Below are 100,289 nucleotides of genomic sequence, written 5' to 3'. Positions count from 1 at the left end.
GTTGAAGCATAAATTGACTGTGCCAATATCATTCCTCTGCAGGAATCATACTGTTCGGTCACTCAGTTCATTGATAAATCTTTCGACTTAACTTTTTCACGAGTGCCCACACAGATTGCATGGTCAAATTGTTAAAGAACATACTGACTAGGTTGCTGGCTAAGCGCCGTGCTCCGTGTCAGTGAGGCCGCATTATAGAGACTTAGATCACTCTGACAAGCGTTTTTTTTAAAAAATACTTCGCTTGATTATTATTTCATCTAATGTGAACTTATAGCTTGTAATTACAACATTAGAGGATCGTCACACTCACTAACTGGTAATTACAAGTCAATGAAAGTAATATCAATGTGACCTTGTTGTTAAAATGACCAATCACGCATTCTCTCTTACCCTTTATGACGATATAGTTTTAAATATGAAATTTTCCAATCAAACACTAATGACGGTAATCGCCATTGCTATTATCGGTACTCTAGTTTTTAACTTCGTATCTGTTCCACCAGCGGTAGCATTTGCTATTGGTGTAATCATTACAGGCCTGGCTATACATTTTATGCCAGATCAACAGTCATCATCTCAAGATTCAATAGATTCATCTCAGAGCAGCAAAACCATCTATGTAGGCAACCTGCCTTATCGTGCAAACGAAAATGATGTGAAAAACCTTTTTGCCGAACATGGTGAAGTGTTTGCTGTACGCTTGATGAAAGATAAGCGTACAGGTAAACGTCGGGGATTTGGCTTTGTTGTTATGAATAGTCAGGATGCAGATACTGCTATCCGCAATCTCAATAATAAAGAGTATGGTCAGCGAACTTTAAAAATTCGTGAAGCCAATGAACCTAAAAATTTGGAAGATGAAGAGATTGAATAATCCCTAACTGCATTTTCCTTAAACTGTAATTCAGTGCCGCGGCATCTTTTGTCGCGGCACTGTTGTATGTAAGGTTTTCAATCGTCCCACCTGTCTCAACACACTCACCTAGTAACAATTTAACTCGGTTGGCAATTGCCTTCCCTGAATCCACAATTTGTACCGCCGACTTAAAGGCCAATGCTATATCTTCTTTTATAAGGGGAAAGTGTGTGCAACCCAAAACGATACAGTCAACCTTACCTTGCCAGGGTTGTAAAATCTTACCGAGTTCATCTGACGACACGCTGATACCTCGTAGCTTTTCTTCTGCCATTTCAACTAATCGCGTTGAACCCATCATAAGAACCTCACAATCACAGGCAAATTGCTGAATAAGATCATGAGTATAAGCACGCTTAACGGTTGCAGGCGTAGCAAGTAAACCAATTACTTTCTTTTTACTGATTGCGGCAGCTGGTTTTATCGCGGGCACCACACCCACAACAGGTATGGATAATGATCCACGTAGCGAAGGTAGAACGATAGTGCTCGCAGTATTACAAGCAATCACGACTAAATCGATATTATGGCGGGCGACTAACAGGCAAACGATATGATGAGTACGTTGGATTAATACATCCTCAGCTAACTCACCATAAGGAAAAGCTTCATTATCAAAAGCATAGATATATTGAACCTGTGGTAGAAGAGCATGTACTTCCTGATAAACCGATAATCCACCAACACCAGAATCAAAAACAAGTACTCTTTTCACTATGCACCACAGACCAAAGTTATTATCAGGGCGCTTATCATACTGCGTTCTGCACCAGATAAAAAATATCCCCTGATAATGAAGTGATTATCAGAGTAACTGGTATCTCTGATAATGGAATCTTTCCTGCCTTTCGCAGTTCGTTATGCTAATAGCCAGCTCCGAATAGAAGCATGGTGCTTTCACCACCAGGGTATGAAATTCCCCCTTTTCTCCACAGGGATCAACGCCATCAGGTAAACTGGCAATAAATTCGGCCGTATACCACTTGCCACAGTAACAGCCATTAAGCTGACTGGTATCAACGGTTGTCACCAGCGTTTTGATCCCGCACTCAATGATCTCTTGCGCCAGCTCTTTGCTGTCTCGACCAAGCAATGGAAATACACATTGCCAGCCTGCGGGTTCAATATAACTACGACGGTAGTCGGCAATGCCATTACAGAACATATCGCCAAACGCGACGGCTTCCACCTCTAACCCGCTGGTTTTTAATCCTTCAACAACTAACGACTGGTAAACGTCATTGGCGGGAAATACCTCGGGTAGCGCAATAGTGATTAACGGTAATCCTGTTAACCGGGCTTGCTGCTTAACCATCTCAATCGGTGTAGCCTGGAATGGCACTTCATCTTCAAGATAAGTGGTATATAAACCAACCACTTCGTAGGCTGGGTCGTTGAGCAGCTTGATCAGGGTAAGTGTGGAGTCTTTGCCGGAAGACCAGCTTACGATGACTTTCTTTTTCATCAAGTTAACAACCTAAAAAACAAAAAACCGCCCGAAGGCGGTTGGATATTAGAACTGGTACATAATATTGAGATAATATGCACGTTCCGGTGATGGATAACCTAATGCCGTTTCATATTCTTCATCAAATAAGTTATCAATTCGAGCACTGATCGTTGTTGATGCATTTGCATAATAACTGACTGCAGTATCGACCAATGAATAAGACGGTAATGTCACACGTGTAGAAGGCCACGTGCTGTAATCTTCATCTGGACGCTTGCCGACATAAAGGTAGCTCACTGACCAGTCAACTTGATCAAAGCTAACTATGGCATTCCACTTGTACATTTCTTTTGCACGACGCTGCAGTTGTTGCCCATGACTATCTTCTGCATCTTTATAATCAGCGCTCACCTGGTGCTGTACGATACCAGTATCAAACTCAGCGACTAACTCGACACCTTGTATATGAGTTTCATCATCCACATTCTGGTATTTGTAGGTCATCGGATGGTAATCAATTAGATTAGTAATCTTGTAGTCATAGCCCGTTAGCGACCAATAAATATCTTTTACTACACCACTGAGACTAACCTCTATAGCATCAGATTCTTCTGGCTTAAGATCTTTCTCGCCATAAGTTGGATCATACTGCTGATATAGGTTTGGAGCTTTAAACGCGGTTCCATAAGAGGCTTTTACACCGAACTCAGGTACAAACTGATATCCCGCACCTAAGTTATAGGTGATCTCGCTGCCATACTCTTCATTCTCATCTAACCGAGCACTTGCCTCTATTATTGCAGAAGAAAACTGAGCCGTCGTTAGAGCATAAATAGCGGTGTTGTAACGTTCAAACGTATTATTTGCCTTTTTATCGACATATGATTCATCACGCCAATCAAGCCCACCAGCAATAGCAACCACATCGTTTAGTTGGTAACTGCTATTCCATTGCACATTACTTTGCTCAAGCTCATCTTGTGTTCCAGAATATTTTCCTTTTGACTGCTCATAGTTCCAAGCGTCTTGCTTCTGCAAACTTACTTGCAATTGACTCATGAAAGCTTCTTTTTGATATTTACCACCCAAAGAGAACGATAAATCATCCTTCTCGGATTCATAGTAACCACGAGAGATGTAGCTATTGTCATATTGGCTGACATTTTCATACCCTCGAACATTTCCAAACAGCGAAATGGCTTCATTGAGTTTATGGGTGTAACCGACAAGGCCATTCAACGTCTCAAAACCATGGCGATCGCCATCATTGAGGCCTGGTGACGGCTTCACATTATAGCCTTTATCACTCTCATGCCCGACAGCAATGTTTAACTGACCGTTGTCAGAAGTAGAAATGCCCGATGCGATGCTCAGTGCCTGATAATCTAAGCTTCCTAGCCCGGCACTTAATTTAGTGCCTACTTGATCCGCGCGAGCGACGGTAATGATATTGACTACACCGCCAATAGCCTCCGAGCCGTACAATGAAGCCCGAGCTCCTCGAACATACTCAATTCGCTCAACATATGTTAACGGGATTTGATTGAAATCTACGGCACCTTTTGCTGCGCGAGCAAAACGGACGCCATCGATTAACACAAGAACCTGATCTGAGCTCGTTCCACGAACGAACATTGAAGCAAGCTGTCCTCGACCACCATTTTGTGTAATTTGAATACCCGTGAGCCGACGTAGTACATCAGGAATTGTTTTAGCTTGAATTCGTTCAATGTCTTCACGGGTCACAACTTCAACATCCGCTAGCGTTGAGTGTATTGACTGCTCGAAACGGTTTGCCGTCACAACCATGACTTCATCAGGCGAAGTTTCTGCAGCAAAAGCATTGGATTGGAGGCACAGCGGGGCTAATGCCACTGCTAGAAGCGTTTTTTTCATTTTGGGGATACCTTAAGTCGCGTTTATTACTCAGCAATTATTGCTTGATACGCTGGCAGGTCTTCGGACTTAAGAGCATGGTTGAACAACCACCTACGACACAACTTCCCACTTCCGGTTGATTGCATTGCGCAACCCTAAGAAGCAGTGTTTGGAACATACGTCCGTGTGCTTTCGTTCTCTATTTACCGCTGCGCGTCAGTCACGGAATCTCACCGTGTTCCCTAGCTATTCATTTAGCAAACCAGCGCACCGCAAATGCTAGTTATCTATAGGCTTAATGTCTAGCTTTTGTTTGTGCAGGCTGAGCGATAATTGGCTCCGACTACACTTTTATCAGGAACAACACTGGACATCAGTCACCAATACAATAGAATCTGCGCTCTTATTTTGAGCAGTTTGAGGCACACTAATGGCATCCACCGCAATTAACACCGCTGATTATCAACAGCAACTGGATGAAAAAGCAGAGCGTATTCAAAACATCTTTGACGATTTTGAAACTCCCGAGCTTGAGGTGTTCGCCTCTCCTGCCGAACATTACCGTATGCGCGCAGAATTTCGAGTATGGCATGAAGGCGAAGATCTCTACTACGTCATGTTCAATCAGGACACACGCGAAAAATATCGTGTAGATCAGTTTCCTGCAGCAAGTCGTGTGATCAACGACTTAATGCCACTGCTTATTGAAGCACTGAAGCCAAGTCATACTCTGCGTCATAAACTATTCCAGGTGGATTTCCTCTCCACGCTTAGCGGTGAAATTCTGGTGTCGCTGCTTTATCACCGCCAGTTAGATGAAGCATGGGAAGCAGAAGCAAAAGCACTGAAGCTGCGCCTTAATGATGAAGGCTTTAATCTCAATGTCATTGGCCGCGCCCGTAAGATGAAAATTATCATCGATCGTGATTTTGTGATTGAGAAGCTGAATGTCTTTGATCAGAGCCTGACCTACAAGCAAGTCGAAAACAGCTTTACCCAGCCAAATGGCGAAGTTGCTCAGAAGATGCTCGAATGGGCGGTTGATTGCACTCAGGACAGTAAAGGTGATTTGCTGGAACTCTATTGTGGCAACGGTAACTTCTCTTTAGCACTGGCTAAGAATTTCGACCGTGTTCTGGCAACAGAGCTTGCCAAACCGTCGGTAGATTCGGCGCAGTACAATATCGCCGTGAATGATATTGATAATGTACAGATTATCCGAATGTCAGCAGAAGACTTTACCGATGCAATGGAAGGAAAACGTGAGTTTCGCCGCCTGAAAGATCAGAACGTCGATCTGCAAAGCTATAATTGCAATACTATCTTTGTTGATCCGCCACGATCTGGCATGGATGAAGGCACTTGTCGTATGGTACAGGGATATGAGCGCATCATGTATATCTCATGTAATCCTGATACATTAAAAGAAAATCTGGCGATTTTATCTCAGACTCACCGTATTACCCGCTTTGCGCTATTCGATCAGTTCCCATATACCCACCATATGGAAGCCGGTGTGTTTCTTGAACGTAAGTAATACCTGACACCGTTTGTCTTCAAGCTGACTTAGCCGTAAATCACGGCAACAAAAAAGGCGCCAAATGGCGCCTTTTATTTTAAAATCAAGACTCTATGATTCTTTTGGCTTGTCTGGAGTATTCATAATACCCATCTTATAAGCGACCCACACCAACAGCGCCAGCGCAATCATAAGGGGGAGGAAGTTTGACCCCATATCGGGCAGTTGCGCCCGTAGGAAGGCCGAATAAGCAAATCCACCAACCAGAAAACAGGCAAATGCAATTGCCGGTGTCCCTTCAGTCAGCGGCTTACGCAGGTACTCTTGATACAGGCAGTACACTGCCATGCCAAATGCGATAACCGGAAAGACTGAGAATGCAACATGGCTAGACGTAAATACGGCTAACGTTGCATTACCACATAAGCCCGCTAACAGAGAAAGAATTAATGTCTTGCGTTCCGATTTTACTTGTTCCTTGTCCATATCCTTCACCAACACAATAAGGTTATAGTTTCTGCCTGAGCTCACGACGCTCACGCTCTTTACGGTACCAATAGGCACCTTTAGCAATCATTCTTAATTGCAATATCAGCCTTTCAGCATGCTCAGCTCGAGCATGAGTGTCAATATCCAGTGCATCTGCTCCGGAACTGAATACTAGCGTCACTGATGCCTCAGCCTGAATGTAGGCCTCTTCATGAGTCACACCCGTTTTGGCTTCCAGATACTCGCTCAACTCGGCAACAAAGTGCTGGATCTCACGGGCAACTGCGGCACGAAACGCCGTCGATGTACCGGAACGTTCGCGCAATAACAACCTGAATACATTCGGGCTGCTTTCAATGAATTCCATAAATGTTTCGACAGAAGTACGAATTACACTGCCTTCTTCAGCAATGCGCTGCCGCGCCTGTCGCATGAGCTGACGGAGGATCAAACCACCTTCATCCACCATGGTCAGCCCTAATTCGTCCATATCTTTAAAATGGCGATAAAAAGATGTCGGTGCAATACCAGCTTCACGAGCAACTTCGCGTAAGCTGAGGCTGGAAAAACTGCGATCTGCACTTAACTGACTAAATGCAGCATCGATAAGTGAGCGGCGGGTTTTTTCTTTTTGTTGAGCCCTGATTCCCATGAACCTACTGCTTCTCTATAATCTTTTTTTGCAACTATACGCTGTTTTATCTATCGCTTCAGCGTGAATCGGCATTTTTCATTTCCATCAGAGCATAGTAAATCCTGATAGAAGCTGAATCAAAGCAGTAATTGTGAATTTTAACTACCAGCTCACAAAGTCACTCGCCACAGAATTACAGCCTTAAACCACGTCATAAGCCTGTCAGGATCGAAGTTTCACTCAATTTCCAGCGAACAACGTGATCATCACCGACCTATCGCGTCCCTCTGATTCTACCAAACTCGGGAAAAAGTTAAACTGTAGCTATGGCAATGTTGCACTGATGATAATAAAAGGCCAACAATGACGAAGAATAAAAAATCACTCCACTTTGACGCCATCATTATTGGCAGCGGGCCAGGGGGAGAGGGGGCGGCCATGGGGCTTACCAAAGCCGGATTGAATGTCGCGATTATCGAACGGGAGGAAAGTGTTGGCGGTGGATGTACCCACTGGGGCACAATTCCATCCAAAGCATTACGTCATGCTGTCAGCCGTATCATTGAATACAACCAGAACCCGCTGTATTGCAAAAATAACTCCAGCCTACACAGTACGTTTAGCCAAATCTTAGGGCATGCCCAGGATGTGATAAACAAACAAACCCGAATGCGCCAAGGATTTTACGACCGCAATCAGTGCAGCATCATCTTTGGTGAGGCCCATTTTATTGATAGCCACACGGTAGGAGTCAAAAATCGTGACGGCAGCAGCGAGACTTACAGTGCCGATAAATTCGTCATTGCAACCGGCTCTCGACCATATCGCCCTGACGGTGTGAATTTCAATCATCCGCGAATTTACGACAGTGATTCCATCTTGCAGCTCAAGCATGATCCGCGCCATATTATTATTTATGGCGCAGGTGTTATTGGCAGTGAGTATGCTTCTATTTTCCGTGGCTTAGGGGTTAAAGTCGATCTCATCAATACCCGTCATCGCTTGTTGGAGTTTTTAGATAACGAAATTTCCGATTCACTGTCATACCACTTGTGGAACAACGGTGCGATGATCCGTAACGGAGAGACTTTCAAGACCATTGAAGGCACTGAAGAGGGGGTCATACTGCAGCTGGAATCGGGTAAAAAAATGCGCGCTGACTGCCTCCTGTATGCCAATGGCCGAACCGGAAACACCGATAAGCTGAACCTGGCTACCGTCGGTCTGACTCCCGATTCCCGAGGCCAGCTTGCGGTCAATCAAAACTACTGCACCGAGGTTGATCATATCTATGCGGTTGGTGATGTGATTGGTTATCCAAGCCTTGCGAGCGCGGCCTATGATCAGGGACGTTTTGTCGCACAGGCCATTACCAACGGAGAGGCGCAGGGCAGCCTTATCGATCATATTCCAACCGGTATTTATACCATCCCAGAAATCAGCTCGGTCGGTAAAACCGAGCAACAGCTAACGGCAGCAAAAGTCCCTTACGAAGTCGGCCGTTCACAGTTCAAACACCTGGCCCGAGCTCAGATCGCCGGTACCGAAGTGGGAAGCCTGAAGATCCTGTTCCACCGTGAAACCAAAGAGATCTTAGGGATCCACTGCTTTGGCGAACGTGCCGCGGAGATCATCCATATCGGCCAGGCGATCATGGAGCAAAAAGGGGAAGGCAATACGATCGATTACTTCGTCAATACCACCTTTAACTATCCGACCATGGCAGAAGCCTATCGTGTTGCGGCACTGAATGGGTTAAACCGCTTGTTTTAAGGTTACTGGGGTATATTGGTTTTTAGCCAAATATAAACGGAGCCAGCAGGCTCCGTTGTCGTTCAATCATGGCTTAACACTTAGCTAAATCATCACTTACCATCCAGCAAGCGATTATCTGGCGTCAAAATCGCCGCCCAAGGAAGCGACAAGTCCCCTAAGGTAATAAAATTAGGGTTTTCTAGCGTATCACGCTCATTGTATGACAGGGGATCAAGGTGCGTATTGAGAATACGGCCGCCCGCTTCTTCAACAATACATTGCGTCGCCGCAGTATCCCACTCCCCGGTTGGGCCTAAGCGTAGATAGCAGTCTACTGCGCCTTCTGCAACCAAGCACGACTTCAACGCTGCCGAACCCAATGGAACCAGCTCATAATTCAATGAAGGATCAAGACGCTCCGTAATCGTCCGAATATCCTGACGCCGGCTAATCGCAACCGCTATCGACTGTGTTGGCAATTGATGTGTATGTGTCGCAATACGCACCGTGTCGCCTTCGGCTGTGATCTTCCAGGCTCCTTTACTGCGGTAAGCATAATAAACCACGTCAGAAACAGGCGCATATACGACGCCCATAATAGGCGTGTTATCTTCGACTAAAGCAATGATCGTCGCAAAATCACCGCTACCGGCAATAAATTCCTGGGTTCCATCCAGCGGATCCACCAGCCAGTAACGCTGCCATTGACTGCGCTCCGACAGGGGGACTTCTGCATCTTCTTCTGATAACACCGGAATATCAGGCGTCAGTTCAGTTAGTCGTTCCATCACCAGTTTATGCGCCGCCAAATCGGCACTGGTCACAGGCGTGTTATCTTGTTTAATTTCCTTTTCAAACTGGCCGCACTGATAAATATCGAGGATCACTCGCCCAGACTCACGAGCAATATCAATCACCGATGGTAAAAGATTCGATAATTCCATGACTCGCTCCTAATTTGAAAGCTGCTTTAATGCAAGGAAAAGTGCCGTAATACTTCGAGCTTCAGCGAAATCGAGATGATTGATCAGCTCTTCGCCCTGATTGACAGGCCAGCGAACAACTTCTAACGGCTCCGGTTCATCGCCTTCGAGCTGCTCCGAATACAAATCTTGCGCTAGGAACAAGGTCATCCGGCTGGAGAAGTAAGATGGTGCCAGCACCACTTCCTTAAGAATCTGTAATTGTTTCGCCCCAAAGCCAATTTCTTCTTTCAGCTCTCGATTGGCGGCCTGCTCTGCGCTCTCTCCTGCATCAATCAGGCCTTTAGGGAAGCCAAGCTCATACCTATCGGTACCGGCAGCATATTCTCTGATCAGCAACAAATCACCGTCAGCCGTAATTGGTACAATCAATACAGCGTGACGATTGCTGGGTTTCATCCGTTCATAAGTACGTTCAACCCCATTGGAAAAACGCAGGCCAAGAGACTCGATTTTAAACAGTTGTGACTGGGCCACAACTTCGGTCGATAAAATTTCAGGTTTGTTTTTTTCAGCCGCCATGCCGTTTTCCTGTATCACCATAATATGGCTATTTAAGGGCAATAGCCGGGTGAAATAAAGTAATTTTTTGGAAACCTATTTTTTTGGAAACCTATAAGCTTGCTACAATGTCAGCCGATCTTGGTACGCTTATTATAAGCGTCCGCTATAGGTTATTTTGTAACGCCCTTTACTATCAGGGTTACCTAACCACTTTAATTGCTCGCCTAATTGAGGCGGAAATTCCGCGCCGGGCTTAAACCAGCCATTTAAGCTGTAGCTTTGGTTGGCCGCTAACACTGCTTGCCAATCGCTGGATATATCAACTGAAGATTGGCTTGCCTGCGCAGTCAGCTGACCTTGCTTGCAGCTCAAATCGGCAATAACAGGGCCGGGATTGATCCCTCCCAGAGGAGAACTAATATTGGCGGACGTCCACGCCAGTGAGCCATCTAACGCAGAGCAATATGGCGCCTGATATTGATAATCACGGATGGTCAGCTCAAGGTTACCTTCAACTGTTGCCGGAATAGGCGCACGAGTATATTTCAGGAAATTCTGAGCCGGTACCGATACCAGTAAATTTTCCGCAAATGGACCAGATATACCGTAACCCAGCGTCCCCCGCCCATCGAACGCCAGATCGCTGCCATTTCCGAAACGCACGGCAAATGAAGCTTTGCCTGCCAGTAGAGCAGTCAGGCTCATATTCCACTGCACTCGCCCCAGATTCTGCTGTTGCCATCTGACTTGTGACGCCATTCCTCTCCAGGGCGTACCGCTGATCCCCGCAACCTTTAGGCCTTTGACGGCGGGCAACTGCTGCCATAACCAACTGGCTGGAACATGGGCCATTAAGCTACCGATTAAGACGGCACCAAAGGTGGTACCTAATACTGATTTAAACTTCACGTTTATCCTCGCCCCAGCTGTAGGCGGTTCACTTCGACCATACCATTTACATCTGTTTTAGAAATATCCAGAAACTGCGCTTCGATACCATACTCATCGCGTAAAAAAGAGAGCCAGTTGACTAATGTATTAAATGGTATTGGTTTAACCCACACTTGTACTGCCTCACTGCGAGGCTGCATACGAATGAGCTCAATACGAAAACGACTGGTGGTTTCATTTACGATCTGGTTCAGACCTTTATCGCTAATTTTCACAGCCGAGCCGGATGCACCTTTCAGGCGAGTTATCTCTTCCGCTTTTGCTTCCACCCAGCTAAGTAACTGACGCTCAGCCTGAATGCGTGTTTGTGCAATTTCTGCCCGGTTCGACAATGGCTGCCACAATCCCCAGTAAAGCACCGCAAGGGCTAATGCCCCGGCACCACCCAGCACCAGGCGTTGCTCGCGCAGGCTTAAGGCTTTCCACCGCCCTTTCATGATTTTCTCCTTAAGACCACGGCACCATTAACCTGATTTCCATCTTTATTCAACTGGCCTTGCTCTACCTCAAAATCTTTCGCCAATAAGGTGCGCAATTGCTCGAAATGCTGAAACTCTGCCGCACTTGCCTGAAGACGTAACTCACCACGATTCTGATCATACTTCATATTCAGAATTGTCATTTGCGGCACGTTACTCAACATCGGTTTAAGTTGCAGCAGCCACGGTAGTAACCCCTGATCACTGCCATCACCGCCCAGCCGGGTGATCGCACTGTTCATCTGATTTTTAAGGTAACTTTGTGAAGGAATACGTTTAAATTCAGGTAACACCTGACGGAAAATACGCTCGCTTTCGGCCCGGTAAGCCTGCGCCTGCAGTTCCATCCTCTGCACCGACACAAAGTGTTCAACAACAACCGTCGTCAATACCAACCCCGCAGCAATCGCGACCTTGCGCCATGGCTTCAGGTGCTTTCGCCACACCGACTGGGGCTTATATGGCCCGGATAACAAGTTTACTTTGCTGCTTTCAGCACCTTCTGCAAGCAGCTGCATGACCAGTTCAGGGGTTTCCGGTTGCCAGTTACCCGGCATATGCTCTGGTGCCGGCGTAAAGTGATGGATGGTTAATACCGGTAAGCCGTCTGCGGTTTCGGCTTCTGGTTCTTCTTCGGTTTCCGGCTCTTCGCTTTCAACGACAACGGTAGCAATCGGCGCTTTTTGTGCCAGCAACCAGCTACCCAGCCATGACGGCTCCGCACAGACCCCCAAAGCTTCAGATTGACGTACCAGCCATTGCCGCCCAAGTTCCGCGGCGCTATAACCATCATCGTAGAGTGGCAGACACAAACAGTCGGGTACCAGTTTTTTCACTTCTATGTCGGCTTTGACAAACTCATTCAGCCAGTGTTCAATTTTGCTGTGTTCGATAATGGCCACATTAGCGATATCACCTTGACGCTTTATCAGGTGCACATGCAGTGAATCAACATCCTGTGCCAGTTCTTCTTCTAACAGGTAGGGTAAAACTGCCGCCAACTGGCGTCCGCTACCGGCAGGAATCGCAACCTGAGTTAACAGCAACTCACTGGCAGGAACAAGCGCAATCACCGGACGCTGCGCCGCATACTCAGCCAATTCATTCAATTGCGTCATATCAGCCAACTGGCCTGATGCAATAACTTCGTTTTGCTGTGGCGACCAGACCAGCCATTGCACCGGCTGTTCAGGCCGGCTACTTAGCCTTATTGTCAGAAATTCGCTCACTGATCCCTCCATAACGGCGACGAATCACTGTCACCTCTTTTTGAGCATCACGTTTCAGTAATGCAACTAATCTAAGTCGGGCTCGATCGACCAACACTTCTGTATCCAGTTGAAAATAATCGCTGCTCACCGCCAGGTGTTTTTCAGCACGCGTCAGGATTGCAGCATCAATCCCGCTGATCGTCGGCTCGTTCTTAAAATCATCCACACTTTGCCAGCCATCATAGGGACGGGAGGCAATTAACGTCTGGGCATCTGACAATGATAACGCCGGGGTGAATAAACCCGCCAGCAGGGCGGCCTGCTGCTCATCAATGGTATTCACGTTCAGCACCATCTTGTCACTTGGCAGTGCACAAAGCAGATGCTTGGCTTTATTGTAAACCTGGCCGGTAACACCATTAATGGCACGAAACTCACTGACATCTGCCAGCCAGTCATTGGGGGGTAAATAAGGCGGAAGAAAACCTTCATAAGTACTGTCTTCGGCACCGAACGATGACTGTACGGCATCATCCGGATCCACAAATTCCCAGCTGGAATCTGCAACGACTTCAGCTTCATAGCTCTCTACCCCCACTTCTTCCAGCAGTGATTGCAGATAGCTCACTAAAAAAGGCTTCTTCGTTTGATCCGCCTCCGGTTTGACGCGACTTAATGCATTGAGGTTAAAACAAGCCTGGCGATCAATAATATTGCCAATCGCTTCACCATTGTCTAACGGGTAACGCTGGCCTTTGGTTGCCCATGCCTGGCTCAGGTTAACGGTATCACTGTCATCGACACCTTGCTTAATGGCCACCTTTGCCAGTTCTTCCAATCCCTGGGCATACCAGTATGCTTGCTGATTCAGTATCTGGTTCTCAACCCGGTAGAAGTTGATATGTAATCGTTCGGTCATTTGCACGGCCAGCAGAGTCATCAGGGCTAACAGCAACAGGACAACGATCAGCGCAACGCCTTTTTGCTGTTTCATTAACTGTTATCCTCCTGCCCAATCGCACTGAGCCCTGATACCGGCAGCAGGTAAATGCGCTCTATGTCGCCGAAATCTGCCAGGGTCATTTTTACCATAATGCCTTCCGGCAAAGCTGTCTCTTTAGACCACTCATCGACCCATTTTTTTTCGCTGTAATAACGGAAAGAGAGCTTGGTAACATCCGCTAAGGTTTCGCGTATTAAAGGCTCTGTTCCCACTACCGTATCAGGATAGCGGAACCACACACGCTCGAGTTTATCTTCTATGATCCGGTAGCCGACCCGGACATTTTCACCCCGCGGAAACATTTGCTGCGGGTTCTGCCAGCCGGCGCGGGTAAAGATGATGCCCTGATCTTCCGAATCAAGCAGATACTCACCTGACAGCAATAGCTTCTCTGACGGTTTTTCACCCTGATTGCGTACGCGTCGCGCAACTATCTGACGGAAATCGTTATCCATCATGACCATGGCTCGCTGAATCGATTTCAGTCGTTCATTATGTTCACGAGACTGCTGATCACTTAACTGTACGTTACTAAGCACCTGATAGGCCGACAAACTCAGCATCGCGAATACCGCAATGGCCACAAGTACTTCTAATAAGGTAAAGCCCCGCTGCTGCATACCAGGACGTCGGATTGAAGGGCGGCGGCAATTAATTCGCAACATAAGTTCTGACCGTGACCACCGTTTGTTTTCTCTCAGCATCCGTTGCTACCGTGGCATCTAGCGCTCTTAAATAACCGTCTGCCGTTTTCGTATTTTTAATGCTCCAGTACCATTCGCGCCCGGCCAGCTCAGACTTGCCGCGCTTCTCAGTAGCCGGGATCTGTCCCGACAGGCGGACCTTCGCCAACTCGTTATCTGCCACCATGACGGCAAAGGTTTTCTGCTCTAAGTAGCCCAGGGTGTTTAAATGCTGGCTCACGGCTTTCATAACACTGAGCGCCGCCGTGGCAAATACCGCCAAAGCCACCAATACTTCTAACAGGGTCATCCCGCGATTACGCTTCATCGTGTTTTCCCTGTTCTCAGCTCGTCACCCGGGCGGAGTAAAAAGAGCTGCCCCAGTTCATCTGCCTGAATACGCCAGAACAGGTTTTCCCCGTCCACTTCAAATGCCAGGGTAAACGGGGTGTATTCTCCGCTGGCCATTACTACAATTTGCGGCGGTTTAATCTTGTCTTTATCAGTTTGTTCAGCAAACAAATCTTCATCGAATAGCGAGCCTGGGTTGAATAAACGATCTTTGTCTTGCCAGGAATAGCCGCCCATCTCGACTCTCAAGTCGATATCGTCGCCGACTTCAATGGCAGTGAAAAAACGGGACTCGGCGATCGGCTGCCAGTCTTTACTGGTTAGCTCAAGAAACTGATAACGATGGCGCTCAATACGGATCCCGTAATCAACCCCATTGAGCAAGGCATCTTCACCCAGCAGCTGAACCAGGTGGTGAAAACGTGCAGCCTCTTCTTTGACCTTGTCTTCTTTGCTTTCCGGCAGGGTCATAATAACGGCCACGGCACTGGTTGCCAGCAGCACCAGTACCAACAATATCTCAATTAAAGTAAAACCTGCTGCACGTTTATTCATGGTTATTGAACTCTGGACTTAAAAGTCCAGCATGTTCCAGTTACCTATATCCGTATTGCTACCTTCTCCGCCTTCCTGGCCATCCGCACCCAGGCTAAAGACATCAATCGCGCCATGCTCGCCTGGCATGACATAATTATATTCATAACCCCAAGGGTCTTTAGGCAGCCGTTTAATGTAGCCGCCGTCGCGGTAATTACGCGGCTCAGGTGTTGATGAAGGCTTAGACACCAATGCCTCCAGCCCCTGATCGGTGGACGGATAAACGCTGTTATCAAGCTTATACATATCCAGTGACTGCTCAAGCGCACTGATATCAGTGACGACTTTTTGCTGATCCGCTTTTTCTTTGTTACCCAATAGGTTCGGCACCACCAAGCTGGCCAGTACACCTAAAATAACAATAACGACCATGACTTCTAACAGCGTAAAGCCGTGTTGTTTGCGTTGCATTGAAAAGACCTCCAAAGGAAAAACTACATGCCAACCATGTTATTTAGTTCAATGATTGGCATTAAGGTGGCAATCACGATAAACATGACAATGCCCGCCATAAAGACAATCAATAGTGGTTCAAAAACACCCAGCGCCATATTAACCTGAGATTCAAAATCCCGATCTTGGTTATCAGCGGCCCGGGTTAACATCTGTTCCAGCTCACCACTACGCTCACCACTGGCTATCATGTGTAGCATCATCGGTGGGAATAGTTTTGTTTTATCTAAAGAAACACGAAGGCTCGCCCCTTCGCGCACTTTGTCTGCGGCTTCTAAAATCTGCTTATTGACCCAGGTATTGGTCATCACATCTGAAGCGACCTTCATACCATCAAGCAAAGGAATGGCACTTGATGTACAAATCGACAAGGTACGGGCGAAGCGAGAGGTGTTCAGGCCACGGGCCACTTTACCAATCACCGGTACCCGCAACACCCAACGATCCCATTTCATTCTAAAATCAGGCTTTTTCAAGGCTGTTTTTAACAGTGCTATTGCCGTAACAATTACCACCACCACGACAATACCCCAGTTCTGAACAAAGTCACTGGCAACCAGCAGTATTTCAGTAATCGTCGGTAATTGCTGTCCCATCTGGACAAACTGATCGACGATCTTAGGGACCACGGTCGCCAGCAAAAAGGCGACAACCGAAACCGCGACCAGGGTCAGCATGGTCGGGTAAATCATCGCCTGCTGCAGCTTGCTGCGCATCTGTTGGCGGTTTTCAGTGTAATCCGCCAGGCGATTCAGCACAGTATCTAAGTGGCCGGATTTTTCACCCGCTGCCACCATGGCACGAAATAGCCGATCAAACACATGGGAATATTCCGCCATGCTGTCTGACAGGGTATAGCCTTCAACCACCCGTGAACGCACTGCCAACAGCATATTTTTCAATCGCTGCTTTTCACTTTGCTCTGCGACGGCTTTTATACATTCTTCCAGAGGCATGCCCGCCTGAACAAGCGTTGCCAGCTGTCGGGTGATCAATGACAGTTCACTTGCGCTAATACCGCGACGAAACTGGAAACCAGTACTGCTCTGCTTTTTCTCACGACCCTGAGTTTGCACTACCTCTACCGGCACAAAACCTTGCTCGCGCAGTTGCTGACGTACCTGACGGGCATTATCCCCTTCCAGTACGCCCTTTTTCTGGCGCCCTTTAGCATCAAGCACTTTGTATTCGAATGCAGCCATTAGCTCTCCTTGGTCACTCGCATCACTTCTTCAAGGGTAGTAATGCCTTTTTTGACCTTAAGTAAGCCATCGTCACGGATACTTGGTGTGTATTTTCGAATGACTTTTTCAATTGCCTGCTCACCGGCTTCGGCGTGGATCAGCTCCTGTACTGTGTCATCGATCAATAACAGCTCATGAATACCGGTACGGCCACGATAGCCTTTGTTATTGCAATGCTCACAACCTACCGCACGGTATAAAGTGAGTGGATCATTCTCACCCAGGTGGAACAGCTTTTTCTGCTCGGCATCAGCTTCATAGGGCTGACGGCATTCAGAGCATAAGGTACGCACCAGACGCTGCGCCAGCACCCCAAGCAAAGAAGAAGAAACAAGGAAAGGTTCAATGCCCATATCGCGTAAACGGGTGATCGCACCGATCGCGGTATTAGTGTGCAAGGTCGACATGACCATGTGGCCGGTCAGCGACGCCTGAACCGCAATAGAAGCCGTTTCCAGATCGCGAATTTCACCGACCATTACAACATCCGGGTCCTGACGTAAGATAGCACGCAGGCCCCGGGCGAAGGTCATATCTACTTTTGAGTTAACCTGAGTTTGACCAATTCCGTTAATATCAAACTCAATCGGATCCTCCACCGTTAAGATATTTCTTTCCTGGCTATTCAGCTCTTGCAACCCTGCATACAGGGTGGTCGATTTACCTGAACCGGTCGGGCCGGTCACCAGGATAATACCGTGGGGACGCTGAATAATATGACAGAAGGTTTTATGGTTCTCTGGTGTCATCCCTAAGCTATGCAAATCGAGTCGAGTCGCATTTTTATCAAGCAGACGCAGTACCACACGCTCACCGTGAGACGACGGCATAGTCGAGACACGCACATCCACCGCCCGGCCACCGATACGCAGTGAGATACGGCCATCTTGCGGCACACGCTTTTCAGCAATGTCGAGGCGGGCCATAACCTTAATACGCGAAACCAGCAAGGGGGCCAGCTTACGGCTCGGCTGCAACACTTCGCGCAAGACACCGTCAACCCGGAAGCGGATCGACAGTATCTTTTCAAACGTTTCAATGTGGATATCAGAAGCCGCTTCTTTGATGGCCTCAGCCAGCATGGCATTGATCAATTTAATGATCGGCGCATCATCTTCGGATTCCAATAAATCCTCGGATTCCGGCAACTCTTCTGCCAGCGAGAAGAAATCATCACTGTCTGATCCCAAATCTTCCATCAGCTGACGGGCTTCAGATGAATCCCGCTGATAAGCCTCGGTTAACTTCAGCTCAAACGCTTTTTCTGTCAGCTCTACCGGGGTAAAACTCCTGCCGACAACACGGCGCACTTCCGCTAACACCACCGCAGATAGCTGACCACAGTAAAACAGTATCAAGCCTTGCTCGCCGGCTTCCAGTACAACACGGTGGCGCCGGGCAAATGAAAAGGGCAAGCGGAACAGGGTGAGCACATCGCCTTCCATGTTAACCGCAGCCATTACAGATCCTCCAACTGAGCAACAAAGGCGCGCACTTCAGCCGGTAGCTCAATATTATCACCGAATTTAGGCAAGACCGGTGGCATGGTATTGGGCATTAATTTCAGCCCCTGATCGGCCTTATAAAGCTGTTCAGCACGAATGTAATTATATTTACGCTGAGTAATACCGTCAGCCGTCACGCCGTCGCGGATAATGGTCGGCTTAATAAACACCATCAGATTTCTTTTCTGGGTCGTGGTATTGGTTGACTTAAACAGGTGACCCAATATCGGAATATCGCCTAACAGCGGAATTTTCGATTCACTCTCATTGGTTTGTGTGTCGATCAAGCCACCCAGCACGATCATCTGGCTATCCTGAACCAGCACGGAGGTGTTCAGCTGACGTTTGGAAAAACGAACATCCACAGCGCCATTGGCCCCGATCACACTGGATACTTCCTGTTCAATTTTCAACTGTACCGAATCGCCTTCATTAATCTGCGGGGTAACATTGAGCTTGATTCCCACTTCTTTACGTTCAACGGTCTGAAATGGATTGTCATTACTGGCACTTGACGTCGACCCCGTTACCACCGGAACCTCTTCACCGACAATGAATGAGGCTTCGCCGTTATCCAGCACGGTAATGCTGGGTGAAGAAAGAATATTGGAGTTGGTATCGGTGGCAACCGCATTAACTAAGGCGGTCCAGTCGCCCAGCACCAGCCCCAACGCGGCGCCATTGACGCCGCCAAGAACACTGGCCAGGGTACCGTAGTCACCTTGTTGATCCGGTGTCGTCGTTGTGACCTGGTTATCACCAGCCCCGGTAATGGTTGTGGAGCCAGGCACATCTTCTGCTTGTTTCAGGCCCACCGCATACTGGGATATCGGGATCCCGGAATTGGAAAACTGCACCACCCCGCTGTCCAGTGATCCCCACTGCACACCAAGATTGACACCGTCACCTTCGGCAATTTCGACAATCATCGCTTCAATCAGCACCTGAGCACGGCGAATATCGAGCTGGGCTATAATATTTTCCAGCGCCCGCATAATATCAGGCGGGGCGGTCACGATCAGTGCGTTGGTATCAGCATGCGCTGATATCATCACTTCCGCGCCGTTACTGGCTGCTGTCTGTTTGCTGCCGCCTTGTTTTTCAGCCTGCAAATTTTCAGACACGCCCTTAAGCACGTCGACCATCTCTTCCGCATTGGCATATTTCAGATACACCACCCGGTTATTACCCGATGTCGCCATCTCTCTATCCAGCTGACGGATCAGGCGGGTCAGACGGGCTCGTACTTTTGGATCGCCAGACAATAACACCGTATTGGTACGCTCATCGGCCACCAGCTTAGGCTGCAGGAATTCTGGGATATTTTTGGCATCGGTTGTTTTGTTGAGCGCGTCCACAATCCGCACCATTTCTGCCGCCGAGGCATTCTTCAGCTCGATAATGGCCACTTCTTTGTCACCCGCACGATCCACCCGCTCGATAATTTCAGCCAGTCGATTGACCACTGCGGCCCGGCCGGTGATCATAATGATATTGGCTGGATCATAGTGAACCACATTACCGGCGCCGGCGTTATCATTCAGCTGGCGTAACAAGGGGGATAGCTCTCGAACAGACACATTGCGAACCGCAATCACCCGGGTAACCACGATATCGCCTTGCACCTTGTCGTTATCACCAACGACAGGAATAGCCGAGGTTTTCGCATCTTTGTCACGAATAACTTTCAGTACCCCGTTTTCCATCTCGACCACGGCAAAGCCGTACACTTCCAGAACATTGAGGAAAAACTGGTAATATTGCTCATCGTTCAGTAAGTCATAACTGCGCACATTCACCTGACCACGCACTGCGGGATCGACAATGATCGTTTTCTCCAGATTGCGCCCGACGATATTGATGAATTCCTGAATATCAGTTCCTTTGAAGCTGGCACTAAAGTCACTCGCCATCACTGAGCTGCATAGCAAGCTACTTAACAGCCACAGGGCACTCTTACCCATCCATTTTTTCACAAAAAAACTCCTGCCCTAATCGCTTGTTCGCTGTCGAATCACTACTGCAATTCAATATAAATATCATGTAATTGACCATCTCGTTCAACCGTTAGCGTAAAGTCTGTGGCTTGGGATAATTCCGTCCACAGTTTCGCCATTACTGCAGGGTCGGTTAAATCATTGCCATTAAGGCTTACAGCCAAATCATCCGCGACAAGGCCAACCGCATCGAATAACACACGGTCCTTGCCCGGGTTAACGCGGTAACCCACTAACTCGCCATCTCTCTTCACTTGCGACAAACCAATATAGCTAAACAACGCTTGCGGTTTGTCGAGAATTTCCTCTTTAATTTTAGCCAGTTCCGAGGCTGGCGGCGATTCAGAAGAACGCTCTGGTTCCACTTGACGGCTGGAAGACTGAGCCTGAGCTTGAGAAAACGTCACCCCATCAAGCATCAGCGTTTCATCACGACCACTGTTACGGATAATCACCCGATCCACATAAACTGCCTGCAGGGTTGCGCGCGTGCCTTCAATGGCTTCGTTAAGACCATAAGTATTCTGCTTGCCGCCCTTCGTTATCACCGCAAGGCTGGTTTCAGGACTGGAACTCGCGACCACGCCAACCAAGGTTAAATTCAACTGGGTTTGCGGCGCATCTTGCTTAACCGGTCCTTTTTTTATGATCGGCGCATCTTGCTGGTAGCGACCAAATAAATTCATACTCAGTACATCAGAGAGGGGAAAGGCCGATGTTTGGCCATTAGACGCTGAGACCGCTTTCGCCTGCCAGGGAATCACATCTGTCGCGGGCTTAACAAATGACCACGCCAACCGCCCCAGCAGCCATGCCAACATCACGACCAATAGCCACGTCATTATTCTTGTCGCAGTTTGGGACGACAGCGGACGCTTTGAGTAAAGTGTTTCAAACCACTTTGTTGCAACCATTCTTTAATCCATTATTCCTGAGAATGCATATTTTGCGATTAGCCAACCTGATCATATATAATACTCTTTCTGAAGGTATTAAGGCAGTCGAAAACGGCTGGAATCATTCAATACGGCAATCCAGATCACGCAAAAAACATAGTTACTATCAATAGACTAGATCTATTTCGAAATAAATTCTCTTTTTTTACGTTGAAATGTCTCCCCGATAACACCATTAACTAGACTTAACCGGCTGCTGACGCAGTCAATGCATTGTGCTACTTTAGCGCCCAATTTTGGTAAGGAGCCCGTTGTGAGTCGTCAATCATCGAATTCAGACCCGCTTGAGGTCCGTCTTGACAAATGGCTATGGGCAGCGCGTTTTTATAAAACTCGCTCAATTGCCCGAAATATGACCGATGGAGGCAAAGTGCACTACAACGGCCAGCGCTCCAAGCCAAGTAAAATTGTCGAAGTCGGCGCCGAAGTCCGCATAAGACAGGGCAACGAAGAAAAAACGGTCATTATTGAAAAGCTGTCAAGTGCACGCCGGGGAGCACCGGAAGCACAAACCTTATATAAAGAAACGGCAGACAGCCTTAAGCAGCGTGAGCAACATGCACAAATGCGCAAGATTAATGCTTTTGGCAGCCCGAGTCCTGATAAGCGCCCTGATAAAAAACAGCGACGCGATATAATTAAATTTAAGAGCAGTAACTAATTGCTGGAGAAGACAAGCTAATGACAAACGATAATCTGTACCGTTACCTGTTTGAAGGTGTATCTGTACGTGGTGAGCTCGTCCAGTTAGGCGACACATATCAACACATCATTTCCAGCAAGGAATACCCGGCGCCAGTGCAGAAGCTATTAGGCGAACTGCTTGTCGCAACCAGCTTGCTGACAGCAACGCTGAAGTTTGAAGGCTCGATCACGGTACAGCTGCAAGGCGACGGCCCGGTGAAACTCGCCGTCATTAACGGTGATCATGATCAGAAACTACGTGGTGTGGCTCGTTGGGAAGGTGAGGTGCCTGCTGAAGGCAATATCCATGATCTAATGGGCAAAGGCTACCTGGTGATCACGATAACCCCAACGAACGGTGAACGCTACCAGGGCGTTGTCGGTTTGGAAGGCGGCAGCCTGGCACACAGCCTGGAAGGTTACTTCAAAAACTCAGAACAACTGAAAACCCGTATCTGGTTGCGAACGGGAGAATTTGGCAATCAAGCAACGGCAGCGGGTATGCTGCTTCAGGTCTTGCCTGACGGCCAAGGCACCTCCGGTGATTTTGAACACCTTGAGCAGCTCACCGACACCGTAAAAGACGAAGAATTGTTTGGTCTTGAAGCACAAGATGTGCTTTTCCGCCTGTACCATCAGGAAGAAGTACAATTATTCGAGCCTCAACCGGTTGAATTCCATTGCGGTTGTTCACGTGAGCGCAGTGGCTCTGCCATTTGCTCGCTTGACCGCGCTGAAATCGAGCATATTCTGGCCGACAAAGGGAAAGTCTCGCTGCACTGCGACTACTGTGGCACCAGCTATGACTTTGATAGCATTGATGTAGCTGCGCTACTAGAGAGTGCACCTGAAAGCGGTAACAACCAAGTACACTAGTTAATTCTCACTTCGTAAAAACATCTGAAGATCATAAAAACAGCCGAATTAATTGCGGCTGTTTTTTTACCTGAAGCACGTTTTACTCCCATCATCACAGTACCTTTCCTTTTATTTCCCGGCTTTTTTTAAGAAAAATATTAATCTCAGCCACTAGCGCAATCGTTTTACATCGCTGTAAACTACCGACTACATAGACCCTGCGCTTTTACTTAAGTTTAACATTTTAATGGTTATTTTTTGATAAGCCTCCCTGAATTAGCCTCTTAGGGTTGCTAGCATGGTCAACAGTTAAACATCATCTTACCCAAGGAGCACCTATGACTGTCATCAACGTCGAGAAAAAGGTTGCAAAAAACGTGGATCTGTCTGAATACGGTATCAATAATGTTACAGCGATTGTCCGTAACCCTTCGTACGAAGTTTTATTCGAAGAAGAAACCAAGCCTGGCTTAGAAGGATATGAAAAAGGTATTGTCACTGAGCTTGGTGCAGTGTCTGTTGATACCGGTATTTTTACCGGTCGTTCGCCTAAAGATAAGTTCATCGTTAAAGATGACACTACCCGCGATACCCTATGGTGGGCAGACCAAGGCAAGAACGACAACAAGGCAATTGATCAGAACGTTTGGAATGAGCTGAAATCACTGGTCACTAACCAGCTTTCCGGCAAACGCCTGTTTGTGGTTGACGGCTACTGTGGTACCAACCCAGATACCCGCCTGTGCATTCGTGTGATCACGGAAGTCGCATGGCAGGCTCACTTCGTGAAAAATATGTTCATCCGTCCGACAGAAGATGAGCTGGACAGCTTTGAACCTGATTTTGTCGTCATGAACGGTGCGAAGTGCACCAATAAGAAGTGGGAAGAGCATGGTCTGAACTCTGAAAACTTCACCGTCTTTAACCTGACGGAAAAAATGCAGCTTATCGGCGGTACTTGGTACGGCGGTGAGATGAAGAAAGGTATGTTCGCGATGATGAACTACTTCCTGCCGCTTAAAGACATTGCATCAATGCACTGCTCTGCCAACATGGGCGAGAACGGTGATGTAGCAGTATTCTTCGGGCTATCCGGTACAGGTAAAACAACCCTGTCGACCGATCCTAAACGTGCCCTTATTGGTGATGATGAGCATGGTTGGGATGACAACGGTGTCTTCAACTTTGAAGGCGGCTGCTACGCGAAAACAATCAACCTGTCTAAAGAAGCGGAACCTGATATCTACAACGCCATCCGTCGTGATGCGCTGCTAGAAAACGTGACCGTTCGCGGTGATGGTGCCATTGATTTCGACGACAACTCGAAAACGGAAAACACCCGTGTTTCTTACCCTATCTACCACATTGAAAACATTGTTAAGCCAGTGTCGAAAGGTGGCCATGCCAACAAAGTGATCTTCTTGTCAGCTGACGCATTCGGGGTGCTTCCTCCAGTATCAAAACTGACACCAGAACAAACTAAGTACCACTTCCTGTCGGGCTTTACCGCAAAACTTGCCGGTACTGAACGAGGCATCACCGAGCCAACACCGACTTTCTCTGCGTGTTTCGGTAATGCGTTCCTGACCCTGCACCCTACCCAATATGCTGAAGTGCTGGTTAAACGTATGGAAGCAGCAGGAGCAGAAGCGTATCTGGTGAATACCGGTTGGAACGGCACAGGCAAGCGTATTTCAATTCAGGATACCCGCGGTATTATTGATGCCATTCTTGATGGGTCTATCGACCAGGCTGAAACCAAACATATCCCAATTTTTAACCTGGAGATACCAACCTCGCTACCTGGCGTTGATCCTGCCATTCTGGATCCGCGTGATACTTACGTTGATCCTCTGCAGTGGGAGAGCAAAGCAATCGATCTGGCTGAGCGCTTCATTAATAACTTCGATAAGTATACTGATACTTCAGAAGGGGCCGAGCTGGTCGCGGCAGGTCCGCAGTTAGACTAACTTCACGACGGTACTCCAAGCCCCTCTTTTGAGGGGCTTTCTTTTTCTGTTTCTGTTTCTGTTTATGCAATACCGATAAAACCAAACATCGAATGAAAACGGTTCACCCCCATGATAGTCGATCGCCACTATGAAAAACCGTGTATTTCCTTGCAGCTCACCCGATTTTACGCCACTCTGAGTAACACTAAACAGACTAAGATCCTGATCCATACAGCGTTTTGTCAGCAGCTTGGTATAACAGAAGGAAGGTATCAATGCGTACTGTGGGGAAAATTTTCGCAACCATCGTGGTGCTACTGCTATTAACCAGTACCATTATGCTGGCATTGCTCCACACCCAGTACGCCACCGCAATCATCACCCGTACCATTAATACCTTCTCTGACTACCAACTCAAGGCCGATAACATTGCCTACCACATCCGCGATCCCTGGCACCTTGAACTAGAGCAGCTTCAACTAAACTATCGCCAGGTTCCCGTGTTAGAAGCAGACCTGTTGCAATTATGGCTGGCTCCCCGGCAACTATTTAAGCAAGGCTGGTATTTCGACAGCGTATTAATAGATGGTACGGAACGCCTCCAGTCCATTGATCTTAAAACTCTGCCCACCCTTTATATTGCGCGCCTGGCACTCAATCACCTCAATATCACTTCGCCAGCCATCAAGCTGCAAAATGCTCGCTTGCAGATAGACAACTGGAATAGCCAGGCTCAACCCTGGGGGCAATTCAGTGGTGACTACCAACTTTCCGCTTCCCGGCTCAGCTGGCAGAATATCGAACTGGATAATGTCCTCATTGATGGTGACCACTATGACCAAAAATGGAAATTGTATGGTTTCTCTTTTGACTGGCAACACGCCAGCCTTAACGGCCAGGCCGAATACGTAGATTCCGAGGCGCAGCCCGACGCTCTCATTCTGCACCAGCTCACTCTGACCGGGTTGCAATTACAGGATCCGACGCAGCTTGAGCAATTCAAGACGCAGCTGACACAATTAAAAGCCACCGATATCACCGTAAATATCAAACGCCTTGATATTCTGGAAAGCAGCATGGAAATGCCTGACTATGGCTTCAACTCGCTGAACTTATCGCTCCAAGACTGGCACTGGCCAGCGACTGGCTGGCAGCAACAAAACGCCCACCTGTCACTCAGTGCCAGCAGCATCCAATGGCAGAAGACCGTGTTTGAGGAACCTCTGGTTGAACTGTTTTTTGCCCCGCAACAAATCACCATCGATGGCTTGTCGAGCAAAGTCTTTGATGGTTTTATCCAGACCGATGGCGCATTAACGCCGGATCTGCTGGCACTCAATCAAGTATCAATCAATGGCATTAGATGGCTGCGCCCCGAACAATGGCGGCAATCCGCCGCCACGCTGAACCGGGCGTTTGATGATATCAGCATCACCAAACTGGATGTGGGCTACGCCCAGCTGACGGATAACAATCCATCCTTCCCTATCCAGGTAACCGGGCTGAATATCAATGGCGAAGATCTGATCCTCAAACGTAAAGGGCAGTTGGGATTATGGCAGGGCGAGCTGAGCGTCAGTGCAGGCTTTGTCAGTGTCAACCGGGTCACGATGATTGAACCATATCTTATGATGCAGAGCCAGGCCGGCAACTGGCAGCTGGCTGAAGCTATCGTCCCCTTCAAAAACGGCTTGCTGGAGGCTAGCGGGGGAATCGAGCTTGATCAGCCAGGCCAACCCTGGCAGTTATTTATGCACGCCGACAGTATGCCAGCCAGCACTTTACCTTATTGGTTACAGCTCCCTCTGCCGTTGAGCGGCGCAATGGATCTCACATTATCAGCCACAGGACTGGCACAGCATCAGACCAGTCTGGCTTACAGTCTTAGCGGAGAGTTAACGGCCGGATTCCGCCAATTACAACCGCTTGAACTGACGACAGCTCAGATCTGGCAACTCTGGAGTCAGTCCGGCAAAGAGCAGGCTAATCTTGATCAGCACACCCGCAACAGCCTAGGCTATTCATCAAAACACTTAGCCAATAACGGAGCAAAAAGCACGACCGATGCGTCCGCGCCGGTTCAGCCGCTTACGGCAACGCCAGTGCATATTACCGCCGATCGCGGGCGCTTAGTGATAGCGCCTATGACGCTGAGCGGCAACGGGATTGAAGCCAATTTTGAGGGGAAATGGGATCTGGCCAATACAGCAGAACAAACCATGACGCTGAAGGCAAAGCAAGGCTGCCAGCAGCTCATCCGCGAGTGGCGAGGTGATCAACAACAGCTGTCACTATCTTCCTGCGACGGAAACAACATATAAGTACCGGTAAATGTGGAAGCCCGTTGCTCGCCACTATAAACACTCACTTCGACCGTCACCCGATCTTTGCGGCCACTTGCCAGGCGCTCAAAATCACCGCTCAAGCTCTCGACACTGGCCTCAGCACGAGGACGCTCTTTGACCGGTGCGACATAACGGATGTTGCTATCCACCAGTACAATATCAGCCTGCAGCTTGCGTTCTTTAAGCAGCATCCAGATAAAACCCCAGCCCGCTAATGTCGCCATGGTAAAAATACTGCCGGCAAACATAAATTCACTCGGGTTGAGATTAGCATTGATCAAGGCACTGACTTCAAAACGATACCCGGTATACTGACTGATTTTAACCCCCATCTTGTCACTGATCGGGATTTGATTGTGCCATAACGTCTGTAACTCCTGGCACCATTCCGGGTGGCGCACGACATCTGTTAGCGGATCAAGATACTTCAGCATTTGCTGGTGGCGCACCGGGCCGCGTTCATCTCTCAGCTCTCCCTGGCTGGCAAAGCTGTTTTTCAGATAAAACGGGATCGCGTCTTCCCGGGCATTACAGACCAGACGCTTCGCACCCTCCTGACGAGCCAGCGACTCTAAGGCCATCAGGACTAACGCCCCCATGCCCTTATGCCGATACTCCGGATGCACCGCCATAAAGCGGATCTGCCCATCATTATCCGGGGTCATATACAACCGGCCGACAGCAATGGTTTCTCCTTTATCGTCCACAATCATACGATGGCAGCTCAGCTCGTCGTAAGCATCCCGCTCAGAGCCAACCGGCATGCGCCATGGCTCACGCAACATGCGCCAGCGAAAATGATAGTAATTCGCTAACTCAGTATCCGTTTGTGGTGTGATCAATCGAAACATGCCATCCCTCTCTTCCATTGCCCGGTAGGTTATCGTTATCCTTCGCGAAACAGACCAGCCCGGCGAATAAATGATAGATTGCGGCTACCATTAAGCGCAAATCTTTATCAAGCCGATTGGTATTAAACCTGAAGCCAAAATGTCACAGGGCCGTCATTCAATAAAGCCACTTTCATATCAGCAGCAAAAATACCGGTTTCAGTCTGAATATCTTTATCCCTACAACGTTCGACAAAATAGTCGTACCAGCGTTCTGCATCCGCGGGGGCGGCACCGGCTGAAAAGCTCGGCCGCATACCGCTATTGGTGTCGGCAGCCAGAGTAAATTGCGACACCACTAAAACGCTGCCACCGGCTTGCTGGACATTCAGATTCATTTTCCCGGCGTCATCTTCAAACACGCGGTAACCCAAAACCTTATCCCGTAAACGCTGCGCTTTGGCTTCATTGTCCCCTTTCTCTACCCCCAGTAACACCAGCAGACCTTTTCCGATGGTGCCGGTAACCTGGCCATCGACGGCCACGCTGGCTTCGCTTACACGTTGAATTAGCGCAATCATTCACTTTGTTCCTTATCGCTTTTTGTTTCAGAATAGCTTGTTACTTCAGAACGTTTTTTATCTTCTGCACCCTCTTTGTCAGAGTCATCAGAATTTGTATCGCCCGCAACCAGCCAGTGTGTCCGCTCACCTAAACTGGCGGTAATTTCCGCCCCCAGCAGCACAATACACCAGCATAAATAGACCCAGACAAACAGGATTGGGATCACGGCCAACGCACCATAGATCACCTGATAAGAGGGAAAGTTGGTGATATAGAGGGCAAAGCCCTTTTTACTCAACTCAAATAGTACACTGGCCGTCAAAGCGCCAATCAGGGCATGGCTCAACTTCACCTTGATATTGGGCACCAGCAAGTACAGCCCCAGAAACGCACAGCTTGACATAATTGCCGGCAGCCCGCGCAGCATCTGTTGGAACAGGCCGTTGACCGCTTCGCTGTCAAGCAATGTAAGCGACCCGAAGTAAGAGCTGACCGCAATACTGGAGCCGACCAGAATGGGGCCTAAGGTTAACACCATCCAATATATTGAGAACGAAATCACCGGACGACGTTTCTCATGAACTCGCCAGATATAATTAAGCGATTGATCAATCGATGACATCAGCATCATGGCGACGACAAACAGGGCCCCCACACCGACCGCCGTCATCTTGCCGGCATTGGCGACAAATTCATTGAGATATGTTTTCACCACCTCACCGGCGGCCGGCACAAAATTTTCAATGACAAAATTTTGCAATAAGTCTCCCAAACCGGCAAAAACCGGAAACGCAGACAGCGCCGCCAGCACGACGGTGATCAGAGGAACCAGTGAAAGCAACGTCACATACGCCATCGAACCCGCAGTGACGGTTAGCCGATCGTGGCCAATACGCCGGTGCAGATAGGTAAAGTAGGCCAAGCCAACCTTGGCCTGCCGGGATAATTGGATCTTGTCAGTTATTTTATTGTCAGCCATATTCATTTAATCTATTGGTATATATTTCAAAGTCTAATACGGATTACTCGGTACGGTGAGGAATCCTATCCCCGTGACAGACTCATTTACCCCCCGACAAGGAACCCGATATGCCTTACCTGCTTGCCATCTTATTAAGTACCACCCTGTTATCAGGCTGCCAGAGTGCCTACTATTCCGCCATGGAACAAGTCGGCGTCCATAAACGTGAAATTATGGTGGATCGGGTTGAAGATGCCACCGAAGCTCAACAAGATGCTCAAGACCAATTTACCAGTGCCCTCGATGCCTTAAAAGCCCTTAACCAGTTTGACGGCGGAGAACTGGAGGCAACCTACGACCGAATAAATGATCAGTATGAAGCCAGCGCTGATGCCGCCGAAAAAGTGAGCGAGCGTATTGCCGCTATCGAAGATGTCGCCGATGCCCTGTTTGATGAGTGGCAAGATGAGCTGTCGCTATACACCAGCGCCAACCTGAAGCGTGACAGTGAAAAGAAACTCAAAGCCACCCAGGCGTCCTACCAGAAAATGTTAACGGCAATGCTCCGGGCCAAGAAAAAAATGACGCCGGTACTCAATACGCTGCGAGATAACACCCTGTATCTGAAACATAACCTCAATGCTGCCGCCATTGGCTCTTTGCAAGGTGAGTTTACCTCACTGCAAAATGATATTCAGCGAGCCATTGTCGATATGCAAGCTGCCATTGATGAATCTGAGCGCTTTATTGCCAAGTTGAAAAACACCTAATACCTTAAGCCTTCAGCGACATGCGAGCCAGCACCCAGCTGGCCCGCACTTCAATACTTCCCCACGGCACCGTCATCAACTCATAGCCCAGGCTTTCATAGGTCCTGATCAGCTGCTCATGGATCGCCTGCGCTTCAGCAAAGCTATGAGGACGCTCTTCATCCTGACAATAAATCGTCTCATGTGGCGCACAAAAGAACACCCGCTTGGCATAACCCGATGAGGCGTCAATATAATGCTGGCTGACAGGCTCTCCGCCAATAGCCAGGTAAGCGCAAATATCCGGGACAGCCCGATCAACAAAGGCCGGCATGGTGCCATTTTCCGCAAACCGACGTTGCTCTGCCATCATCTCCAGACACAGTTCGGCGAAGGCCGGCAGATTGGTCCAGGGTAACACACCATTCGTCAGAGCAGATTGTTGCTGGATTAAGGTGCGAGAGACTTCAGGAAAGACTAAATAACCTTTGCTTCCCAGCGCATTGAGTAAGGTCGTTTTGCCCGCGCCCGGGCCGCCGGTAATAATAATTGGCTGCATACTGCTTCGCTCATCGTGCATTAAGCAACCAGTATATACCAGGATCTAATGGGGCCAGATACAAAAATCCCGCCAGGGCTGAGCCAATGGCGGGATCTTTTAGCTTACGATTCGTGGCCGATTACTTCGGTGAACGGCTCGCACGCTTACGATCGTTTTCAGTAAGAAGCTTCTTACGGATACGAATACTTACCGGTGTGACTTCTACCAGCTCATCGTTATCAATGAACTCCAGCGCTTGCTCAAGTGTGTACTTGATGGCAGGAGATAGCGTCTGCGCTTCATCTGTACCAGATGCACGAACGTTAGTTAGCTGCTTACCTTTAAGACAGTTAACCGTTAGATCGTTAGCACGGTTGTGAATACCGATGATCTGACCTTCATACACTTCGTCAGCGTGTTCAGCAAACAGACGACCGCGCTCCTGAAGGTTGAATAGTGCGTAAGTCAGTGCCTTACCCGTTGCGTTCGAAATCAGAACACCGTTGTTACGCTGACCGATAGTACCGCCCTTGTGAGGACCGTAGTGATCAAATGAGTGGTAAATCAGACCTGAACCAGACGTTAGGGTCATAAATTCAGTCTGGAAACCGATAAGACCACGAGAAGGCATCATGAAGTCCATGCGAACACGGCCTTTACCATCTGGTGCCATATCCGTCAGTTCACCTTTACGCAGACCGATATTTTCCATGATACCGCCCTGATGCTCTTCCATCACGTCGATAGTCACAGTTTCAAACGGTTCCATTAGCTGGCCATTTTCTTCTTTGATGATAACTTCTGGACGAGATACTGCTAGCTCAAAGCCTTCACGACGCATGTTTTCGATCAGGATAGACAGATGAAGTTCACCACGGCCTGAAACACGGAATTTATCTGGATCGTCAGTTTCTTCAACACGTAATGCTACGTTATGAACAAGTTCTTTTTCCAGACGCTCAAGGATGTTACGTGAAGTAACGTACTTGCCTTCTTTACCTGCAAACGGAGATGTGTTGACCTGGAAAGTCATGGTAACTGTTGGTTCATCAACAGAAAGAGCAGGAAGTGCTTCAACGGTATTAACATCACAGATTGTGTCTGAAATCTTCAGCTCACCTAGACCGGTGATAGCAATAATATCGCCGGCTTTAGCTTCTTCCACTTCGTGACGCTCAAGGCCAAGGTAACCAAGAACGGTACCGACTTTACCGTTACGCTTCTTGCCTTCAGCATTGATGATAGTCACTTGCTGGTTTGGCTTAACAGAACCGCGAGCAATACGGGCAACACCGATAACGCCAACATAAGAGCTGTAATCTAGCTGAGAAACCTGCATCTGCAGTGCGCCGTCAACGTCAACACTTGGCGGTGCAACATTGTCAACAACCGCTTGGAACAATGGTTCCATATCGTCGCCAACAACACCTTCTTCCATTGTTGCCCAACCGTTTAATGCTGATGCATAAACAGTTGTAAAATCTAGTTGCTCATCAGTCGCGCCCAGGTTATCAAACAGATCAAAGATTTGATCCATCACCCACTCAGGACGTGCGCCAGGACGGTCAATCTTGTTAATAACAACGATTGGCTTAAGGCCGTATGAGAACGCTTTTTGTGTAACAAAGCGAGTTTGAGGCATTGGGCCATCAACGGCATCAACGATAAGCAATACTGAGTCAACCATTGACATGATACGCTCAACTTCACCACCGAAATCAGCGTGTCCCGGGGTATCTACGATGTTAATGCGGTAGTCATGCCAGTTAATTGCTGTGTTCTTAGCAAGAATGGTGATGCCACGCTCTTTCTCGATATCGTTAGAATCCATAACACGCTCTTCGGCTTCGCCGCGACCCTCTAGCGTGCCAGATTGCTGTAGTAGTTTATCAACCAGGGTAGTTTTACCGTGGTCAACGTGAGCAATAATTGCGATATTTCTTAAGTTATCGATCTGTTGATTAGACATGGATTTCACATTCACTCAGAACATGCAGCGACCAACGGTAGGTGCTACTTGATTAAAAAAACGGCTCATAATCTAACAGATTTTACGCTAAAACCCACGTAATATGTGATTTATATCACCGGTTTTTTTTTAGCCCTTGTATAAGCCCCCCTCTCCCCCGCTGTTTATGCATACTTACAGCCGATAAAAGACAGTGCCTACAGTCGCTCAGCACCCCTCGAAAGCAGTCGTTATCACGCGCCAGCAATATATCATCGCGATCTTTGAGATTTCGGATTAATCCAAAAACGAGCGTGATTATGCAGTGCCAGATTGACAATATAATGACATAAGCGAATAGTAGAGGCGCACCATCATCGTGAATACCAGTACAACCGCACCATAATGGTGCAAAAACTCACCATTATAGTGCAGAAATGGATTCCCTTAGCCCCCGATGCGCCGTAAGTGGGCGATTCTGGGGCTTTAAAAAATTGGCACACTTTTCGCAGTATCTTATTTAGAGTCGCTCTGCACAGAGCAATGAAAATTTTTGCGGCCAGTTGCCCAATCTTAACACCGGAGGTTACTCAAGATGTCAGTAGAAAATGTACTAGCACTGATCCAGGAAAATGAAGTTAAATTTATTGACCTACGCTTTACCGATACCAAAGGTAAAGAACAGCACATTTCTATTCCTTCTCATCAAATCGACGCTGATTTCTTTGAAGAAGGCAAAATGTTCGACGGCTCGTCTGTTGCTGGCTGGAAAGGTATCAATGAATCAGACATGGTAATGATGCCTGATGCTACAAGCGCAGTGCTGGACCCGTTCACAGAAGACGCAACGCTAAACATTCGTTGCGACATTCTTGAGCCTGCCACCATGCAAGGCTACGATCGCGACCCTCGCTCAATCGCCAAGCGTTCTGAGGAGTTCATGCGCTCGACGGGCATCGCAGACACGGTGCTGGTTGGTCCTGAGCCGGAGTTCTTCCTGTTTGATGATGTTAAGTTCAGTACCGACATGTCGGGTTCTTTCTTTAAGATTGATGACGTAGAAGCGGCCTGGAACACGGGTTCTGACTTCGAAGGTGGTAACAAAGGTCACCGTCCTGGCGTGAAAGGCGGTTACTTCCCGGTTGCACCGGTCGATTCCTCACAAGATATCCGTTCTGCCATGTGCCTTATCATGGAAGAAATGGGTCTGGTTGTTGAAGCCCACCACCACGAAGTTGCGACGGCCGGTCAGAACGAAATCGCGACGCGTTTCAACACCCTGACAGCGAAAGCGGATGAAACCCAAATCTATAAGTACGTTGTCCATAACGTTGCTCATGCATTTGGTAAAACAGCCACTTTCATGCCTAAGCCACTTGCCGGTGATAACGGTTCCGGCATGCACGTACACCAGTCACTGGCTAAAGACGGTGTAAACCTGTTTGCCGGCGATAAGTACGGCGGCCTTTCTGATATCGCGATCTACTACATCGGCGGTATCATTAAACACGCTCGTGCAATCAACGCCTTTGCAAACCCGGCAACTAACTCGTACAAGCGTCTGGTTCCTGGTTTCGAAGCACCGGTTATGCTGGCATATTCTGCCCGTAACCGTTCAGCTTCTATCCGTATCCCGGTGGTGTCAAATCCGAAAGCACGCCGTATTGAGATTCGCTTCGGTGATCCGGCCGCGAACCCGTACCTGGCATATTCAGCAATGCTGATGGCTGGTCTTGACGGTATCCTGAACAAGATCCACCCGGGTGAAGCGATGGATAAAGACCTTTACGATCTGCCGGCTGAAGAAGCAGCGGAAATCCCGACGGTTGCAGAATCGCTTCAAGACGCACTCAAGTGCCTGAACGAAGACCGCGAGTTCCTCACTGCAGGCGGTGTCTTCTCTGATGATTTCATTGATTCTTACATCAAACTGAAGTCTGAAGATGTTGAGAAGATCAACATGGCGATACACCCGCTTGAGTTTAATCTTTACTATTCTGTATAAGTAATAAATACATTACTCGACAGCTAAGACTTAGGCCTGCTTCACAAGCAGGCCTTTTTGATCTTGCGGTCTCTTCCCAAGCTGAAAAACTAACAAATTTGGGAGACCGAAATGCATATACCATTTATCTTGATAACGTTATTGAGCCTGCTGATCTCGCCGGCTCTGCACGCCACGACCATCTACACCTGGACTGATAGCGAGGGGATTGTTCACTTCTCTGATCAGCCCACCGAGAAGGCGACACTCTATCAATTCGACTCCCTGCCGAGTACCGTATCCGCAGCGGGCCCCACCACCTCAGAACCCATCCCCCCTGAATCCGGCAATATGCCTGATGCCGCACCTCCGGCCAGCATTCGTCTGCTGTCACCGATGCATGAACAGACCTTGCGCGAGAACGAAGGGATCATCACCGTCTCTGCCATCGCGAACCGAAAAATGGACCAAGGCCACAATGTACAGTTATTGCTCGATGGCAAAGCTTACGGCCGCCCGCAAGCCAGCCTCAGCTGGCGTTTAATCAATATCGATAGAGGCAGCCATCAGCTGCAAGTACAGCTTCTTAAATACGGCAAGGTTATTGCATCATCAAATAATATTACCGTTTACCTACACCGGGCTTCCGTGATCCAGCGTAAATCACCAGCAATAAAAACCAAATAATCACCCAATACTGATTTTTGGTGCACTATCGTAGGCAGACAGGCTACACTTGATTGCACCAACATGGTGCACAATATCAATTCACGTCACGATAACGCTCATTGATCGCAAAGTGATACGCATTGATATCAACAAGGATGATAATCGTGACAGCTAATTTTACCCCTATAATTCTGGATAATTTAGTCACAGCGGTACTGTTGCTCGACGAGAAGTTAACCATTTGTTACGTCAATCCGGCAGCAGAACAGTTGCTGTCTTTCAGTAAACGCCGTTTACTGAACACCTGTTTCCCCGATTTATTACAACACTCATCCCTGGATCTCGGCTTGGTGCAAGCCACGCTGCAGAGCGGCCAGGGACTGGCTGATAGCGATGTCACCTTTGTCATAGATGGTAAACACCATGCCTTAGAGCTCAATGCCAGCCCGATTTCCTGGCAAAAAGAACTGCTGATCCTGCTGGAGCTCAAGCCTATCGACCAGCAGCGTCGTATCAGCCAGGAGCTCAGTCAGCACGCTCAGCAACAGGCCGCCAAAGAACTGGTACGCGGCCTGGCCCATGAAATTAAAAACCCGTTGGGCGGCTTACGTGGCGCGGCACAGTTATTAGAAAAAGCCCTGCCGGACCCGAGTTATACCGAGTACACCCAGATGATCATTAAACAAGCCGATCGACTACGTAATTTAGTCGACCGCCTGCTCGGACCACAACGTCCGGGAGAGCGGCAGGTGGATAATATTCATGTGGTGTTAGAGAAAGTACGCCAGCTTGTTAGCCTAGACGGTGGCGAAAGCATTCAGATCCACCGCGACTATGATCCCAGCCTGCCCGACTTCATCATGGATCCGGAACAGCTGGAGCAGGCTATTCTCAATATTGTCAGTAATGCCGCATTAGCGCTGCAACAGGTCAACGGCGGTAATATCACCCTGAAAACCCGTACCGCACATCAAACCTTGATTCACGGTCAGCGCCATCGAATTGCCGCAAAAATCGACATCATCGATGATGGTCCGGGTATTCCGAGAGAGATCCAGGATACCTTGTTTTATCCCATGGTCACCGGAAGAGACGGCGGAACCGGGCTGGGCTTATCTATCGCCCGCAACCTGATCGATCAGCACCAGGGTAAAATTGAAGTCGTCAGTTGGCCTGGACATACTAAATTTACGATTTACTTACCCATAACCTAACCGGATAGTCACGCATCAGTGTATTCACCCGATTTTTATAACTCAAGGGGACCGACAATATGAGCAAAGGATTGATATGGGTTGTTGACGACGACAGTTCTATTCGCTGGGTATTAGAGCGCACCCTCAATGCCGCCGGATTAAAATGTGAAACCTTTGCCGATGCCGACAGTGTTATTGAAGCACTCGAATGCAGTGTACCCGATGTATTGGTGTCTGATCTTCGCATGCCGGGTACCGATGGGCTGACATTGCTTAAATCACTGCAACAGGATCACCCCTCCTTACCGGTTATCATCATGACGGCACATTCCGACTTAGATGCCGCCGTTAACGCCTATAAGGAAGGAGCCTTTGAATATCTGCCGAAGCCGTTTGATATTGACGAAGCGGTTAGTTTGGTGGAGCGGGCTGTCACCCACAGCCAGGAACAGAAACGTCAGCAGCAGCCAGAACAGACCCTGAAAGCGGTACCTGAGATCATCGGTGAAGCGCCGGCCATGCAGGAAGTCTTTCGCGCCATTGGCCGTTTATCCCGCTCTTCCATCTCGGTATTGATCAACGGTGAATCAGGCACCGGTAAAGAGCTGGTTGCCCATGCCCTGCATCGCCATAGTCCGCGTAGCAAGAAAGCCTTTATTGCCCTGAATATGGCAGCCATTCCGAAAGACTTAATTGAGTCTGAACTGTTTGGCCATGAAAAAGGCGCTTTCACCGGCGCTAACAGCGTGCGTCAGGGGCGCTTTGAACAAGCGAACGGCGGCACTTTGTTTCTTGATGAAATCGGTGACATGCCATTAGATATTCAGACCCGCTTATTACGCGTACTGGCTGATGGCCAGTTTTATCGGGTTGGCGGGCACTCACCCGTTAATGTTGATGTCCGGATCATTGCCGCCACTCACCAGAACCTGGAGCTGCTGGTTACCAACGGTGATTTCCGAGAAGATTTGTTCCACCGTCTGAATGTGATACGCGTCCATATTCCGGCGCTGAAAGATCGCCGTCAGGATATTCCACAGCTGACACGCCACTTTCTTCAGAGGGCCTCCGATGAACTGGGGGTCGAGGTCAAAACCTTGCATCCGAGCACTGTCGAACTCATTACCGGTCTTGACTGGCCGGGCAATGTCAGACAGTTAGAGAACACCTGCCGCTGGTTGACCGTTATGGCCAGCGGTAATGAAGTTTTACCTTCTGATCTGCCGCCGGAACTTCTGACAATCAACGCTCAGCCAGCAGGTGACCCGACTCTCTCACACTGGCATCAGGCTTTACAGAGCTGGGCCCGAAGCGAACTTCAGCAAGGTAACCAGAACCTACTGGGCGAAGCCTTACCGGAGTTTGAGAAAATTTTATTGGAAACCGCCCTGGAGTATACTCGTGGCCACAAACAAGAAGCCGCCAAGCTATTAGGCTGGGGAAGAAACACCCTGACTCGCAAACTCAAAGAGCTGAATATGACACTGGATTAGTCACTATCTGTCATTAAGATCACCCCAAAACCGTTCAATGCATGTTCGGTTTTGCGCAAGGGTCTTTTTATGCCCGCCCAGAACCATTAAGCAAAGGGTCAACAGATCCAGTAAACATCAGCTCAGTTTCTGCCGCCATCGAAGAATATCCACCCGGACTATAATGATTGTAATTTGTTCTTTGCGTATACTGACGCACCAGTTTCTATAGGGGCACCAATAATTATGATCACTAAGCACCTTCCTTTAACCGATCTTCACCGTCATCTTGATGGCAATATCCGCATTCAGACTATTTTAGAACTTGGTCAGAAATTCGGTATGGCACTGCCAGCGACCGATATTGAAGGGCTGCGCCCGCATGTTCAGATCGTCGAAGCTGAGCCGAGCTTAATGGCTTTCCTGTCGAAGCTTGATTGGGGGGTTGCGGTACTGGGTGATCTCGATGCGTGCCGCCGCGTCGCCTATGAAAATGTCGAAGACGCACTGAATGCCCAGATTGACTATGCAGAACTGCGCTTTTCCCCCTACTACATGGCGATGAAGCACAACCTGCCCGTCGCTGGCGTGGTTGAGGCTGTCGTCGACGGGGTGGCTGCCGGCTGTCGTGACTTTGATGTCAAAGCCAACCTGATTGGTATCATGAGCCGCACGTTTGGCCAGCAAGCCTGCCAGCAAGAGCTGGATGCGCTGCTCAGCCAGAAAGATAAACTGGTTGCTATCGATCTTGCCGGTGATGAGCTAGGCCAGCCAGGCGATCGCTTTATCAGCCATTTCAAACAAGTACGAGATGCTGATCTGCGCGTCACCGTTCATGCGGGTGAAGCCGCAGGGCCGGAAAGCATGTGGCAGGCCATCTGGGAACTTGGTGCTGTACGTATCGGCCATGGCGTGAAAGCGGTTCACGATCCTAAACTGATGGACTACCTGGCCGAACATAAAATTGGTATCGAGTCATGCCTGACGTCTAATATCCAGACCAGTACCGTTGAGTCTTTCGAATCTCATCCAATTAAGCAATTCCTCGACCATGGTATTCTGGCATGTCTGAACACCGATGATCCGGCTGTAGAAGGGATTGAATTACCGTATGAATATGAAGTGGCGGCACCGAAAGTGGGCCTGAGCCAGGAGCAGATTCGCCAGGCGCAAATCAATGGCCTTGAGCTGGCGTTCCTGTCTGATGCTGAAAAGCAGGCCCTTAAACTGAAAGCAGCCAATCGCTAGATCAAGGTAATCCAAACCATGTGAGCTGATTTATTCACTATCAGTACCCAATAAAAAGCCGCTGATTGAATCAAGCGGCTTTTTGCGATTTCAGATTGAAGGCGGTACTCAAATCACCCGCGAGAACTGCTGCTGACGGGCACGATCACGGAGGTATTTATCGAAGCACATACAGATATTACGGATCAGCAAACGGCCTTTTAATTCAACCTGAATAACCCGCTCATCGACCGTCACTAACCCATCATTGATGAACGTTTGCAATAATTTCAGATCTTCAGCAAAGTATTGTTTAAAGTTCAGATCAAAATGCTCTTCAATCACGGTCATATCAAGCTGGAAGTTACAAATCAGGGCTTTGATCACTTCCCGGCGTAACAAATCATCCGCATCAAGCGACACCCCTTTCCACAGTGCCTGATGTTTATTGTTCACATCCGCATAGTAAGCCTTCAGCTCTTTCTGGTTCTGCGCGTAGCAATCACCAATCATCGAAATAGCAGAAACACCCATCCCCAGTAAATCACAGTCACCCTGGGTGGTATAGCCCTGGAAATTACGGTGCAAAATACCGTTGCGTTGGGCAACGGCTAATTCATCATCCGGTAAGGCAAAATGGTCCATTCCGATAAACTGGTAACCGGCTTCGGTTAAGGTACTGATGGTGTCTTGCAAGATCCCCAGTTTTTCATTTGCACTCGGCAGCAGCTCATCTTTAAGCTTACGCTGGGCAGAAAAAAGGGCTGGCATATGGGCATAATTAAAGACAGACAAACGGCCCGGCTTCATCGTCAGTACCTGCTCTAAGGTTTTAGCAAACCGCTCACGGTTCTGCGTTGGCAGGCCATAAATCAAATCGAGATTAGTTGAACGGAAACCTAATTCTTTGGCACGCTGTACCATGGCAAAAATGAACTCTTCATCTTGCTCACGGTTCACCAGTTTCTGCACTTCTTTATTAAAGTCCTGCACTCCGATACTGAGGCGGTTAAAGCCTTCAGCGCGAAGAAGATCCAGCACATCCAATTCTATTTCACGCGGATCGACTTCAATGCTAATTTCTGCATCAGGGTCAAAATTGAACTGATCCCGCAGCAACCTCATCAAACGACTGATTTGTGGCTTAGTCAGGAAAGTGGGTGTACCGCCGCCCCAGTGAAGCTGACTGACCTGCCGATTGCCAAGCAGCGTAGCACGCTGACGAATTTCCTGTTCCAGCACATCCAGGTACTGATCCGCTTTATGCTGATGGCGAGTAATAATTTTATTACAGCCGCAGTAATAGCAAAGCTTGTGGCAGAACGGGATATGCACATACAGTGAAAGTTTGCGCTCAGGATACTGCGCACAAGCCATATCAAATTCCGCCGGCGTAAATGCCTCATGAAACTCAAGGGCTGTCGGATATGAGGTATAACGGGGGCCTGAATAGTTATATTTTTCTATCAGTGCCTGATCCCAAATAATCTGCTCATTTGACATGACATACTTCCGCTATTTGTAGTTGTGGTCGGGAGAGATAAAACGATCGTCAAGTGTGCCACAGCTTAATAAAGATGTAGACTACTTACTCATTAATGATGACAAAAATGCCACCTGGATCGGGTCGACCCAGGCAGTCGTTTATAACCTGAGGCTATGCCTCTGGTTGTTCAGCTTTCATTGACAGGATATCTTCCAGCTCAAGCTTAATGGTTTCTTTCAGGCGAGCTTCCGCTTTCATCCGCTGCAGATCGAGCTTCATGCGCTCTTTTTTCTGTATTGTCTGACGCTCATCACCACGCGGCATCTCTCTCACCACCTGATAAAGCTCAAACATCGCAGGATATTTACACGCAAAGTCAATAGGTTGGTCAGCCTGCAAGACTTCCATCAGCTTATATAGCCGAATGGTGATTTCTGACATATCACACTGCTCTTGCTTACCCGCGTTGGCAATAATAAACACGCTGTCCATAATACGGGCATTGCGTTGTTGTATTTTCTCCGCCTGTTGAAGCTTCGCTCGCGCCAGAAATGCGCTCTGCCGTTGATGTTGCTGATACAGCTTAAACAACAAAGATCCCGCATAAAAGGCTAGCCCGGCAATAACAGTACCGGCCAAACCTAACCAAAGCGTCATATCCTGCAACGGTTACTCCTTATCGAATGAGTCTAAATCCATATTTTCAAACTGATCAAGTAAGTCTTCATCAGTTTTTGCACCCTTGCGTACCGGTGCTTCTTCGGTAGCGTCTGGCGTATCTTCTTCAAGCAGGCCTAAGCGTCCCATCAGGTGTTCGATACGGTCTAACTTCTGATCAACTTGCTTCTGCAAGCCTGAGCCAAGTTTTTCACCGGCATCGATACGGTCAAGCAGCACCATCAATTGTGCATCATTTTCCAACATCGCCAGTTCTTGCTCGGCGCTCAGGCGTCGCTCTTTCTTGGTTGTTGGTTTCGCATCAACGACTAGTGGTACCGGCTTTTTACTGCCTAGGCGCGGATCTTTCTTCTGACCATTTGCGCGATTCGCTGAATCCAGGCCAGCCGAATGGCGGCTTCCTGATTTCAAGCCTTTACGCTTCTTCTCTTTCTGGCTTTTACGCGCTTCAATATCAATTTGTGAGGTCGATTTTTCGCGGTATACAGCAGGACCTTCAGATCCTACGGTGCGACTTCTTTTCTTACGGGTCATTACTGGGGTTTCCTCAGCAAAATTACATCTGTTCCAACAAACTCGACTTCCAGACCGTCACGTTCCGCTAGATAACGGAACGTTTCCTGGCTGAAGAAGCTCACATGGGTTGGGTCGTTTTTGTAATACCATTGCGCAAAGGCATCGGTATTAATCACTAACTTCGTCATGATCCCCAGCCATCCGCCAGGTTTTACCATGCTAAGTAGTCGCCCCCATTCCTTCGCAGGCGTGTAAAAATGTTCAATAGCCTCGGTACAAGTCACAAAATCATACTGTTTTTCTAATACCGAAGGAGTATGAGCAAAATATGGGTCGTATATCGCCATATTATACCCCATCTCTGTCAACATTAGGGATAATGTCGGGCCGGGGCCACTCCCGAAATCCAGTCCCTCACCCGGTTTATTACCGACCCGCAGGGCTAACGGCGCGGCAAGACGATTGAGGAAACGGCGGTAACCCTCATCTTTCGGATTATTTTCATGTTGATCATAAACGGTTTTTTCTTCTTCAGGTGGCAGTCGAGATGCGGGATCTGCAAAGATAAATGCGCAATCGCCACAGCGAAAATATGCACGACGTTTATCTTGAGAAAAATCACTGGCCGAATGGCCATTGCATAGCGGGCATGTCTGCATCGTACTGCCTCCGGAAAATGAAGCCGAAACATAACAGAAAGCCAATAAAGAAAAAAGCGACAGGTAGCCACCTGTCGCTCTATGGGTAGCCATCGATTGGCTTGAAATTCTGCCTGGTCAGTCCCTGACCAGTGAATAAACATCCCGGTTTGACAACAATCCCTTTGTTATTCGTGCTTTCCTTGCAAGACTTCGCGTTCTTCATCTCCCTGATGAATTTTAGTCTTCCGTGCCACACTCCATGTTAATGCGGTTTATCCTTACCGGCTTATCCATTAAGCACGCTATCATCCTGATAACTGAAATCACCATCCGTGCGCTATTTCAGGCGTCATGCCCATGCCATCCTGGCGCTTTCCTATCCCCTGCCGCTCTCCCTGTCGACAAGGTATACTCTATCTTGATTCAGCTGGCATACAAGGTAGCTGAGATACGCCGTTTTCCTGAAATATTATTTCAATATGGCTAAGCCGCTGATCCATCGAACATTGATAACCAAATCCTGATGATCTTTCATCAACATCCGACATCACCAGTGGCAGATCTCTTATATACGGCTGAGCATTTGTCGATTTCGCACTCTTTGTTCAGGCCTTTTTTATGACTCACTTGCATTTAGCTCTATCTACCACTGCGCCTAATCATAAAACAGATCCTTTCGCCTCGCTTTGCCGCGGGACAAGCAGCAAAAAGGCAGCAAAAAGCTGCCTTTTAAATGCCAACACTCCAATCTAAGCGCTTAGTGTAGACCACCAACATATTGGGATAGAGCGGTGATTTCATCATCTGACAGTTTTGCCGCGACCGATCGCATCATCTGGTTCATATCATTATTACGCTGAGCGGAACGGAACTTCTCGAGTTGAATTTTCACGTATTCAGCGTGCTGACCCGATATTTTCGGGAAGCCCGACAGGCTGGTGCCATTACCGCGAGGGCCATGGCAGGCTGTACAGGCTGCGATGCCACGCTCCGGATCACCAAACCGATAAAGCTGCTGGCCAACGGCTACTGATGATTCAGGTGTGGTGTTATCCGAGATGGGTAATGTTGAAAAATAAGCGGCTAAATCCGCCATGTCCTGCTCAGACAATGGCATTGCCATCCCCCCCATCACCGGATCGTTACGACCTTCCTTGCCACCTGTAGTCATCGCTAGCTTGAATTCCTTGAGCTGCTTTTCAAGGTAACCTGAGTGCTGACCAGCAATTTTAGGATATTGCGCAATCATGCTATTACCATCGGCGCCGTGACAAGCGGCACATACCACAGCTTTCGCTTTTCCAGCTTCTGCATCTCCCTGGGCCCAGGCTGAGCAACTGGCAAGAAGGGTCAATATCAGTACTAATTTCTTCATGACATTCCGTATATAATTATAGAGCTTCCAGTACCACAAGTAATGCTCAGTAACATGGTATACAATGCGACCACAAACCGAGCACGGTTTGCTACATTTTACACAATTTCACATAAAAGTAATCAGTCGACTACATGAAGACTTGACGGAGTTAACAGTGAATCAACCTCTCAACTACAGAAATACCGGCTTCATCACAAGTGCACCCGACATTCGCCACTTGCCCCAAGACACAGGCGTTGAGATCGCATTTGCTGGCCGCTCCAACGCAGGAAAGTCAAGCGCACTGAACCGCATTACCGATCAGAAAGGCTTAGCGCGCACCTCAAAAACCCCAGGACGGACACAATTGATTAACATGTTTGAGGTAACTCAAGGGTGTAATCTAATCGATTTACCGGGCTACGGGTTTGCTCAAGTGCCATTAGAAATGAAGATTAAATGGCAAAAAGCGCTGGGTGAATATCTGCAGAAACGTGAATGCCTGCAAGGCCTGGTGGTACTAATGGATATCCGCCATCCCATGAAGGACCTCGACCAGCAAATGATTTTCTGGGCGATCGAAAGCCGCCTTCCCGTTTTAGTGCTGTTAACTAAAGCGGACAAAATGAAAAGTGGTGCACGTAAATCACAATTACTAAAAGTACGCGAATCCGCAAAGTCTTTTGGTGGTGATGTGCAAATCGAGTTGTTCTCTTCACTCAAGGGAATTGGACTTGATCAGGTACGCCGCAAGCTGGATTCATGGTTTGCACCTGAACTTGAACGACAGCAAATGCTCGCAGCAGCAGAGCACGGTAATACCGAAACAGATACGGCGGTAAGTGATAATAATGAATAATCATTAACGCTGTTCAGTTGATTATGGCACTAAGGACAGGGCCATAAAAATTCCCCACCTTCCAGGTGGGGCAACGGGAGAGAAATAGGAGATTTTTTTATTTTTGTCCAGAAAGCATCAATGATTTTCCCACCCAACGCAAGTGCTTTATACCGTTTTTGTTGGTTATTTCACCGCTAATAATCGCGCTTTCTCCGCAATATCCCTACTTAAATCCACCTTTTAATGGTTTACCCACTAATTTTCAGTTGATTATTTTGCGATGGAAAATAAGCGTCTTTTCCACCGTCAACCACCGACACTTATGGAATTTAATTACATCACTATCTCGCAGACAAAAAAAAGCCACCCTCAACAAAATGGATGGCTATTTCAATTATTTGCAGGCTAGCCGCTCTATGAATCCGCGGCCAATAACAAATATGAACAAGAAGCCAATACAGTATAACCCCTCCAGCTTAAATTTAAAGTAATTACTCTAAATTCAAAGAAATAAAAAAGCAGATACTCAATAGGCTAGCTCTCGCACTCCCTTCATCGGTTGGAAACCCAGCATCAATCAGGCTGAAAAGCAGCATTAAGGTCGTAAAACAACCAATCCGATGGCAGAAATGAAAACAATGGTCAAGATTGGGGTGTCGATGATCCGCCACATCAGCAGCCAAATTGATTGAAAAAGAAGAAATAAAACAGACAGGGGATTTTTGGGGCGCTGAAATAAAAAACGCCCTGGTCAAACGACCAGGGCGGCTGAATCAGCCAAATCCAATAACGTGAAACAAAAGGTCTGAAAGATAGAACATCTTACCTCTGTACCCTACGCAGATAACTGTATATCAATTGAGCAGATAATAAAAGCAAAAATTGTAGTTTTTTTTCACTCACTCGTAACTAAGTTTTACAGAAGGTAATTTAGTGAGCGTTTATTTAATGCAAAAAAAAAGCCGACTCAATGTCGGCTTTCACTTTTTCAGTGCGAGAGAGAAGACTTGAAACCCTTAATGGGCCTCATCCCAGTTGTCACCGAACCCCGCATCTGCAATCAGCGGCACCGCCAGTTCAGCGGCAGATTCCATCAGGCGGCGCACCTCCAGCGAGACAGCTTCCAGTTCAGACTCCTGTACTTCAAAGACAAGTTCGTCATGTACTTGCATTAACATCCGCACACGACCCGTATTCTGTTGCAAAATCCACTGATCCACCAATATCATCGCGCGTTTAATAATATCGGCAGCCGTGCCCTGCATTGGCGCATTGATGGCTGCACGCTCTGCGGCTTTGCGGCGCAGGCCATTGCGTGACTTAATGTCTGGCAGATATAAGCGACGACCGAATAAGGTTTCAACAAAACCTTGCTCACTTGCTGTCGTGCGGGTGCTTTCCATATATTCCAGTACCCCCGGGTAACGCTCGAAATACACATTCATGTAGTCCTGCGCTTCGTTGCGCCCCATCCCCAGCTGCTTCGCCAGGCCAAACGCACTCATACCATAGATCAGACCGAAGTTGATCGCTTTGGCACGACGACGCTGTTCAGTGCTCACTGATTCGATTGGCAGGTTCAATATTTCAGCCGCGGTGGCCGCGTGAATGTCTTTACCCTGGTTAAAGGCGTCCAGCAGGGCTTTATCACCTGATAGGTGCGCCATGATCCGCAGTTCAATTTGAGAGTAATCGACGGCCAGAATTTTATACCCTGTCGGTGCAATGAAGGCCTGGCGAATACGCCGTCCTTCTTCGTTACGTACCGGAATGTTCTGCAGGTTTGGATCGCTCGATGACAAGCGGCCCGTTGCCGTGACCGCCTGATGGTAAGATGTATGCACCCGCCCTGTTGCTGGGTTTTCCATCTTCGGCAGTTTATCGGTGTAGGTCGACTTCAGTTTTGCTAACCCACGATATTCCAAAAGCAATTTCGGTAACGGGTAGTCCAAGGCTAATTCTTGCAACACCTCTTCATTGGTTGAAGCGGCGCCTGACGGGGTTTTCTTCAAAACAGGCAGGCCCATTTTTTCAAACAGTATCGCTTGTAGCTGTTTGGGGGAGCCCAGATTAAATTCTTGTCCGGCAATCTCATACGCTTGCTTTTCCAGCTCATCCAGACGCACCGCAATTTCGGACGATTGCGCGCTCAACAGCATACTGTCAATCAAGACCCCTGTACGTTCAATACGTGACAATACAGGCACCAGCGGCATTTCGATGTCTTCGAAGACCGACTTCAGTTTTGGGTCAGCTTCGACTTTGGCAATCAGATAGTTGTGCAGACGCAGGGTAATATCGGCATCTTCCGCCGCGTACGGACCCGCTTCTTCCAAATCGATTTGGTTAAACGTCAGCTGCTTTTTACCTTTGCCGGCAATATCTTCAAAGCTGATATTTTTGTGCTCTAGATAGCGCAGGGCCAGGCTGTCCATATCATGGCGCCCGACCACGCTGTTGAACACGTATGACTCCAGCATGGTGTCATATTTAATCCCCTGCATCTCAATGTCGTAACGCGCGAGAATACTGGCATCAAATTTCAGGTTCTGGCCGACTTTCGCCTGCTCAGGATCTTCTAGCAATGGCTTAAGCTGAGCCAAAACCCAGTCGCGATCCAGCTGCTCGGGGGCATCTAAATAGTCATGAGCGACCGGTACATATGCCGCCTTGCCTTCTTCAACAGCAAACGACACACCCACCAGATTCGCGGTCATGTAATCCAGGCCATCGGTTTCGGTATCAAAAGCAACGATCTCTGCTGCTTGGAGTTTTTCAAGCCAAGCGTTGAAACCGGCTTCATCTAATACGGTTTCATAGCCACTGCGATCAATCGTTGGGGCCACGACTTTTTTCTCTGCCGCCGACTTTGCTGATTTTTCGTTGGCAACAATTTTGCCATCACCGCCATCCAGCATTTCTTCTAACCAACGGCGAAACTGTAACTTACCGAATAAACTTGTTAGCGCATCGGTATCAGGCTCGCCTTTGCGCAGATCTTGCGGCGCTGTATCTAGCTCAACATCCAGTTTTATCGTTGCCAGCTGATAAGACATGTAAGCGGCTTCTTTATTGTCTTCCAACTTCTTTGCCATGGTTTTCGACCCACGGAAGCCTAACGCCGAAATCGCATCTAAGTTGGCGTAAAGATCCTCAATACTCCCAATACCGGTTAATAGGGCCTTCGCGGTTTTCTCTCCGACTCCCGGTACGCCCGGAATGTTATCGACCTTATCCCCCACCAGCGCGAGATAATCGATGATCAGCTCCGGACCGATCCCGAATTTTTCCACAACCCCGGCAGGATCCATCACAACATCAGTCATGGTATTGATCAATGTGACATGCTCGTCAACCAACTGCGCCATATCTTTATCGCCGGTACTGATCAGTACTGGCATGCCGGCCTTTGATGCCTGGCCTGCTAACGTTCCAATCACATCATCGGCTTCTACCCCGGATACCGAGATCAGTGGCAACCCCATAGCCTTGATCACAGCATGCAGAGGTTCTATCTGACTTCTGAGATCATCCGGCATTGGTGGGCGATGCGCCTTATATTCCGGGTACATATCGTCACGAAAAGTCTTGCCTTTGGCGTCAAAGATCACCGCCACATGCTCGGTGGAAAACTGGCGTAACATACTACGCAGCATATTAACAACACCATAGACCGCACCTGTTGGCTCTCCGTCAGAATTAGTAAAGTTGGGAGCAGCATGATAAGCACGATAAAGATAAGACGATCCATCAATCAGGATCAGTGGATTTTCTGGGATAGTTGCCATAAAGGTATTCTTATATCCGGGGGATGAAAGAGTTAAGTAGAAATAATTCATCACACAGATTTTGCTTCATTCAACGCTGAAAATAGCAAAATTTGTCAATGAGCTACTAGAATGCCATGAGAGCCTGCAAGTGTTAACTGATGTTTTCCACCCACCTCAGACCATCTGTGGATAACTTTGTTAGTATTTAATTTTACTGAATTGATCAACAATAAACAAAAATGAAAAATGAAAAATAAAGCAATAAATATCATACACTTATATTTACAAGCAAAAAATGATCCTCGATCCTAAAATGATCATTAATTGTGGAAAAAGTTAACAGACCGATCTGAAATAAGAATATCTGAGAGCAATACACGACAAAAATGACTAGGAAGGAGGCCAAAATGAAGAAAATTGCGGTAATTTTAAGCGGTTCTGGCGTTTTTGACGGAACTGAAATCCATGAAGCCGTATTGTCTCTACTGGCGATTGAACAAGAAGGAGCCAGTTGGCACTGCTTCGCGCCCAACATTGATCAATACCATGTCATCAACCATTTAACGGGAGAGCCGACCAAAGAAACCCGTAATGTGCTTGTCGAAGCCGCACGGATCGCCCGTGGCAACATTGAAGATGTCGCCAATTTAAATCCACGTGATTTTGACGCATTACTGATTCCCGGAGGCTTTGGTGCGGCAAAAAACCTGTCTGACTTTGCCTTCAAGGGGGCAGATTGTGAGATCAATCCTGATGTCAAAAAGGCCTGTCAGGCTTTTGCGCTGGAAGAAAAACCGGCGGGTTACTTGTGTATATCCCCAGCCTTAATTCCAGCCATTTACGGTTCGGGGGCAAAAGGGACCATCGGCAATGATGCTGAGATAGCCAAGACATTTAATGAAATGGGGGGACAGCATATCAACTGTCCGGTTAATGACTTTGTCCTTGATCAGAAACGTCGGTTACTGACAACCCCGGCCTATATGCTCGCAAACAATCTTTCTGAAGCGGCAAGCGGGATCAATAAACTGGTAAAAGAACTGATACGGTTAGCATAAGAAAAGGCGGCGCTGCTTACGTTCTGAGGAATCATTAAGCAAGCGCCGCTCAGCAGAAGTGGTGTTTTTGTTTTCAGCCCTACACTAAAAACAATCAACCGTTGCTGAAGTACACTGGAAGCAATGTGAGCAATGTCGTGCCTTCAAAACAAGCGGGATTGTCTTTCCCCTCTTGCCCGAAAGCAAGTTAATAATAACCATTCTCATTTAAGTTGCAAGCACTTTTTGATAATGACTCTCATTTCCATCTTTAATTACAGACGACGCGCCTTAACACTATCTTGTCAGAGCACCTCTTGACGGATCTCAGGCTTCGGTTTGATCGTTGTTAAGCGTTTTATTAAGTAGTTCAGCAACACACCATAGACAGGTACGAACAAGCCGAGACTAATGATCAGCTTAAAGGTGTAGTCCACCAGCGCGATTTCGGTCCAGTTTGCCGCCATGAACGGATCAGGGCTGTTATAGAACGCAATCGCAAAGAACGCGATCGTATCAAGTGCATTACCGAACATTGTCGAGCAGGTTGGGGCTATCCACCACTGCTTCATCTGGCGCAAGCGGTTAAAGACCGAGACATCAAGGATCTGACCCAGCAAGTAAGCCATGAAACTGGCTATCGCAATGCGCGCCACAAACAGATTGAACTCGCCAAGGTGGGCGAGTCCCTGGTACTCCCCCTGATAGAACAGCACAGATAAACCGTATGAGATCGCCAGTGATGGTGCCATCACCCGGAAGATGATCTTACGCGCCATAACAGCACCAAAAATACGTACGGTTAAGTCTGTTGCCAGGAAAATAAACGGGAAGGTAAACGCCCCCCAGGTGGTATGAAAGCCAAAAATCGTAAACGGCAGCTGCACCAGATAATTACTGGAGGCAATGATCAGCAGGTGAAACAGAACCAGAAAAAAAAGGGCTTTACGCTGTTGTACTGAAGTAAATTGTTGTACCGGAGAAAATTGAGATCGAGTCATAATCAGACCTTTTTGTCATTGGGGGAGAGGGAACCCAAAATACCACCACTGTCTGGCTCTCATACCATACCGCAGTGACCGAAGGCGGCGATTATATACCCTCTTTTTGACGACGACCAGTAGCTAAACATCTGCCGCAACTTTCAACCCATCTTACGGCAGCAGGCTGGCAATAAAAGAGAGGATATCGTTATCGGCCGGTGACAAGGCTTCTAGCCATAATCCGCCAGAGTAGTGTTCCCCTTTCAGCATCAGTCGGCTCCCTTCAAAATCGATCAGCCACAGATGCAAGTCCGCATTCAGCTCCCGCTCAATCAGACCGGCATCAATACGTGTTAACAACAGCGCGGCCATCTCAGGAAAGCTATCAAAATCAAATTCAGGGCCCGCTAACAGCAGGCGGCTATGAACCAAATCTAATTCGCGAGTAAAGAAAAGTTCGCCGGAGGCAGATTGTGACGCCATTATTATCATTCCTTCTGCAACGCATTATTCATAGGTTATCGGTCGTTGAGTGCTGCCATCAGGTGCGCTTCGATCACGTTGAGGAAGGCGCTACCGTATTTTTCCAGCTTGCGATGGCCGACACCATTAACTGCCAGCATCTCTCCCTGAGATGTCGGCAGCATTTCCGCCATCTCCATCAGGCTGGCATCATTGAACACCACATACGGTGGCAGATCATCTTCATCGGCGATAGCTTTTCGTAATTTTCGCAACTTGGCAAACAACGCCTTATCATAGTGACGATTTGCCATCTTATCGCTTTTGGCACTGCGCGCGGCGACATCCAGACGCGGAACCGCCAATTCAAGTTCAATTTCTGCTCTCAACACTGAACGGGCTTTTTCGGTCAGTTGCAGCGTCGAACTGCGCAACATATTCTGGTTGAGGAAACCGCGGTGGATCAGCTGCCGTAAAATACTGACCCAGTACTCGTGGCTGTGCTCGCGGCCGATACCATAAGTGGTCAGTTTGTCATGGCCATGTTCGCGAATACGCTGGTTTTGCATTCCGCGCAGGACTTCCACCACATAACCAATACCAAAGCTCTGATTGACGCGATAAACACACGACAGCGCTTTTTGCGCCACTTCAACGGCATCAAACCGCTTTGGCGGATCAAGACAAATATCGCAGTTACCGCAAGGCTCTTCGCGATATTCGCCAAAATAGTTCAGCAACACCTGACGACGACAGGTCTGCGCTTCGGCAAATGCGCCCATAGCGTTAAGCTTATGACTTTCGACCTGCTTTTGCGGCCCTTCTTCTTTTTCATCCAGACAACGGCGCAACCAGGCCAGATCCGACGGGTTGTAGAACATGACCGCTTCAGCTGGCAGCCCATCCCGTCCGGCCCGGCCTGTTTCCTGATAGTAGGATTCAATATTGCGCGGGATATCGTAATGCACGACAAAGCGGACATTGGGTTTATTAATACCCATCCCGAAAGCGACCGTCGCAACGACGATATGAATATCATCCCGCTGAAAACTTTCCTGCACCCGGCCCCGCTCTTCATGATCCAGACCGGCATGATACGCCGCCGCACGAATACCGTTGTCACATAACTTTTCAGTAATTTGCTCGACCCGTTTCCGGCTATTGCAGTAGACGATGCCACACTGACCGCGTACCCCACCCAGATAACGAGTAAGCTGGGTCAGTGGCTTGTGTTTTTCCAACAAGGTATAGCGGATATTCGGACGGTCAAAGCTGCCAAGGTAAGCATGGGGATGAGCTAAACCAAGGCGGCTGATAATATCGCTGCGGGTCGTGTCGTCAGCGGTAGCGGTCAGCGCCATGATCGGCAAGTTGGCAAAATGCTGCTTCAGCGTACCCAATGCCGCATACTCTGGGCGGAAATCATGCCCCCACTGGGAAATACAATGCGCCTCGTCCACCGCGACCATGCTCAATGGCATCTCATACAGACGGTCGATAAAATCCCGCATTAACACCCGTTCCGGCGAGACATAAACCAGCTTCAGTTCCCCTTCACGCATGGCGAGGAAGGTCTCCATCATCGCCTCTCGCGACATCGTAGAGTTCAGATATGCTGCTGCCACCCCGTTGGCATTGAGCTGATCGACCTGGTCTTTCATCAGCGAAATCAACGGCGAGATCACCAGGGTGATGCCTGGCAGCATCAGTGCAGGGATCTGATAGCACAGTGACTTGCCTCCGCCGGTTGGCATGATCACCAAACAATCCTGACCATCAACAACCGCCTCTATGACTTCCTGCTGGCCAACCCGGAATGACTGATAGCCAAAGACATCCTGCAAGATCTGCTCACTGGATAATAACGGTGCTGACTGACAAACCGCGGTGCTGCTAGATGACATAGAACGACTCTTTTGATATCGGGGCGAGCTATTCTATACCCAAACCACCCCAAGATGCGATCTTCAGTGAGCGACTCAACATACTGTCAGCCCCATAAGCGCCCTTGCCATTGGCGTCATTAGCGAGGGGGGGACAACCATCAAACCGCCGCGAAAAGAAGTAGTCATTTTTGACCTCCCCCCTTTATACTGCTTACGCATTCATTTTGGCCAAGATACGCCAATCAACCTGAATTTATAAAATAACCAACTGGATAATCATGGAAGAACAAGCCCAAAAAACCCAACGCGGGGTGATCCTTGCCCTAGCCGCCTACACCATGTGGGGGATCGCTCCGATATATTTTAAGGCGTTACAGCAGGTCAGTGCGCTAGAAATTCTCAGCCACCGGGTCATTTGGTCTTTTTTCTTTCTGGCGGGTTTGATTTACCTCAGCAAAGGCTGGGGCAAGATACGCGCGATCTTCCGTCAGCCGAAAACCCTCATCATGCTGACGGTTACCGCATTGTTAGTGGGGACCAACTGGCTGATCTTCATCTGGGCGGTCAATAACAACTACATGCTGGATGCCAGCTTAGGGTACTTCATTAATCCCTTATTCAATGTCATTCTAGGGATGCTGTTTTTAGGCGAACGCCTGCGCTCATTGCAATGGGTTGCGGTGGCTCTGGCCGCCTGTGGCGTTGCCGTCCAACTGATCCAATTTGGCTCACTGCCTTGGATTGCCCTGGCGCTAGCCGTTAGTTTCGGCTGTTATGGCTTGCTGCGTAAGAAGATTAATCTGGATGCCCAGACCGGGTTGTTTCTCGAAACCTCTGTCTTGTTACCGCTGGCGGCCATTTACATTCTGCTGCTCACCGACAGCCCGACCGCCAACTTTGCCGACAACCCGCTAAACCTGAACCTACTACTCATAGCCGCAGGCATTGTCACCACCTTACCACTGCTCTGTTTTACCGGTGCGGCGACCAAGCTGAAACTGTCCACCTTAGGCTTTTTCCAATACATCGGCCCAAGTCTGATGTTTTTACTGGCGGTGTTGATCTACGACGAACCTTTTACCTTAGATAACGGCATGACCTTTGTCTTTATCTGGGCAGCATTGGTACTGTTCAGCTTTGATGGTATTAAGACCCATCGCCGGAGCCGAAAAGCCTTGCTATCAACCTGAGCATACCATGCGGCCTGTGAATTTTTTACAAGCCGCATCACCTTGGTTTATGGTGTACTGATCTTAAGAGACAACCCACCACCGTTCAGTCCCGCTGGGTATCAGTATGAATAAAGTCAGTCATCGAAAAAGCAGCATTGATGACATCAACCTGATTGATGCCCATTACCAGAGCTTTTCTTTCAAACGCCACTACCACCTCGATTACCATTTCGGTTTGATCACCCATGGTCAACAACAGTATTTCTATAACGGCGCCAAGCATGTTGCAGGTGCCGGGCAAATAGTGATCATGCCACCGGATGAAATCCATGATGGGCAGCCGAAAGAAATAACGGGCTATCAGGTAAAGATCTTCAGTATTACGCCAGACTGGCTTGCTCAGCATACTCAAGACGTCTCAGGGGAAAGCCAATTTTGTTTTCCACAGCACAATATTGCCGATCACACGCTATTCCAGCAGCTGACTCTCCTTCACTGCCAGTTAGATAACCCTTTAGCCTCTCAACTTGCAAAAGACAGTCTGCCGATCGAGTATTTCTCGCACTTGCTGACCCACTACGGCAAAGTCAGGGAGCAACCCGTCACGAAGCTGGGGAGCAAAGATTTACGCCAGCTACGTGATTATTTTATGGCGCATCTCGACCAGAAAGTCAGCCTCGATAACCTGGCGGCCTTGTGCAATCTCAGTCCATCGCAACTATTGCGTCAATTTAAGAAAGCCACAGGCATTACACCCTATGCATGGTTAGCCAGGTTGCGTTTAGAACATGCCATGGCACTGCTTAAAGCCGGCTTTAGCAGCACCGAGGTTGCCTATCATGTCGGCTTCTACGATCAGGCTCACTTTGCCAATACCTTCAAACACACCTTCGGCCTGGCACCATCGCAAATCAAATAGCGCACGCCATGAGATATTTCGCTCCCTGTCATTTTTTTACAATCCACCACTTCCCGCATCCGTCATGCTACATGACATAAAGCCATACCTGCCGTTACACCAGAGAAAATTAAGTACAGCGAGTCACTATGAACGAAGTCACGACACTACTAACCCTGTTTACTGTCCATGTTATAGCCTTAATGAGTCCGGGACCGGATTTCGCCTTAGTGGTGCAAAATGCCGGTCGCTATGGCCGGCAAACCGGTATTTCCATCGCCCTTGGGTTATCGTTGGGGATTTTGCTCCATTCCATTTTAAGCCTGACCGGTGCCAGCCTGTTGATCCACCAGCAACCGATGCTGTTTGCGACCCTGCAAGCCGCAGGCGGATGCTACTTGCTGTGGTTAGGGATGGGGGCGGTCAAAGGCGTACTGCTACCGATATTGCGTCCGGCTTCCGGCCACCCGAAAACGGCAACACCACAGCGGGTGATTGCCAACCGCAAACAAGCATTGGCCAAGGGCTTTACCACCAACATTCTCAACCCGAAAGCGCTGGTATTTTTCCTCAGCCTGCTCTCGACCCTGGTCCCGGTTGATATGTCGTTCGGCGGTAAAGTCACGGCCATTGCGATTTTGTGGATCACGTCATTTTCATGGTTCGCCATGCTGGCATGGCTACTGACAGGCAAACGCCTGCAGAAAAAAATCCAGAGCTGGACCCCCTGCATCGACGGGATCTGCGGCGTGCTGTTTGTCACTATCGGCAGTATGATCCTGTTCAATCTAATCCAGCAACTGTAAATACCCACGAATCAAAAAAACAAAGCCCCTCTCATACTACTGACTGGCAGTACGGGAGGGGCTGTTTAGAGCAGTGACTTTTCGGGCTTACTGCGCCGTGCTTGTTACATCGGCTGTAGCTTGGCGTACTGAGTGACCAGCCATTTGATCCCTTCACCGTTAAAGGCGACCTGTACCCGGCTCTGGGCACCGCTACCTTCAAAGTTAATGATGGTACCTTCACCAAACTTGGTATGCTGTACCCGCTGGCCTAAGCTGAATCCGGTCTGGTTGAAATTGTCATTGACCTGGGTCTGGCTGAACCGGCCGCTGCTGGCAGGACGCGATACCTGCGCTTTCATCCGCACCTCTTCAACATACTCCGTCGGAATTTCACGAATAAAACGCGACGGCTTATGGAAGTTATCTTTACCGTACAGACGGCGCATTTCCGCATAGGTGATGTAGAGTTTCTGCATTGCGCGGGTCATGCCCACGTAACACAGACGGCGCTCCTCTTCCAAACGGCCCACTTCTTCGGTGGTACGCGAACTCGGGAACATCCCCTCTTCCACACCGACCATGAAGACAACCGGGAACTCCAGTCCTTTGGCACTGTGCATAGTCATCAACTGGACGGCATCTTCAAAGTCATCAGCCTGACCTTCACCGGCTTCTAATGCCGCATGTGACAGGAACGCCGACAGCGGACTCATCTCTTCGGCTTCTTCCGGCACTTCAAACTGACGCGTAGCCGTTACCAGCTCTTCCAGGTTTTCAATACGCGCCTGGGCTTTTTCACCTTTTTCTTGTTCATACAGCGCCCGCAGACCCGAATTGCGGATCACGGCATCTGTTTGCTGAAATAACGGCAATTCACACGTGTCGTCTTCCAGCGCATTGATCAGCTCGATAAAGCGACGGAGTGAGTTTGCAGCCCGCCCCGCCAGCACCTGCTCTTCGAGCAGGGCAATACTCGCCTGCCACATCGTCGCCCCGCGATCACGCGCGGCCAGGCGAATAGTTTCCAATGTACGATCGCCCAAACCACGGGTTGGGGTATTCACCACCCGCTCAAACGAGGCATCGTCATTACGATTCGCCGTCAAACGTAAGTAAGCCAGTGAATCTTTGATTTCCTGACGTTCGAAGAAACGCATGCCGCCATAAATTCGGTACGGCAACCCCGCTTGAATTAACGCTTCTTCCAGTACGCGTGACTGGGCATTGCTCCGGTATAAAAAGGCCGTTTCATTCAACATACCGCCTTTCTCGCGCCACTCTTTAATTTTACCGACGGCAAAGCGGGCTTCATCCAGCTCATTGAATGCCGAATAAAGTGAAATCAGCTCACCTTCTGCACCTTCCGTCCATAAGTTCTTGCCCATTCGCTCGTTGTTGTTGGCAATAAGCTCATTGGCCGCATTTAGGATGTTGCCCGTCGAGCGGTAGTTCTGTTCCAGGAAGATCGAAGAGGCGTTGGTGAAATCACGCAGAAAACGCTGGATGTTCTCGACCTGAGCGCCCCGCCAGCCGTAAATCGACTGATCATCATCGCCCACGATCATGACACTGCAATCAGGCCCCGCCATCAGGCGCAGCCAGGCAAACTGAATGTTGTTGGTATCCTGAAATTCATCGACCAGTATATGTTTAAAGCGCGCCTGATAATGCTCACGAATGTGCTTGTTATCGCGTACTAACTCAAAGGCACGCAACAGCAGCTCGGCAAAATCAACCAGCCCGGCACGATCACACGCTTCCTGATACGCGGTATACACTCGCAGCCAGGTTTTTTCCACCGGATCGCTAAACGTCTCGATGTTGGCCGGGCGCAGCCCTTCATCTTTTTTGCCATTGATGTACCAGGCTGCCTGACGCGCCGGCCAGTGCTTTTCATCCAGGTTCTGCGCCTTGATCAAACGGCGCAGCAAGCGCATCTGATCGTCCGAGTCGAGAATATTGAAATCGTCCGGCAGCCGGGCATCCAGATAATGAGCCCGCAGCATGCGGTGACACAGACCGTGGAAGGTGCCGTTCCACATGCCGGCTGAAGAGCCCTGCATCAATTCATTGATGCGCCCACGCATTTCAGCAGCCGCTTTGTTGGTGAACGTCACCGACATGATTGAATAAGGCGATGCCTGCTCAATCTGCATTAACCATGCAATGCGATGGACGAGCACACGGGTTTTGCCACTGCCAGCACCCGCCAGCACGAGGTGGTTACCCAGCGGCGCGGCCACCGCTTCTCTTTGTTTGTCATTGAGGCCATCTAACAGGAGTGAAACGTCCATCGCTATCTACTGGTTATTTATACAATGGTGATGATTATACCCAAATCACCTCAAGATGCGAAACTCTGCATATTGAGGCGGTTTGGCGAGATACCCGCTCATTTTCACAATGCTTCGAGAACGTTACCGCGACTCTCTGCCTTGCCGTTTTTCTTTTTGTTCTATGCTTGATCGAGCCACATTGTTAAGTGATGCGAGAAAAAGTTAAAGAAAAGTGAAATTAATTATCTTCTTAACCTTTCTTATGTTCCGAGAACACTTATCAAGTGCTATCCAAAACGAAAGGAAACGTTGCTAAACACAGCAATCGTCAGCGTATTAACGAGGAATCATGATGAAAAAGACTAACATTGCCGTAGCCACTGCTTTCACCGGCCTACTAACACTAGCCGGTACGGCTTTAACCACGACTACAGCCGTCGCGGCAGAAGAAAAAGAGAAGTGCTACGGGGTTGCAAAAGCCGGTAAAAACGATTGTGCAACGAAAACCGGCTCATGTGCCGGCACGGCTAAATCTGATGCCCAGAAAGATGCCTTCCTCATGGTGCCAAAAGGGCTGTGTGACCGTTTGGCGGGCGGTTCAACAGAGTCCGAATAATGAGCTTGCTGACTCAGCAGCAGATGGTTGGGGTGGGCTTACGCTCTCCCCACGTATCTCAAGTCATCGCGCAGCGGCCTGATATCGGGTGGCTCGAAATTCACAGTGAAAACTACTTCTCGCCGGCATCGCTCGCCCGGCAGCAGTTACGTCAGGTTGCCGACCACTACCCGATCAGCTGCCATGGTATCGGACTCTCTTTAGGCTCGGCCGATCCGCTAAATCGCGAGCACCTGTTGCAGCTAAAGCACCTGGTGGATGAAATTAATCCGATTGCGGTTTCTGATCACCTCAGCTGGAGTTCTGTCGACGGCCAGTTTTTTAACGATCTGCTGCCTCTGCCCTATACCGAAGAGGCGCTGGATAATTTTTGCCACAAAGTCGATCAGGTACAGCATTTTCTCGGTCGCCAGTTTCTGGTAGAGAACCCTTCCAGCTATCTCAGCTTTCAACCTTCAGCGATGCCGGAATGGGAGTTTTTACATCAGGTACAACAACGCACCGAGTGCGGATTGCTGTTAGATCTCAACAATATTTATGTCAGTGCCTTTAATCATGGCTTTGACTGTCACCACTATCTCGCCGCTCTCGATCCGTCAGCGGTGAAAGAAATCCACCTGGCCGGCTTCACCGTCAAGCAATGTACTGACGGAGAGCTCTGGATAGATACTCACAGTCAGCCCGTCAGCCCGCCGGTCTGGCAACTGTATCGCCAATGGGTGCAACAGCACGGAGCCGTGCCCACCCTGATTGAATGGGATGTAGATATTCCCGAACTGGCGGTGTTATTGGCAGAAGCGGATAAGGCCAACACGATTCTGATGCAGGAGACACCGCATGGCCACATTGCCCTCCCCTAATAGTCCTCTGCATCAACTGCAACACGCGTTTGCCGAGGCGCTCCATTATCAGCCGAGTGACATCAGCGAGCAGATTGCCCGCGGACCGTTTAAGGCTGAGCAATTGATCCAGATCTATCGCAATAATTTTATTATCGGCCTGTCGGAAGTCTTAGAGGCAACCTATCCCGGAGTGAAAGCCGTGGTGGGCGATGAATGCTTCGGCCAGCTGGCACGCCAGCATGTCCTGTCTCACCCTCTGCGACAGGGGGATGTCAGCCATTATGGCGAGGGGTTAGCCGACACTATCAACGATACCGCCAAACTAAGCCAGGCCGTGCCTTATCTGGCTGATTTGGCCCGGCTTGAATGGTGTGTTGATCGCGTCGCCTGCCAGCCGGTGATTGAACCTGGGTTTCCTTTGCATAAACTGCAGGGCTTGGCGGAAGCGGATTTCCCGGCGTTACAGTTTACCGTGCCGCAACCGACCCTGAGTGTCGATTCAGACTTCGCCGTCGTCACCCTGTGGCAGATGATCGCCGATGATAATTTTGCAGATTTCGATATCAACCAGCCAGAATCGGCAGTGATCCAGCACCGTCCGGATCAGATCCTGGTAATGAAGACCAATCAGGCTGCGACCGCATTAATCGCCCTGAGCCAGCATCAACAGAGCCTCAGTGCAGCCAGTGATGCGATGCTATTGATGTTAGGAGAACTGGTGCAGCGGCAAATTTTTTCAGACGTGAATATCAAGCCGGACAGTACTGATGAAAACAGTACCGCTTTTACTAGTACCGGTCGGGATCATGCGCCACAGGGAGAAGAATAATGCTGAATTTGATTAAACAAATCGACGATATCGGCCAGCGTCTCGCGGAGCCTTTGATTCCATTTTTACTGTTCTTTATCCGTTTATGGGTGGCCTGGGTATTCTTTAAATCCGGCATGGTGAAATATTCCAGCTGGGACAGCACCTTATATTTATTTGAGTATGAATATCAGGTTCCGCTGCTGCCCTGGAAGGTTGCCGCGTATATGGGCACGGCGGCAGAGCTGATCTTACCGGTCTTTCTCGCCTTAGGTTTGTTTACCCGTCCGATGGCACTGGTGCTGTTTGTATTCAACATTATCGCCGTGGCCTCTTACCCGTTGCTGTGGGAAAAAGGCTTCTATGACCATCAGCTGTGGGGCATGATGATCCTGGTTAATGTGTGCTGGGGAGCCGGGCTGTTCTCGGTCGATCGGCTCGCGAGCCGAAGTCCAGCCTGAACCAGTAACATATACCCAGTGATTGCTCCCCCCCCACTCAAGAGGCGAGATTCAACGCTTTTTCTGGATATTCAATGTGAGATCAATGTGTGCAGGAGCCGTCAGATCAAATCAAGCAGACGCTTCAACTGACAAATTTCAACATCCGGCAGGCAACGGATTTTGGGTTCGTTATTTAGTTTACGCCCCTGATCGTTGTACCAGCAAGCCTGAAAGCCATTTTGCTTCGCGCCACCAACATCGGTGACCAAGTGATCGCCCACGTGCAAGATCTGCGGTGGTGATAATCCGAGCCATGCAGAAGCCTGAGCAAACATATCCGGCTCCGGCTTGGCTAAACCGTCACGCCCCGCCACTAGCACCCGAGAAAAATACTGACCTAAGCCAATTTTATCTGCATCGACATTGCCATTGGTGATCGCCAGCAAAGGAACTTGATCTGCCAGCCGGGTCAGTACCCGATGGGTTTCCTCTGGAACGTCAATCTGATTACGAACGGTCAGCACCACGTCAATACCATGCTGTGCGGCCTGCTCAGCCCGGCGTTCAAGATACCCTAACTGCATCAACCCGATTTTCAGCAGCTGATGACGCCATAAGGTGACATTATGTTTCAGCATAGGATCGGCTTGTGCCAAGCGATGCTTGAGCGCTGTCCAGTCTTGCTTGCTGACACTATGGCTGCAGGGGTGGTACTCCGCCAGCCAGTCATGCATTGCCTGCTCGGCACGCCGGATCACCGGACCGTTATCATATAAGGTGTCATCTAAATCAAACGTCAGTGCTTTCACTGGCTGGAGGTTTCGGTAGAACTGCATCAGCTTCCTCTGTCACTAACGCTTGCCGCGTTTCGCACGTGGATGTGCCTCATCATACACTTTTGCTAAGTGCTGAAAATCGAGGTGGGTATAAATTTGGGTGGTTGTCAGGTTGGCGTGGCCCAGCAACTCCTGCACCGCACGTAAATCACCACTGGACTCAAGCATATGGGTGGCAAAACTGTGGCGCAGTTTATGCGGATTAATATGACTGGAAACCGCCTGCTTTTGCCCCCACTCCGCCATCCGCTTCTGTACGTTACGGGCAGAAATTCGGCTACCCAGCTTAGACACAAACAGGCCGGGCTCATTCGCTGCCGCCAGGCTGCCACGCACTTTGAGCCAATTAGCCACCCATTCCCGGGCTAAGCCCGCAAACGGGACAATACGCTCTTTATCCCCTTTACCGATAACGCGAATATCACCTTTGCTCAGACTGATATTACGGATATCAAGATTAACCAGCTCAGCCAGACGTAGCCCGGCACCGTACATCAGCTCCATCATTGCCCGATCGCGGATCGACAGCGGATCATCTTCATTCACGCTGAGCAGCTGATCCATCTCGTCGACATCAAGGTTCTTCGGCAGCGGACGGGCTTTACGTGGTGCCGCCACCCCTTTGGCCGGATTTGCTTTCAATACTTTCTGGCGAACCAGGTAATCAAAAAAACTGCGGAGGGAAGATAATCGCATCGACAAGCTACTGGCTTTCAGGCCGTCACGCATGCCTTTACTGGCTACCTGGCGCACCCATCCCGCATCGACGGTTTGCCAGTCGCTAACACCCAGCTCAACCAGTTGCTCCGCAATTGTAGTGAGCTGACGCTTGTAGTTCTTCTGGGTATGTAAACTCAGCTCACGTTCGCTGCGCAAGTATTCATAAAAACGCTGCAACGGTTTTTCTAAACTGGCGGGTAAGTGATTCAATTAATCACCTCTCGGCTGTATTCCCAGTGGTGAATTAAACGCGTCAGGATCAAGCCCAACTGTTCAACAAACAAGGTATCCATATCCGGCTGAAAATGGCCGCCATCCGGACAGGCAAAGCTCAGCACCCCAATTTGATAATTCTCCCCCAAAGGCAACACCACAAAAGAACCCAGCTGTGGCGGCTGTTCGAACAACAGTTCACTTTCAGATTTTCGCAGGCGGCCCAGGTAGACCGAACGGTGCGATAGACGGGACAAACGAAAGCTATCAAACATTTTCCGGTCTAAAAACAGCTGCTTATCCTGACTGTCAAACAAGCGCAGACTGAAATCAAGCTGCAGTTTCTCACTCAGTTCACCCAGTACGCCCAGTGCCTGATAAATATTATGAGTCTGAAAAAGCTGCTGCTGGGCTTTTGAAAAGACCGTAAACAGCTCACTGTTTGTCGTTGCCAGTGACACTAAACTCGCAATATTGCCTTCTAAATCATGAACCCGGTGGCGCAGTCTGTCGAGTTGCACCTCGACCAGCGAAACGGCACCGCGTTCACTGTGTGGAATACGTAACTGCGTCAGCAAATCAGGCTGGCGGGCAAAAAAATCAGGGTTGCTGAGCAAGTACTCAGCCACCACGTCATCATTCAACGGAAGATCTGTCGCGACGGGTAATTCATCCCGTTGTGATACATCAGTCATAGTACTATTTGTCCATCAAAGACGTGGGCAACAGGGCCGGTCATATACAGAGGTTGGCCTTCTCCGGCCCAGCGAATGTGTAAATCACCGCCAGGCAAACACACTTTGACATTTTCATCGAGTAATCCCTGTACTCGGCCAATGGCCACAGCGGCACAAGCCCCACTGCCACAGGCCTGAGTTTCTCCGGCACCGCGCTCATAGACCCGCAGTTTCACTTCGTTGGGTGAAATCACCTGCATGAAACCGGCATTCACCCGCTCGGGAAAGCGCTCATGGGATTCAACCAGCGGACCTAAGGTTTCCACATCCGCGGTATCAACATCGTCAACCACCGTCACACAATGCGGATTGCCCATACTGACCGCACCACAAAACAGGGTGCTGTCTCCGGCACGCAAAATATATGTCTTTTCAAACTGTTTAGCCCGAAACGGGATCTTACCGGGCTCAAACACCGGCACGCCCATATTGACCGTCACCTGATTATCATTTTCCAGCTTTAACAGCATCTTGCCGGCTTTGGTACTCACCGCAACATGGTATTTGTTGGTCAGTCCCTTCATCCACACAAAACGGGCAAAACAGCGCGCACCATTGCCGCACTGCTCGACTTCGCTGCCATCGGCATTGAAAATTCGATAATGAAAGTCGGTTTCAGGATCATAAGGTGGCTCAACCACCAATAGCTGGTCAAACCCTATCCCGCGGTGGCGATCCGCTAGTCGCCGGATAGCATCAGGCGAAAAAAACACATTCTGCGTGACGCAATCCACCACCATAAAGTCATTGCCCAGCCCATGCATTTTTGAAAAATTAATCTGCATGATGTTCCTTATCGTTATGATTTATTCAGTACCGCTACGGCAACAGGTGCTCAGACTGCCACAGTTCTGCCAGTTTTTCACGCTCGCGCACCACATGGGCGGTATGGCCATCAACCATGATCTCTGCAGCGCGTGTACGGGTGTTGTAGTTTGAAGACATCACAAAGCCATAAGCACCGGCAGAGCGAACCGCCAGAAGATCCCCCTGCTCAAGATTGAGCAAACGTTCTTTACCGATGTAGTCGCCCGTCTCGCAGATGGGACCCACGCAGTCATATTCGGTGAGTTCACCATCGCGCGGGACGACCGGCACGATATCCTGCCACGCCTGATACAAGGTCGGACGGATCAAATCATTCATTGCCGCATCAACGATGGCGAAATTCTTATGCTCGGTATGCTTGAGATATTCGACTCTGGTCAGCAATACCCCGGCATTGGCCGCGATAGCACGACCCGGCTCAAAAATCAGCTCCAGATACTGGTGATCGGCTAAACGGGATAACAACGCAGTCGCGTACTCCGACGGCAACGGCGGCTGCTCTTCGTTGTAAGTGACCCCCAAACCACCGCCGACATCCAGGTGCGCGATCTCAATACCATCGGCCTTCAGGGTATCGATCAGTGCCAGCAGACGATCAGTGGCGTCAATAAACGGCTCAATATCGGTCAGCTGAGAACCGATATGGCAATCCATCCCGACCACTTTCAGGTGCGGGAGGCTATGCGCCAGGCGATAGACGTCGATCGCCCGCTCAAACACGATACCGAATTTATTGTCTCGCAAACCGGTTGAAATATACGGGTGCGTTTTTGCATCCACATCCGGGTTAATACGCAGTGAAATCGGGGCAACAACATCAAGCTCAGCCGCCACCTGGTTTAAACGCGCCAGTTCAGGTTCGGATTCAACATTAAAACATTTAATGCCAACCTCCAGCGCCCGTTTCATTTCGACTGCCGTTTTACCGACACCGGAAAACACCACCTTCGCCGGATCACCGCCAGCGGCAATAACGCGTTCCAGCTCACCTTGCGAGACAATATCAAAGCCTGAACCTAAACGAGCCAGAACATTCAGTACGCCAAGGTTTGAGTTGGCTTTAACCGCATAACAAATTAAATGAGGATGGGTGGTGACAGCCTGATCAAACGCTTTCCAGTGACGCTCCAGCGTCGCCCGTGAATACACATACAGAGGCGTTCCGTAGCGTTCAGCAAGCTCAGTCAGTGCGATATTTTCTGCCCATAGTTGGCCGTTTGGCTGATAATTAAAATAATCCAATGTTGTCTCTTCCCTGTCCGGTCGCTGTTGGTATTGCTGTTGCTATTATAGTTACTGTTGCTGCAGCATTCACTGTTGGTAAATGGCGTGTAAATGCCATCAGTTGCCATTGCTGCGGCGACTACGGTTGCTGCTCTTGCTGTTGTGAGTCGTCCGGCATATAGAGTCCGCCACTCTGACCACAGCCGGCTAAGGCTAATATACTCAGTACAAAAATTGCTAATAAACCTTTACGCATCTTGATAGCCAGTGATTATCATTTCAATGCCCTCTATAATCGCACCAACAATAGGAAAAGCAATAGGACGTAATGGGATGAATGACACTGAATTTCATAAGTTAGTCGATCAGGCACTAATGATCATCGAAGAAGGCATTGATGAATCCGGTGCTGATATTGAATATGAAACCACGGGTAACGTATTGACCCTGGAATTTGAAAACCGCAGCCAAATCGTCATTAACCGTCAGGAGCCCCTGCATGAACTTTGGCTGGCCTCGAAATCAGGCGGCTATCACTTCAAATATCAGAATGATGAGTGGCGCTGCACGCGCAGTGGCGAAGAGTTTTTTGCGTTGGTTAAACGAGAGTGTTCGGTGCACGCTGGCGAACAGGTCGATTGGTAAGAAAAAATAGAGCAATAGATCCGAGAGACGAGTAATGAGAATCTGATTACTCGTCTCTTTTATCGTTTATCGCGGTGACAACGGCAGCATGTTTAACGGCATATCTGCCGCCGGACGGCACTGGGTCTGCTGACCGCTCTTAAATGGGATCACCTGTAAACCGCCGGTCTTGGTACGCACAATGTCGTAAAACTGCGGCAAGTTAAAATTGATAAAGTGGGCACTGTAGCTGAAACGATCCTGCGCCGAGGTGTAAAAACGGTTCACCTCATGCACCATTTCGTCTTTATCACCGTTACACTGGCGATATACTTCGATCCGGTTGGTTTCATCGAGAATATAAATATTGTACCCCTGATCGCTGTCTTCAAAGAAAAACTGGATCAGGCCCTCACTGGCATAGGAGTCAACAATTTCCGGCGGATGCGGCTCATCTGTCTTACCCATCACCAGATTTGGCGTACCCGTTAACTTATTCGTCGAGATACAGCTATAAAAATCCACCGAGTTTTCCAGCTTCTGCACAGATACGCCACGACGCTCAAAAAACAAACCATGTGTCTGCTCGCCAATACGGATCGCTTTAAAACGACGGCGTTTCTCTTGCTCTACCGGCTTCAGACGCATCTCGATACACTCGGCCACCAGCTGATACACCAGATTACGGATCAAACCGCGCATGTGCTTGCTGTAACAGAAGACATCCACCGACTCCGGCGAGATAGCATCCTGGTGCATTTTACCCAATACGGTTTTCAGGGCATCAAGCATCGCACTTTCGCCACTGAAGTTCAGGGTACGTACTTCATTCCACGAGTTGCGGTAAACCAAATCGACACTGCCAACCAAACATTTCTGATCAGGGCCATAGCTGAAAATATCGGTATTTTTGAAGTCAAACCGCACCGAGCGGTTCTTTAGTTCCGTGGTCGGATCACTTTCCAGGTTAATAAAAAGACCCAGCTGACGAATTTCACACGGGCTGGATAAGGCTTGCAGGCCAGGTTGCGGACGACGGATAGGGAAGGTATTGCGAATATCGCTCACCAGTTGGTACAGCTTATCAATATCCATATCCGTATCACGCACGACATTGTGCAGACAGGTCGATTCCGTCAACAACCCATTGAAATACGACCAGGCCACCAGCTTACTTAGGTAGCGGTTATGCTCCAGCGGGCGCTGGCCCAAAATGGCATACGGATCGAGCGGTTGTTTATAAAGATACCAGCCGGCGGTATTGGTACGTCCGGCCGGCACCCGGATCAGGGTCAAATCAGGTTCATGCAAATCCGGGGAAATCTGCGGATTGAGCAACGTCACCTTACCCGGCAACACCTCAAACGCGGCATATAACTTACGGGCCAGAATACTGATATCTTCCGGGCTAATCGCAGAGGTGATGTTATTACGGCGGGCAAAGCGGATCAGGTTACGGTAACTCAGCATCAACGCATCAAGCAGTTCGTTGTGCGCCCGTTTTACCTGCCCCACTTTCCAGTTACGGCGATTATCCAGCTCAGACAAGACTTCCGGCGACCACTGCCACTCGGTCGTTAGCTGCTCGAGCACCCGCCGACGCCATGGCACGGAACCCGATGACGGTGCACGGGTCAGCTTTTCATGGGTTTTGAGATAGAAACAACGACGCACCAAATCCAGCCGGCGGTGATCGTTAATTCGCTCCAGGTAACGGGTCACCTTTTCCAGCATCAGGTAATAAGCATCCATGGAATACTCAGTCTGCTCTTCCGAGAAGAAACGGCGTTTACCATCTATACTCAACAATTGGGTATGCGGGTATTCCCACGAATAGGCTTCCAGCAAGATCGCCTTGAGCACCGATTTATACGGCGAATCGATACTTTTATACAGCTGCCATAAACTGGAACCGAAATACTCTTCAGCAGGAATACGGGTTAAGCCGCCGAAATCGATCCACTCATCACGACGAATATGTCCGGCCGAATCCAGAAATTCAACATATTCGTCGTAACACTCTTCCATTTCCGGCGGCACCATAAACCACAGCAATCGCTGACCGGCTAAGTGCACTGCAGAACGGTAAAACTCGTCAAGCAGCAGCAAGTGCTGACTTGAACCACAGTTATCACCGGTCATGGCGTCAGAAAAGTTATCGCGGAAGCGATTTTCATCGATCAGGAAAAAGTTTGCTTCAACACCCTGAGCCATCGCCCATTCGGAGACTAACGAACATTTACTCTCCAGCGCCTCACGGTCTTCGGCAGAAAGATCGGTACGGATACAGACCCAGATATCGAGATCGCTGGTCAGGCTTTGCCCTAATGATGAGGTGCTGCCCATGGCATAAAGGCCCGTTATCGGGCACTGGGAGTCAGTCCATTGCGGTTGGGTGATAGTGCATTGTGCCGTTAGCCCGCAGCTGTCGATAAACTGCTGCTGCTGATCCGAAATGGCAAATGCCGCAATTCCCTGAGGGACCTCTTGATCAAGGTAGCCAGGTATCGCCGGATGATTGTAATGAAGTAAGACAGAAGCCAGCTCAAACACCTGACCAGACTGCGTATTCATTGCAGCGAGAGCACGATCAATACGAAGCTGATTATGTGCATCCAGTCTATTTTTTAGCGTCTTGATATAATTATGCAAATTACTCTTCCAAGAGCAGCCAGCGTCAAAGCGGCCCAAACCTATCATTATCAGTGTAGTTATTGTTCTACACGGGAGCAAAAACGTGATCAATGTAACACTTCTTGCATTGCCCGTAAAGTTCATGCGGATTTATGACGGGTGATGAATAGCAGTTCTACTGCTGAGGTCCTTCCCTAGTCCTACCCTCAAGCTAGTACAATCTGGTCAAACCGCCAGTTACGATATTGCAACAACTCTATCACATAAAACTAATGTGAGAAGTATCACATTAATTACATTACAATTCAAGACAATACCGCTTCACCGCACTGACGATAACAAGTGAATTATCATCGCAGCGCAGGAGTGGTAGGATTAACAAAAAGAAAGCTTATTTATGGACCTTATTCTATGACCGATAAACCGATCCGCATTGCGACCCGCAAAAGCCCGCTGGCCATGTGGCAAGCTGAATTTGTACAAGAGGCGCTGGAACAGGCACATCCCGGCTTAGTCGTTGAACTGGTGCCCATGGTCACCAAAGGTGACGTGATCCTGGATACTCCCCTGGCCAAAGTTGGCGGCAAAGGTCTGTTTGTAAAAGAGCTGGAAGTGGCAATGCTCGAAGGTCGCGCCGATATCGCCGTGCATTCAATGAAAGATGTGCCGGTTGATTTTCCTGAAGGTCTGGGACTGGTCACCATCTGCGAACGGGAAGACCCGCGTGATGCCTTTGTGTCGAACCATTACCACAGCATTGATGAATTACCGGCCGGTGCCATTGTCGGTACATCCAGCCTCCGTCGCCAGTGCCAGTTACGTGCCCAGCGCCCAGATCTGGTGATTAAAGATCTGCGCGGCAACGTAAATACTCGCCTGCGTAAGCTGGATGACGGCGAGTATGACGCCATTATCCTTGCCTGCGCCGGGCTGATGCGTTTAAAAATGGAAGATCGCATTCGCGCAGCCATTGCCCCGGAAGTCAGCCTGCCCGCAGTAGGCCAGGGGGCCGTGGGTATTGAGTGCCGTCTTGACGATCAACGTGTTCGTAGCCTGCTTGATTCACTCAACCATAGTGACACCGCCACCCGGGTACTCTGCGAGCGCGCAATGAACAATCGCTTGCAAGGGGGATGCCAGGTGCCCATCGGCAGTTACTCTGAGCTGCAGGGCGATCAGATCTGGTTACGTGCGCTGGTCGGGGAGCCTGACGGCAGCAAGATTGTTTGCGGTGAAGTCACGGGGCCGGCAGCGGATGCAGAAAAACTAGGGACTCAACTGGCTGACAAACTGCTTGCTGATGGTGCCAAAGAGATCCTGGATAAACTTTACGGCAACGCTTAATGACCATATTGATCACCCGCCCGGCACCAGAATGCCATGAGCTTACCCGACAGCTAAATGCCGCGGGGATCAATGCTATTGCCCAGCCCCTACTCACAATCGAGGCAGGAAGAGAGCTTCCTGTCCTCATTTCTCAGCTAAATATGCTGAAAACTGATGATTTTCTGATTGCCGTCAGTGATCATGCCGTTAATTTGGCCCACAATTACTTGATGTCACAAGGTGCCAGCTGGCCAAAAAACGTGCATTATATGGCTGTTGGGCATAAAACCGCCGCTGCGCTGGCGACTGCAACCCGTCAGAGGGTGATCACGCCACCGACGCGTTGTGATAGTGAAGGTCTGCTCGCACTGCCGGAACTCAAGCAGGTCAGCGGTCGTCAGATCGTGATTTTACGGGGCAATGGCGGACGTGATCTGATCTACCAGACGCTGGTCCAGCGCAACGCAACAGTAAGTTATTGTGAAACCTACCAGCGTTGTTGGCTGGCGTTAGAAGGAGAAAGCCTGTGCCAAACATGGCAAGCGCTGCAAGTATCAGCCCTGGTCGTTACCAGTGGTGAACAACTGACGCAGTTATCAGGCCTGATACCAGAGCAAGACTTGGCTTGGTTTCTTCAATGCCACCTTTTCGTACCAAGCCAACGTATCGCCGATCAAGCTAAAGAGCTTGGTTTTGAGAAAATTTCCACCGTGGGCAGTGCCGCTAATACCGCACTATTCACGTTCCTGAGTAAGATAGGCACGATGGGATAATCGGATGACTGACAAAAAAACCAATAATGAAAACGCTGCGGATAACAACCTATCAGCAGCGTCAAACAACACAAACGAACCAGGTCGTTCAAGTGCGAAAGCACAATCACCTGACTCTTCAGCCCCGAAAGAAGCGGCTAAAACTGAGGCGAAAAAAACCACCTCAACAGCTTCTTCAAAGGCGAGCACTTCAACCGCAACGCCACCAAAACCAGCGGCAGAAAAGAAAAACGGCAGCAAGACCGGCGCCATTGCCATTGCGCTAGTGATTGCTCTGGGAGCGGGCCTTTATTACCACGGCCATCAGCAAAGTGTGGCGCAGGAAGCGAGAATTATCGCGCTACAAGAGCAGCTGACAGGTATCCAGACTCGCCTGAGCGAAAACCAGAAAAAAACGCTGGAACAGGTTGACCAAAGCCTGCAGCGTACCCAAGTGACCATTGCCCAGCAAGACAAATCAATCACGGGTCTGCAACTGGCATTAGCTGAAATGAAAGGCCGTCGACCTAACGACTGGCTGTTAGCCGAAGCCGACTACCTGATTAAAATGGCCGGGCGTAAATTGTGGCTAGAACACGATGCTGTCAGCGCCACGATTTTACTGGAGTCTGCCGATCACCGTATCGCAGAGCTGAATGATCCGAGCCTGACCTCCGTACGCCAGGCCATGAATGACGACATCACCGCGCTGAAGGCGATTGCCCGTATTGACCGCGACGGTCTGGTACTACGCCTGGCCAGCCTGCAGGAACAAGTCGCCAACCTGCCTCTTGCGAACGCCATTATACCGGAAGCTGAAGCGGTCAAAGAAGAGACGGTATCCACATCCGTGGATGACTGGAAAGATAACCTGATGACGTCGCTTAAAAATTTCAGCGATCACTTCATCACTTACCGCCACCGTGACGGTAGTGTGATCCCGCTGCTATCGCCGAAACAAGATTTTTATCTGCAGGAAAACATCAAATCTAAGCTGGAAACGGCAATCCGCTCGGTTTACCGCGAGCAAGGCGAGCTATACAGCAAATCACTGTTGATGGCGAAAGAGTGGGCCGAGCAGTTCTACAACCTTGACGAGCCAGCAACCCAGAGCTTCATTAACGTACTGGATCTGCTGGCCAAAGAAAATATTGAAGCCAGCTACCCGGACAAGCTGAAATCACAAATCCTTATCACCGACGTGATCAGTGAACGCCTGCGCAGCCAGGTAAAACCGCTTAGCACCGAGGAGGATCCGGCATGATCAAACTCTTATTGCTGGTTGCCGCTCTAATTGCCGGGATTGTTGCCGGCCCCATGTTGGCAGGAAACCAGGGCTACGTGTTGATTTCCGTTGCCAATCAGACACTGGAAATGAGCTTGACCACCTTGTTTTTATTAGTCCTGGTACTGTTTGGGGGATTCTTCCTGCTTGAAACGGTCATCAAGCGGGTCTTGTCCGTCAGCAGCTCAACCCGTGGCTGGTTCCGTGGCCGCAAAGCCCGTAAAGCTCGGGCACAAACCTCTAGTGGCTTAATGAAAGTCATTGAAGGTGACTGGAAACAGGCAGAGAAACTGGTTGTTAAAGCCATTAAGCACAGCGAGACACCGCTACTGAATTACCTGGCGGCGGCAGAAGCCGCTCAAGGCCAGGGGAATACAACACTGCGCGACGAATACCTTCAGCAAGCCGCAGAACTCGATGATCAGAGTCTGGCCGTTGCCCTGACACGTGCCAAACTGCAATATCGCCAGCAACAGTACGAGCAAGCAGTGGCAACCCTGCAAGACATCAAGCGTGAAAACGGCCGTAATCCTATTCTGCTTGCGCTACTAAAAGATTGCTACCTGAAACTGGAAGACTGGCAACCCTTGCTGGCACTACTTCCGCAACTGGAAAAGTCGGGGGTACTTACCGGTCAGGAAGCCGCAGAATTGAGCCTGCAAGCGGAATGCGGCCTGATGGCCCATATTGGCCAGCATAGCGGCAGCGATGGCTTAATGGCTCACTGGAATAGCCTGAACCGTAAAGCGAAACAACGCCCTGAACTGATTACCTGCTTTATCAAGCAAATGATCAACCGCAACGCCGACACCGAAGCCTATACCGTACTGCGTGACGCACTGAAAAAGCAGAGTGATGAACGCTTAATCCGGTTAGTACCGGAGCTGGATCTGCCGGATTACCACCCTGCCATTGTCCGCCTGCAAGATCTGCTACGCTATGACAGCAAAAATGCTGCGACTCACAGCGCGCTGGGCCAGCTATTCATCCGCGAGCAAAAGTGGGAAGAGGCGAAAACACATTTAGAGCAAGCTATCGAACTGGATCAAAATGTCTCCGACTACGCCCGCCTGGTTGAGGTGCTGGACAAGCTCCATGATAACCAAGCTGCGGCAGATGTTTCACGTCAGGCATTAACCTTAGCGCTTCCAGCTAAAATATAGCCTTCTAGTAATATTCCCTACTGCAATAAAAACGCCCGTCCGGGCGTTTTTTTATCCCATTAAATAATACTTTATGTAGCAAAAACCGTTAATTTGTTTCAAACAGTTAACAGCCATTTCAACTTATATCCATCCCATTGCCAGCAGGATATAAAAGTTATTCAATGGTCTTTCTAATCGCTAACCGTTGGAAAACTTGTTATGGATATGCTTCCTTGGTTAATCGTTTCTGGCATTGTTGTATCTGTGATCACTTGTCTGATGACAGCGGTTCTTATCAAAGAATCTTAATGCCCGAGATGTTAAAACGCCTCCGTTCGCGGAGGCGTTTTTATTCAGCCATCTTTTAGACTCAACTCAACACCGGCTTTTTCCAGCGCGGTCTGATAACGCTTTAGTGCCTTCGCGGCTTGCTTGAGCTTTTTGGCTTTTTTCTTCGCTAATTTCTTCAGCTTCCTGGTCTTTTTATGATCCAGCTCTTGCCCCTCAACGGCATTCGGCTTCACTGGCACCAGTGATTGAATCGGTAGGATCGGATCGGCCTCTGCCGCGTTTTTGACTGAGGTCACGTTCGCCGGTTGCCCCCTATTTACGGATATAGCACTGGGTTTACAGAGATATGCTTTATCACTGGCCGCACGAGCACAGCTACTACAGATATACTCCGGGTCACTGACAATACGTGTGATGGCAGCGATTTGGGCGGCAATTTCAACCCGACGATATTTACATAACGACTTCGCCATTTATGCTCCCCGCAGTCATCAAGCTCATCATTCTTATTATGGTTAATTTATCCCGACAGGGATGACTTCATTGCCGCTTTAACATAGACATCGAAGCGATTTTTCTTGGTTTCAATCGCCGTCGACGGCTTCACCTGAGCGAGAAAGCCCGCATAATCGGGACGTTTCACCACCACACGTTTTGTTGCCAGCGCCATTGCGGGGGCGAACAGGCTATCGGCATCATCATCAGCGCCCACCAGAGTCTGAAACACCCGCATTTCTTTTTTCACCAGTGCCGATTTTTTCTTGTGCGGATACATGGGATCGAGATATACCACATCCGGAGCAATAAAATCAGGGTCTTGTGCCAGCTTGAGCAATGCATCATGGCTTGACGCATGGATCAAGGCCATCCGCTCACCAATCCAACCACCAATTTCCGGATCATTTTTGGCCCGGGCAAGGCCATCATCCAGCAGTGCCGCCACAACCGGATGGCGTTCGACCATTTGCACCTTGCACCCTAATGAAGCCAGGACAAACGCATCTCTGCCTAAGCCTGCCGTTGCATCCAGCACTCTTGGCATCACCCCGCCTTTTAACCCTATAGCTTTGGCAATTGCCTGACCGCGTCCGCCACCAAACTTACGTCGGTGAGCCACAGCTCCACCAGCCAGATCAACATAGACAGCCCCCAATTTAGGTTCATCACGTTTGCGTAGCTCTAAATGCTGCTCGGTCAAAACCAACGCAAAAATACTGTTTTCGTCATGAGCCAGCCCCCAGCGGTGCGCTAATGCATCCAGTTCATGTTGACGTTCTGGGACTTCACAAATTAAGGCTATTTGCACAGCACTCTCCGGTTCAAAAAAGACAAACTCCTCCCCATATCAACATCACTAACAGCCCGATAACGATGCCCTTGAATATGAGGCGCGCGATTATACCACCGTCAGCTCGGCTTGGCTCAATTCCGCTACCAGTTCCGCCAGCGGCTTCGGTTTGCCAAAATAGTATCCCTGCGCATAATCGACCCCCAGGCTCTGAAGCCGGGTTAAAATCGCTTCGTTTTCAACAAACTCCGCGACCGTCTTTTTACCCATTTTTTTTGCCAGCTCATTTATCGCTTTCACCATGGCAAAATCCATTTCATCGTCAGCGATATCACGGACAAACATACCATCAATTTTAATGATATCGACCGGCATGCGCTTAAGATAACCAAACGAGGATAAGCCCGATCCAAAGTCGTCCAGAGAGATCTGGCATCCGAGTGCTTTCAATTGGGTAAAGAGCTGGATCGCTTCGCTCATATTACCAATTGCCGCTGTTTCGGTTATTTCCAGACACAGTTTCTCGGTTGGCAGGCCCGATGTGCGGATCTTTTCAATCAGGAAGTTCACAAAATCACGGTTGCCCATCGACTGCCCGGAAAGGTTTATCGCACACAGTTCGAGCTGCGCGACCGCATCAGGATTCGCCCTCAGCCACGCAATCACTTCCTGTACCACATAACGATCAATTAAATGCGCCAGGTTATAACGCTCAGCGGCGGGTATGAACAGGCCCGGAGAGACCATAGAGCCATCACTGTTACGCATTCTGACCAGGATCTCATAATGCTGCTTTTTCGAACCACTCGCCATAGGCGCAATCTGCTGGGCATAAAGTTCAAAACGTTTTTCCGCTAACGCCTTGTGAATATGATTGACATATTGCATCTCCAGCTCGCGGCGCTTTAACTCTTTATCATCAGGGTGATAAAGGTGAAGGCGGTTTCGTCCTTCGTCTTTCGCCGCATAACAAGCCGTATCAGCCTGGGCATGTACCTGCTGCGGTGATCCTGCCGTCTCATCAATCAAGCGGATCCCCAGCGAGCAACTCAAGCTGAATCGGGTGTTTTGCCAGAAAAACTCAGCCTCTTCGAGTAGGAGGAGGATATCATAGCCAAATTTAACGGCTTCATCGGGACTGCAGTGGCGGAGAATAATGGCAAACTCATCACCGCCTAAGCGGGCTAAAGTGGCTTTCTCTGGCGTAATGCCCTGAAGCAATAATGCCACTTGCTTCAACGCTTCATCGCCCGCCTCATGGCCCGCGGTATCATTAATCACCTTGAACTGATCGAGATCGATGTAGAACATTGCGTGGCGCACACCGCTGTCCCGCACCTCCGTCAATCCTTCTTCCAGCTCCGTTTCGAAATAATTGCGGTTAAACAGATCGGTCAGGTAGTCATGACAAGCCTGATACTTGAGCTTCGCCTCAAGCTCTCTCGTTGAGGTAATATCTTCTCCCACCAGCAGTAATTGCACTTTTGACTGGGTGTGGCGAATCGTTTCACGGATCCAGACCGACTCTCCATCGGCACACTTATAGCGCAGCTGGCGACGCCAGACCATCTGATCATCACAGGCCTGGGCGCTAGCAATAAACTGTTGTGGCAGCGGTTCAGCATCGAGATAAAAGTCAGTGACTTTATGGCCTAATAAGTCGCGCTTGGGGTAACCCAGCAGATCCGCCGCAAACTGGTTGACCGACTGGATCCGCGCCTGGCTGTCAATGGCCAGCAGAATGACGGGCTGCTGCTCATACAGTAAGCTGTAACTCACTTCTCGTTCACGCAGCTTCTCTGCCATCAGCTGGCGGGAAGTGACATCCCTGGCCTCCAGCAACATCTGCCCGCTGTCCCCGATTGTGGCAGGCATGCTCTTTATCGACAGATCAAGCATCCGCTTACCGTCATCAGTACTGTGGACCTGGGCTTCAAAACGAACAATCTGACCTTGCTGGGCCGACAGAAAAGCCTGGTTAAGCCGAACGGCGACATCCTTCCCCCAGCAACGCCAATGCCACAATGGCCGATCATACTTAATGATATTGCGCCCTAACAGGCTCTGCAGCGCCAGGTTTCCGGAAACCAGCACCCCGTTGCCATCTAAAATACCGATGTACTGAAAGCTCTGATCGAACACTCCTTCAAACAGAGCCTGACTTTGTTGTAGTTGCTGCTCACTTTTGCGTTGCCGGCGGATCATTAACACCAGCAAGATGATAATGGTTCCCATGACAATAATCGCCACACTGAGCGCACGAAATTCTTGGTGGTTGCGCTCCATCCAGCTCTTGGCCTTGTCATCATTCGTGCCACCAATGGTCACCGGGGTATCACCGATCTGGCCAGCAGGCTGTTCCACTTGCCACAAAGCATGATCGTCGCTCGCGGCAATCACATTGTCGTAATCTTCTCCGCGATGAGTAATTAAGGAGTTTTGAGGAAAGGCGAAAGATGGCGTAACGAACAATCCTAATAGCAATAAAAATATAAATCGCATAAAACGTTCAGCGTGTCCTGTTTATTAGGATTTTGAAATAACTTGAACCTATCAAGGTTAACAGTGCTAACAAGTCTACTTTTTTGTTATCTTTACAAATCGTGCTCAGTATAAGATATGAGCAGTTATGTATAAACAATGGATTAAGCAAAACCATGACCCAGCCACCACGCATTGATGACTTAGACCGCGATATTCTCAACGCCCTAATGAATGACGCCCGGATCCCTTATGCGGAAATGGCCAAACGTTTCAATGTCAGCCCGGCCACAGTGCATGTCCGGGTCGAAAAAATGCGCGCATCAAAAATCATCACCGGCACAGAGGTGGTTGTGAATCCTAAACTGCTTGGTTACGACGTTTGCTGCTTTATCGGCATTAACCTTAACGCCGCCCGTGACTACCACTCTGCCCTCGCCAAACTGAATGAACTGGACGAGGTGGTCGAAGCCTATTACACCACCGGGGCTTACAATATTTTTGTGAAACTGATGTGCCATTCTATTGAAGAGTTGCAATATGTACTGATCGACAAACTGCAGGCGATTGATGAAGTACAATCAACGGAAACCCTGATTTCATTGCAAAATCCGATCAACCGCAATGTAAAGCCATAGAAGGCGAGAATGATTATTCCCGCCTCTGTGATGGCTCAGCCGGCGAGTACCAATTTATTCAGTACAAGCGTCGGCGTCAGCCTTACGGGCAGCCGCATCTTCGGCCAGCCACTGGGCAACTGATTTTGCAAAATAAGTCAGAATGCCGTCTGCACCGGCACGCTTAAAGCACATCAGCGATTCCATCACGGTCTCGCGCTCTTTCAGCCAGCCGTTCTGAATCGCGGCCATATGCATCGCATACTCACCGGAAACCTGATACGCAAAAGTCGGGACTTGAAGTTCTGTCTTCACCCTGCGTACGACATCTAGATAGGGCATTCCTGGTTTCACCATCACCATATCCGCCCCCTCACTGACGTCCATCGCCACTTCGTGCAATGCTTCATCACTGTTAGCCGGATCCATCTGGTAGGTTTTCTTATCCCCTCCCTTCAGGTTGCCTGCCGATCCGACCGCATCACGGAACGGGCCATAGTAATTCGAGGCATATTTCGCCGAATACGCCATGATCTGGGTGTGAATGTAACCCGCCTCTTCCAGTGCTTCACGGATCGCACCGATCCGGCCATCCATCATGTCAGAGGGTGCCACCACATCAGCCCCTGCTTCGGCATGTGACAATGCCTGCTTAATCAATACCTCGGTCGTGACGTCATTTATGACATAACCGCTTTCATCAATAATGCCGTCCTGACCATGAATGGTGAACGGGTCTAACGCTACATCGGTGATCACCCCTATTTGCGGCACATTCTCTTTCAGCAAACGTACAGCACGCTGTACCAGACCTTCGGGGTTGTAGGCTTCATCGGCACCGATACTCTTGGCATCTTGGGAAACCACCGGGAACAGGGCAATCGCCGGTACACCGAGCTTGGACAGGTATTGTGCTTCCTGCAGCATCAGGTCGATAGACAGGCGCTCGATACCCGGCATGGATTCAACGGTTTCACGACGGTTTTTACCCATCAGAATAAACATCGGATAAATCAGATCATTAACAGAAATCTGGTTCTCTGCCATTAAACGGCGGCTAAAGTCATGCTTACGCATACGACGCATACGGCGTGCCGGAAACGCGCCCTGGATAGATACAGACACTGCATACTCCTTGTATGAGTTAATTCACTTTTTCAATGATTCGATAATACCACCGTCACTGTGGTTCGGGTGATCCAATTCCAAAAAATGCCTGCGATGTAGCACAAGAATTTAGCATTACATCAGAGGCTTCCTGCCCCCGGCACTGTGCAATTACGCGGGCAATATGAGGCAGATACCGAGGCTCATTGCGGCTTGATTTCGGCTTAGGCCGATAGTCACGAGGCAATAAATAAGGACAATCCGTTTCAATCATCAGGCGGTCATCGGGGATGAGGCGGATAATGTCACGGAGCTCGGTGCCACGGCGCTCATCACATACCCAGCCCGTGATCCCAATATGCAGATCCAGCGCCAGGCACTCTTTCAGCTCTTGTTCGCTACCGGTGAAGCAGTGCAGTACCGCGGCAGGTAACTTGTCTCGCCACGGCTTTAATATCGCCATAAAACGTTCATGAGCATCACGGCAATGCATAAAGATCGGCATCTTCAATTCTGCAGCTAGCGCCAGCTGCGCTTCAAATACGGCTTCCTGCTGCAGCCGAGGGGAAAAATCACGATTAAAATCCAGCCCGCACTCACCGATTGCGACCACTTGCGGGGTTAATGCTAACGCCCGGATCGGCGGCAGAGATAAATCCGAGACCGTTTTCGCATCATGGGGGTGAACCCCTGCCGTACTGTAGCAATACCGTGGCCACTGCTGCGCCATCACCTGTGCCTGCAGGCTTTCTTCAATGCTGGTCCCGGTCAGGACCAACCCTTTGACGCCTGCGGCCTGAGCACGCGAGATGACCTCGGCACGGTCTTTATCAAATCGGCTGTTGGTCAGGTTAACGCCAATATCAATCATCTTACTTCATCCGTTTTTTCAGATTACTCTGCAACGCCTTACCATTCATCGCGATTCAACTCACCGCAGTTTCGGTCAAGAGCCGACATATGGATAGCAGCTTTATAAACAAAAACCGGCTCTCGGCCGGTTTTTTTATCACAAGATATCACTGCTCTGGCAGGCCATTATTCTTCATGCTGATCGGCGTGCTCTTCTTCGCTGCGAACATAAAACCGCGAGAAGAACAGGCCCACTTCAAACAATAGGCACATTGGTATCGCCAGCAACGTCTGCGAGATAATGTCAGGCGGTGTCAGCATCATCCCCACCACAAAAGCAGCCACCACAATGTAAGGACGCTTTTGTCTTAGGCTTTCCGGGTCAGTTGCCCCCGTCCAGCATAACAAGATGATGGCGACAGGGATCTCAAAGGCAATGCCAAACGCCATAAACAGCGCCAGCACGAAGTCGAGATAACTGGCAATATCTGTCGCGACCTGCACACCTTCCGGCGCGATATTGGTAAAAAAACCAAACACCAAAGGAAATACGACAAAATACGCAAATGACACACCGCCGTAAAACAGCAAAGAGCTGGAAAACAGCAGTGGCATGATCAGCTTACGCTCATGCTTGTAGAGCCCCGGCGCAATAAAGCCCCAGACCTGATACAAAATCATTGGTACAGCAACAAACACCGAGGTAACCAGGGTAAGTTTTATTGGCGTAAAGAAAGGTGATGCCACATCGGTTGCAATCATGGTTGCCCCTTCCGGTAGACGTTCTACCAAAGGCGCAGACAAGAAAACATAAATGTCATTCGCAAACCAAACCAAACCAAGAAAAACCACGATTACACTCAAAATAGAACGCAATAACCGGTTCCGCAGCTCAATCAAATGGCTAAATAGCGGTTGCGTATCTTCGACTGTCGACATAGTGATGTATTTTATTCCTGCTTTTGAGAAGTTGTTGCTGAGGTTTGCTCGCTTTTCTCAGCATAGGGACGCTGCACATCTGCGGCGGCTTTTTTCAGCTCTGCCACAGAATCACGCAGTTCAGGTGATAAATCCTTCATCCCCATTTGCTCGGCTTTTTTCAGGTTGTCTTGCAGCTCCTGAATTTTCAGTTCCTGCGACAATTCATCCTTCACCGAGTTTGCCATGTTACGAGCAGCGCCGACCCATTGCGAAACCGTACGGATCGCGACGGGAAGACGCTCCGGCCCCAGTACTACTAATCCCACCACCGAGATCAGTATTAACTCCCAGAACCCGATATCAAACACGCGTTAAACCTGCTCTTTGTCTTTTTGGTTCTTCTGAACCGGATCGCCTTTCTGCTCATCAGACAGTGTCTTCTGATCGAAGTCAGCGTCGGTACTGTCTTTTTTTGCAGCCGTCTCGTCATCGCCTATCGCTTTTTTAAACCCTTTCACCGCCGAGCCCAGATCACCACCCAGGCTACGAAGTTTCTTAGTTCCGAACAAAAGAACAATGATCAGTGCAATAATTAGCAATTGCCAGATACTGATACCACCCATGCTTGTTTTACCTCAGCTCTTTGTGGTTATTGACTAATAATTTAGTTAATAACAAATAAATAATGTTCAGGAGTATACCTTAACCGCTATTTGCGACAAGCACGCCACCCGAGTAACCAAAACGTGACCCCTGTAACGGCAGAGACCGCCGGGATAGTGTCAATGTGATTACTAAAAAGTATGGCAGAACATACCACCAGAGTCGCGCCAATACCTAAATAGAACCTTGCAAGGCCCTGGTAACGCCGACTCTCCATGAAATTATCATAAAGTTTATCGATACGTTGGTTCATTGCCTTGCCCTGGCGCAAACTGTCGTACAGTAATTCGGGTAATTCAGGTAACTTTTCTGCCCAGTACGGGGTCTTATTCTTTATCGCTTCCACGATAGCTTGTGGCCCGACCTGGCGCGACATCCAGTCCTCCAGGAATGGCTTCGCGGTATCCCACAGATCGAGCTGCGGATACAGCTGACGACCCAGCCCTTCAACGTACAGTAGCGTTTTCTGCAGCAATACCAACTGTGGCTGCACTTCCATATTGAAGCGGCGGGCGGTATTAAACAAATTCAGCAGTACGTGACCGAAAGATATCTCGCACAGCGGCTTCTCAAAAATAGGCTCACAGACGGTACGTATGGCAACTTCAAACTCGTCGACATTGGTATCTTGCGGTACCCAGCCTGAATCGACGTGCAATTCAGCCACTTTACGGTAGTCGCGGTGAAAGAATGCCAGCAGGTTTTCAGCCAGGTAGCGCTTGTCTTCCCGGTTCAGGGTGCCGACAATACCACAGTCCAAAGCGATCCACTGCGGGCTGGCCGGATTATCATAAGAAACAAAAATATTCCCCGGGTGCATATCTGCATGAAAGAAGCTATCACGGAACACCTGGGTAAAGAAAACGGTGACCGCATTTTCTGACAATAATTTCATGTCAGTGCCGTTCGCTTTCAGCGTTTCCACATCAGAAACAGGAATACCATAAATGCGTTCCATTACCAGCAGGTTTTTGCTGCTGTAATCGGTAAACATCTCAGGCACATAAAGCATATCGCTGTCTTCAAAGTTGCGCCTCAGCTGAATGCTATTCGCCGCCTCTCGCATCATATCCAGCTCATCGAGCAGCGTTTTTTCATATTCACGCACCACTTCAACCGGGCGTAACCGACGCGCCTCCGGCAAAAAGCGCGATACGGTGCGGGCCATGCGGTACATCAGCCTGATATCGGCCTTAATCACCGGCAAGATATCAGGACGGATCACTTTCAGGACAATTTCACGGCCGTTTTCTTTTAACGTTGCCGTATGTACCTGGGCAATCGATGCCGACGCCAGCGGGGTTTCATCAAAATGATCAAACCAGGTTTCCAGCGAGCCTCCAAGTGCCTGCTCCATGTGTGTTTTGGCCAGCTTACCGTCAAAGGGAGCAACCTGATCCTGAAGCAAGGCAAGCTGATCGGCGATATGTGGTGGAAACAGATCCCGCCGGGTCGACATCATCTGACCAAACTTTATCCAGACCGGCCCGAGCTCCTGCAGCGCCAGACGCAGGCGCTCGCCCAATGGCTTTTCTGAATGCTGGTTTTTAATCCAGAACAACGATTTGCGTGCCATCTTCGGCACTTTAATCCGGGGGTCGTCAGGCAATAAATCATCAAGACCGTAGCGAAGCTGGACTTCGGTGATTTGATACAGACGTTTACAATCAGAGAGAGTTATCATGGCCGGTTATTGCTCTAGCAGCTGATTAAATCGTGCTTCAAGACGCGCACAATCAGATTTCAAGTCGTCGACTTGATCGGCAAAATAGGCGACTTCTAATGCCTGGGGTACCAATTTCCATTCCTCGGTGATCACTTCTGCCAAATCACGCTGGCAACGCTCGACCCCGCGCTGAATAAAACGTATCCCGGATTTAGCCCCGTCCACGACAGTGTGAGCAACAATATCACCGGTGTAATGCGACAGTTTTTCTTCGAAATCAGGCTTCAAGCCACTGAGTAAAGTGGAAAACTGTTGTGCCAGTTGAATATCACCCTCCACCGCCAGTTTATCGGCTTTAATTAACCGGGTAAGGTTGGCTTTCCGGCGTAGCTCAGGCAGCACACTCAGATTCAGCGCTAACTGACAATCCACATCGCCTTCATAAGCGGCCAGTACATCGATCTGCTGACTGAAAATGAAAATCAGCTTTTTGCCAAATTCATTGATGGTTACGCTGATCACTTTACCGCGCAAGCGAGCAAGACGACGCAGGCTGTCTGGATCGTCTTTTAACAGTTTATTCAGCGAGGTTTCGACCGCGCCAGTGACAAAGGCATCAAATGACATAGCGTCCTCAGAACTTAAAACCGCGGTGCAACGCCACAATACCACCCGTCAGGTTGTGGTAAGTGGTTTGCTCGAAGCCTACGTCTTCCATCATCCCTTTCAGCGTTTCCTGATCCGGGTGCATGCGGATAGACTCAGCCAGATAGCGATAACTGTCACCATCGTTGGCAATGATTTCGCCCATTTTTGGCAGCAAGTGGAAAGAGTAGGCATCATACAATTTGGATAACGGCTCCAGAATCGGCTTTGAAAACTCTAGCACTAACAGCCGGCCGCCCGGTTTTAAGACCCGGAACATCGAACGCAGCGCTTTATCTTTATCGGTAACGTTACGTAGACAGAAGCTGATCGTAATGCAATCAAAGTAATCATCGGGGAAAGGCAACTCTTCGGCATTAGCCTGCACGTAGGCGACATTCCCGACAATGCCGCTATCACGAAGCTTGCTACGGCCCACTTTCAGCATCGAATTGTTAATATCAGCCAGAACGACCTGGCCATCCTCACCCACAATACGAGAAAACTTCGCGGTTAAATCACCCGTACCGCCGCCCAAATCAAGCACGCGCTGACCACTGCGAACCCCACTGCAATCAATGGTAAAGCGCTTCCATACCCGGTGAATGCCCAGCGACATCATGTCGTTCATGATGTCGTATTTCGCGGCTACAGAATGAAAAACTTCCGCGACCAGGTTCGCTTTATCTTCCTTGGCTACGGTACGATAGCCAAAATGGGTCGTATCTTGTGTGATATCCGTCATGCTATATCCGTCATGTTTATATGTGTAAACAACTTGCTTAGTGTACTTGATGGTCACGGTTTGCTCAAAGCACTACGGCAAATCATTTGCGGCAACGCACTCCTGACGCTCAACGTCCTTTCGTTCGCTCAGCACGGCCTCGGCTTTTTCAACCAGCCCCGGACTGATATCGCGCTTGACTTCCACTCCTAGCAGCTTAAAACCCTCAGCCTGGCGGATCATATTTCCCCGTCCGGTACTGAGCTTATTCATAGCGCCCTGATAGCTCTGGCTGGCTTTTTCCAAGGAGCCCCCCACCGCTTCCATGTCAGCAACAAACAAGCGTAATTTGTCATACAGCTTGCTGGCCCGATCTGCGATCTCCTTGGCGTTCTGGTTTTGTTTTTCATTACGCCATAGGTTATTGATCGTCCTTAGGGCAACCAGCAAGGTGGTCGGGCTGACCAGCATGATATTGAGATCCATGGCATCGCGGATCAGGCTCGGGTCAGCGGCTATTGCTGCCTGAAAGGCCGGCTCAACCGGAATAAACATCAGGACATAGTCAAGACTCTGTACCCCATGCAGCTGATGGTAATCTTTGCGACTTAAGCCGCGAAGATGAGCACGGACAGAGGCGACATGATCCCCCATCGCCAGATCACGCTCGGCCGCCGTCTCGGCATTAAAGAAACGCTCATAAGCCACCAGTGACATTTTGGCGTCAACCACCACGTCTTTTTCTTGCGGTAAATGCACTACCACATCAGGCTGATAACGCTTCCCGGCGCCATTGTCCAGATTCACCTGAGTCTGATATTCATGGCCTTCGCGCAACCCTGATTCGCTCAGCACCCGGGCCAACACCACCTCTCCCCAGTTACCCTGTGCTTTATTATCGCCCTTGAGTGCCTGGGTCAGGTTGACCGCTTCCAGTGCCATCTGTTCATTGAGCTGCTTAAGGTTATTAATTTCATGCACCAGAGTATGCCGTTCGCGGGCTTCCTGGCTGAAACTGTCGGTAACTTGTTTTTTGAACCCGTCAAGCTGTTCCTTCAACGGGTTTAGCAAGCTTTCCAGACTCAATTTGTTCTGTTCATCCACGGTTCGGGTCTTCTGTTCAAACAGACGGTTGGCTAAGCTTTCAAACTGCACCCGTAAGCGTTCCTCTGCGTTTTCCAGCAGCGCTATTTTTTCTTCCCCCGCTTTTTGCTCTTCAACATGGCGAGCATGCTGTTCGCGTAAGTCGGCTTCTAACCCGGCATTAGCTGAACGGGCGTTTTCCAGTTGCTCGGTCAGGTACTGTTTTTCTGTCTTCAGCGTTTCAAAATAACGCATTTTCTCTAATGCGGCAGCCAGACGCGCATGCATCTGGCGCAGTTCACCGGTCAGACGGTCACGCTCGATATCCAGGCCATCAAGATCCTGGTTACGTTCCGCCAGGACCTCTTGCAATTGTTGTTCACGGCTTTGCGCCAACCGCCTATCGGACTCAATCTGCTGCTGAAATAATTGGGCTTGCTGCTGCAAACGCCCTCTCATCCACAATCCAGTGATCACACTGGCAATCGTTGCTCCTGAAAGGGTGGCGAATGCAACCAAAGCACCACCGCTAAGCCATTCAGTCATCATTATTGTTAAACCTGAAATATTTTTAAACCGGAAAAAGTAGAAATTACGAGTTCAAAGGCTAAGTGGATACTGGATGAATGTCCAGTGATTATCGACCCATCAGGAGCCCTTGATAACCCGCCGGCAGAATTGTCCATCATGATTGGGCTGATCGTCACAGCATCGCCTCCTGTGCGCTGGTCGTGCGAAAAACAATCGAATAGACTAGCGCTCTTTATGATGAATATCTGACTTCTTTTTACATGCTGTTGTTGCGGCCCGACTCGTGGTGAGCGGGAGGCTTCACGGCTTATTAATGGGTAAACAATGAACGAACGTCATGCGCTTGGGTATGGATTAGCTGCAGTTCTGCTTTGGTCGACGGTAGCGACCGCCTTTAAGATCACCCTGGACTATTTCACTCCCATCCAGATGATGGTCGCCGCCAGTATTGTGTCGGCTGTCATGCTAACCCTTATCGCTTTCTGGCAAGGTAAACTGCATCTGTTAGGTCGTACGTTTGCGGCTCGCCCGCTCTATTACCTGGCGCTTGGCCTCATTAACCCATTTGCCTATTACCTGGTGTTGTTTAAAGCCTATGAGCTGCTGCCGGCCTCTCAGGCTCAGCCACTTAATTACAGCTGGGCCATCACGCTGACCTTGATGGCCGCGATTTTCTTAGGTCAGAAAATCCGTCGACAGGACTGGATTGCCTGCGCATGCGGCTACCTGGGGGTGGTCATTATCGCGACGAAAGGGGATGTGGTGGCGTTGCAGTTTGACAACCCTCTGGGCGTCGCACTGGCACTGTTTTCGACCCTGCTATGGGCGATGTACTGGATCTTAAATACGAAGAACCAAGCCGATCCGGTGTTAGGTGTCTTGCTGGGCTTTTTGCTTTCGCTGCCATTCTCCATCGGCCTGAGCTTTTATTCCGGTAGCTGGGACTCCGTGCCATGGCAAGGCTGGTTAGCCGTAAGCTATGTCGGTCTGTTCGAAATGGGGATCACTTTCGTGCTGTGGCTGAATGCGCTGCGCCTGACTAACAATACTGCACGCATCAGTAATCTCATTTTTATCTCGCCGTTCATTTCCCTGCTGCTGCTGGCCACAATTATTGGCGAAGAGATCCACCCCTCAACGTTAGTGGGTTTAGTCCTGATCGTCTGCGGCCTGCTAATCCAGCAATGGAAAGGTAAAATGACAAAAAGTAGCCCTGTCGCTTAGCTCCTTTTATAACTGTTCCGCTTGCCGCTATTTCGTTAATGAGCAATCCGATGAATGGTTATAAAAAAAGCCTGTCACTGATGTGACAGGCTAAACGAATAGCAGGGTTGTCGAGACCCAGCGCCTCTAGGGATAAAAGGCGTCTAGTTATAAATTTTGTTAACGGGCAGGCACTGCGCCATGCCACCGATGACCCAGCTTCGACCATAGAATCAACAGTCCTGGGATCAGTAACCACATCTGGAAGGTCAGCAGCATGGGCGGGGTAAGATCCAACCGCTGAGTCAGACTTACCATCATGCCGGCCCCGCTCATCTGAAACAGGCCAAGCAAGGCTGCGGCAGTCCCGGCACGGTCACCGAAAGGTGCCAGCGCCTTACCCGCCGATGAGCCCAGTACAAATGCAAAGCCAAATGAGCACATGAAAATGGGAACCATAAAGGCCCAGGCTTGCGAAATACTGCTGAATGCCAGCATCGCAGCACCGGAGATAACGAGTAAAATCAAGCCAGTGCTCAATGTTTGGCGGGTACCGAATTTATCCATGTATTTTGGTGCGATCATACAAGCCAGGATGTTCAATGTCGCATTGACTCCGAACCATAGGGTAAACTGCCCCATATCCAGACCCAACTCGATCATCAGCCAGACCGGCGCTGATGTGACAAAAGCCAGGACCACCGCCATTGACAGCATGCAAAGCGTGGCGTGGAACAAAAATGTCGGCTCACGCAGCACTGACATGTAACGATCCAGGCTGATCATTGCACCATCAGTATTGGTGTCTGCCGGTCGGGTTTCTTTAAAACAAAGAGCAATGAAGCTACCCGCGACCAGCGCAAAACCTGCCATGAAACTGAAATTAGACCGCCAGCCAAACTCATAGGTTAACCATGAACCTAAGATCGGAGCCAAGGCCGGGATAAAGCAAATTGCACCATTGAGGTAGCTGATCATACGGCCGCTGCGTTCCGGACCGAAACTGTCACGCACAGCAGCAAAGGCGGCGACCGACGTTGCACAGGCACCCAAGCCCTGCAGCAGACGCGCCACCAGCAATAAATCCAATGTTTTTGCCCAGTACGCCATCGCTGCACTCAGGGCATAAATGGTTACACCACCCAAAGCAATCGGACGTCGGCCCAAACGATCTGCCAGCGGGCCGGCTAGCAGCTGGCCCAAGCCAAGACTGAACATGAACCAGGTAACGGTATCTTGCACCCGGGTTATATCGACCGCAAATGTCTCCGCCATCGCAGGAAGCGCTGGCAGATAAATATCGATAGCAAGCGGGCTGAATAAAACAAGGACCACCATTAAGGCGACTAATCTTGTTCCTGTTGCGGCAGTCTGCTGACTGACTGCTGATGTTTCTGGTTGCATGTGACTTTCCTATTAAATGACAGCGGCAGTCTAAGGCTTTAGTGATATGAATAGAAATGGTTTATATTCAAACCAGAATTTCCACTTTGGAATATCACTGTTAGCAGAGGTGCACCGTGTCATTTGAAAAGCTTGCCCGGCTTGATCTCAATCTACTGGTTTGTCTTCATGTACTGCTAGAAGAATGCAGTGTCACCCTCGCCGCCAAGCGGTTGCATCTGAGCCAGTCGGCGGTCAGCAAAAGCCTGACGCGTCTGCGTGAACAGTTTCATGATCCCCTGTTTCTCCGCTCATCCCACGGCCTCAAGCCGACACCACGGGCACAAGCCCTGTTACCGCTCTTAGAACAACTGCTGCGGGATATCGAACAACTGGCGGCACCGATCGAATTTATGCCACAAAGCAGTGATCGCCATTTCAAAATGGCTTTAGTGGAAAGTGCTTACCCGCTATTACTGCCGCAATTTCTCAGCGAAGTTTTCACTAAAGGCCCTAATATCATTTTAGATACCCAGTCTTGGGATCCCAGTACCTTCAGCAAACTGCAACGCGGGGAAGTTGATTTCGGCGTGACCGGCAAAGATCTCAATCCCAAAGATGCCATGCTCACCTTAATGCCGCCCAAAGATATCGTGTGGCAGGAACTCCACCGGGATACCCAGCGCTGCATTGTACGTAAGGATCATCCGCTCTTAGACCAGCGATGGGATCAGGATAATTACCTGCGCCAGCGCCATATACAGGTGCGCTGTGACGGTAGTGATCGCTGGTTACTCGATTACAAGCTGGCGGATCTCGGCCTGAAAAGAGACATCGCGATATATGTGCCAGACTTCAATAGTGCGGCCAGCCTCTGTACCCACACCGATCTGGTGTTTACCGCTCCCAGTCATTTTGCCAACTATATTGCCGCCCAGCTCGACTTGGTGGTCGTGCCTTTACCGTTCGAGCTGCCTGCTATGGCTTATACGTTATTCTGGCATCAGCACCAGGAAAAAGATCCGGGACATAGCTGGTTACGTCAAATAATAATCAGCCGCTGTGGTGATTTATCCGCCTCTTAATTGCAGCCAGCCAGCAAAAGCGATACCGTAATGTGATCAGCCTGAACAACTCAGTGCATGGCAATAAGTCTCGGTGATACCGACCTTGTCTTGACTTATTCAGGTTGGCATTCATTCCGTCACACGGACGGTGGCATACACAAGGAACCTCAAAACATGCAAGCAGTTATCTCACAACGTGTTGAGCAAATTCGCCAATGGCTGACTGACAATCAGCTCGACGCATTGCTCATTCCTCATGAAGATGAATATCTGGGCGAGTACATCCCCGCTCACAACGAACGTCTGCTCTGGGCGACAGGCTTTACCGGCTCTGCCGGTATGGCGGTGATCACCCGCGACAACGCCGCTGTCTTTGTTGATGGCCGCTATGTGGTGCAGGTTCGTAAACAAGTCCCGGGGGAAGTCTTTGAATATCGCCATCTGATTGAAGAGCCACCGGTTCAGTGGACCCTGGATAACCTTGCCGTTGGCAGCAAAGTGGCCGTTGATGCCCGCCTGCACAGCGGCGCATGGCTAACACGCACAACAGAAAGCCTTGCCGGAGTATTAGAGCTGGTCTGTATTGATGCGAATCCAATCGATACGCTATGGCATGACCGCCCGGCGGCGACACTGTCTGATGCCAAATTGATGGGCCTGGACTTTGTCGGCCAGAGCAGCCATGACAAGCGCAATAAAATTGCCGCAGAGCTGATAAAACAGAAAGCCGAAGCGGCATTACTGACTCAGGTAGACAGTATTGCCTGGTTACTGAATATCCGTGGCAGTGACGTACCAAGCCTGCCGGTATTGCTCTCGACCGCTATTATCCATGCCGATGCCAGCGTCGATTTTTATATCGACCCTGCTCGTCTGCCAGCTGAATTTTCAGGGCATGTGGGCGAAGGTGTCCGTACCCATCAGCCAGATGTCTTAGAAGCCGGTTTACAAGCACTGAGCGGCAAGCACGTTCTGGTTGATCCGGCAACGAGTAACGCTTGGGCTGATCAGGTCTTACGTGCTGCGGGAGCCAATATTATCGAAGCCGCTGATCCTTGCTCACTACCGAAAGCCGCCAAAAATCCAACCGAAGTTGCCGGGATGAAAGCGTGTCACATCCGTGATGGTGTGGCTGTGTCTAAGTTCCTGGCATGGGTTGATTCGCAGGTAGCAGCGGGTAATTTACTCGATGAAGGCACACTATCTGACACGTTATGGCAGTTCCGCGTCCAGGATACCAGCTGCAGTGATGTGAGTTTTGATACCATTTCTGCTGCCGGCGGCAATGCGGCAATGTGCCACTACAATCACTTAAACCAGCCAGAGCCGAGCACGCTGGAAATGGATAATGTCTATCTGGTCGATTCAGGCGGCCAGTATCCGGACGGCACAACGGATATCACCCGCACCATTGCCATCGGTCAGCCCGGCGATGAAGTAAAACAGGCGTTTACACTGGTACTGAAGGGGCATATTGCTCTTGCTTCGGCACGTTTTCCGAAAGGTACAACCGGCTCACAACTTGATGCACTTGCTCGCCAGCACCTGTGGGCGCATGGCTTCGACTACGACCATGGCACCGGTCACGGGGTGGGGCATTTCTTGAGCGTGCATGAAGGTCCGCAACGCATTGCGAAAGTATACAACCCAACCGCACTGCTTCCGGGCATGGTGCTGTCTAATGAGCCGGGTTACTACCGTGCTGACGCCTTCGGGATCCGTATCGAAAACCTGGAGCTGGTAGTAGAAGTGGCAACGCAAGGTGATATGACCGTGATGGGCTTTGAATCCCTGACCCGTGCTCCGATCGATCGTCGCCTGATTGACCTTAGCCTGCTTGACGATATTGAACTGGCATGGCTCAACAATTATCACCGCACCGTCTTCACCGTGATCAGCCCGTCACTGGAAGGAGATGATTTGGCGTGGTTAGCGCAGGCAACAGCACCACTTAAACGCTAACACCAGAAATGACGACCTGACTTCAATGCGTCAGGTACCTAAAACATAAAACTCCCGCCCTCTTCTCGAGCGCGGGAGTTTTTATTTCAACCCAAATAGTCACTTTTCAGCCGGAATAGGCATGGTGCCAGTCCTTCCACACCACTTCAAATCCGTGTTGCTTCACTGCCGCCGCAACGTCTGCCACCGAACGATCATCACTGATAGAGAACTGCTCTAGCTCCGGCTCATCACTGGCATATCCGCCAGGTTGTGTTTTCGACCCGGCCGACATGCTGGTCACGCCTAAAGGCAGCACATTATCTCGAAATTCGGGGGATTCCCGGGTCGACAGTGATAACTCCACGTGCGGATTAAACATCCGATAAGCACAAATCAGCTGAACCAATTGGCGATCACTCATTACCGATTTCGGTTGTAAACCGCCTTCACAGGGCCGTAAGCGCGGAAAAGAAATCGAGTAACGCGTTTGCCAATACGTACGCTCAAGATAATCGAGATGGCTGGCCGCAAAGAAACAATCAGTCCTCCATTCTTCCAAACCAATCAAAGCCCCAATACCGATTTTATCTATCCCCGCTTTTGCCAGGCGATCTGGGGTGGCCAGCCGATATTCAAAATCCATCTTATTACCACGCAAATGGTGCTTGACATAGGTTGGGGCGCTGTAGGTTTCCTGATACACCATCACCGCATCTAAGCCTAAGGTTTTCAGCTCGGCATATTCATGTTGTTCCAGCGGCTGTACTTCCATCGCCAAATAACTGAACTGCTGTTTTATCGTCGGTACCGTTTTACGGAAGTATTCCATTCCCACTTTGCGCTCATGCTCACCCGTTACCAACAGCACACTGTCAAAGTTCATTGCCTTGATTGCCTGGCACTCAAGCTCGATCTCTTCGATAGCCAAGGTACGCCGCTTGATCCGATTCTCCATCGAAAAGCCGCAATAGGTACAGGCATTCGCACACAAATTCGACAAATACAGCGGGACATAAAACGATATTGTATGACCGAAACGCTTCCGCGTTAATGCCGCCGATTGTTGTGCCATCTGCTCGAGGTACGGTTCGGCCGCCGGTGAAATAAGTGCTTTGAAATCGTCCAGATCACGTTTAGATTTACGTAACGCTCGCTCTACATCTGCCGCCGTTTTACTGTAGATAGATAAGCGCACATCATCCCAATCAAGCTGCTTCCAGACATCAACATAGCTCATGCGGCTCCCCTTATGCGCTTTGATCTAAGAAAGCCGTTAAAGGGCTTGAAGCTATCGCATGATTAACCGTACCCGCCAAGCCCGCTTCATAAGCCAACCGCCCACTTTCAACGGCAAGCTTGAAGGCTTTGCCCATCGCAACCGGATCGGCAGCGGCAGCAATTGCGGTATTCACCAGAACCGCATCAGCACCCATCTCCATCGCTTCGGCTGCATGGGAGGGAGCACCGATCCCCGCATCAACAATCACCGGCACCCGGGCCTGATCGATGATAATTTCAAGAAAATCACGCGAAACCAGCCCTTTGTTGGAACCAATCGGTGCACCTAACGGCATCACCGCGGCACAACCCACTTCTTCCAGGCGCTTACATAACACCGGATCGGCATGGCAATATGGCAGAACGATAAAGCCATCTCGTACCAGTTGCTCTGCCGCTATCAGTGTTTCAATCGGATCCGGCATTAAATACTTGGGGTCCGGATGAATCTCCAGTTTCAGCCAATTGGTTCCCAGCGCTTCACGGGCAAGCTTGGCGGCAAAAATGGCCTCTTGGGCATTTTTTGCTCCTGAGGTGTTCGGCAGTAAATTCACGCCCGCTTTGATCAACGGAGCCAGAATATCATCGTCACGGTTATCAATGTCGACCCGCTTCAGCGCCATCGTCACTAACTCAGATTCAGAGATAATGATAGAATCAGCCATTGTCTGACTATTGGCATATTTACCGGTGCCGGTAAAAAGACGTGAAGCAAATGTTTTATCCGCAATAGTTAGCATTTAACCTCCGGCAATGGCTTGAAACAAAGCAATTCGATCACCAGCACTTAATCGTGTGCTGTCCCATTCACTGCGTGCAACGATCTCGTCGTTTAAAGCGAGTGCAGTGGCTTTCAGTGGCATTTCCAGAGTCGTCAGCAACGCTGTAAGACTTTGCTCTGATGAGCAATCTACCGGCTTATCATTCACCCAGATCGGGATCTTCACGTCATTCAGTATCGGGTTATTGGTTGTCATTAGAATCCTGCTCTCTTTTATCACTACCCGGACGACAAACAGGACACTGCTTATCCCGGGTAAGGTTAAATCGTTGCCAGGCCATTGTCAGACCGTCAAATTGCTGCAACGAAGCAAAGGCGACTTGTCCCGCCCCGGTAATACACTTAATCGTTTCCAGTGCCTGCATCGTTCCCATCATGCCGACAATCGGACCGGCAATACCTGAATGGCTGCAATTCTGTGGCTCTGGTGGTGCATCGGATTGCGCAGGGAACAGGCAGTGATAACACGGCCCTTGTTTGTGCCTGAAATCAAATGCCATCAACTGCCCTTGCCAGCGAATGGCTGCGCCTGAGATCAGAGGCTTACCCGCAGAAAAACAGGCCCGATTCACCGCATATCGAGTAGGCAGGTTGTCGCTGCAATCTAAAATAACGTCAGCCAGATCCACTTCCATCGCCAGACGCTGACTGGCTAACCGGGCTTGTACTGCACGCACCCGTATATGCGGGTTAAGCGCCAGGATCTGCTCTGCCGCTATTTTGGCTTTGCTTTGTCCTTGATGGGCATCGCGATAAATCACCTGACGCTGCAGGTTTGAGCTGTCGACTTCGTCGTCATCGGCGATCACCATATTTCCCACGCCAGCTCCCGCCAGATACAGTGCCGCCGAAGAGCCCAGCCCTCCGGCTCCCACTAACAAAATCTGAGAACGAGCCAATAACTGCTGACCTTGTTCACCGATTTCCGGCAACATAATCTGACGGCTGTAGCGTACAAATTCCCGCTCACTCAGCATCCAGCGGTTCCCCTGTAGCATGGCGGATCAATAATTGATTAAATGCCTCAATCGCCGCTTTTTTATCATCGGCCTGAGTCACTGCGCGGACCACAGCCACACTACTGACCCCGGTACGCCATACTTTTTCCGCACGAGATAAATCAATGCCGCCAATCGCCACAGTCGGGAACGCATCGCCAAGCAATTTTTGATACAGCGCCAGACGATTCAGGCCTTGCGGCTTGGATGGCATCTCTTTGGTCGTGGTAGGATAAATATGACCCAGTGCGATATAACTCGGCGAAAACTCCACGGCTCGCAGGATCTCAAAATAGCCATGAGTCGATATACCAAGTCGCAAGCCTGCCTGCTGAATCGCGCTCAGATCGGCAGTATCTAAATCTTCCTGGCCAAGGTGAACGCCATAAGCGTGATGCTTAATTGCCAACTGCCAGTAGTCATTAACAAAAACCTGAGCATGATAAGTATTGCCCAAGGTAACAATTCGCTGGATTTGATCTTCAAGCTCAGACGATTGCGAATCTTTAATTCGCAGCTGGGTGGTTTTCACATCCAACTTGAGTAAGCGTTCTACCCATTCTGCCGAATCGACAACCGGATACAGTGCCAACTGACTTGGATCCGTCGCGGCAAAAGGAGCAACCGCCACTTCTTTGCTGCGCCAGCCTAACTCGGCGATTTCCGGATGATTAGCCGTTAATGGACGGGGAAACAACTCACGGCGCATTGGCCAGCTAATCTCACCATAACCATCGGGATTCGATTCCTGATAACCTCGAGCATGCGCGCGCGCCAAAGTCACTGCATCTTCCAACGGATAATCGAGCGCCAGGGCGGTTAGTAACATTGCACGCTGAGGATCACTGGCGCCGGCATGGTGACAATAGAGCGCACGAGCTTCACCGTTATGATGCCAGATATCAACGCAGCCCTTATCCGTAGGGAAGTCACACACCACTAATGACGGGTCGAGCTCAACCTTATGCTGCATCTCACTCAACGTCGGATAAGGGGCTAACCACTGATCCAGCACTCTGTAGCCATCGACAGCAGCATCAGCCTGATTAAATACCAGACTGAACTGACGCCCTTCCATTTGAATCTCTACAGCACCCGAATCGCTCAACTTGACACTGACAGACTCACCCAGCTGATACTGATCAGCAGTGGCCAGCAGCGGTTCTACATGCATTAGCAACGGTGTTAAACTATCGGGTAAACATAAAGAGCTCATTAACTATCCTCTTGGGCAGGGTGGTATAACTCACTACCTCGGGAACGGAACTCATCGGATTTTTGCTGCATGCCTGCCAATGGATCATTCAATAATTTGATCGCTAACTCGTCATCCTGTTCAAGACCTTTGGCGTAATCACGTACTTCCTGAGAGATCTTCATCGAACAGAATTTAGGCCCGCACATAGAGCAAAAATGCGCAACTTTTCCCGATTCCTGAGGCAGGGTTTCGTCATGATATGCACGAGCAGTATCAGGATCTAAACCCAGGTTAAATTGATCTTCCCAGCGGAATTCAAAACGCGCTTTTGACAAAGCGTTGTCTCGGACTTGTGCACCAGGATGGCCTTTAGCCAAGTCTGCCGCATGCGCACATAACTTGTACGTGATCAGACCCACTTTTACGTCGTCTTTATTCGGTAAACCAAGGTGTTCTTTCGGAGTGACATAACACAGCATAGCGCAACCATACCAACCAATGACCGCAGCACCAATTCCCGAGGTAATATGATCATAACCTGGTGCGATATCTGTCGTGAGCGGACCCAATGTATAAAAAGGGGCTTCATGGCAATGCTTCAGCTGCTCTTCCATGTTTTCTTTGATCATATGCATTGGGACATGGCCCGGGCCTTCAATCATCACCTGGACATCATATTCCCAGGCAATTTTCGTCAGTTCACCCAGTGTACGTAGCTCACTAAACTGCGCTTCATCATTCGCATCGGCAACAGAGCCCGGACGCAAGCCATCACCTAAAGAAAGGGCAATATCGTATTGCGCACAGATTTCACAGATTTCACGGAAGTGGACATAGAGGAAGCTTTCTTCATGATGTGCTAAACACCATTTCGCCATGATCGAGCCACCACGTGACACAATGCCGGTCACTCGTTTAGCCGTCATCGGCACATAACGAAGCAACACACCAGCATGAATTGTGAAGTAATCAACCCCTTGCTCGGCTTGTTCCAACAAGGTATCGCGGAAGACTTCCCAGTTCAGGTTCTCAGCAATACCATTCACTTTTTCCAATGCCTGATACATAGGTACCGTACCAATTGGCACAGGACTGTTACGGATGATCCACTCACGGGTTTCATGAATATTACGACCGGTAGAGAGATCCATCACGGTATCGCCGCCCCAGCGGGTTGACCACACTAGCTTTTCAACTTCTTCTTCAATGGAAGAGCTGACGGCGGAGTTGCCAATATTGGCATTCACTTTCACCAGAAAGTTACGACCAATGATCATCGGTTCAGATTCAGGATGGTTAATGTTGGCAGGAATAATGGCACGACCTTCAGCCACTTCCTGGCGCACAAACTCAGGCGTAATTTCAGCAGGCAGGTTGGCACCAAAACTAATGCCGGGGTGCTGTTGGTTCAGCACTCCATCTTGATACTCGACACGCCCCATATTTTCACGAATGGCAATGTATTCCATCTCAGGTGTCACAATGCCTTTTCGTGCATAGTGCAACTGGGTGACACATAGCCCTTGCTTGGCACGACGAGGGGGTATTTGCTGGGAAAAACGAAGATCGTCCAGTGTATCGTCAGATAAGCGTTCTTTGGTATATTTCGAACTTAACTCACCTAACTGTTCAGTGTCACCACGCTCATCTATCCAGCCTGAACGAATTTTATTTAAGCCAACGTAAATATTTACAGGCTGCTTGGGATCGGTATAAAAACCGGAGGTGTCATAGACACGGATAGGTTCGTTGGGCTCAAGAATAGGATCTTTCTTCGTTCCACCAACCAGGCTGGCAGACAGAGCAATCTCGCGCATGGGCACCTGAATATCAGCTCGGCTACCTTGCACATAAATCTTCCGGGAATTAGGAAAAGGTTGAGCAGTAAGTGAATCTATAAATTGTTTAGCTTCCAGTCTCGCTTGTTTGCGATTCGACATAGCAAATTCCTAAAATATCGATATAGGGGAAATTGCTTGGCGGATTGGCGCGTAAACAAGAGGCGTACACAAAGGCTGTGCAGCATCATCCGGTGCGCTAGTTGTGCATTAATATGTGTTGTATCTATCAATGCAGCTAGGCAGAAGAATTCTCTTGTTCCCTTCGCAGGTATTAGCCTGATCAGGTTCAACGGATCCCGTAATACGGTCTCAGCCATTTGGCACTCCGACAAGTTTCGAAAAGAGTATAGGGAAGGGAATAAATCACAGCAAGGGCAAAACAAAAAAAATGACGAACTCATGTGAAAATAATTAAGGCCGCACAATGGTACGGCCTTACGATTATTCGGAGTGTTTTTTAACTATTGCTTTTAGCAGAGATGAATGCGTTTCACGCAACTCACCTAACTTATGGGTGATTTTTGGTGCACCTTTTAAGTCAAATAACTTAGGTACAGCAACCCGTTGAGAGGAATAAATGCCAGTATGACCACTAAAATAGTAAGCTGTAAAACAGGCAATCGCAAAGTACAACATATAGTCTGCACCAAACAACTCGACGCCCATAATGGTACAGGCAAGCGGGGTATTGGTTGCCGCAGCAAATACAGCCAAAAAGCCAAGTGCGGCAAATAGATCAACTGGCGCACCCATTACCCAGGCCATGGTGTTTCCTAATGTGGCACCAACAAAGAACAGTGGAGTCACCTCCCCACCTTTATAGCCAGCAGCCAAAGTAATGGCTGTCAGTAACAGCTTAAGCAACCAGCTGTACCATTCAGCACCACCCTCATTGAATGCGCTGAGAATACTGACGCCACCCTCTCGGTTCGAATAGACCCCGAGACCGATATAATCATAATGGCCAATCAACTGAACAGTACCGATAACGATCAGCCCCCCAACCACCACAATAAGATATGGATTTTTCAGGGTTGCTTTAAAGATATCTTTAAAGGCATGGGTCAACTCACCAAACAGGTATCCAGCCAAACCAAATGCTATCGAAGCTAAAATGATTTTTCCGATCAGAAAGATATCCACTTTTACCGCTTGCTCAAACAAGGTAATGGTCTCTAAAAAGTCAATCCGATAATGAGTATGATGCGCTCCCCATGCACTACACACCAGATCGGCAAGAATAGCGGCAAAAAGGGCAGGAATAATCGCGTCAAACTTCAAGCGGCCGATAGCCAGTACTTCCAGCGCAAAGATTGCACCGGTTAATGGCGTGCCGAATACCGCACCAAATCCTGCAGCCACCCCTGCAATAAGGATCAAGCGAGTGTCAGATTCATTGAGTTTAAAGACTCGGGCCAGCCAATGCGTTGTTGCTCCGCCAATCTGAACGGCCGTACCTTCCCGACCCGCAGATCCCCCAAATAAATGAGTGATCACCGTCGTAATCAATACCAGAGGTCCCATTCTTGTAGGAATACCTGCTCCTGGTTCATGGATTTCATCCATGATGAGGTTATTACCACCTTCTGAGTTTTTCCCAAAATTTCGATAACAATAAACAATCACAATACCGGCAAGGGGTAATAAGTAAATCAACCAGGAATTGTCGATTCGAGTCGTGGTAGCCCAACTCAAGATCCAGAGAAAGAAAGCATTGAGTGAACCAACAATGACTGCGACAGGAATAATAAGTAGTGTCCACTTGAGAATATGGACAAAAATTTTGGGATTTTCGCTTAGAGGATGAGCCATACCAGCCTATCTATATCAGGTTTATATCTTAGGATAGGTAACATAGCAATAGCCCTGCCATAGAGAGCAATCCAACCACAGCAGGAGTCATCATCTCGACAAGAGCGGTTAAAGGTGAAATTCCGTCCCCCGTCACAAGCATGGTACCAGTGACAATAAAGGCATGCTAACGGTAATCAGCTACAGCAACAAGTTCAAAATACACTTTTCGCCTTTGGGTTGACATAAAACCGTTAATTTCCCCAAACATCAGATACAAAAAAAGCCTCAGCATTTCTGCTGAGGCTTTCTAAAATGGCAGGGGTGGAGAGATTCGAACTCCCAACACGCGGATTTGGAATCCGCTGCTCTGCCAGTTGGAGCTACACCCCTATCGTATAAGTTTAAAGAGCATACGACTCTAAATAAATGGCGGAGTGGACGGGACTCGAACCCGCGACCCCCGGCGTGACAGGCCGGTATTCTAACCAACTGAACTACCACTCCGCAGTGTCTATTCAGCATAAAGCAATTGGGCGCCTGGCGATGACCTACTCTCACATGGGGAGAC

92 protein-coding genes, 2 tRNA genes, 1 pseudogene and 3 riboswitches are annotated in these 100,289 nt (G+C 49.3%); of the genes and pseudogenes, 31 read left to right on the top strand and 64 right to left on the bottom strand.

Annotation, left to right across the window (positions count from 1 at the left end; translation table 11 throughout):
* Nucleotides 1-418: 418 nt before the first annotated feature.
* A complete protein-coding gene (locus tag AC2204_RS16960; RefSeq protein WP_318926864.1) occupies nucleotides 419-877 on the top strand; it encodes an RNA recognition motif domain-containing protein in 459 nt (152 codons plus the stop codon).
* Here AC2204_RS16960 and murI read toward each other — a convergent pair.
* The 3 genes from murI to btuB form a co-directional block, all read right to left on the bottom strand.
* Complete coding sequence (murI, locus tag AC2204_RS16955) at nucleotides 846-1,637, bottom strand: glutamate racemase (protein WP_318926863.1); 792 nt, start codon at nucleotides 1,635-1,637, stop codon at nucleotides 846-848. The genes AC2204_RS16960 and murI overlap by 32 nt on opposite strands.
* Nucleotides 1,638-1,724: 87 nt before the next feature.
* The gene (locus AC2204_RS16950) at nucleotides 1,725-2,384 is read right to left on the bottom strand and encodes a Dph6-related ATP pyrophosphatase (protein ID WP_318926858.1); all 660 of its coding nucleotides are present in this window, start codon (nucleotides 2,382-2,384) and stop codon (nucleotides 1,725-1,727) included.
* A 48-nt stretch (nucleotides 2,385-2,432) separates the two neighbouring features.
* Nucleotides 2,433-4,265, bottom strand: a complete 1,833-nt coding sequence (gene btuB, locus AC2204_RS16945; protein ID WP_318926857.1) for a TonB-dependent vitamin B12 receptor — start codon at nucleotides 4,263-4,265, stop codon at nucleotides 2,433-2,435.
* A gap of 37 nt (nucleotides 4,266-4,302) precedes the next feature.
* Nucleotides 4,303-4,529, bottom strand: a riboswitch (cobalamin riboswitch).
* Nucleotides 4,530-4,677: 148 nt separating this feature from the next.
* On the opposite strand from btuB, the gene trmA reads away from it, so the two are divergent.
* Nucleotides 4,678-5,784: a tRNA (uridine(54)-C5)-methyltransferase TrmA gene (trmA, locus tag AC2204_RS16940; RefSeq protein ID WP_318926856.1), complete on the top strand. Its 1,107-nt coding sequence runs from the start codon at nucleotides 4,678-4,680 to the stop codon at nucleotides 5,782-5,784.
* Between the two features lie 93 nt (nucleotides 5,785-5,877).
* Here trmA and AC2204_RS16935 read toward each other — a convergent pair whose 3' ends face one another.
* Both AC2204_RS16935 and fabR read right to left on the bottom strand, forming a co-directional pair.
* Complete coding sequence (locus AC2204_RS16935; protein WP_318926855.1) at nucleotides 5,878-6,252, bottom strand: YijD family membrane protein; 375 nt, start codon at nucleotides 6,250-6,252, stop codon at nucleotides 5,878-5,880.
* Nucleotides 6,253-6,274: 22 nt separating this feature from the next.
* Complete coding sequence (gene fabR, locus AC2204_RS16930; RefSeq protein WP_107284686.1) at nucleotides 6,275-6,907, bottom strand: HTH-type transcriptional repressor FabR; 633 nt, start codon at nucleotides 6,905-6,907, stop codon at nucleotides 6,275-6,277.
* A 345-nt stretch (nucleotides 6,908-7,252) separates the two neighbouring features.
* Between fabR and sthA the strand changes: the two genes are divergently transcribed.
* Nucleotides 7,253-8,662: a Si-specific NAD(P)(+) transhydrogenase gene (gene sthA / locus AC2204_RS16925; RefSeq protein ID WP_318926854.1), complete on the top strand. Its 1,410-nt coding sequence runs from the start codon at nucleotides 7,253-7,255 to the stop codon at nucleotides 8,660-8,662.
* 92 nt (nucleotides 8,663-8,754) lie between these two features.
* On the opposite strand, the gene cysQ is transcribed toward sthA, so the two are convergent.
* The 14 genes from cysQ to gspC all read right to left on the bottom strand — a co-directional run bounded on the left by cysQ (nucleotide 8,755) and on the right by gspC (nucleotide 21,519).
* Nucleotides 8,755-9,588, bottom strand: a complete 834-nt coding sequence (gene cysQ / locus AC2204_RS16920) for a 3'(2'),5'-bisphosphate nucleotidase CysQ (RefSeq protein WP_318926853.1) — start codon at nucleotides 9,586-9,588, stop codon at nucleotides 8,755-8,757.
* 9 nt (nucleotides 9,589-9,597) lie between these two features.
* On the bottom strand, nucleotides 9,598-10,149 hold the full coding sequence (gene nudE / locus AC2204_RS16915) for an ADP compounds hydrolase NudE (protein WP_318926852.1): 552 nt from the start codon (nucleotides 10,147-10,149) through the stop codon (nucleotides 9,598-9,600).
* A gap of 132 nt (nucleotides 10,150-10,281) precedes the next feature.
* Nucleotides 10,282-11,040, bottom strand: coding sequence for a type II secretion system protein N (locus AC2204_RS16910; protein ID WP_318926851.1), 759 nt, complete (start codon nucleotides 11,038-11,040; stop codon nucleotides 10,282-10,284).
* A gap of 2 nt (nucleotides 11,041-11,042) precedes the next feature.
* Nucleotides 11,043-11,519, bottom strand: coding sequence for a type II secretion system protein M (locus tag AC2204_RS16905; protein WP_318926850.1), 477 nt, complete (start codon nucleotides 11,517-11,519; stop codon nucleotides 11,043-11,045).
* Nucleotides 11,516-12,790, bottom strand: a complete 1,275-nt coding sequence (gene gspL / locus AC2204_RS16900; protein WP_318926849.1) for a type II secretion system protein GspL — start codon at nucleotides 12,788-12,790, stop codon at nucleotides 11,516-11,518. The genes AC2204_RS16905 and gspL overlap by 4 nt, the downstream gene beginning before the upstream one ends.
* On the bottom strand, nucleotides 12,759-13,766 hold the full coding sequence (gene gspK / locus AC2204_RS16895; protein WP_318926848.1) for a type II secretion system minor pseudopilin GspK: 1,008 nt from the start codon (nucleotides 13,764-13,766) through the stop codon (nucleotides 12,759-12,761). The genes gspL and gspK overlap by 32 nt, the downstream gene beginning before the upstream one ends.
* Entirely contained in the window at nucleotides 13,766-14,440 is a 675-nt protein-coding gene (gspJ, locus tag AC2204_RS16890; protein ID WP_318926847.1) for a type II secretion system minor pseudopilin GspJ, read from the bottom strand. The genes gspK and gspJ overlap by 1 nt, the downstream gene beginning before the upstream one ends.
* Nucleotides 14,427-14,786 carry a type II secretion system minor pseudopilin GspI gene (gene gspI, locus AC2204_RS16885; protein WP_318926846.1) on the bottom strand — a complete coding sequence of 120 codons (360 nt, stop codon included), beginning with the start codon at nucleotides 14,784-14,786 and terminating at the stop codon, nucleotides 14,427-14,429. Before gspI ends, gspJ begins: the two co-directional genes overlap by 14 nt.
* The gene (gspH, locus tag AC2204_RS16880) at nucleotides 14,783-15,364 is read right to left on the bottom strand and encodes a type II secretion system minor pseudopilin GspH (protein ID WP_318926845.1); all 582 of its coding nucleotides are present in this window, start codon (nucleotides 15,362-15,364) and stop codon (nucleotides 14,783-14,785) included. Before gspH ends, gspI begins: the two co-directional genes overlap by 4 nt.
* Before the next feature lie 18 nt (nucleotides 15,365-15,382).
* Complete coding sequence (gene gspG, locus AC2204_RS16875; protein ID WP_318926844.1) at nucleotides 15,383-15,817, bottom strand: type II secretion system major pseudopilin GspG; 435 nt, start codon at nucleotides 15,815-15,817, stop codon at nucleotides 15,383-15,385.
* Between the two features lie 23 nt (nucleotides 15,818-15,840).
* Entirely contained in the window at nucleotides 15,841-17,061 is a 1,221-nt protein-coding gene (gspF, locus tag AC2204_RS16870; protein ID WP_318926843.1) for a type II secretion system inner membrane protein GspF, read from the bottom strand.
* Complete coding sequence (gene gspE / locus AC2204_RS16865; protein WP_318926842.1) at nucleotides 17,061-18,563, bottom strand: type II secretion system ATPase GspE; 1,503 nt, start codon at nucleotides 18,561-18,563, stop codon at nucleotides 17,061-17,063. The genes gspF and gspE overlap by 1 nt, the downstream gene beginning before the upstream one ends.
* A complete protein-coding gene (gene gspD / locus AC2204_RS16860) occupies nucleotides 18,563-20,584 on the bottom strand; it encodes a type II secretion system secretin GspD (protein ID WP_413466715.1) in 2,022 nt (673 codons plus the stop codon). Before gspD ends, gspE begins: the two co-directional genes overlap by 1 nt.
* Nucleotides 20,585-20,625: 41 nt before the next feature.
* Nucleotides 20,626-21,519: a type II secretion system protein GspC gene (gene gspC / locus AC2204_RS16855; RefSeq protein WP_318926841.1), complete on the bottom strand. Its 894-nt coding sequence runs from the start codon at nucleotides 21,517-21,519 to the stop codon at nucleotides 20,626-20,628.
* Between the two features lie 295 nt (nucleotides 21,520-21,814).
* Here gspC and hslR point away from each other — a divergent pair, with 295 nt between their 5' ends.
* From hslR to AC2204_RS16835, 4 genes are all read left to right on the top strand, one after another.
* Nucleotides 21,815-22,222: a ribosome-associated heat shock protein Hsp15 gene (gene hslR, locus AC2204_RS16850; protein WP_318926840.1), complete on the top strand. Its 408-nt coding sequence runs from the start codon at nucleotides 21,815-21,817 to the stop codon at nucleotides 22,220-22,222.
* 20 nt (nucleotides 22,223-22,242) lie between these two features.
* A complete protein-coding gene (gene hslO, locus AC2204_RS16845; protein ID WP_318926839.1) occupies nucleotides 22,243-23,121 on the top strand; it encodes an Hsp33 family molecular chaperone HslO in 879 nt (292 codons plus the stop codon).
* A gap of 320 nt (nucleotides 23,122-23,441) precedes the next feature.
* Nucleotides 23,442-25,073: a phosphoenolpyruvate carboxykinase (ATP) gene (gene pckA / locus AC2204_RS16840; RefSeq protein WP_318926838.1), complete on the top strand. Its 1,632-nt coding sequence runs from the start codon at nucleotides 23,442-23,444 to the stop codon at nucleotides 25,071-25,073.
* A 257-nt stretch (nucleotides 25,074-25,330) separates the two neighbouring features.
* Nucleotides 25,331-27,376: an AsmA family protein gene (locus tag AC2204_RS16835; protein WP_318926837.1), complete on the top strand. Its 2,046-nt coding sequence runs from the start codon at nucleotides 25,331-25,333 to the stop codon at nucleotides 27,374-27,376.
* Here AC2204_RS16835 and AC2204_RS16830 read toward each other — a convergent pair.
* From AC2204_RS16830 to AC2204_RS16820, 3 genes are all read right to left on the bottom strand, one after another.
* On the bottom strand, nucleotides 27,331-28,251 hold the full coding sequence (locus tag AC2204_RS16830; protein ID WP_318926836.1) for a bifunctional GNAT family N-acetyltransferase/hotdog fold thioesterase: 921 nt from the start codon (nucleotides 28,249-28,251) through the stop codon (nucleotides 27,331-27,333). The two genes, AC2204_RS16835 and AC2204_RS16830, sit on opposite strands and share 46 nt — an antisense overlap.
* A gap of 122 nt (nucleotides 28,252-28,373) precedes the next feature.
* Nucleotides 28,374-28,811 (bottom strand): D-aminoacyl-tRNA deacylase, encoded by a 438-nt coding sequence (gene dtd, locus AC2204_RS16825; protein ID WP_318926835.1) that lies wholly within the window; start codon nucleotides 28,809-28,811, stop codon nucleotides 28,374-28,376.
* A complete protein-coding gene (locus AC2204_RS16820; protein ID WP_318926834.1) occupies nucleotides 28,808-29,773 on the bottom strand; it encodes a virulence factor BrkB family protein in 966 nt (321 codons plus the stop codon). The genes dtd and AC2204_RS16820 overlap by 4 nt, the downstream gene beginning before the upstream one ends.
* Before the next feature lie 110 nt (nucleotides 29,774-29,883).
* Here AC2204_RS16820 and AC2204_RS16815 point away from each other — a divergent pair, with 110 nt between their 5' ends.
* On the top strand, nucleotides 29,884-30,525 hold the full coding sequence (locus AC2204_RS16815; protein WP_318926833.1) for a DUF2959 domain-containing protein: 642 nt from the start codon (nucleotides 29,884-29,886) through the stop codon (nucleotides 30,523-30,525).
* A 4-nt stretch (nucleotides 30,526-30,529) separates the two neighbouring features.
* Here AC2204_RS16815 and AC2204_RS16810 read toward each other — a convergent pair whose 3' ends face one another.
* Nucleotides 30,530-31,063 (bottom strand): AAA family ATPase, encoded by a 534-nt coding sequence (locus tag AC2204_RS16810; protein WP_318926832.1) that lies wholly within the window; start codon nucleotides 31,061-31,063, stop codon nucleotides 30,530-30,532.
* Nucleotides 31,064-31,184: 121 nt separating this feature from the next.
* On the bottom strand, nucleotides 31,185-33,014 hold the full coding sequence (typA, locus tag AC2204_RS16805; protein ID WP_318926831.1) for a translational GTPase TypA: 1,830 nt from the start codon (nucleotides 33,012-33,014) through the stop codon (nucleotides 31,185-31,187).
* 574 nt (nucleotides 33,015-33,588) lie between these two features.
* On the opposite strand from typA, the gene glnA reads away from it, so the two are divergent.
* From glnA to add, 5 genes are all read left to right on the top strand, one after another.
* Nucleotides 33,589-34,998: a glutamate--ammonia ligase gene (glnA, locus tag AC2204_RS16800; RefSeq protein ID WP_318926830.1), complete on the top strand. Its 1,410-nt coding sequence runs from the start codon at nucleotides 33,589-33,591 to the stop codon at nucleotides 34,996-34,998.
* 111 nt (nucleotides 34,999-35,109) lie between these two features.
* Nucleotides 35,110-35,664: a DUF4124 domain-containing protein gene (locus AC2204_RS16795; protein ID WP_318926829.1), complete on the top strand. Its 555-nt coding sequence runs from the start codon at nucleotides 35,110-35,112 to the stop codon at nucleotides 35,662-35,664.
* Nucleotides 35,665-35,801: 137 nt separating this feature from the next.
* Nucleotides 35,802-36,860, top strand: coding sequence for a nitrogen regulation protein NR(II) (gene glnL / locus AC2204_RS16790; protein WP_413466714.1), 1,059 nt, complete (start codon nucleotides 35,802-35,804; stop codon nucleotides 36,858-36,860).
* 59 nt (nucleotides 36,861-36,919) lie between these two features.
* Nucleotides 36,920-38,335 carry a nitrogen regulation protein NR(I) gene (gene glnG / locus AC2204_RS16785; protein ID WP_318926827.1) on the top strand — a complete coding sequence of 472 codons (1,416 nt, stop codon included), beginning with the start codon at nucleotides 36,920-36,922 and terminating at the stop codon, nucleotides 38,333-38,335.
* A gap of 225 nt (nucleotides 38,336-38,560) precedes the next feature.
* Complete coding sequence (gene add / locus AC2204_RS16780; RefSeq protein ID WP_318926826.1) at nucleotides 38,561-39,562, top strand: adenosine deaminase; 1,002 nt, start codon at nucleotides 38,561-38,563, stop codon at nucleotides 39,560-39,562.
* Nucleotides 39,563-39,670: 108 nt separating this feature from the next.
* Here the strand turns inward: add and hemN are convergent, their stop codons facing one another.
* From hemN to AC2204_RS16755, 5 genes are all read right to left on the bottom strand, one after another.
* Nucleotides 39,671-41,044, bottom strand: a complete 1,374-nt coding sequence (hemN, locus tag AC2204_RS16775; RefSeq protein WP_318926825.1) for an oxygen-independent coproporphyrinogen III oxidase — start codon at nucleotides 41,042-41,044, stop codon at nucleotides 39,671-39,673.
* 154 nt (nucleotides 41,045-41,198) lie between these two features.
* Nucleotides 41,199-41,693 (bottom strand): DUF2489 domain-containing protein, encoded by a 495-nt coding sequence (locus tag AC2204_RS16770; protein WP_318926824.1) that lies wholly within the window; start codon nucleotides 41,691-41,693, stop codon nucleotides 41,199-41,201.
* 3 nt (nucleotides 41,694-41,696) lie between these two features.
* Nucleotides 41,697-42,239, bottom strand: a complete 543-nt coding sequence (yihI, locus tag AC2204_RS16765; protein ID WP_318926823.1) for a Der GTPase-activating protein YihI — start codon at nucleotides 42,237-42,239, stop codon at nucleotides 41,697-41,699.
* Nucleotides 42,239-42,880 carry a class I SAM-dependent methyltransferase gene (locus AC2204_RS16760; protein WP_318926861.1) on the bottom strand — a complete coding sequence of 214 codons (642 nt, stop codon included), beginning with the start codon at nucleotides 42,878-42,880 and terminating at the stop codon, nucleotides 42,239-42,241. Before AC2204_RS16760 ends, yihI begins: the two co-directional genes overlap by 1 nt.
* A gap of 739 nt (nucleotides 42,881-43,619) precedes the next feature.
* On the bottom strand, nucleotides 43,620-44,237 hold the full coding sequence (locus AC2204_RS16755; RefSeq protein WP_318926822.1) for a c-type cytochrome: 618 nt from the start codon (nucleotides 44,235-44,237) through the stop codon (nucleotides 43,620-43,622).
* A gap of 157 nt (nucleotides 44,238-44,394) precedes the next feature.
* Here AC2204_RS16755 and yihA point away from each other — a divergent pair, with 157 nt between their 5' ends.
* Nucleotides 44,395-45,078, top strand: coding sequence for a ribosome biogenesis GTP-binding protein YihA/YsxC (yihA, locus tag AC2204_RS16750; protein ID WP_318926821.1), 684 nt, complete (start codon nucleotides 44,395-44,397; stop codon nucleotides 45,076-45,078).
* Between the two features lie 755 nt (nucleotides 45,079-45,833).
* On the opposite strand, the gene spfP is transcribed toward yihA, so the two are convergent.
* The gene (spfP, locus tag AC2204_RS16745) at nucleotides 45,834-45,881 is read right to left on the bottom strand and encodes a small protein SpfP (RefSeq protein WP_438616993.1); all 48 of its coding nucleotides are present in this window, start codon (nucleotides 45,879-45,881) and stop codon (nucleotides 45,834-45,836) included.
* A 195-nt stretch (nucleotides 45,882-46,076) separates the two neighbouring features.
* On the bottom strand, nucleotides 46,077-48,848 hold the full coding sequence (polA, locus tag AC2204_RS16740; protein ID WP_318926820.1) for a DNA polymerase I: 2,772 nt from the start codon (nucleotides 48,846-48,848) through the stop codon (nucleotides 46,077-46,079).
* Between the two features lie 389 nt (nucleotides 48,849-49,237).
* Here polA and elbB point away from each other — a divergent pair, with 389 nt between their 5' ends.
* A complete protein-coding gene (elbB, locus tag AC2204_RS16735; RefSeq protein ID WP_318926819.1) occupies nucleotides 49,238-49,888 on the top strand; it encodes an isoprenoid biosynthesis glyoxalase ElbB in 651 nt (216 codons plus the stop codon).
* Between the two features lie 284 nt (nucleotides 49,889-50,172).
* On the opposite strand, the gene AC2204_RS16730 is transcribed toward elbB, so the two are convergent.
* The 3 genes from AC2204_RS16730 to recQ all read right to left on the bottom strand — a co-directional run bounded on the left by AC2204_RS16730 (nucleotide 50,173) and on the right by recQ (nucleotide 53,216).
* The gene (locus AC2204_RS16730) at nucleotides 50,173-50,868 is read right to left on the bottom strand and encodes a 7-cyano-7-deazaguanine/7-aminomethyl-7-deazaguanine transporter (RefSeq protein WP_318926818.1); all 696 of its coding nucleotides are present in this window, start codon (nucleotides 50,866-50,868) and stop codon (nucleotides 50,173-50,175) included.
* 153 nt (nucleotides 50,869-51,021) lie between these two features.
* Nucleotides 51,022-51,333: a DUF3630 family protein gene (locus AC2204_RS16725; RefSeq protein ID WP_318926817.1), complete on the bottom strand. Its 312-nt coding sequence runs from the start codon at nucleotides 51,331-51,333 to the stop codon at nucleotides 51,022-51,024.
* A gap of 35 nt (nucleotides 51,334-51,368) precedes the next feature.
* On the bottom strand, nucleotides 51,369-53,216 hold the full coding sequence (gene recQ / locus AC2204_RS16720) for an ATP-dependent DNA helicase RecQ (protein WP_318926816.1): 1,848 nt from the start codon (nucleotides 53,214-53,216) through the stop codon (nucleotides 51,369-51,371).
* A gap of 260 nt (nucleotides 53,217-53,476) precedes the next feature.
* Between recQ and rarD the strand changes: the two genes are divergently transcribed.
* The 3 genes from rarD to AC2204_RS16705 all read left to right on the top strand — a co-directional run bounded on the left by rarD (nucleotide 53,477) and on the right by AC2204_RS16705 (nucleotide 56,074).
* A complete protein-coding gene (gene rarD / locus AC2204_RS16715; protein WP_318926815.1) occupies nucleotides 53,477-54,388 on the top strand; it encodes an EamA family transporter RarD in 912 nt (303 codons plus the stop codon).
* A 106-nt stretch (nucleotides 54,389-54,494) separates the two neighbouring features.
* Nucleotides 54,495-55,289, top strand: coding sequence for an AraC family transcriptional regulator (locus AC2204_RS16710; protein WP_318926814.1), 795 nt, complete (start codon nucleotides 54,495-54,497; stop codon nucleotides 55,287-55,289).
* 128 nt (nucleotides 55,290-55,417) lie between these two features.
* Nucleotides 55,418-56,074 (top strand): LysE family translocator, encoded by a 657-nt coding sequence (locus AC2204_RS16705; protein WP_318926813.1) that lies wholly within the window; start codon nucleotides 55,418-55,420, stop codon nucleotides 56,072-56,074.
* Nucleotides 56,075-56,178: 104 nt separating this feature from the next.
* On the opposite strand, the gene uvrD is transcribed toward AC2204_RS16705, so the two are convergent.
* Nucleotides 56,179-58,350, bottom strand: coding sequence for a DNA helicase II (uvrD, locus tag AC2204_RS16700; protein WP_318926812.1), 2,172 nt, complete (start codon nucleotides 58,348-58,350; stop codon nucleotides 56,179-56,181).
* A gap of 334 nt (nucleotides 58,351-58,684) precedes the next feature.
* On the opposite strand from uvrD, the gene AC2204_RS16695 reads away from it, so the two are divergent.
* The 4 genes from AC2204_RS16695 to AC2204_RS16680 are packed head-to-tail and all read left to right on the top strand — an operon-like array spanning nucleotide 58,685 to nucleotide 61,059.
* Nucleotides 58,685-58,948, top strand: a complete 264-nt coding sequence (locus AC2204_RS16695; protein ID WP_318926811.1) for a BufA1 family periplasmic bufferin-type metallophore — start codon at nucleotides 58,685-58,687, stop codon at nucleotides 58,946-58,948.
* On the top strand, nucleotides 58,948-59,808 hold the full coding sequence (gene bufB, locus AC2204_RS16690) for an MNIO family bufferin maturase (protein WP_318926810.1): 861 nt from the start codon (nucleotides 58,948-58,950) through the stop codon (nucleotides 59,806-59,808). The genes AC2204_RS16695 and bufB overlap by 1 nt, the downstream gene beginning before the upstream one ends.
* A complete protein-coding gene (locus tag AC2204_RS16685) occupies nucleotides 59,786-60,619 on the top strand; it encodes an HvfC/BufC N-terminal domain-containing protein (RefSeq protein WP_318926809.1) in 834 nt (277 codons plus the stop codon). Before bufB ends, AC2204_RS16685 begins: the two co-directional genes overlap by 23 nt.
* Nucleotides 60,619-61,059 (top strand): DoxX family protein, encoded by a 441-nt coding sequence (locus tag AC2204_RS16680; RefSeq protein ID WP_318926808.1) that lies wholly within the window; start codon nucleotides 60,619-60,621, stop codon nucleotides 61,057-61,059. Before AC2204_RS16685 ends, AC2204_RS16680 begins: the two co-directional genes overlap by 1 nt.
* A 101-nt stretch (nucleotides 61,060-61,160) precedes the next feature.
* Here AC2204_RS16680 and yigB read toward each other — a convergent pair whose 3' ends face one another.
* From yigB to lptM, 6 genes are all read right to left on the bottom strand, one after another.
* A complete protein-coding gene (yigB, locus tag AC2204_RS16675; RefSeq protein ID WP_318926807.1) occupies nucleotides 61,161-61,877 on the bottom strand; it encodes a 5-amino-6-(5-phospho-D-ribitylamino)uracil phosphatase YigB in 717 nt (238 codons plus the stop codon).
* 15 nt (nucleotides 61,878-61,892) lie between these two features.
* On the bottom strand, nucleotides 61,893-62,807 hold the full coding sequence (gene xerC / locus AC2204_RS16670) for a tyrosine recombinase XerC (protein WP_318926806.1): 915 nt from the start codon (nucleotides 62,805-62,807) through the stop codon (nucleotides 61,893-61,895).
* Nucleotides 62,804-63,505, bottom strand: a complete 702-nt coding sequence (locus AC2204_RS16665; RefSeq protein WP_318926805.1) for a DUF484 family protein — start codon at nucleotides 63,503-63,505, stop codon at nucleotides 62,804-62,806. The genes xerC and AC2204_RS16665 overlap by 4 nt, the downstream gene beginning before the upstream one ends.
* Nucleotides 63,502-64,332 (bottom strand): diaminopimelate epimerase, encoded by an 831-nt coding sequence (gene dapF / locus AC2204_RS16660; RefSeq protein ID WP_318926804.1) that lies wholly within the window; start codon nucleotides 64,330-64,332, stop codon nucleotides 63,502-63,504. Before dapF ends, AC2204_RS16665 begins: the two co-directional genes overlap by 4 nt.
* A 34-nt stretch (nucleotides 64,333-64,366) precedes the next feature.
* Nucleotides 64,367-65,617 (bottom strand): diaminopimelate decarboxylase, encoded by a 1,251-nt coding sequence (gene lysA / locus AC2204_RS16655; protein ID WP_318926803.1) that lies wholly within the window; start codon nucleotides 65,615-65,617, stop codon nucleotides 64,367-64,369.
* A 121-nt stretch (nucleotides 65,618-65,738) separates the two neighbouring features.
* A complete protein-coding gene (gene lptM / locus AC2204_RS16650; protein WP_318926802.1) occupies nucleotides 65,739-65,855 on the bottom strand; it encodes an LPS translocon maturation chaperone LptM in 117 nt (38 codons plus the stop codon).
* A 77-nt stretch (nucleotides 65,856-65,932) separates the two neighbouring features.
* Between lptM and cyaY the strand changes: the two genes are divergently transcribed.
* Nucleotides 65,933-66,244 (top strand): iron donor protein CyaY, encoded by a 312-nt coding sequence (cyaY, locus tag AC2204_RS16645; protein WP_318926801.1) that lies wholly within the window; start codon nucleotides 65,933-65,935, stop codon nucleotides 66,242-66,244.
* Between the two features lie 66 nt (nucleotides 66,245-66,310).
* On the opposite strand, the gene AC2204_RS16640 is transcribed toward cyaY, so the two are convergent.
* Entirely contained in the window at nucleotides 66,311-68,875 is a 2,565-nt protein-coding gene (locus AC2204_RS16640) for a class I adenylate cyclase (protein ID WP_318926800.1), read from the bottom strand.
* Between the two features lie 393 nt (nucleotides 68,876-69,268).
* Between AC2204_RS16640 and hemC the strand changes: the two genes are divergently transcribed.
* The 4 genes from hemC to AC2204_RS16620 are packed head-to-tail and all read left to right on the top strand — an operon-like array spanning nucleotide 69,269 to nucleotide 73,383.
* Nucleotides 69,269-70,201 carry a hydroxymethylbilane synthase gene (hemC, locus tag AC2204_RS16635; protein WP_318926799.1) on the top strand — a complete coding sequence of 311 codons (933 nt, stop codon included), beginning with the start codon at nucleotides 69,269-69,271 and terminating at the stop codon, nucleotides 70,199-70,201.
* Complete coding sequence (locus AC2204_RS16630; protein ID WP_318926798.1) at nucleotides 70,201-70,956, top strand: uroporphyrinogen-III synthase; 756 nt, start codon at nucleotides 70,201-70,203, stop codon at nucleotides 70,954-70,956. Before hemC ends, AC2204_RS16630 begins: the two co-directional genes overlap by 1 nt.
* A 4-nt stretch (nucleotides 70,957-70,960) precedes the next feature.
* Nucleotides 70,961-72,199 carry a uroporphyrinogen-III C-methyltransferase gene (gene hemX / locus AC2204_RS16625; RefSeq protein ID WP_318926797.1) on the top strand — a complete coding sequence of 413 codons (1,239 nt, stop codon included), beginning with the start codon at nucleotides 70,961-70,963 and terminating at the stop codon, nucleotides 72,197-72,199.
* Nucleotides 72,196-73,383, top strand: a complete 1,188-nt coding sequence (locus tag AC2204_RS16620) for a heme biosynthesis HemY N-terminal domain-containing protein (RefSeq protein ID WP_318926796.1) — start codon at nucleotides 72,196-72,198, stop codon at nucleotides 73,381-73,383. The genes hemX and AC2204_RS16620 overlap by 4 nt, the downstream gene beginning before the upstream one ends.
* A 335-nt stretch (nucleotides 73,384-73,718) precedes the next feature.
* Here AC2204_RS16620 and AC2204_RS16615 read toward each other — a convergent pair whose 3' ends face one another.
* From AC2204_RS16615 to AC2204_RS16605, 3 genes and pseudogenes are all read right to left on the bottom strand, one after another.
* The gene (locus AC2204_RS16615) at nucleotides 73,719-74,129 is read right to left on the bottom strand and encodes a hypothetical protein (protein WP_318926795.1); all 411 of its coding nucleotides are present in this window, start codon (nucleotides 74,127-74,129) and stop codon (nucleotides 73,719-73,721) included.
* Between the two features lie 47 nt (nucleotides 74,130-74,176).
* Nucleotides 74,177-74,962, bottom strand: a complete 786-nt coding sequence (locus AC2204_RS16610) for a class I SAM-dependent methyltransferase (RefSeq protein ID WP_318926794.1) — start codon at nucleotides 74,960-74,962, stop codon at nucleotides 74,177-74,179.
* A 90-nt stretch (nucleotides 74,963-75,052) separates the two neighbouring features.
* A pseudogene (locus AC2204_RS16605) lies at nucleotides 75,053-77,236 on the bottom strand (putative bifunctional diguanylate cyclase/phosphodiesterase); the annotation flags it as partial.
* A gap of 365 nt (nucleotides 77,237-77,601) precedes the next feature.
* Here AC2204_RS16605 and asnC point away from each other — a divergent pair.
* A complete protein-coding gene (gene asnC, locus AC2204_RS16600) occupies nucleotides 77,602-78,063 on the top strand; it encodes a transcriptional regulator AsnC (RefSeq protein WP_318926792.1) in 462 nt (153 codons plus the stop codon).
* Nucleotides 78,064-78,117: 54 nt separating this feature from the next.
* On the opposite strand, the gene hemB is transcribed toward asnC, so the two are convergent.
* The 9 genes from hemB to rmuC form a co-directional block, all read right to left on the bottom strand.
* On the bottom strand, nucleotides 78,118-79,167 hold the full coding sequence (gene hemB / locus AC2204_RS16595; protein WP_318926791.1) for a porphobilinogen synthase: 1,050 nt from the start codon (nucleotides 79,165-79,167) through the stop codon (nucleotides 78,118-78,120).
* Nucleotides 79,168-79,222: 55 nt separating this feature from the next.
* The gene (tatD, locus tag AC2204_RS16590) at nucleotides 79,223-80,020 is read right to left on the bottom strand and encodes a 3'-5' ssDNA/RNA exonuclease TatD (protein WP_318926790.1); all 798 of its coding nucleotides are present in this window, start codon (nucleotides 80,018-80,020) and stop codon (nucleotides 79,223-79,225) included.
* Between the two features lie 167 nt (nucleotides 80,021-80,187).
* Complete coding sequence (gene tatC, locus AC2204_RS16585) at nucleotides 80,188-80,940, bottom strand: Sec-independent protein translocase subunit TatC (RefSeq protein WP_318926789.1); 753 nt, start codon at nucleotides 80,938-80,940, stop codon at nucleotides 80,188-80,190.
* Between the two features lie 11 nt (nucleotides 80,941-80,951).
* Nucleotides 80,952-81,290: a Sec-independent protein translocase protein TatB gene (gene tatB / locus AC2204_RS16580; RefSeq protein WP_318926788.1), complete on the bottom strand. Its 339-nt coding sequence runs from the start codon at nucleotides 81,288-81,290 to the stop codon at nucleotides 80,952-80,954.
* 3 nt (nucleotides 81,291-81,293) lie between these two features.
* A complete protein-coding gene (gene tatA / locus AC2204_RS16575) occupies nucleotides 81,294-81,545 on the bottom strand; it encodes a Sec-independent protein translocase subunit TatA (protein ID WP_318926787.1) in 252 nt (83 codons plus the stop codon).
* Nucleotides 81,546-81,631: 86 nt separating this feature from the next.
* Nucleotides 81,632-83,269, bottom strand: a complete 1,638-nt coding sequence (gene ubiB / locus AC2204_RS16570) for a ubiquinone biosynthesis regulatory protein kinase UbiB (protein WP_318926786.1) — start codon at nucleotides 83,267-83,269, stop codon at nucleotides 81,632-81,634.
* A 6-nt stretch (nucleotides 83,270-83,275) separates the two neighbouring features.
* Nucleotides 83,276-83,878 carry a ubiquinone biosynthesis accessory factor UbiJ gene (locus tag AC2204_RS16565; RefSeq protein WP_318926785.1) on the bottom strand — a complete coding sequence of 201 codons (603 nt, stop codon included), beginning with the start codon at nucleotides 83,876-83,878 and terminating at the stop codon, nucleotides 83,276-83,278.
* Nucleotides 83,879-83,885: 7 nt separating this feature from the next.
* On the bottom strand, nucleotides 83,886-84,641 hold the full coding sequence (gene ubiE, locus AC2204_RS16560; protein WP_318926784.1) for a bifunctional demethylmenaquinone methyltransferase/2-methoxy-6-polyprenyl-1,4-benzoquinol methylase UbiE: 756 nt from the start codon (nucleotides 84,639-84,641) through the stop codon (nucleotides 83,886-83,888).
* A 72-nt stretch (nucleotides 84,642-84,713) separates the two neighbouring features.
* A complete protein-coding gene (rmuC, locus tag AC2204_RS16555) occupies nucleotides 84,714-86,249 on the bottom strand; it encodes a DNA recombination protein RmuC (RefSeq protein ID WP_318926860.1) in 1,536 nt (511 codons plus the stop codon).
* A 309-nt stretch (nucleotides 86,250-86,558) separates the two neighbouring features.
* On the opposite strand from rmuC, the gene AC2204_RS16550 reads away from it, so the two are divergent.
* Nucleotides 86,559-87,458 carry a DMT family transporter gene (locus AC2204_RS16550; RefSeq protein ID WP_318926783.1) on the top strand — a complete coding sequence of 300 codons (900 nt, stop codon included), beginning with the start codon at nucleotides 86,559-86,561 and terminating at the stop codon, nucleotides 87,456-87,458.
* 159 nt (nucleotides 87,459-87,617) lie between these two features.
* Here the strand turns inward: AC2204_RS16550 and AC2204_RS16545 are convergent, their stop codons facing one another.
* Nucleotides 87,618-88,841: a multidrug effflux MFS transporter gene (locus AC2204_RS16545; protein WP_318926782.1), complete on the bottom strand. Its 1,224-nt coding sequence runs from the start codon at nucleotides 88,839-88,841 to the stop codon at nucleotides 87,618-87,620.
* Nucleotides 88,842-88,957: 116 nt separating this feature from the next.
* On the opposite strand from AC2204_RS16545, the gene AC2204_RS16540 reads away from it, so the two are divergent.
* Nucleotides 88,958-89,905, top strand: a complete 948-nt coding sequence (locus tag AC2204_RS16540) for a LysR substrate-binding domain-containing protein (protein WP_318926781.1) — start codon at nucleotides 88,958-88,960, stop codon at nucleotides 89,903-89,905.
* Nucleotides 89,906-90,061: 156 nt separating this feature from the next.
* Nucleotides 90,062-91,849, top strand: a complete 1,788-nt coding sequence (locus AC2204_RS16535) for an aminopeptidase P family protein (RefSeq protein ID WP_318926780.1) — start codon at nucleotides 90,062-90,064, stop codon at nucleotides 91,847-91,849.
* A gap of 106 nt (nucleotides 91,850-91,955) precedes the next feature.
* Here AC2204_RS16535 and thiH read toward each other — a convergent pair whose 3' ends face one another.
* From thiH to AC2204_RS16490, 9 genes are all read right to left on the bottom strand, one after another.
* Nucleotides 91,956-93,068: a 2-iminoacetate synthase ThiH gene (gene thiH, locus AC2204_RS16530; protein WP_318926779.1), complete on the bottom strand. Its 1,113-nt coding sequence runs from the start codon at nucleotides 93,066-93,068 to the stop codon at nucleotides 91,956-91,958.
* A 10-nt stretch (nucleotides 93,069-93,078) separates the two neighbouring features.
* Nucleotides 93,079-93,849, bottom strand: a complete 771-nt coding sequence (locus tag AC2204_RS16525; protein ID WP_318926778.1) for a thiazole synthase — start codon at nucleotides 93,847-93,849, stop codon at nucleotides 93,079-93,081.
* Nucleotides 93,850-94,086: a sulfur carrier protein ThiS gene (thiS, locus tag AC2204_RS16520; RefSeq protein WP_318926777.1), complete on the bottom strand. Its 237-nt coding sequence runs from the start codon at nucleotides 94,084-94,086 to the stop codon at nucleotides 93,850-93,852.
* A complete protein-coding gene (locus AC2204_RS16515) occupies nucleotides 94,073-94,867 on the bottom strand; it encodes a HesA/MoeB/ThiF family protein (RefSeq protein ID WP_318926859.1) in 795 nt (264 codons plus the stop codon). Before AC2204_RS16515 ends, thiS begins: the two co-directional genes overlap by 14 nt.
* Nucleotides 94,857-96,104: a thiamine phosphate synthase gene (gene thiE, locus AC2204_RS16510; protein WP_318926776.1), complete on the bottom strand. Its 1,248-nt coding sequence runs from the start codon at nucleotides 96,102-96,104 to the stop codon at nucleotides 94,857-94,859. Before thiE ends, AC2204_RS16515 begins: the two co-directional genes overlap by 11 nt.
* Nucleotides 96,104-98,026 carry a phosphomethylpyrimidine synthase ThiC gene (gene thiC / locus AC2204_RS16505; protein WP_318926775.1) on the bottom strand — a complete coding sequence of 641 codons (1,923 nt, stop codon included), beginning with the start codon at nucleotides 98,024-98,026 and terminating at the stop codon, nucleotides 96,104-96,106. Before thiC ends, thiE begins: the two co-directional genes overlap by 1 nt.
* A gap of 141 nt (nucleotides 98,027-98,167) precedes the next feature.
* Nucleotides 98,168-98,265: riboswitch (TPP riboswitch) on the bottom strand.
* Between the two features lie 103 nt (nucleotides 98,266-98,368).
* Nucleotides 98,369-99,739, bottom strand: a complete 1,371-nt coding sequence (locus AC2204_RS16500; RefSeq protein ID WP_318926774.1) for a voltage-gated chloride channel family protein — start codon at nucleotides 99,737-99,739, stop codon at nucleotides 98,369-98,371.
* Between the two features lie 74 nt (nucleotides 99,740-99,813).
* Nucleotides 99,814-99,878, bottom strand: a riboswitch (Fluoride riboswitch).
* Nucleotides 99,879-100,034: 156 nt separating this feature from the next.
* Nucleotides 100,035-100,111: transfer RNA gene (locus tag AC2204_RS16495), tRNA-Trp, on the bottom strand.
* A gap of 37 nt (nucleotides 100,112-100,148) precedes the next feature.
* Nucleotides 100,149-100,225 (bottom strand) — tRNA-Asp (locus tag AC2204_RS16490).
* Nucleotides 100,226-100,289 lie beyond the last annotated feature (64 nt).

Source organism: Photobacterium sp. (assembly GCF_057456235.1).
Note: the sequence above shows the minus strand (reverse complement) of the source record. Positions and strands in the feature narration are given on the sequence as shown.

Bases quoted from the DNA above. Each gene is read 5' to 3' on its own strand.
- AC2204_RS16960 (WP_318926864.1), top strand. From the start codon at position 419: ATGAAATTTTCCAATCAAACACTAATGACGGTAATCGCCATTGCTATT.
- AC2204_RS16950 (WP_318926858.1), bottom strand. From the start codon at position 2,384: ATGAAAAAGAAAGTCATCGTAAGCTGGTCTTCCGGCAAAGACTCCACA.
- btuB (WP_318926857.1), bottom strand. From the start codon at position 4,265: ATGAAAAAAACGCTTCTAGCAGTGGCATTAGCCCCGCTGTGCCTCCAA.
- trmA (WP_318926856.1), top strand. From the start codon at position 4,678: ATGGCATCCACCGCAATTAACACCGCTGATTATCAACAGCAACTGGAT.
- AC2204_RS16935 (WP_318926855.1), bottom strand. From the start codon at position 6,252: ATGGACAAGGAACAAGTAAAATCGGAACGCAAGACATTAATTCTTTCT.
- fabR (WP_107284686.1), bottom strand. From the start codon at position 6,907: ATGGGAATCAGGGCTCAACAAAAAGAAAAAACCCGCCGCTCACTTATC.
- sthA (WP_318926854.1), top strand. From the start codon at position 7,253: ATGACGAAGAATAAAAAATCACTCCACTTTGACGCCATCATTATTGGC.
- cysQ (WP_318926853.1), bottom strand. From the start codon at position 9,588: ATGGAATTATCGAATCTTTTACCATCGGTGATTGATATTGCTCGTGAG.
- nudE (WP_318926852.1), bottom strand. From the start codon at position 10,149: ATGGCGGCTGAAAAAAACAAACCTGAAATTTTATCGACCGAAGTTGTG.
- AC2204_RS16905 (WP_318926850.1), bottom strand. From the start codon at position 11,519: ATGAAAGGGCGGTGGAAAGCCTTAAGCCTGCGCGAGCAACGCCTGGTG.
- gspK (WP_318926848.1), bottom strand. From the start codon at position 13,766: ATGAAACAGCAAAAAGGCGTTGCGCTGATCGTTGTCCTGTTGCTGTTA.
- gspJ (WP_318926847.1), bottom strand. From the start codon at position 14,440: ATGTTGCGAATTAATTGCCGCCGCCCTTCAATCCGACGTCCTGGTATG.
- gspI (WP_318926846.1), bottom strand. From the start codon at position 14,786: ATGAAGCGTAATCGCGGGATGACCCTGTTAGAAGTATTGGTGGCTTTG.
- gspH (WP_318926845.1), bottom strand. From the start codon at position 15,364: ATGAATAAACGTGCAGCAGGTTTTACTTTAATTGAGATATTGTTGGTA.
- gspG (WP_318926844.1), bottom strand. From the start codon at position 15,817: ATGCAACGCAAACAACACGGCTTTACGCTGTTAGAAGTCATGGTCGTT.
- gspF (WP_318926843.1), bottom strand. From the start codon at position 17,061: ATGGCTGCATTCGAATACAAAGTGCTTGATGCTAAAGGGCGCCAGAAA.
- gspE (WP_318926842.1), bottom strand. From the start codon at position 18,563: ATGGCTGCGGTTAACATGGAAGGCGATGTGCTCACCCTGTTCCGCTTG.
- gspC (WP_318926841.1), bottom strand. From the start codon at position 21,519: ATGGTTGCAACAAAGTGGTTTGAAACACTTTACTCAAAGCGTCCGCTG.
- hslO (WP_318926839.1), top strand. From the start codon at position 22,243: ATGACAAACGATAATCTGTACCGTTACCTGTTTGAAGGTGTATCTGTA.
- pckA (WP_318926838.1), top strand. From the start codon at position 23,442: ATGACTGTCATCAACGTCGAGAAAAAGGTTGCAAAAAACGTGGATCTG.
- AC2204_RS16835 (WP_318926837.1), top strand. From the start codon at position 25,331: ATGCGTACTGTGGGGAAAATTTTCGCAACCATCGTGGTGCTACTGCTA.
- AC2204_RS16830 (WP_318926836.1), bottom strand. From the start codon at position 28,251: ATGTTTCGATTGATCACACCACAAACGGATACTGAGTTAGCGAATTAC.
- dtd (WP_318926835.1), bottom strand. From the start codon at position 28,811: ATGATTGCGCTAATTCAACGTGTAAGCGAAGCCAGCGTGGCCGTCGAT.
- AC2204_RS16820 (WP_318926834.1), bottom strand. From the start codon at position 29,773: ATGGCTGACAATAAAATAACTGACAAGATCCAATTATCCCGGCAGGCC.
- AC2204_RS16815 (WP_318926833.1), top strand. From the start codon at position 29,884: ATGCCTTACCTGCTTGCCATCTTATTAAGTACCACCCTGTTATCAGGC.
- AC2204_RS16810 (WP_318926832.1), bottom strand. From the start codon at position 31,063: ATGCAGCCAATTATTATTACCGGCGGCCCGGGCGCGGGCAAAACGACC.
- typA (WP_318926831.1), bottom strand. From the start codon at position 33,014: ATGTCTAATCAACAGATCGATAACTTAAGAAATATCGCAATTATTGCT.
- glnA (WP_318926830.1), top strand. From the start codon at position 33,589: ATGTCAGTAGAAAATGTACTAGCACTGATCCAGGAAAATGAAGTTAAA.
- AC2204_RS16795 (WP_318926829.1), top strand. From the start codon at position 35,110: ATGCATATACCATTTATCTTGATAACGTTATTGAGCCTGCTGATCTCG.
- glnL (WP_413466714.1), top strand. From the start codon at position 35,802: ATGATAATCGTGACAGCTAATTTTACCCCTATAATTCTGGATAATTTA.
- glnG (WP_318926827.1), top strand. From the start codon at position 36,920: ATGAGCAAAGGATTGATATGGGTTGTTGACGACGACAGTTCTATTCGC.
- add (WP_318926826.1), top strand. From the start codon at position 38,561: ATGATCACTAAGCACCTTCCTTTAACCGATCTTCACCGTCATCTTGAT.
- hemN (WP_318926825.1), bottom strand. From the start codon at position 41,044: ATGTCAAATGAGCAGATTATTTGGGATCAGGCACTGATAGAAAAATAT.
- yihI (WP_318926823.1), bottom strand. From the start codon at position 42,239: ATGACCCGTAAGAAAAGAAGTCGCACCGTAGGATCTGAAGGTCCTGCT.
- AC2204_RS16760 (WP_318926861.1), bottom strand. From the start codon at position 42,880: ATGCAGACATGCCCGCTATGCAATGGCCATTCGGCCAGTGATTTTTCT.
- AC2204_RS16755 (WP_318926822.1), bottom strand. From the start codon at position 44,237: ATGAAGAAATTAGTACTGATATTGACCCTTCTTGCCAGTTGCTCAGCC.
- polA (WP_318926820.1), bottom strand. From the start codon at position 48,848: ATGGCAACTATCCCAGAAAATCCACTGATCCTGATTGATGGATCGTCT.
- elbB (WP_318926819.1), top strand. From the start codon at position 49,238: ATGAAGAAAATTGCGGTAATTTTAAGCGGTTCTGGCGTTTTTGACGGA.
- AC2204_RS16730 (WP_318926818.1), bottom strand. From the start codon at position 50,868: ATGACTCGATCTCAATTTTCTCCGGTACAACAATTTACTTCAGTACAA.
- AC2204_RS16725 (WP_318926817.1), bottom strand. From the start codon at position 51,333: ATGGCGTCACAATCTGCCTCCGGCGAACTTTTCTTTACTCGCGAATTA.
- recQ (WP_318926816.1), bottom strand. From the start codon at position 53,216: ATGTCATCTAGCAGCACCGCGGTTTGTCAGTCAGCACCGTTATTATCC.
- rarD (WP_318926815.1), top strand. From the start codon at position 53,477: ATGGAAGAACAAGCCCAAAAAACCCAACGCGGGGTGATCCTTGCCCTA.
- AC2204_RS16710 (WP_318926814.1), top strand. From the start codon at position 54,495: ATGAATAAAGTCAGTCATCGAAAAAGCAGCATTGATGACATCAACCTG.
- AC2204_RS16705 (WP_318926813.1), top strand. From the start codon at position 55,418: ATGAACGAAGTCACGACACTACTAACCCTGTTTACTGTCCATGTTATA.
- uvrD (WP_318926812.1), bottom strand. From the start codon at position 58,350: ATGGACGTTTCACTCCTGTTAGATGGCCTCAATGACAAACAAAGAGAA.
- AC2204_RS16695 (WP_318926811.1), top strand. From the start codon at position 58,685: ATGAAAAAGACTAACATTGCCGTAGCCACTGCTTTCACCGGCCTACTA.
- bufB (WP_318926810.1), top strand. From the start codon at position 58,948: ATGAGCTTGCTGACTCAGCAGCAGATGGTTGGGGTGGGCTTACGCTCT.
- AC2204_RS16685 (WP_318926809.1), top strand. From the start codon at position 59,786: ATGGCCACATTGCCCTCCCCTAATAGTCCTCTGCATCAACTGCAACAC.
- AC2204_RS16680 (WP_318926808.1), top strand. From the start codon at position 60,619: ATGCTGAATTTGATTAAACAAATCGACGATATCGGCCAGCGTCTCGCG.
- yigB (WP_318926807.1), bottom strand. From the start codon at position 61,877: ATGCAGTTCTACCGAAACCTCCAGCCAGTGAAAGCACTGACGTTTGAT.
- AC2204_RS16665 (WP_318926805.1), bottom strand. From the start codon at position 63,505: ATGACTGATGTATCACAACGGGATGAATTACCCGTCGCGACAGATCTT.
- dapF (WP_318926804.1), bottom strand. From the start codon at position 64,332: ATGCAGATTAATTTTTCAAAAATGCATGGGCTGGGCAATGACTTTATG.
- lptM (WP_318926802.1), bottom strand. From the start codon at position 65,855: ATGCGTAAAGGTTTATTAGCAATTTTTGTACTGAGTATATTAGCCTTA.
- cyaY (WP_318926801.1), top strand. From the start codon at position 65,933: ATGAATGACACTGAATTTCATAAGTTAGTCGATCAGGCACTAATGATC.
- hemC (WP_318926799.1), top strand. From the start codon at position 69,269: ATGACCGATAAACCGATCCGCATTGCGACCCGCAAAAGCCCGCTGGCC.
- AC2204_RS16630 (WP_318926798.1), top strand. From the start codon at position 70,201: ATGACCATATTGATCACCCGCCCGGCACCAGAATGCCATGAGCTTACC.
- hemX (WP_318926797.1), top strand. From the start codon at position 70,961: ATGACTGACAAAAAAACCAATAATGAAAACGCTGCGGATAACAACCTA.
- AC2204_RS16620 (WP_318926796.1), top strand. From the start codon at position 72,196: ATGATCAAACTCTTATTGCTGGTTGCCGCTCTAATTGCCGGGATTGTT.
- AC2204_RS16615 (WP_318926795.1), bottom strand. From the start codon at position 74,129: ATGGCGAAGTCGTTATGTAAATATCGTCGGGTTGAAATTGCCGCCCAA.
- asnC (WP_318926792.1), top strand. From the start codon at position 77,602: ATGACCCAGCCACCACGCATTGATGACTTAGACCGCGATATTCTCAAC.
- tatD (WP_318926790.1), bottom strand. From the start codon at position 80,020: ATGATTGATATTGGCGTTAACCTGACCAACAGCCGATTTGATAAAGAC.
- tatC (WP_318926789.1), bottom strand. From the start codon at position 80,940: ATGTCGACAGTCGAAGATACGCAACCGCTATTTAGCCATTTGATTGAG.
- tatA (WP_318926787.1), bottom strand. From the start codon at position 81,545: ATGGGTGGTATCAGTATCTGGCAATTGCTAATTATTGCACTGATCATT.
- ubiB (WP_318926786.1), bottom strand. From the start codon at position 83,269: ATGATAACTCTCTCTGATTGTAAACGTCTGTATCAAATCACCGAAGTC.
- AC2204_RS16565 (WP_318926785.1), bottom strand. From the start codon at position 83,878: ATGTCATTTGATGCCTTTGTCACTGGCGCGGTCGAAACCTCGCTGAAT.
- ubiE (WP_318926784.1), bottom strand. From the start codon at position 84,641: ATGACGGATATCACACAAGATACGACCCATTTTGGCTATCGTACCGTA.
- rmuC (WP_318926860.1), bottom strand. From the start codon at position 86,249: ATGACTGAATGGCTTAGCGGTGGTGCTTTGGTTGCATTCGCCACCCTT.
- AC2204_RS16550 (WP_318926783.1), top strand. From the start codon at position 86,559: ATGAACGAACGTCATGCGCTTGGGTATGGATTAGCTGCAGTTCTGCTT.
- AC2204_RS16545 (WP_318926782.1), bottom strand. From the start codon at position 88,841: ATGCAACCAGAAACATCAGCAGTCAGTCAGCAGACTGCCGCAACAGGA.
- AC2204_RS16535 (WP_318926780.1), top strand. From the start codon at position 90,062: ATGCAAGCAGTTATCTCACAACGTGTTGAGCAAATTCGCCAATGGCTG.
- thiH (WP_318926779.1), bottom strand. From the start codon at position 93,068: ATGAGCTATGTTGATGTCTGGAAGCAGCTTGATTGGGATGATGTGCGC.
- AC2204_RS16525 (WP_318926778.1), bottom strand. From the start codon at position 93,849: ATGCTAACTATTGCGGATAAAACATTTGCTTCACGTCTTTTTACCGGC.
- thiS (WP_318926777.1), bottom strand. From the start codon at position 94,086: ATGACAACCAATAACCCGATACTGAATGACGTGAAGATCCCGATCTGG.
- AC2204_RS16515 (WP_318926859.1), bottom strand. From the start codon at position 94,867: ATGCTGAGTGAGCGGGAATTTGTACGCTACAGCCGTCAGATTATGTTG.
- thiE (WP_318926776.1), bottom strand. From the start codon at position 96,104: ATGAGCTCTTTATGTTTACCCGATAGTTTAACACCGTTGCTAATGCAT.
- thiC (WP_318926775.1), bottom strand. From the start codon at position 98,026: ATGTCGAATCGCAAACAAGCGAGACTGGAAGCTAAACAATTTATAGAT.
- AC2204_RS16500 (WP_318926774.1), bottom strand. From the start codon at position 99,739: ATGGCTCATCCTCTAAGCGAAAATCCCAAAATTTTTGTCCATATTCTC.